The 91264-nt window shown below is 71.9% G+C and carries 67 protein-coding genes, 2 pseudogenes and 1 riboswitch; of the genes and pseudogenes, 43 read left to right on the top strand and 26 right to left on the bottom strand.

All coding sequences use genetic code 11. The features are described from left to right. Positions 1-132 precede the first annotated feature (132 nt). From ACPYO6_RS03445 to ACPYO6_RS03335, 23 genes and pseudogenes are all read left to right on the top strand, one after another. Positions 133-1440, top strand: coding sequence for an ISL3 family transposase (locus tag ACPYO6_RS03445; protein ID WP_425713489.1), 1308 nt, complete (start codon positions 133-135; stop codon positions 1438-1440). Positions 1441-1813: 373 nt separating this feature from the next. After that, positions 1814-2356 (top strand): annotated as a pseudogene (pyrR, locus tag ACPYO6_RS03440) (bifunctional pyr operon transcriptional regulator/uracil phosphoribosyltransferase PyrR); the annotation flags it as partial. Positions 2357-2550: 194 nt separating this feature from the next. Then, a complete protein-coding gene (locus ACPYO6_RS03435) occupies positions 2551-3558 on the top strand; it encodes an aspartate carbamoyltransferase catalytic subunit (protein WP_425713488.1) in 1008 nt (335 codons plus the stop codon). Further along, entirely contained in the window at positions 3555-4886 is a 1332-nt protein-coding gene (locus tag ACPYO6_RS03430) for a dihydroorotase (RefSeq protein ID WP_425713487.1), read from the top strand. The genes ACPYO6_RS03435 and ACPYO6_RS03430 overlap by 4 nt, the downstream gene beginning before the upstream one ends. Beyond that, positions 4887-6092 carry a glutamine-hydrolyzing carbamoyl-phosphate synthase small subunit gene (gene carA, locus ACPYO6_RS03425; protein WP_425713486.1) on the top strand — a complete coding sequence of 402 codons (1206 nt, stop codon included), beginning with the start codon at positions 4887-4889 and terminating at the stop codon, positions 6090-6092. Beyond that, the gene (gene carB / locus ACPYO6_RS03420) at positions 6092-9439 is read left to right on the top strand and encodes a carbamoyl-phosphate synthase large subunit (RefSeq protein WP_425713485.1); all 3348 of its coding nucleotides are present in this window, start codon (positions 6092-6094) and stop codon (positions 9437-9439) included. Before carA ends, carB begins: the two co-directional genes overlap by 1 nt. After that, entirely contained in the window at positions 9436-10404 is a 969-nt protein-coding gene (gene pyrF, locus ACPYO6_RS03415; RefSeq protein ID WP_425713484.1) for an orotidine-5'-phosphate decarboxylase, read from the top strand. The genes carB and pyrF overlap by 4 nt, the downstream gene beginning before the upstream one ends. A gap of 160 nt (positions 10405-10564) precedes the next feature. Beyond that, the gene (mihF, locus tag ACPYO6_RS03410; protein WP_425713483.1) at positions 10565-10876 is read left to right on the top strand and encodes an integration host factor, actinobacterial type; all 312 of its coding nucleotides are present in this window, start codon (positions 10565-10567) and stop codon (positions 10874-10876) included. A 36-nt stretch (positions 10877-10912) separates the two neighbouring features. Next, on the top strand, positions 10913-11542 hold the full coding sequence (gene gmk, locus ACPYO6_RS03405; RefSeq protein ID WP_425713482.1) for a guanylate kinase: 630 nt from the start codon (positions 10913-10915) through the stop codon (positions 11540-11542). A gap of 60 nt (positions 11543-11602) precedes the next feature. Further along, positions 11603-11866, top strand: coding sequence for a DNA-directed RNA polymerase subunit omega (gene rpoZ / locus ACPYO6_RS03400; protein ID WP_425709471.1), 264 nt, complete (start codon positions 11603-11605; stop codon positions 11864-11866). Between the two features lie 52 nt (positions 11867-11918). Beyond that, the gene (locus tag ACPYO6_RS03395) at positions 11919-13307 is read left to right on the top strand and encodes a bifunctional phosphopantothenoylcysteine decarboxylase/phosphopantothenate synthase (protein ID WP_425713501.1); all 1389 of its coding nucleotides are present in this window, start codon (positions 11919-11921) and stop codon (positions 13305-13307) included. Beyond that, positions 13304-14518, top strand: a complete 1215-nt coding sequence (metK, locus tag ACPYO6_RS03390) for a methionine adenosyltransferase (RefSeq protein WP_425713481.1) — start codon at positions 13304-13306, stop codon at positions 14516-14518. Before ACPYO6_RS03395 ends, metK begins: the two co-directional genes overlap by 4 nt. Positions 14519-14712: 194 nt before the next feature. After that, complete coding sequence (locus ACPYO6_RS03385; RefSeq protein ID WP_425713480.1) at positions 14713-16899, top strand: primosomal protein N'; 2187 nt, start codon at positions 14713-14715, stop codon at positions 16897-16899. 180 nt (positions 16900-17079) lie between these two features. Next, positions 17080-18027, top strand: a complete 948-nt coding sequence (fmt, locus tag ACPYO6_RS03380) for a methionyl-tRNA formyltransferase (RefSeq protein WP_425713479.1) — start codon at positions 17080-17082, stop codon at positions 18025-18027. Continuing rightward, a complete protein-coding gene (locus ACPYO6_RS03375) occupies positions 18024-19547 on the top strand; it encodes an RsmB/NOP family class I SAM-dependent RNA methyltransferase (RefSeq protein WP_425713478.1) in 1524 nt (507 codons plus the stop codon). The genes fmt and ACPYO6_RS03375 overlap by 4 nt, the downstream gene beginning before the upstream one ends. Before the next feature lie 106 nt (positions 19548-19653). Further along, positions 19654-20322, top strand: coding sequence for a ribulose-phosphate 3-epimerase (rpe, locus tag ACPYO6_RS03370; protein ID WP_425713477.1), 669 nt, complete (start codon positions 19654-19656; stop codon positions 20320-20322). 302 nt (positions 20323-20624) lie between these two features. Continuing rightward, positions 20625-20948: a hypothetical protein gene (locus tag ACPYO6_RS03365; protein WP_425713476.1), complete on the top strand. Its 324-nt coding sequence runs from the start codon at positions 20625-20627 to the stop codon at positions 20946-20948. Between the two features lie 55 nt (positions 20949-21003). Further along, on the top strand, positions 21004-23553 hold the full coding sequence (locus ACPYO6_RS03360; RefSeq protein WP_425713475.1) for a hypothetical protein: 2550 nt from the start codon (positions 21004-21006) through the stop codon (positions 23551-23553). A 78-nt stretch (positions 23554-23631) separates the two neighbouring features. Next, positions 23632-23772: riboswitch (FMN riboswitch) on the top strand. A 77-nt stretch (positions 23773-23849) separates the two neighbouring features. Next, on the top strand, positions 23850-24665 hold the full coding sequence (locus ACPYO6_RS03355) for an ABC transporter permease (RefSeq protein ID WP_425713474.1): 816 nt from the start codon (positions 23850-23852) through the stop codon (positions 24663-24665). Positions 24666-24667: 2 nt separating this feature from the next. Further along, positions 24668-25795 (top strand): ABC transporter substrate-binding protein, encoded by a 1128-nt coding sequence (locus ACPYO6_RS03350; RefSeq protein ID WP_425713473.1) that lies wholly within the window; start codon positions 24668-24670, stop codon positions 25793-25795. A gap of 4 nt (positions 25796-25799) precedes the next feature. Continuing rightward, a complete protein-coding gene (locus tag ACPYO6_RS03345) occupies positions 25800-26063 on the top strand; it encodes a phosphoribosyl-ATP diphosphatase (protein WP_425713472.1) in 264 nt (87 codons plus the stop codon). Positions 26064-26098: 35 nt separating this feature from the next. After that, positions 26099-26944, top strand: a complete 846-nt coding sequence (gene hisG, locus ACPYO6_RS03340) for an ATP phosphoribosyltransferase (RefSeq protein ID WP_425713471.1) — start codon at positions 26099-26101, stop codon at positions 26942-26944. Between the two features lie 143 nt (positions 26945-27087). Further along, positions 27088-27507: a PH domain-containing protein gene (locus tag ACPYO6_RS03335; RefSeq protein WP_425713470.1), complete on the top strand. Its 420-nt coding sequence runs from the start codon at positions 27088-27090 to the stop codon at positions 27505-27507. Between the two features lie 148 nt (positions 27508-27655). On the opposite strand, the gene ACPYO6_RS03330 is transcribed toward ACPYO6_RS03335, so the two are convergent. Beyond that, on the bottom strand, positions 27656-28789 hold the full coding sequence (locus tag ACPYO6_RS03330) for a DUF3866 family protein (RefSeq protein ID WP_425713469.1): 1134 nt from the start codon (positions 28787-28789) through the stop codon (positions 27656-27658). A 34-nt stretch (positions 28790-28823) separates the two neighbouring features. On the opposite strand from ACPYO6_RS03330, the gene ACPYO6_RS03325 reads away from it, so the two are divergent. Beyond that, positions 28824-30998, top strand: coding sequence for a helix-turn-helix transcriptional regulator (locus ACPYO6_RS03325; protein WP_425713468.1), 2175 nt, complete (start codon positions 28824-28826; stop codon positions 30996-30998). On the opposite strand, the gene ACPYO6_RS03320 is transcribed toward ACPYO6_RS03325, so the two are convergent. Beyond that, complete coding sequence (locus ACPYO6_RS03320; RefSeq protein ID WP_425713467.1) at positions 30965-31882, bottom strand: glycerophosphodiester phosphodiesterase; 918 nt, start codon at positions 31880-31882, stop codon at positions 30965-30967. The two genes, ACPYO6_RS03325 and ACPYO6_RS03320, sit on opposite strands and share 34 nt — an antisense overlap. Positions 31883-31910: 28 nt before the next feature. Between ACPYO6_RS03320 and tatA the strand changes: the two genes are divergently transcribed. From tatA to ACPYO6_RS03250, 14 genes are all read left to right on the top strand, one after another. After that, positions 31911-32390 (top strand): twin-arginine translocase TatA/TatE family subunit, encoded by a 480-nt coding sequence (gene tatA / locus ACPYO6_RS03315; protein ID WP_425713466.1) that lies wholly within the window; start codon positions 31911-31913, stop codon positions 32388-32390. Between the two features lie 3 nt (positions 32391-32393). Continuing rightward, complete coding sequence (gene tatC, locus ACPYO6_RS03310) at positions 32394-33206, top strand: twin-arginine translocase subunit TatC (RefSeq protein ID WP_425713465.1); 813 nt, start codon at positions 32394-32396, stop codon at positions 33204-33206. Next, positions 33203-34204 carry a diacylglycerol/lipid kinase family protein gene (locus ACPYO6_RS03305; protein ID WP_425713464.1) on the top strand — a complete coding sequence of 334 codons (1002 nt, stop codon included), beginning with the start codon at positions 33203-33205 and terminating at the stop codon, positions 34202-34204. The genes tatC and ACPYO6_RS03305 overlap by 4 nt, the downstream gene beginning before the upstream one ends. A 9-nt stretch (positions 34205-34213) precedes the next feature. Then, entirely contained in the window at positions 34214-37117 is a 2904-nt protein-coding gene (locus ACPYO6_RS03300; RefSeq protein WP_425713463.1) for a DEAD/DEAH box helicase, read from the top strand. Positions 37118-37542: 425 nt separating this feature from the next. Further along, a complete protein-coding gene (gene lnt, locus ACPYO6_RS03295) occupies positions 37543-39114 on the top strand; it encodes an apolipoprotein N-acyltransferase (protein ID WP_425713462.1) in 1572 nt (523 codons plus the stop codon). Positions 39115-39146: 32 nt separating this feature from the next. Then, entirely contained in the window at positions 39147-39923 is a 777-nt protein-coding gene (locus tag ACPYO6_RS03290; protein WP_425713461.1) for a polyprenol monophosphomannose synthase, read from the top strand. 197 nt (positions 39924-40120) lie between these two features. Continuing rightward, on the top strand, positions 40121-40474 hold the full coding sequence (locus ACPYO6_RS03285; protein WP_425713460.1) for an RNA polymerase-binding protein RbpA: 354 nt from the start codon (positions 40121-40123) through the stop codon (positions 40472-40474). Positions 40475-40940: 466 nt separating this feature from the next. Next, the gene (locus ACPYO6_RS03280) at positions 40941-42698 is read left to right on the top strand and encodes an ABC transporter ATP-binding protein (protein ID WP_425713459.1); all 1758 of its coding nucleotides are present in this window, start codon (positions 40941-40943) and stop codon (positions 42696-42698) included. Continuing rightward, on the top strand, positions 42695-44692 hold the full coding sequence (locus ACPYO6_RS03275; RefSeq protein ID WP_425713458.1) for an ABC transporter ATP-binding protein: 1998 nt from the start codon (positions 42695-42697) through the stop codon (positions 44690-44692). The genes ACPYO6_RS03280 and ACPYO6_RS03275 overlap by 4 nt, the downstream gene beginning before the upstream one ends. A 197-nt stretch (positions 44693-44889) precedes the next feature. Continuing rightward, a complete protein-coding gene (locus ACPYO6_RS03270; RefSeq protein ID WP_425713457.1) occupies positions 44890-47286 on the top strand; it encodes an ATP-binding cassette domain-containing protein in 2397 nt (798 codons plus the stop codon). Between the two features lie 446 nt (positions 47287-47732). Continuing rightward, positions 47733-52013, top strand: coding sequence for a PQQ-dependent sugar dehydrogenase (locus tag ACPYO6_RS03265; protein ID WP_425713456.1), 4281 nt, complete (start codon positions 47733-47735; stop codon positions 52011-52013). Positions 52014-52373: 360 nt separating this feature from the next. Next, positions 52374-53135, top strand: coding sequence for a 3-keto-disaccharide hydrolase (locus tag ACPYO6_RS03260; protein ID WP_425713455.1), 762 nt, complete (start codon positions 52374-52376; stop codon positions 53133-53135). Between the two features lie 241 nt (positions 53136-53376). Next, positions 53377-55860, top strand: a complete 2484-nt coding sequence (locus tag ACPYO6_RS03255; protein WP_425713454.1) for a sugar phosphate isomerase/epimerase family protein — start codon at positions 53377-53379, stop codon at positions 55858-55860. Positions 55861-56030: 170 nt separating this feature from the next. After that, positions 56031-57278: a VOC family protein gene (locus ACPYO6_RS03250; RefSeq protein ID WP_425713453.1), complete on the top strand. Its 1248-nt coding sequence runs from the start codon at positions 56031-56033 to the stop codon at positions 57276-57278. Positions 57279-57394: 116 nt separating this feature from the next. Here ACPYO6_RS03250 and ACPYO6_RS03245 read toward each other — a convergent pair whose 3' ends face one another. The 6 genes from ACPYO6_RS03245 to ACPYO6_RS03220 form a co-directional block, all read right to left on the bottom strand. Beyond that, a complete protein-coding gene (locus ACPYO6_RS03245; RefSeq protein ID WP_425713452.1) occupies positions 57395-58069 on the bottom strand; it encodes a hypothetical protein in 675 nt (224 codons plus the stop codon). Positions 58070-58345: 276 nt separating this feature from the next. Further along, entirely contained in the window at positions 58346-60634 is a 2289-nt protein-coding gene (locus ACPYO6_RS03240; RefSeq protein ID WP_425713451.1) for an AAA family ATPase, read from the bottom strand. A 54-nt stretch (positions 60635-60688) separates the two neighbouring features. Then, positions 60689-62050, bottom strand: coding sequence for a Fis family transcriptional regulator (locus tag ACPYO6_RS03235; RefSeq protein ID WP_425713450.1), 1362 nt, complete (start codon positions 62048-62050; stop codon positions 60689-60691). Positions 62051-62144: 94 nt separating this feature from the next. Beyond that, on the bottom strand, positions 62145-62498 hold the full coding sequence (locus tag ACPYO6_RS03230) for a helix-turn-helix domain-containing protein (RefSeq protein WP_425713449.1): 354 nt from the start codon (positions 62496-62498) through the stop codon (positions 62145-62147). Further along, complete coding sequence (locus ACPYO6_RS03225; RefSeq protein WP_425713448.1) at positions 62491-63618, bottom strand: tyrosine-type recombinase/integrase; 1128 nt, start codon at positions 63616-63618, stop codon at positions 62491-62493. Before ACPYO6_RS03225 ends, ACPYO6_RS03230 begins: the two co-directional genes overlap by 8 nt. A 453-nt stretch (positions 63619-64071) precedes the next feature. Further along, positions 64072-64557: a general stress protein gene (locus ACPYO6_RS03220; RefSeq protein ID WP_425713447.1), complete on the bottom strand. Its 486-nt coding sequence runs from the start codon at positions 64555-64557 to the stop codon at positions 64072-64074. A gap of 83 nt (positions 64558-64640) precedes the next feature. On the opposite strand from ACPYO6_RS03220, the gene ACPYO6_RS03215 reads away from it, so the two are divergent. After that, entirely contained in the window at positions 64641-65144 is a 504-nt protein-coding gene (locus tag ACPYO6_RS03215; RefSeq protein ID WP_425713446.1) for a MarR family winged helix-turn-helix transcriptional regulator, read from the top strand. Positions 65145-65188: 44 nt separating this feature from the next. Here ACPYO6_RS03215 and ACPYO6_RS03210 read toward each other — a convergent pair. Both ACPYO6_RS03210 and ACPYO6_RS03205 read right to left on the bottom strand, forming a co-directional pair. Further along, positions 65189-66510 (bottom strand): annotated as a pseudogene (locus tag ACPYO6_RS03210) (short-chain fatty acid transporter). Positions 66511-66792: 282 nt separating this feature from the next. Next, positions 66793-67392 (bottom strand): dienelactone hydrolase family protein, encoded by a 600-nt coding sequence (locus tag ACPYO6_RS03205; protein ID WP_425713445.1) that lies wholly within the window; start codon positions 67390-67392, stop codon positions 66793-66795. A gap of 307 nt (positions 67393-67699) precedes the next feature. On the opposite strand from ACPYO6_RS03205, the gene ACPYO6_RS03200 reads away from it, so the two are divergent. Further along, the gene (locus tag ACPYO6_RS03200) at positions 67700-71386 is read left to right on the top strand and encodes a PQQ-dependent sugar dehydrogenase (protein WP_425713444.1); all 3687 of its coding nucleotides are present in this window, start codon (positions 67700-67702) and stop codon (positions 71384-71386) included. A 342-nt stretch (positions 71387-71728) separates the two neighbouring features. Next, complete coding sequence (locus ACPYO6_RS03195) at positions 71729-73222, top strand: hypothetical protein (RefSeq protein ID WP_425713443.1); 1494 nt, start codon at positions 71729-71731, stop codon at positions 73220-73222. Between the two features lie 98 nt (positions 73223-73320). On the opposite strand, the gene ACPYO6_RS03190 is transcribed toward ACPYO6_RS03195, so the two are convergent. Both ACPYO6_RS03190 and ACPYO6_RS03185 read right to left on the bottom strand, forming a co-directional pair. Beyond that, positions 73321-73707, bottom strand: a complete 387-nt coding sequence (locus ACPYO6_RS03190; RefSeq protein ID WP_425713442.1) for a fluoride efflux transporter FluC — start codon at positions 73705-73707, stop codon at positions 73321-73323. Between the two features lie 54 nt (positions 73708-73761). Then, the gene (locus ACPYO6_RS03185) at positions 73762-74241 is read right to left on the bottom strand and encodes a fluoride efflux transporter FluC (RefSeq protein ID WP_425713441.1); all 480 of its coding nucleotides are present in this window, start codon (positions 74239-74241) and stop codon (positions 73762-73764) included. A gap of 220 nt (positions 74242-74461) precedes the next feature. On the opposite strand from ACPYO6_RS03185, the gene ACPYO6_RS03180 reads away from it, so the two are divergent. Further along, positions 74462-75985, top strand: a complete 1524-nt coding sequence (locus ACPYO6_RS03180) for an Hsp70 family protein (RefSeq protein WP_425713440.1) — start codon at positions 74462-74464, stop codon at positions 75983-75985. Positions 75986-76043: 58 nt separating this feature from the next. Here the strand turns inward: ACPYO6_RS03180 and ACPYO6_RS03175 are convergent, their stop codons facing one another. The 10 genes from ACPYO6_RS03175 to ACPYO6_RS03130 form a co-directional block, all read right to left on the bottom strand. After that, entirely contained in the window at positions 76044-77768 is a 1725-nt protein-coding gene (locus ACPYO6_RS03175) for a DUF2510 domain-containing protein (protein WP_425713439.1), read from the bottom strand. 149 nt (positions 77769-77917) lie between these two features. Next, on the bottom strand, positions 77918-79594 hold the full coding sequence (locus ACPYO6_RS03170) for a hypothetical protein (protein ID WP_425713438.1): 1677 nt from the start codon (positions 79592-79594) through the stop codon (positions 77918-77920). Positions 79595-79613: 19 nt separating this feature from the next. Further along, complete coding sequence (locus tag ACPYO6_RS03165; protein WP_425713437.1) at positions 79614-81221, bottom strand: DUF2510 domain-containing protein; 1608 nt, start codon at positions 81219-81221, stop codon at positions 79614-79616. 174 nt (positions 81222-81395) lie between these two features. Next, positions 81396-81914 (bottom strand): MerR family transcriptional regulator, encoded by a 519-nt coding sequence (locus ACPYO6_RS03160; protein ID WP_425713500.1) that lies wholly within the window; start codon positions 81912-81914, stop codon positions 81396-81398. A gap of 380 nt (positions 81915-82294) precedes the next feature. Further along, positions 82295-82837, bottom strand: a complete 543-nt coding sequence (locus ACPYO6_RS03155; RefSeq protein WP_425713499.1) for a bifunctional nuclease family protein — start codon at positions 82835-82837, stop codon at positions 82295-82297. Positions 82838-82912: 75 nt separating this feature from the next. Then, complete coding sequence (locus tag ACPYO6_RS03150; RefSeq protein ID WP_425713436.1) at positions 82913-83737, bottom strand: MerR family transcriptional regulator; 825 nt, start codon at positions 83735-83737, stop codon at positions 82913-82915. Further along, positions 83734-84234, bottom strand: coding sequence for an FHA domain-containing protein (locus tag ACPYO6_RS03145; protein ID WP_425713435.1), 501 nt, complete (start codon positions 84232-84234; stop codon positions 83734-83736). The genes ACPYO6_RS03150 and ACPYO6_RS03145 overlap by 4 nt, the downstream gene beginning before the upstream one ends. 148 nt (positions 84235-84382) lie before the next feature. Then, complete coding sequence (locus ACPYO6_RS03140) at positions 84383-85249, bottom strand: DUF881 domain-containing protein (protein WP_425713434.1); 867 nt, start codon at positions 85247-85249, stop codon at positions 84383-84385. After that, positions 85246-85578, bottom strand: coding sequence for a small basic family protein (locus tag ACPYO6_RS03135; protein ID WP_425713433.1), 333 nt, complete (start codon positions 85576-85578; stop codon positions 85246-85248). The genes ACPYO6_RS03140 and ACPYO6_RS03135 overlap by 4 nt, the downstream gene beginning before the upstream one ends. Then, positions 85578-86456 carry a DUF881 domain-containing protein gene (locus ACPYO6_RS03130; RefSeq protein WP_425713432.1) on the bottom strand — a complete coding sequence of 293 codons (879 nt, stop codon included), beginning with the start codon at positions 86454-86456 and terminating at the stop codon, positions 85578-85580. The genes ACPYO6_RS03135 and ACPYO6_RS03130 overlap by 1 nt, the downstream gene beginning before the upstream one ends. Positions 86457-86548: 92 nt before the next feature. Between ACPYO6_RS03130 and ACPYO6_RS03125 the strand changes: the two genes are divergently transcribed. After that, positions 86549-87199 (top strand): DUF4126 domain-containing protein, encoded by a 651-nt coding sequence (locus ACPYO6_RS03125; protein ID WP_425713431.1) that lies wholly within the window; start codon positions 86549-86551, stop codon positions 87197-87199. Positions 87200-87225: 26 nt separating this feature from the next. On the opposite strand, the gene ACPYO6_RS03120 is transcribed toward ACPYO6_RS03125, so the two are convergent. From ACPYO6_RS03120 to ACPYO6_RS03105, 4 genes are all read right to left on the bottom strand, one after another. After that, entirely contained in the window at positions 87226-88626 is a 1401-nt protein-coding gene (locus ACPYO6_RS03120) for a DUF418 domain-containing protein (RefSeq protein ID WP_425713430.1), read from the bottom strand. A 155-nt stretch (positions 88627-88781) separates the two neighbouring features. After that, positions 88782-89381 carry a cadmium resistance transporter gene (locus ACPYO6_RS03115; RefSeq protein WP_425713429.1) on the bottom strand — a complete coding sequence of 200 codons (600 nt, stop codon included), beginning with the start codon at positions 89379-89381 and terminating at the stop codon, positions 88782-88784. After that, positions 89378-89737: a Cd(II)/Pb(II)-sensing metalloregulatory transcriptional regulator CmtR gene (cmtR, locus tag ACPYO6_RS03110; protein ID WP_425713428.1), complete on the bottom strand. Its 360-nt coding sequence runs from the start codon at positions 89735-89737 to the stop codon at positions 89378-89380. Before cmtR ends, ACPYO6_RS03115 begins: the two co-directional genes overlap by 4 nt. A 154-nt stretch (positions 89738-89891) precedes the next feature. Continuing rightward, positions 89892-90998, bottom strand: a complete 1107-nt coding sequence (locus tag ACPYO6_RS03105) for a DUF3644 domain-containing protein (protein WP_425713427.1) — start codon at positions 90996-90998, stop codon at positions 89892-89894. Positions 90999-91264: the final 266 nt, after the last annotated feature.

Here is a 91264-nt window from a genome sequence, read left to right as displayed (position 1 = left end):
GGCTCTTCCGGATTGAGGGTGTAGACGGCCTGGCGCGGTGGTGAGCGAGGTGCCGGCGTGTCAGCGTCCAGATAGGGGTCGAGGTCTTCCGATGATGGGGGTTCTCACGCCACCCACCGGGAAGACCTCGACGTGCCTGACGCTACCTTCGCCCGCCCTGATCTGACCACGTTCGCTCGTCTGGACGAGCTCGGCTTGGAGGTCGTCGGCCAGCGCATCGAGCCTGGTCGGGCGGTCCTGGCCTGCAGGGTCGTCGAACCGGACAGCTGGTGCCGGCGGTGCGGGTGCGAGGGCGTCGCGCGGGACACCGTCACGCGCGAGCTCGCTCACGAGCCTTTGGGGTGGCGTCCCACGACGCTGGAGGTGAGGGTGCGTCGGTACCGGTGCACGGGCTGCGGGCACGTGTGGCGTCAGGACACGACCGCCGCGGCCGAGCCGCGCGCTCGGCTCTCCCGCCGCGGGTTGCGGTGGGCGCTGGAAGGGATCGTGTGCCAGCACTTGAGTGTCGCTCGTGTCGCCGAGGGGCTGGGGGTCTCGTGGAACACCGCCAACGCCGCGGTCCTGACCGAAGGACGCCGCGTCCTCATCGATGATCCGACCCGGTTCGACGGCGTCAGCGCCATCGGTGTCGACGAGCATGTCTGGCGCCACACCCGCCGCGGCGACAGGTTCGTGACCGTGATCATCGACCTCACCGCTGTTCGCGAGGGGACCGGCCCGTCCCGGCTGCTGGACATGGTCGAGGGCCGCTCGAAACACGCCTTCAAGCAGTGGCTCGCGGGCCGGCCGCAGGACTGGCGCGACGGGGTCGAGATCGTCGCGATGGACGGCTTCACCGGGTTCAAGACCGCCGCCGCCGAAGAGCTGCCCGACGCGGTCGCCATCATGGATCCTTTTCACGTGGTCCGCCTCGCTGGCGACGCGCTCGATGACTGCCGGCGCCGTGTCCAGCAGGACACCTGCGGGCACCGGGGCCGCAAGGGCGATCCGCTCTACGCCGCCCGCCGGACCCTGCACACCGGCGCCGACCTGCTCACCGAGAAGCAGTCCCAGCGCCTGGAGGGCCTGTTCGACGGCGACACCCACGTAGCGGTCGAGGCCGCCTGGGCCGTCTACCAGCGCATGATCGCCGCCTACCGCGTCCCCGACCGCGCACATGGTCGCCAGCTCATGGCCCAGCTCATCGCCTCCGTCAGCTCCACCGTGCCAGCCGCCCTGACCGAGCTGCGCAAGCTGGGCAGGACCCTGAAGCGCCGCGCCGCCGACGTGCTCGCCTACTTCGACCGGCCCGGCACGTCCAACGGCCCCACCGAGGCCATGAACGGCAGGCTCGAGCACCTGCGCGGCTCGGCCCTCGGCTTCCGCAACCTGACCAATTACATCGCCCGATCACTACTCGAGACGGGCGGATTCCGACCCCAACTACACCCTCGAATGTGAAGAGCCCGGATCTTCTGGAAGGGGACTCGCGGTTGCCATGCTCGGTACAAGTGTCGCTGCGGCGACAAGTGCAACGGTCGCCAGAATCTTTCGAATTGTCACAGGATGACCCGATCCCGGTGGGACACATCGGAGATGCAGAAGTCTGCGAAGGCGCCACCAACTCCCACCCTGAAGGAGGCGTCAGACACTACCCGACAACGGTCGTATCGTAGCGCGCACCACACCTTCAGGTCGAGAGTTCCGGGCGATCGCGAGGACTGCTGTCCACCGGCGAACTGCGGGGTGGCACGTCCCGGCCGAGGGGTACCATCGCTGTACCGACATCCTTTAACGATCTGTCCAGCGAGGCAGGGAAGGAGGTCACGGCACCATGTGCCCCGACCCAGCAGTACCCGGACCCGCCGGCGCTCCCGCCGGCCGCGAGGTCCTCACCGCGAGCGACATCGACCGCTCGCTCACCCGCATCGCGCACGAGATCGTCGAGCGCAACCAGGGCACGGACGACCTCGTCCTGCTCGGTATCCCCACCCGCGGCGTCCCGCTCGCGCAGCGCATCGCCGCCCGCGTCGCCCGGGCCGCGGACCTGACGGACCCGGTCCCGCACGGCTCGCTCGACACGACGATGTACCGCGACGACCTGCGCGACCACCCGGTCCGCGGGCTCGAGCGCACCGACGTCCCGGTCGACCTCACCGGCCGCACCGTGGTCCTCGTCGACGACGTCCTCTACTCCGGCCGCACGATCCGCGCCGCGCTCGACGCGCTCAGCGACCTCGGCCGCCCGCGCCGGGTCCAGCTCGCCGTCCTCGTCGACCGCGGCCACCGCGAGCTGCCGATCCGGGCCGACTTCGTCGGGAAGAACCTGCCGACCTCCCGCGAGGAGAGCGTGCGGGTGAGCCTCGCGGAGACGGACCGGACCGTCGGTGGCGCCGGCACGGCGGGGTCCCCGGACGAGACGTCCGGCGAGGCCGACTCGGTGTGGATCGTCGGCGGGACCGAGGAACACACCGTCCCCGGTGCCGAGCCGCGGACCGACCTCGGCAGCCGCGCGAGCACCGGCACAGGCACCACACCCGCCGTCACCACCGACACGGGGGAGGCCACCCGATGAGGCACCTGCTGTCCGCCGCCGACCTCGACCGGGCCGAGGCCGTCCGCGTCCTCGACACCGCCGAGCAGATGGCCGCCACGCAGCAGCGGGAGATGAAGAAGCTCCCCACCCTGCGCGGCCGCACGGTCGTCAACCTCTTCTTCGAGGACTCCACGCGCACCCGCATCTCGTTCGAGGCAGCCGCCAAGCGCCTGAGCGCCGACGTCATCAACTTCTCCGCCAAGGGCTCCTCGGTGTCGAAGGGGGAGTCCCTCAAGGACACCGCGCTCACGCTGCGCGCGATGGGCGCCGACGGCGTCGTCGTCCGCCACCCGTCCTCCGGCGCCCCGCACCGCCTCGCCCACGCCGGGTGGACGGACGTCCCGATCCTCAACGCCGGCGACGGCACGCACCAGCACCCCACCCAGGCCCTGCTCGACGCCTTCACCCTGCGGCGCCACCTCCACGCGCGCGCCGAGGACCCGGCCCCCGGGGAGCCCACGACGACGGACACCCCCGCGCCGCCGGGCAGCGACCTGGACGGTGCGCGCGTCGTCGTCGTCGGGGACGTCCTGCACTCGCGGGTGGCCCGGTCGAACGTCGACCTGCTCACCACGCTCGGCGCGGACGTCACGCTCGTGGCGCCGCCGACCCTGCTGCCCGTCGGGGTGCACGCCTGGCACGCCCGGGTCGAGCACCACCTCGACGCGGCCCTGGCCACCGGTCCCGACGCGGTGATGATGCTCCGCGTCCAGGCCGAGCGGATGTCCGCCGGCGGCGGGGGATTCTTCCCGTCCCCGCTGGAGTACCACCGCCTCTACGGGCTCGACGCCGACCGGCTCGCCGTCCTGCAACCGCACGCGATCGTCATGCACCCCGGGCCGATGAACCGTGGCCTGGAGATCTCGGCCGAGGCCGCGGACTCCTCGCGCAGCGTCGTCCTCGAGCAGGTCCGCAACGGGGTCGCCGTGCGCATGGCCGTGCTCTACCTCCTGCTCGCCGGCTCCGAAGGGACCACGTCATGACCAGCCACCTCATCACCGGCGCCCGACTCCTCGGCGCCGACCGCGCCGACCTGCTGCTCGTCGACGGCGTCATCGCCGCCGTGGGCGAGGACGCGGCCGACCAGGCGCCCGCGGACGCCACCCGGACCGACGCCGACGGCCTCGTCGCGCTCCCCGGCCTCGTCGACCTGCACACCCACCTGCGCGAGCCCGGCCGGGAGGATACCGAGACGGTCGCGACCGGTTCGCGGGCCGCCGCGGCCGGCGGGTTCACGGCCGTCCATGCGATGGCCAACACGATGCCGGTGGCCGACACCGCGGGCGTCGTCGAGCAGGTGTGGCGCCTGGGGCGCGAGGCGGGCTACGTCGACGTCCGCCCCGTCGGCGCCGTCTCCGTCGGTCTGGCCGGCGCCCAGCTCGCCGAGCTCGGCGCCATGCACCGCTCCGCGGCCGGAGTCACCGTCTTCTCCGACGACGGTCGCTGCGTGTCCGACCCCGTCCTCATGCGCCGCGCGCTCGAGTACGTCCGCACCGTCGACGGCGTCATCGCCCAGCACGCCCAGGACCCCCGCCTCACCGAGGGCGCCCAGATGCACGAGGGCGTCGTCTCCGCCGAGCTCGGCATGACCGGCTGGCCGGCCGTCGCGGAGGAGTCGATCATCGCCCGCGACGTCCTGCTGGCCGAGCACGTCGGCTCGCGGCTGCACGTGTGCCACCTCTCGACCGCCGGGTCGGTCGACATCATCCGCTGGGCGAAGGCCCGCGGGATCGCCGTCACCGCCGAGGTGACGCCGCACCACCTCCTGCTCACCGACGACCTCGTGCGCGACTACGACCCGCTGTACAAGGTCAACCCGCCCCTGCGGACGGCGGCCGACGTCGAGGCCGTGCGCGCCGGCCTGGCCGACGGGACGATCGACATCGTCGCCACCGACCACGCCCCGCACGCCGCCGAGGACAAGGACACCGAGTGGGCCGCCGGGGCCATGGGCATGACCGGGCTCGAGACCGCGCTCGCCGTCGTCACCACCACCATGGTCGAGACCGGCCTGCTCGACTGGGCCGGGGTCGCCCGCGTGATGTCGACCGCCCCCGCGGCGATCGGGCGCGTGGCGGACCAGGGTCGGCCCCTCGAGGTGGGTGCCCCCGCGCACCTCACGCTCGTCGACCCCGCGGCCCGGCGTACCGTCGACCCGGGCACGCACGCCTCGCGGTCCCGCAACTCGCCGTTCGCCGGGCGGGAGCTCGCCGGCGCCGTCGTCCACACGTTCTACGCGGGACGCGCGACCGTCACCGACGGTCGCCTGGTCGAGGACCTCGCCCCGCTGCCTACGAAGAAGGAGTCCTGAGTGAGCGCCGCGCGCACACCCGCCCTGCTCGTCCTCGAGGACGGCACGACCTACCGAGGGTCCGGCTACGCCGCCGAGGGACGCACCCTGGGCGAGATCGTCTTCTCCACCGGCATGACCGGCTACCAGGAGACGCTCACCGACCCGAGCTACCACCGCCAGATCGTCGTGATGACGGCGCCGCACATCGGCAACACCGGCGTCAACGACGAGGACGACGAGTCCGGCCAGGTGTGGGTCGCCGGCTACGTCCTGCGCGACGCCGCCCGCCGGGCCTCCAGCTGGCGCGCGACGGGCGGGCTCGAGGAGCGCCTCGCGGCCGAGGGCGTCGTCGGCATCTGCGAGGTCGACACCCGCGCGCTCACCCGCCGCCTGCGCGACCAGGGCGTCATGCGCGCCGGCATCTTCTCCGGCTCGGCCCTGCCCGCGGGCGCCGCCGACCTGCACCCGCAGGCCGTCGAGGTGCTCGTCGAGGTGGTGCGGGACGCCCCGGCGATGTCCGGCTCCGACCTCGCGGGCGAGGTCTCGACCGGAGAGCGGTACACGATCGAGCCCGACGGCGACCCGGTCGCCACCGTGGTCGCCGTCGACCTGGGGATCAAGGCGCGCACGCCCGCCCAGCTCGCCGAGCGCGGCGCCCGCGTCCACGTCGTCCCCCGCGACACCACGCTCGCGGAGGTTCTCGCCCTGTCGCCCGACGGCGTCTTCTTCTCCAACGGCCCCGGCGACCCGGCGGCCGCCGAGCACGAGGTCGAGCTGCTGCGCGGCATCCTCGATGAGAAGCTGCCGTTCTTCGGCATCTGCTTCGGCAACCAGCTCCTCGGGCGGGCCCTCGGGTACGGCACGTTCAAGCTCGCCTACGGCCACCGCGGCGTCAACCAGCCGGTCCTCGACAAGGAGACCGGCCGCGTGGAGATCACGGCGCACAACCACGGGTTCGCCGTCGACGCCCCGGTCGAGGGGGAGTCGGTCGCCCCGTTCGACGACGGCCGCTACGGCCGGGTCGAGGTCAGCCACGTCGGACTCAACGACCAGGTGGTCGAGGGCCTGCGCGCCCTCGACGTCCCGGCGTTCTCCGTCCAGTACCACCCCGAGGCCGCCGCCGGACCGCACGACGGCGAGCACCTCTTCGACCGCTTCCTCGCGCTCATGGCCGCCCCCCGCGGCGCCGAGGACGCGACCCCGACCACCTCGCAGGAGAACTGATGCCCCGCCGGACCGACCTCAGCTCCGTCCTCGTCATCGGCTCGGGCCCGATCGTCATCGGCCAGGCCGCCGAGTTCGACTACTCCGGCACCCAGGCGTGCCGGGTGCTGCGCGAGGAGGGCCTGCGGGTCGTCCTCGTCAACTCCAACCCCGCGACGATCATGACCGACCCCGAGGTGGCCGACGCGACCTACGTCGAGCCGATCACCCCCGAGGTCGTCGAGGCCATCCTGCTCAAGGAGCGCCCCGACGCGATCCTGCCGACCCTCGGCGGCCAGACCGCCCTCAACACGGCGATCGCGCTGCACGACTCCGGGGTGCTCGACCGCCTCGGCATCGAGCTCATCGGCGCGTCCGTCGACGCCATCAACAAGGCCGAGGACCGCTATGCATTCAAGGAGGTCGTCGAGCGCGCCGGCGGCGAGTCCGCCCGCTCGGTCATCGCGCACTCCCTCGACGAGGTGCACGCGGCGGCCGACGAGCTCGGCCTGCCCCTCGTGGTCCGGCCGAGCTTCACGATGGGCGGCCTCGGCTCCGGCCTCGCCTACACGCGCGAGGACCTCGACCGCATCGCGGGTGCCGGTCTGCACTTCTCGCCGACCACCGAGGTGCTCCTCGAGGAGTCGATCCTCGGCTGGAAGGAGTTCGAGCTCGAGCTCATGCGCGACAAGGCGGACAACGTCGTCGTCGTGTGCTCGATCGAGAACGTTGACCCCGTCGGCGTCCACACGGGCGACTCGATCACGGTGGCGCCCGCGATGACGCTCACCGACCGCGAGTACCAGCGGATGCGGGACATCGGCATCGCCGTGCTGCGCGAGGTCGGGGTCGACACGGGCGGCTGCAACGTCCAGTTCGCGGTCGAGCCGAGCACGGGCCGGATCGTCGTCATCGAGATGAACCCCCGCGTCTCGCGCTCCTCCGCGCTGGCCTCGAAGGCCACCGGGTTCCCGATCGCCAAGATCGCGGCGCGCCTGGCCATCGGCTACACGCTTCCGGAGATCCCCAACGACATCACCGGCTCCACGCCGGCGAGCTTCGAGCCCTCGCTCGACTACGTCGTGGTCAAGGTCCCGAGGTTCGCGTTCGAGAAGTTCCCCGCCGCCGACCCCACGCTGACGACGACGATGAAGTCCGTGGGCGAGGCCATGGCCCTCGGCCGCAACTTCACCGAGGCCCTCGGCAAGGCGCTGCGCTCGCTCGACCAGTCCGGCCAGCAGCTGCACTGGCGCGGCGAGGCGCCCGCCGGTGAGGAGCTCGCCCGGCTCGTCGCCTCCACCGCCACCCCGACCGAGCACCGCCTCGTCGACGTCCAGCAGGCCATCCGTGGTGGCGCGAGCGTCGAGGAGCTGTTCGAGGCCACGTGGATCGACCCGTGGTTCCTCGACCAGATGGTGCTGATGGAGGAGGTGGCCCGCGAGGTCGCCGACTCGCACGCGCTCACGGCCGACGTCCTGCGGCGCGCCAAGCGGCACGGGCTCTCCGACGTCCAGATCGGGGAGCTGCGCGGCCTGTCCGAGGACGCCGTGCGCGAGGTGCGGCGGGCGTTCGACCTGCACCCGGTCTACAAGACCGTGGACACGTGCGCCGCCGAGTTCGCCTCCGAGACGCCGTACCACTACTCGGCCTACGACACCGAGACCGAGGTGGCCCCGCGCGAGAAGCCGGCCGTCATCATCCTCGGCTCGGGCCCCAACCGGATCGGCCAGGGCATCGAGTTCGACTACTCGTGCGTGCACGCCACCCTCGAGCTGGCCGACCGGTTCACCACCGTCATGGTCAACTGCAACCCCGAGACGGTCTCGACCGACTACGACATCTCCGACCGGCTCTACTTCGAGCCGCTGACGTTCGAGGACGTCATGGAGGTCTACCGGGCCGAGGTCGCGGCCGGCCCGGTCGAGGGCGTCATCGTCCAGCTCGGCGGGCAGACGCCCCTCTCGCTCGCCCAGCGCCTCGCCGACGCCGGCGTCCCGATCCTCGGCACCTCGCCCGAGGCGATCGACGCCGCGGAGGACCGCGAGATCTTCGGCCGCGTCCTCGACGAGGCGGGCCTGCCCTCGCCCGCCCACGGCACCGCGACCTCGCCGGCCGAGACGCTCGCCGTCGCGGCCGAGATCGGCTACCCGGTGCTCGTGCGGCCGAGCTACGTCCTCGGCGGGCGTGGGATGCAGATCGTCTACGACGAGGCCGACCTCGGCGACTACCTCGCCGACGCGACGGTCCACGCCGGCGACGCGACCCGTCGGGCCGCCCCGCTGCTCGTCGACCGGTTCCTCGACGACGCCGTGGAGATCGACGTCGACGCCCTGTACGACGGCACCGAGCTCTACCTCGCGGGCGTCATGGAGCACATCGAGGAGGCCGGCATCCACTCCGGCGACTCCTCGTGCGTCCTGCCCCCGGTCTCGCTGTCCGCCGGCGAGCTGAGCAGGATCCGGGAGTCGACCGAGGCGATCGCCGCCGGGGTCGGCGTGCACGGGCTCATCAACATCCAGTTCGCGCTCGTCTCCGACGTCCTCTACGTCATCGAGGCCAACCCGCGCGCCTCGCGCACCGTCCCGTTCGTCGCCAAGGCCACCGGCGTGCCGCTCGCGCGCGCCGCGGCCCGCGTGATGGCGGGGGAGTCGATCGCCGACCTCAGGGACTCCGGGCTCCTGCCCGGCGTCGACGCCTCCGTGGTCGACCTCGGCTCCGCGATCGCGGTCAAGGAGGCCGTGCTGCCCTTCAAGCGGTTCGCCACCCGGGAGGGGCAGGTCGTCGACTCGATCCTCGGGCCGGAGATGCGCTCGACGGGCGAGGTCATGGGCATCGGCCCGACCCTGCCGGTCGCGTTCGCGAAGTCCCAGACCGCGGCGTTCGGCGGGCTGCCCAGCGGCGGCAAGGTGTTCGTCTCGGTCGCCGACCGGGACAAGCGGGACATCGCCGGGCCGGCCGCCCGCCTCGTCGACCTCGGGTTCGAGCTCCTCGCCACCGAGGGCACGGCGGCGGTCCTCCACCGGCACGGCATCCCGTCCACGACCGTGCGCAAGCACTCCGCCGGGCGCGGTCCGAACGGCGAGCCGACCATCATCGACCTCATCACCGAGGGCGAGGTGGACATGGTCATCAACACCCCGAGCGGTCAGGGCGCCCGCGCCGACGGGTACGAGATCCGGACGGCGACCACCGCCGTGGACCGCGCGATCATCACGACGACGGCGCAGCTGAGCGTCGCCGTGCGCGCGATCGAGGCCGAGCGGGCCGGGGCCTTCGACGTGGCCCCGCTCCAGGAGCTCGACGCCGCCCGGGACGCCCGGCTCGCCGGGGCGGGATCCGGCCCGACGACGGCCGGAGCCACGGCGTGACCGGTCCGTCCGGCGGCGCTGCGGGCCCGGTGGGATCTGCCGGTGCCCCGGGCGCGGCGAACCCGTCGGCGGCGGGCCACGTCGGCGCCGGGGACCGACCCGGGTTCGGCGCGCGGCTCGCCCGCGCGATGGACGAGCACGGCCCGCTGTGCGTCGGGGTCGACCCGCACGCGCCCCTGCTGGCGGCGTGGGGGCTGCCGGACAGCGCCGACGGCGCCCGGGAGCTCGGCCTGCGGGTCGTCGACGAGGTGGCGGGCCGCGTGGCGGCTCTCAAGCCGCAGTCGGCGTTCTTCGAGCGCTTCGGTCCCGCCGGCTGGGCGGCGCTGCAGGAGGTGCTCGCGGCGGCGACGTCCGCCGGTCTCCTCACCGTCCTCGACGTCAAGCGCGGGGACATCGGCTCGACGATGGCCGCCTACGCGGCAGCCCACCTCGGCGACGACGCGCCCATGCCCGCCGACGCGATCACGGTCTCTCCCTACCTGGGCCCGGACTCGCTCACGGAGACCGCGGCCCTCGCGCACGCCAACGGACGGGGAGTCTTCGCCCTCGCGCTCACGTCGAACCCCGAGGGCGCGGCCGTTCAGCACGCGAGCGTCCGGGGGAGTGGTGCGGGCGGCTCGGTCGCCGGCGAGGTCGCTCGTTGGGCCGCGGCCCGCAACGCCGAGGCGCGGACCGACGACGACGTGCCCGGCCATGTAGGCCTGGTCGTCGGGGCGACGACGGGCACCGCCGTCGCCGACCTCGGGCTCGACCTCACCGGCACGGGCGGGATCCTCCTGGCCCCGGGCGTGGGCGCGCAGGGCGCCGGGGCCGAGGAGCTGCGGGCCGTCTTCGGCCCGGCGCGCCACCGGGTGCTCGCCGCCGTCTCCCGGTCGGTCCTCGCCGCGGGGCCGGACCGGGGCGCCGTCGCGCGCGCTGCCCGCGAGACCGCGGGCCTCGTGACCTCCGCGCTGCGCGAGAGCTGAGGCGGGCGGTCGTCGCGAGACGTTCACCGCCCCGCCACCCGCCAGGCGCCCGCTGTCTCCCTGCACGGACCTGCGTGTTCATCTGGCGTGATCTGCGTCCCAGAGGCTAGTGTCAGCCTCTACCCCGGACCCGTGCTCACCAACTGACGAGGTGGTCGTTGTGACAGTCCCCCCGCTCACGGCCGACGAACGGGCTGCGGCCCTGGCCAAGGCCGCCGAGGCGCGTCGCGTGCGCGCCGAGGTCAAGTCCAAGCTCAAGGCCGGCGCCCTGCAGCTCTCCGACGTGCTCGACCGCGCGGCAGACGACGAGGCGCTCAACAAGCTCAAGGTCGTCGCGCTGCTCGAGGCGATGCCCGGCGTCGGTTCGTCGACGGCGCGGGCGATCATGGCCGAGTTCAACATCGCCGAGTCGCGCCGCGTGCGCGGGCTCGGGCCGCACCAGCGCTCGAAGCTGGTCGACCGGTTCGGGTAGGCGGACGCGCTCGGCGTGGGCTGCCACAATGAGGCGGTGCCCGACGAGACGACCCCTGGAGCCGACACCGATCCCGTGACGCCGCAGGCGCCCGTCGACACCGCGCGCCTGACGGTGCTCTCGGGACCGACAGCGGTCGGGAAGGGCACGGTCGTCAACGAGCTGCGCAGGCTCTACCCGGACCTCTGGTACTCGGTCTCGGCGACGACCCGGCCGATCCGTCCCGGCGAGATCGACGGGGTGCACTACCACTTCCTCACGCCCGCCCAGTTCGACGAGGCCGTCGACTCCGGGGGCATGCTCGAGTGGGCGGTCGTGCACGGGGTCCACCGGTACGGGACGCCGCGGCGCGCCGTGGTCGACCAGCTCGCCACGGGGCGTCCGGTGCTCCTCGAGCTCGACCTCCAGGGGCATCGACAGGTGCGTGCCGCCATGCCGGGGGCGCGCCACGTGTTCCTCGCGCCGCCCGACCGCGCCGAGCTCGTGCGCCGGCTCGTCGGCCGGGGGACCGAGACCGAGGAGGAACGGGCACGCCGGCTCGCCACGGCCGACGTCGAGCTCGCGTCCGTGGCGGAGTTCGACGAGATCATCGTCAACTCCGACGTGACCGAGGCCGCACAGGCGCTCGCGTCACTCATGGGCCTGGTCCGGGCGCCCGCGCGGTAGCATGGGAGGCCGTGCGCCCGCCGCCAGCCGCGGCGGTGCGCCCACCACCGAGGAGGACCCATGGCTGGAACAGTCGCCGAGCCCATCGGCATCACGGACCCGCCGATCGACGAGCTCCTGACGACCGTCGACTCGAAGTACGCACTCGTCATCTACGCCGCCAAGCGCGCGCGTCAGATCAACACCTACAACCAGCAGCTGCAGGACGGCCTGCTGGAGTTCGTCGGCCCGCTCGTGCCGTCGGCGCCCGAGGAGAAGTCGCTCTCCATCGCGCTGCGCGAGATCAACGCCGGCCAGCTCACGCTCACGCGCACCGAGGACTGACCCGGTCGTGACGGCGGGGGAGCAGCGTGAGGGCGACCGCGCCCCCCGCCGTCTGAACGTCGTCCTCGGCGTCACCGGCGGCATCGCGGCCTACAAGGCGCCCCTCGTCCTGCGCCTGCTCACCGAGGCCGGGCACCGCGTCCGCGTCGTGCCCACGACCACCGCCCTCGCGATGGTCGGCGCCCCCACCTTCGAGGCCCTGTCCGGCCAGCCCGTGCGCGCGGAGGTTCTCGACGGCGCCACGGCGGTCGACCACGTCGACCTCGGCCGGCACGCCGACCTCGTCCTCGTCGTCCCCACGACGGCGAACACCATGGCCCGGGCCGCCGCCGGACTCGCGGACGACCTGCTGACGGCCACGCTGCTGACCGCCACGTGCCCCGTGCTCCTCGCACCGGCGATGCACACCGAGATGTGGCAGCACCCCGCGACCTGCGCCAACGTGGCCACCCTGCGGTCCCGCGGCGTCGCCGTCCTCGACCCGGACTCCGGCCGCCTCACGGGCGCCGACACCGGTCCCGGCCGCCTGCCCGAGCCCGAGCGCATCGTCGCCGCCGCGCTCGCCCTCGTCGGCCTCTCGCCCGATGGCCGCGAGATCGCCCGCGCCGACCTCACGTCGGCCGGGACCGACGCCGTTGCCACCCCCTCCGGCACGAGCGGTGCCGGCGCGACCATCCACGGGCTGCCCGACGTCGACGCCGGCGGCGGTCCCGGCCCGATGGCGTCGGGCGCCTGCCCGCCGAGGCGGCAGGACCTTGCGGGCCGCCGCGTCGTCGTCTCCGCCGGCGGTACCCACGAGCCGCTGGACCCGGTGCGGTTCATCGGCAACCGATCGACGGGACGCCAGGGGATCGCCATCGCCCGCGCGGCCGCCGACCGTGGCGCCCGGGTCACCCTGCTCGCCGCCAACGTCGAGGCGGCGCTGCTGCCCGACGAGCTGGCGATCGACGTCGTGCCCGTGGGTTCTGCGCTCGAGCTCGCCGACGCCGTGACCGCGGCCGCCGCCGAGGCCGACGTCGTCGTCATGGCCGCCGCCGTGGCGGACTTCCGCCCGGCGGAGGCGGGCACGTCGAAGGCGAAGAAGGACGGCAGCGGCAGGCGCACGATCGAGCTGGTCGAGAACCCGGACATCCTCGCCGGCCTCGCGGCGGACCGTCCCCGGGCGGACCAGCTCGTCGTCGGTTTCGCGGCGGAGACGGGTGACGAGAGCGGCAGCGTGCTCGAGCACGGCCGCGCCAAGGCGATCCGGAAGCGCGCCGACCTGCTGGCCGTCAACGCCGTCGGCGTAGGCGTCGGGTTCGGGGACGTCGACACGGAGCTGACGATCCTCGACGCCGCGGGCGAGGTCGTGGCCACCAGTGCCGGCAGCAAGGACCAGATGGCGGACGCCCTGCTCGACGTCGTCGTCGACCGCCTGGCCGCGCCTACGATTGGGCAGTGACCCAGCTGCGCACCTTCACGTCCGAGTCCGTCACCGAGGGGCACCCGGACAAGATCTGCGACCGCATCTCCGACGCGATCCTCGACGAGCTGCTGCGGGAGGACCCGGAGGCGAGGGTCGCCGTCGAGTGTCTCGTCACGACCGGTCAGGTCCACGTGGCCGGCGAGATCCGCACGGAGGGGTACGTCGACATCCCCACGATCGTGCGGCGCGAGATCAGCGCGATCGGGTACACGTCCTCCGAGGTCGGGTTCGACGGCCGGTCGTGCGGCGTGTCCGTGAGCGTGGGGGAGCAGTCGGCCGACATCGCGGCCGGCGTCGACAAGTCCCTCGAGACCCGCGACGACACGGGCGAGATCGACCCGCTCGACGTGCAGGGCGCCGGCGACCAGGGCCTGATGTTCGGGTACGCGACGGACGAGACCGACAGCTACATGCCGTTGCCGATCCACCTCTCGCACCGCCTCGCCGAGCGCCTCGCCCAGGTGCGCCGCGAGGGGACCGTCGCGTGGCTGCGCCCCGACGGGAAGACCCAGGTGACGGTCGGCTACGGGGACGCCGGCCCCGAGGCGGTCACCGGCATCGTCGTCTCCACGCAGCACGACGAGGACGTCACCCAGGGCATGCTCGACGACGCCGTGCGCTCGCTCGTGGTCGACCCGGTCCTCGACGCCGAGCTCACCGGCGCGGCGTCCGGTGTCGACGCCGGCGGCCTGGCCGTGCTCGTCAACCCGACCGGCAGGTTCGTCCTCGGCGGCCCCATGGGGGACGCGGGGCTCACCGGACGCAAGATCATCGTCGACACGTACGGGGGCATGGCCCGGCACGGCGGCGGCGCCTTCTCGGGCAAGGACCCGAGCAAGGTCGACCGCTCCGCCGCGTACGCCATGCGGTGGGTGGCGAAGAACGTCGTGGCTGCCGGTCTCGCGCGGCGATGCGAGGTCCAGGTCGCGTACGCGATCGGGCAGGCGGCCCCGGTGTCGATCTACGTCGAGACCTTCGGCACCGCTGCTGTCCCCGAGGAGGCGATCGAGCGGGCCGTGCGCGAGGTCTTCGACCTGCGTCCGCTCGCCGTCATCCGCGACCTCGAGCTGTTGCGGCCGATCTACCGGCCGCTCGCGGCGTACGGCCACTTCGGCCGGCCGAGCCTCGACCTGCCCTGGGAGCGCCTCGACCGCGTCGACGCCCTGCGGTCCGCCGCGGGGGTCTGAGACCGCTGCCTCGACCGTCTGCCGGCCGGTCGGGCCGGGGGCCGGGCGTTCCCAGGGTCCGAGACGCGACGGGGTCAGGCACCTCCGGCGCGCGGGGTCGTCACCCGGTCCCACAGGTGTCCGAGACACAGCCTCGTGCACAGGGCGGGCCGACGACGACGCCGGGTGTCCGGCCCGCGTGATGTGATGTGGCGATGACCCCCCGCGCCGAGCAGCCCTCCCTGGGCGACCTCGTCGACCTTGCGCCGCCCGGCGCCGCGGGGGACCCGGACGCGGACGTCGTGTCGGTACTTGTCGAGACCCCGCTCGCGCACCTCGACCGCCCCTTCGACTACGTTGTGCCGCCGGCCATGGCGGAGCGCGTGGCGATCGGATCGCGCGTCCGCGTGCGGTTCGCCGGGCGCGAGCTCGGCGGATACGTCACGGCGCGCACGCGGGGGACCGACCGCTCCGACCTCGCGCCGCTCCGTCGCGCGGTGAGCGCCGCACCCGTGCTCGCCCCGGAGATCGCGCGGCTGTGCCGCGCCGTCGCACGCGCGCACGGTGGGACGACTGCCGACGTCGTGCGCCTCGCCGTGCCCCCACGTCACGCGGGCACGGAGGACTCGGTCGCCCAGGCGCGGGGCGGTTGGGCGGTGGATCCTCCCGCTGCCCGCTCCGACGCGTCGGAGGAGGAGGCACCGTCCGATCCCGGTCCCTGGGGCGAGCTCGCGGCAGGTCCGGCCTTCCTCTCCCATGTGGCCGCAGGACACTCGCCCGCCGCGGTCGTCACGGCGCTGCCGGGCACCACCGCGGCCCTCGTCGCCCGTGCCGTGCGTGCGGGGCACGACTCCGGCCGCGGCGCACTTGTCGTCGCGCCGACCGCGCGTCACGTCGAGGAGGTCCTCGCGGCGCTCGAGGACGCGGGGATCCCCGCCGTCGTGCGCCTGTCCGCCGAGGACGGGACCGCGCGCCGGTACCGGACCTTCCTGCGTGCCCTGACGGGGGAGGCACGCGTGGTCGTCGGCACGCGGGCCGCCGCGTTCGCGCCGGTCACGAACCTCGGGCTCGTCGTGCTCGTCGAGGACGGGGACGACCGGCTGGAGGAGCCGCGCGCCCCGTACCCGCACGCCCGCGACGTCCTGCTCGCGCGGCACCTGCCCGACGACGGGACGGCCGACCGCCCCCGGGCGTCGGGGGAGCGGGCGGCCCTCGCGATCATCGCCGTCGGACGCTCCGTGGCCGCCCAGCACCTCGTCGCCACCGGGACGGCGGCGTCGCTCGCCGCGGACCGGGCGCTCGTGCGCGCGCGCACCCCACGGGTCATCGCACCCAGCGACCTCGCCCTCGCCGCCGAGGGCCCCGCCGCGCACGCGCGGATCCCGCACGAGGCCTGGCGACTCGTCCGCGACTCGCTCGCCGACGGGCCGGTCCTCGTCCAGGTCGCCCGCGCCGGCTACGTGCCCGCGCTCGCGTGCGCGAGGTGCCGGGAGCCTGCTCGCTGCCGGCACTGCTCGGGTCCGTTGCAGGCGACGGCGACGGGCGCGCCTCCGTCGTGCCGGTGGTGCGCGCGCAGCGCCGCCGACTTCCGCTGCCCCACGTGCGGTTCGACCGCGCTACGGGCGATCCGGGTGGGCGCCGGTCGGACCTCCCACGAGCTGGGGCGTGCCTTCCCCGGCGTCCCGGTGCTGGCGTCGGGCGGCGGGCAGGAGACCGGGGTCGCGCGGACGGTCGACGACCAGCCCCGACTCGTCGTGGCCACCCCAGGGGCGGAACCCACCGCCGACGGTGGGTACGTCGCGGCTGTCCTCCTCGACGGCGGTGTCGCGACGGCGCGCCCCGGCCTCGCGGCGGCCGAGGAGGCCATGCGCCGGTGGGTGAGCGCCGCCGCGCTCGTCCGTGCCGCCCCCGAGGGTGGCCGCGTGCTGCTGCTCGGCGGACCGGCGCCGCAGGTGGCGCAGGCGTTCGTCCGCTGGGACCCGGTCGGGCTGGCCGAACGGGAGCTCGCGGAGCGGGCCGAGCTGGGTCTGCCGCCGGCGGCTGACGTCGCCGTCGTGACGGGGGAGTCCGGTCCCGTGCGCGCATTCCTCGACCACCTCATGGCCGACGACCGAGCGACCGGGATCGACGTGCTGGGGCCCGTGCCGGTCGAGCCGTTCACTCGCGGGAGCGCGGGAGCGCGGGACGACGGGGGAGCGGGACCGGGTGGACGATCGGCTGGACGTTCGGGCGGGAGCACGGGTGGTTCCTTGGGATCGGGCGCGCCGGAGGTCCGGGCCGTCGTCCGTGCCCCCGCCGGCACCGAGCCCGGTCCGCTGCTCGCCGCCGCGGCGGCCGCCCGCTCGGCGCGCAAGGAGCCGGGGGCGGTCCGGGTCCAGGTCGCGCCCACCGACATGCTGTAGGGCGGGCGGGCGCCAGGAGGCCCGCCAGGACCAGGTGGTGGGCGAGCGCGGTGGTCGTCGTCGTGCGCCGTGACGGGCGTTCGCCCGTTCGTCGGGCACGTGCGCGTCCGGGTGTCGTCGTCGTGCGCCGTGGAGGGCCTTCGTCGGCGGCACCTCGGCGAGGCATCTACCATCGAAGGCGTGCGAGTCCTGTTCGCCGGCACCCCGGTCGTTGCGCTTCCGGCCCTGCACCACCTGCTCCAGTCGGAGCACGAGGTGGTCGGGGTCCTCACGCGTGCGCCCGCCGCGCGAGGTCGGGGCCGGACGCTCCATCCCTCTCCCGTCGGTGAGGCCGCGGCCGAGGCGGACCTGCCCGTCCTCACCCCGCGGACACTGCGGGACGAGGCCGCCGTCGAGGAGATCCGCGAGCTGGGGGCGGACGTCGCCGCCGTCGTCGCCTACGGCCTGCTCATCCCGCCGCCCGCGCTGGCGGCCACCACCCACGGGTGGGTCAACCTGCACTTCTCGCTGCTGCCCGCCTACCGCGGCGCGGCGCCGGTCCAGCGCGCGCTCCTCGCCGGCGAGGACGTCACCGGTGCGACGACGTTCCTGCTCGACGAGGGGCTCGACACCGGCCCGGTCCTGGCCACGATGACCGAGACGATCCAGGCCACGGACACCTCCGGCGCACTGCTCGACCGGCTCTCCGTGGCCGGCGCGCCGCTCCTCACCCGGTCGCTCGAGACCCTGGTCTCCGGCCTCATCGACCCGGCCCCGCAGAGCACGCACGGCGTCTCGCTCGCGCCGAAGCTGACGACCTCCGACGCCTTCGTCGACCTCGACCAGCCCGCCCAGCAGGTCGACCGCATCATCCGGGCCACGACGCCCGCGCCCGGGCCGTGGACCACCCTGCCCGGCGGTGACCGCCTCAAGCTGCGTCCCGTCGATCAGGTGCAGGGGACCACCGACCTCGCTCCTGGCGAGGTGCGCGCCGGACGTCGCGAGGTTCTCGTCGGTACGGCGACTTACGCCGTCCGCCTGACGGAGGTGGCGCCCGCGGGGAAGAGCTGGATGGCCGCCGACGCCTGGGCCCGAGGTGCGCGCATCGCCGACGACGACCGCCTCGGTGCGGAGAAGCCCGACGCATGAGCGACGATCGCGGCCCCCGCCGGGGTGGCACCGGCCGTGGATCCGGGAAGCAGACCCGCGCCCCGCGCACCGATCCCGCGCGTCGGGCCGCCTACCAGGTCCTCCACCAGGTCCACGCAGAGGACGCCTACGCCAACCTCGTGCTCCCGGGCCTCCTGCGCGAGCGGGGCATCACGGGTCGCGACGCCGCGTTCGCCACCGAGCTCGCCTACGGCACCCTGCGCCTGCGGGGACGCTATGACGCGATCCTCGCCCTTGCGTCGGGCCGCGACGTCGACTCGCTCGACCCGCCCGTACGCGACGTGCTCCGGCTCGGCGCGCACCAGCTGCTCGGCATGCGCGTCCCGTCCCACGCCGCCGTGGCCGAGTCCGTCTCCCTCGCCCGCGAGGTCGCGGGCCCGGCGCCCACAGGACTCGTCAACGCGGTGCTGCGCAAGGTGGCCGGCCGGGACGTCGAGGACTGGCTGGACGACGTGGCCGACGCGGTGCGCGACAGCGGCGGCGAGTGGTTCGACGTCGCGGCGGCCGTCGAGTCCCACCCCGCGTGGGTCGTCCGCGCGCTCCGCCAGGCCCTTGTCGCCGACGGCCGTGACCCGCGTGAGCTCGGCGACCTGCTCGACGCCGACAACACCCCCGCCCGCGTCACCCTCGTCGCCCGCCCCGGCTGGTCGTCCGTGGGGGAGCTCGGCCGCCAGGCCCGCGACCTCGGAGCGGACGTCGAGCAGCACCCGCTGCCCGGCGCCGTCGACCTCGTCGGGATCGCCCCGGGCGAGCTCGCCGACGTCGCGACCGGACGCGCGGCGGTCCAGGACGCCGGCTCGCAGCTCGTCGCCCACGCCCTGCTTGCCGCCGACCTCACGGACGGACGGACCGACGACGGCGGAACCTGGCTCGACCTGTGCGCCGGCCCCGGCGGCAAGGCCGCGCTGCTGGCGGCGCGCGCGCAGGAGCGCGGGGCGTTGCTCGTGGCCAACGAGGTGCAGCCGCACCGCGCCGACCTCGTGCGCCGCGCCGTCGAGCGGGCGGGGGAGTCGGTCCGGGTGACGGTCGGGGACGGGCGCCGGGCCGGTGAGCTGATGCCTGCCGACGGGCCGGACGGGGGACCGGACGGTGCGACGCGCATTCTCCTCGACGCGCCCTGCACCGGGCTCGGGGCGCTCCGCCGACGCCCGGAGGCGCGCTGGCGCCGCAGCACCGACGACCTCGCCCAGCTCGCGGAGCTCCAGCACGAGCTGTTCGAGGCCGCGGCCGGCGCACTCGCCGTCGGAGGCGTCCTCGCCTACGTGACCTGCTCGCCCCACGTGACCGAGACGCGCGCCCAGGTGACCCGTCTGCTGCGCGGCTCGCCCGGGCTCGCGCTCCTCGACACGGGTGCGATCACCCGGTCGGTCGCCGGCGGGCTCGCCGACCTCGTCACGGGGAGCCCGGTCGAGGGGGCGGAGGGCACGGTGGTCCAGCTGTGGCCCCACGTGCACGGCACGGACGCGATGTTCCTCGCGCTCCTGCGGCGCGAGGGCTGAGGGGCGACCCGAGGGACCCCCGGGCCCGGTCCGCGCAGCACCGTGCTGCGCAACGCGCCCTCGGTCCGCGGCGGCCCCGTCCACGGACGGCGGCTAGCCTCGGTCCATGGCCTCCGTCGTGATCTCTCCGTCGATCCTCACCAGCGACCTCTCCGACCTGCGTGGCGAGCTCGAGCGCATCTCGGGCGCCGACTACGCGCACGTCGACGTCATGGACAACCACTTCGTGCCCAACCTCAGCTGGGGTCTGCCCGTCGTCGAGGCCTGCGTCCGGGTGAGCCCGGTCCCGATCGACGCCCACCTCATGATCGAGGCCCCGGACCGCTGGGCCGTCGGCTACGCGGAGGCCGGCTGCGCGTCGGTGACGTTCCACGCCGAGGCCGCGATGGCGCCGGTCAAGCTCGCCCGCGAGCTGCGGGCCGCCGGGGCGAAGGCGTCGATCGCCATCCGCCCCGGCACGCCGTTCGAGCCGCTGATCGACCACCTCGCCGAGTTCGACATGATCCTGCTGATGACCGTCGAGCCCGGCTTCGGCGGGCAGTCGTTCATCGAGTCCGTGCTGCCGAAGATCCGCCGCGCCCGCGAGGCCGTGTCCGCCGCCGGGCTCGACATCAGGCTCCAGGTCGACGGCGGCGTCTCCCGGAAGACGATCGAGCGCGCCGCCGACGCCGGTGCCGACACGTTCGTCGCCGGCTCGGCCGTCTACAACGCGGAGGACGCCAACGCCGAGATCGCCGCGCTGCGGGAGCTGGCCGCCGGGGCGCACGCGCACTGACGGCGGCGCTCGGCGGGATGACGTGCGCCGGCCGCCGGCGCACGGGTATGGACCCCTCGGGCACCTGAGCGGGCCGGATCCCTCTCGCGCCTCGTCGTCGTGCACGTCGTTCCCGTGCCACAAGCACTCGCGTGACGAGGTGCACCTGCCTCGACCGGGTGGTTCTGCCCGCCCCCTGCATGCTCCGCAGCACCGCCGATTCGACCGGTGTTCACCTGGCGGTCAGATTGACGGGACACGCTCCGCCAGAGGCGTTGCCGGTGGCAAGCGCTCGGAACTGGCAGGCCGACAAGGAGCGCATGATGTCCATCGAGATCGACCCGTACTCGACCGCCGCAGTCGGTGACGACGTCTGGGTGGACGGGATGCTCCTGCGCGACGGCGCCGGCGAGCTGCCGGAGGAGGCGACGCTCAACCGTGCTGCCGGGACCGGTCCCGACCGCATCGCGGGGGACATCTCCGCGCTCAAGTCCGCCATGGCCGACTTCATCTCGACGCACGACACGGGTCTGCTCGCCCTGGCCGCCGCCACCGAGGCCTGTGGCTCGTCCACCGTCAGCATGACCGAGGGCTTCGAGGAGGTCGACACCGACGCCGGATCGGGCTTCGACTTCCTCGAGGTCTGACGGCCCCGCACCGATCGGTCGGGCGCCGCCCGACCATGACCCGAGAGGACCACCGATGGCCGGTGCAGATCAGCTCCCCCTGCCCGACGGCTCCGCGACGACCTTCATGGTGCAGGGCACCAACGTCTCCCGCATCCAGGGTCGGCTCCAGCAGACCCTGCTCTCCGACGGATCGGCCTCGCAGCGTCTGCGCAGCGCGTTTCCGGAGGGCCTGAGCTCGGACGCGATCGACACCGAGCTGTCGATCCTGTCCGGCCACGTGCAGACCGCGGCCGAGAACATGGGGGGTGCAGGCACGCACATCTGGGACGTGGGCGCTGCGTTCGAGACCTGCGAGTCGACGATCGAGGGGCTGCAGACGGAGTGGGACGAGGTCGACACCTGGTTCAACAACTCTCTCGATCAGATCAACACCGACCCGTACTACACGGACCCCGCGAACCAGCGGGACAAGGCGGAGGCGATCGAGTCGATCGACCTCCAGCGCGAGAGCCGCCGCGAGGACATGAAGGACCGGTACGACACGGCCCTCGACACCCTCGGCGAGTCCATGAGCACGGCCGCGTCGAAGCTGACGGAGCTGACCGACGGGTTCGTGCCCGCCGCCCAGCAGGGCAGCGCGACCGACATCGCCGCGGCGATGACGGCGGGGACGACGATCTCGGACGGCAGCCGGCGCGATCACGTGGCGGACGAACAGGCCGAGGACGCGGAGGAGCTCCTCGAGCAGGCCGAGAACGGCGACCAGGAGGCTGCGCAGGAGTTCGTCGACACCTACGGCGACCTCGTCGACGACCCCTACTTCGCCACCGCCCTCATGGAGCGGCTCGGGACGGACGGCCTCAACCAGGCCTCGATGCAGATCATGGAGTTCATCGACACAGGCGAGGGGTATCCCGAGCTCCAGCAGCAGTACCGGGATCTGTTCGGCGTGCTGGGTGGCGCCTACACCACGTCAGCGGGCGATCTGTCGGGGATGGACCCGTCGACCCGTGAGGACACCGAGACCTGGCGCGATCAGTGGCTGGAGGACCTGCAGACCAGCGGGCGGGAGGGGTACAACCCCGTGACCGGCGAGCCGTACGAGGAGGGGATGGACGGCACCGTGATGTACGGGTACGACATCCAGAGCCAGCTCCTCGCCGCCGGCCTTGCGGGTGACCCGAACGCGTCCGTCGCCCGCGACTACATGGAGACGGTCGGCGTGGACATGGTCGAGTGGGACCAGTGGCTCACGGAGACGTACCCGCACAGGTCGAACTACTCGCACATGGGTAACTCGATGTACGACTTCGGTGAGTCTCCGCTCGGCGATCTCCACCCGACCGACCCGCGTCGAGACCCGTTGCACAACCTGCTGCAGGCCGCGGGCAGGAGCGAGGAAGCGACCTACGGGCTGCTGCTCGAGGACATCCCGGCGGGCGACGGCCAGACGCAGTCGATCATGGAGTACTACCTGCACGGCCGGAGCGACGCGTCGAACGGCATGGTCATGGGCATGACGGACTTCGGCACCACCATGGGCGACGTCCTCGAGAGCTACTCGCTGGACAACACCGACGAGGAGTCGGTCGAGCTCGCCCAGCAGGCGATCGTGGGGTACAACGACGCGATCGCCGGCTCCGAGCCGCTCGACGGGAGTACCGCGCAGACGCGCGCAGGACTCAGCATGTCGGCTCTGCGGCCCGCGATGGGCACGGTGATGGCCACCTACATCGACGACCTGCACACCGCGTTCGACGGGCAGGCCACGGGCGACGGGGTGGGCCAGGGGGATGGCGGGACCTACGACATCACCTTCAGCAACGGCACCCTCAACAACCTCCATCACACGTTCGGCGACCTCGGCTACGACCGGCCCGACCAGATCGTCCGACCCGGCGACGACGGATCGGTCGTCGGGGATCCGGACAACCCGCCGGCGCTGCAGCGCATCCTCAACGCGAGCTACGCCCACACGAACAACGGCATGTACGAGGCGCTCAGCGACGGCAACATGGACGCCGCCCAGGACGCCTTCGGCAACGGCAGCTACTTCGACGCCTTCGTCATGGAGTCGCTCTCGAACGAGAACGGTGACAACGCAGGCGCGCTCGACCAGTACAACCAGTACATGCAGGACCTCGCGAACGAGGGGCTCGGTCTCGTCCCGTTCGACGACATTCCCGTCGTCGGTGGTGCGGTCGACAAGGGCATCGACTGGGCGAAGGACCCCGTGCTCGAGGCCATGTTCGACACCGGCAACGAGGACGCGTCGCGCGTGCAGTCCGCCGAGTGGCAGCAGGCACAGAACGAGATGGTCAACGACCGCTTCTACTCCGCGGTCGCCGCAGCCGGCACCTACGAGGGCTCGCCGTCGTTCACCGAGTGGGAGACCGCAAGTGAGCGCGACCTCGGACCCGACGAGCAGTTCTGGAACGAGGACGGCTCGGTCATCCCCTACGACCAGATGACGCCGGAGCAGCGCGACCAGTTCGTCGACTATCTCAACGACTCCGAGAACGGCGCCGGTGGACAGTACGGCTCGATGACCAACGATGCCGAGGGGCGCATGAACGACGCGCGCACCCGCGCCGCCAACGACAACCAGGCGGACGGCGGCTGAGCCGACCGACCCGCCGACCGTCGGGGCCGGGACCCTCTCGTGGGTCCCGGCCCCGACGTCGTACACTCGTCCCTCGAGCACGTGCTCCGGGGTCGGTGAAAATCCGAACCGGCGGTAACAGTCCGCGAACCCGAGGCCACGCAGGAAGCTGCGCGGCGAGGGCCGATCCGGTGGAACTCCGGGACCGACGGTCAAAGTCCGGATGAGAGGACGCACGCGGTGGGCCACCCGGTCCACCCTCTCGGGACGCCCGCGTCCCCTCGCCCCGGTCGCACGCAGGCCGGGAGGAGGAACGGGTGGCACAGCCCCTCGAGCACGTCGACGCCGCAGGCGTCGGCGGCCGGCCTCGACCGCCCGCGCGAGCAGGGGCCGTCAGCGCCGTCGCGCCCGTGGTGTTCGGCGTCGTCGTGCTTCTCGCCTGGGAGCTCGCCTGCCGCGCGGGGCTCGTCGACCCGTACTTCCTCCCCGCCCCGAGCGACGTCCTCTCCCGCGTGCTCGACGACCTGACCGGCCCCGCCCGCAGCTACCTCTGGCCGACGCTGTACGCCGCCGGCTGGGGCTCGCTCCTCGGCGCGGCGGTCGCCCTCCCGCTCGGCATCGCCATCGCCTCCTCCACGCTCGCGCGGCGCGTCCTCGAGCCCTATGTCGCAGCCTCCCAGGCGCTGCCCGCCGTGGCCGTCGCGCCGCTGCTCGCGCTGTGGCTCGGCTACGGGGTCCTGCCCGTCGTCGTGCTGTGCGCACTCATGGTGTTCTTCCCGATGCTGCTCGGCACCGTCTACGGGCTCACGCACATCGACACCGACGTCATCGAGGCCGCCCGGCTCGACGGCGCCGGCGGCCCCGTCCTCCTCGCGCGCATCCTCCTGCCGCTCGCGCTCCCGGCGATCCTCACGGGCGTGCGCAACGGCGTCACCCTCAGTCTCACCGGCGCCATCGTCGGCGAGATCGTCACCGGCGGCCGCGGTCTGGGGATGCTCCTGTCCTCGCGCGGCGCGTCCGCCGACACCGTCGGCCTGTTCTCGATCCTCACGATCCTCTGCGTCCTCGCCGCCGCGCTCTTCGCCGCGGTCGGCGCCCTCCAGCACCACCTCCGCCACCGGCAAGGAGCCTGACCATGACCACCACCCCGCGGCCCGCCCCCCGCCGCTCCGCACCGACCGAGAGCCGGCCCGACGCGTGGTTCGCGCGCCGCCGCTCAGTACCGGCCGGGGACCGTCGGTCCGGGCGCCGTGCACCTCACGCCGCCCTCCTCGCCGCCGCCCTGCTCGCGGCCTGCGGAGACTCCGGTGGCGGGGGAGAGGACGGCGCCGACGGCGACACCCTGACGATCGGCCTCACCTACGTGCCCGACGTCCAGTTCGCCCCGTTCTACGTCGCCGAGGAACGCGGGTACTTCGAGGACGAGGGTGTCGAGGTCGAGCTGCGGCACCACGGCGCGTCGGAGGGCCTGTTCACGGCCGCCGAGGCGGGGGAGGAGGACGTCGTCGTCGCGGGCGGCGACGAGATGCTTCAGGCCGTCGCCCAGGGAGCGGGCCTGACCACCGTCGCCACGATGTACCAGGAGTACCCGGTCGCGATCCTCGCGCCGCAGGACTCCGGGCTCGCGAGCCTCGAGGACCTGTCCGGCAGCAGCGTCGGCGTCCCCGGGGAGTTCGGCGAGACGTGGTTCGGCCTCCAGGCCGCGCTCGCGTCGATGCCCGACGGCGGGGAGTCCGTCGAGGTCGAGACCATCGGGTTCACCCAGGTCTCGGCTCTCACCGCGGGACACGTCGACGCCGTCGTCGGGTACGTCAACAACGACGCGGTCAGCCTCGAGCGCGCAGGCACGCCGGTGACCGAGATCCCGCTCGGCGACGACGTCCCGCTCGTCGGCGTCGGGCTCGTCGCCACGGACGCCGCGCTCTCCGAGCGCGAGGAGGAGGTCGCGGCCGTCGTCCGCGCGGTCCTGCGGGCGATGGACGACGTCGTCGCCGACCCGGAGGCGGCCGTCGACGTCAGCGCGACGCACGTCCCCGACCTCACCGAGCCCGAGGCGCGCGAGAGCGCCCTCGCGGTCGCGACCGCGACCGCCGAGCTGTACGGGGCGGAGGAGCAGCGTGGGGAGATCGACGTCGCGAGGTGGCGGTCGATGGCGGAGTTCATGTCCGGTGCCGGCCTGCTCGAGGGCGAGGTCGACGCCGAGGCCGCGGTGCGCGCGCTCCCGGACACTCCCGTCCTCGTCGCGGACCGCGCCGTAGGCTGACCGCGTGAAGACGTTCGACCAGCTGTTCGCGGAGCTGACCGCCAAGGCCGAGGAGCGCCCCGAGGGATCGGGGACCGTCGCCCAGCTCGACGCCGGGATCCATGCCATCGGCAAGAAGATCGTCGAGGAGGCCGCCGAGGTGTGGATGGCCGCCGAGCACGAGAGCGACGACGCGGCGGCCGAGGAGATCAGCCAGCTGCTCTACCACGTCCAGGTGATGATGATCGCGCGCGGTCTCACCCTCGACGACGTCTACCGCCACCTCTGAGCGCGACCCGCCCGCCCCTAGGAAGAGACCGCCACATGCTGCGTATCGCCGTGCCCAACAAGGGCGCGCTGTCCGAGCCCGCGTCCGACCTCCTGTCCGAGGCCGGATACCGCCGACGACGGGACACCCGCCAGCTCGTCGTCGCCGACCCGGACAACGACGTCGAACTGTTCTTCCTGCGCCCCCGGGACGTCGCCGTGTACGTCGGCGCCGGCACCGTGGACTGCGGGATCACCGGCCGCGACCTGCTCGTCGACTCGGGCGCCGACGCGGTCGAGCACCGCGCGCTCGGGTTCGCCCGGTCCACCTTCCGGTTCGCCGCCCCCGAGGACGGTCCCCGCCGGATCGAGGACCTCGGCGGCCTGCGGGTCGCCACGTCCTACGACACGGTGGTCCGCGGGTTCCTCGCCCAGCGCGGCGTCGACGCCAGCACCGTCCACCTCGACGGCGCGGTCGAGTCCGCCGTGCGCCTCGGGATCGCCGACGTCGTGGCGGACGTCGTCGAGACCGGCTCCACGCTCGCCGCCGCCGGCCTGTCGACCTTCGGCGAGCCCCTCCTCAAGTCCGAGGCCGTCCTCATCCGCCGGGCCACGAGCGAGGAGCCCGAGGGGCTCGAGGTCCTCGACCGGCGCGTGCAGGGCGTGCTCGTCGCGCGCCAGTTCGTGCTCGTCGACTACGACGTGCCCAAGGAGCACCTCGACGCGACGGTCGCCCTCGCGCCCGGCCAGGAGTCCCCGACGATCTCGCCGCTGCGCGACGACGGCTGGGTCGCCGTCCGCGTCATGGTCGAGCGGGCATCGGTCAACCGCGTGATGGACGAGCTGTACGCCGCCGGTGCGCGCGCGATCCTCGTCACCTCGATCCTCGCGAGCCGCCTGTGACCGTCGGCGGGGATGCCGGGGGCCGCGGAGGTTTCGGCGACTCCGGAGGTTCCGGGGATTCTGGGGCAACGTCCGACGACGGTAGGTCGCCGTCGGGCGAGCAGGTCCGGGCCCGGCTGCACGCGCCGATCAGGCCTCGGCTCGTGCGGCTCGTCGCGCGCGTGCTGCAGGTGGCGGTCGTGGTCGGCGCCGCGGCGATCATCGTGTTCACGGGCCGCATCCCCGGTGTCGACCACTGGGGCCTGACCGACCAGCTGCTGACCGCGCTGCTCGCGCTCGTCATCGTCGCGATCCTCGAGCGTCAGGCACGGGTCGCCGCCCTGCCCGACGAGGACGGCCTCACCGTGCGGAACTTCCTCGCCGGTCGGCGGGTGGAGTGGGCCGAGATCCTCGGGGTGGAGTACGGCGAGCACCGCCCGTGGGCGAACCTCGACCTCACCGACTCGACGACCCTGGCAGTCATGGCCGTCCAGCGCAGCGACGGCTCCCGGGCGGCTGCCGATGCCCAGCGCCTGTCGACCCTCATCGAGCTCCACGCCCGCGAGGCCGGCCCCCGCGGCTGACCCGCCCGCCGTGATTCATCGAGATTGCGGTTCGTCGTCGTCGAGATTGCGGTTCGTCGAGATTGCGGTTCGTCGAGATTGCGGTTCGTCGTCGTCGAGATTGCGGTTCGTCGAGCCCCAACCGCACTCTCGACGGAAAGTGGGACGGTCAGTCGGGCAGCAGGTTCGCCGCATGGACCCCCGCCGCGGCGGCGGCAAGGAACGGCACGGGGTCGGCGTCGAGGTCGCGCCCCATCGTCGAGAGCCGGAGGCCGGCCGCCTGCTCGATCTCCCGCAGCGCCGCGAGCAGATCAGGTCCGCCATCCTGATCACCCCGACGACCCGCGCGCACGTCGACGTCGACCCGCCGGTGCCGCCCCGCCAGCGCGTGCACGAGGCGTTCCTCGACCACGTCGTCGCAGTCGCCGTCGGGCCACTCGAGACCGGTCGGCACCACGACGTCGCTCGGCGCGAGCGCCACCCGACCGAGCGCGGTCACCGAGTGGTGGGACAGGCCCCGGTGCCGCTCGCGCGGATCCGTCCCGGACATCCGCAGGACTCCGATCCCGCGTCCCCCGAGGGTCGCCGCCGCGTTGAGCGCCTCGCCGGCCGCGACTCCCGAGAAACCCCACCGCGTCCCGGTCCCGAGGTTGCCCGGCCCCTGGGCGACGACCACGACGTCCGCCTCGAGCACGATCCGCGCACCGAGGAGCCCCGTGTGGACGGTGACGGCCTCGACGTCGCCGCCGAATGCCTGGCCCACGGTCACGGTGCCGGCGATCCGCCCGGACTCCGCGAGCCCGGCGGTGGTGCGGGAGAACCAGGCCGGCAGGGCGCCACCGTCGGTCATGAGCGAGACCACCCGTGCGCCCGGCCGTCGCGCGTGCACCCCGGCCACCACCGCGGGCAGCGCGGAGTGCAGGTCGGCGACGACGACCGGCAACCCGCCGAGGTCGTCGGCCTCGCGCAGGTCCTCGTGGTGCGGCGACTCCTGCTCGTCGATGCCGAGGACCATGACCTGGCCGGGCGTGTACCTGGCCTTGACGAGGTGTCCGGGCCCGGGCGGTGGATCCGCCGGCAGTCGGTCCGGCAGCGCGACGACCAGCGCGTAGCCACCGGTGCCCAGCCCCTTCTCGAGCGCCGTGACGTTGAGCAGGACCCGGTCGCCGTGCTCGGGCCGGCCGACCATGGCCGGATGGGCGAGGGCCCGCAGCTCGCGCCCGTCGACCTCGACGTCGAGCTCGACCGATCCGGCCCACTCCCGCCGCGTGCCCAGCACCGTCCCGGCGCGCCACAGAATCACGCCGTCACGCTACCGCCACCGGTAGCGTGCAGGGGTGAACGCGCAGACGACGAAGGTGACGAAGGAGGAGCGGCTCCTCAACCTCCTCGCCGCGCTGAGGTCCACCTCGCGCGGACTGTCGAAGTCGGACGTCCGCCGCCTCGTCCACGGGTACGCCGGCCAGAAGGACGACGCGTTCGAGCGCATGTTCGAGCGCGACAAGGACTCGCTGCGGTCGATCGGGGCCCCGCTGCTCACGCTCGTCTCCCCGGTGCACCAGTCGGACATCGTCTACCGGGTCGACGGCGACGACACGGGCGTCACCGAGCTGAGCCTGACCGCCCAGGAGGCCGCCGTGCTCGCGGCGGCGGCCGGCGTGTGGCGCGATGCCGCCACGAGCGCCTCGGCCCGCAGGGGACTGACCAAGCTGCGCGGGCGCACCGTCGAGCCGGGAACGGCGGCCGGCCCGCACGACGACGAGGACGGGGACGCCGACGTCGGGGCCTCCGGCAGGACCTCGTCCGGCCCCTCCACGGAGGACGACACCACGACGGAAGCGGCAGCCCTGCGCACCGCTCCCGGGGTCGGCCTCGCCGACGCGGGTCCCGCGTTCACCGTCATCCTCGAGGCGCTCGAGCACGGCCGCGCGGTCCGGTTCGACTACCGCGCCGCCTCCACGGGCGAGCTGAGCAACCGCCTGGTCGACCCGTGGCGGCTGGCGACCCGGGGGCGGTCCTGGTACCTCGTGGGGCACGACCACGACCGCGGCGCCGTCCGCGTGTTCCACCTGTCCCGGGTGCGCGGGAAGGTGCGCGCGGTCGAGACCGAGGATCGCGTCCAGCCGCCGGCCGACCTCGACCTGTCCGCCGTCCTCATGGCCTCGAGCCGGCGTGGCGGGCAGGCGCGCGTCGCGCTCGCCCCGGGGCGGGGCGGTGCCCTGCGCACGCAGGCCGGCTGGGCGCCGGACGAGAACCACCCGGGGACGACGCCGGACGACCACGACCACCAGGGCCCGACGTCGTACACCCGCGACCTGCACGACCGCGTCCCCGACGGCTGGGACACGGTGGAGCTGACCACCGCGGACCTCGACGACCTCGCGGGGGAGATTGCCGCGCTCGGGGACGGCGCGCTGGCCCTCGCCCCGGACGATCTCGTCTCCACCGTGCGTCGTCGGCTCTCCCGCGCTGCCGAGGTCGCCGAGTCCCGCGCCCTCGACGCGCCGGGCACGAAGGCCGCCCCCGCCGCCAAGATCCAGCGCGACGGCGCCGAGGTCCGGCTCGCCCGCCTCCTGGCCATCGTGCTGCGGCTCCACGAGCACGGCGACCAGACCGTCGCGGGGCTCGCGGAGCTGTTCGGGGTCGGCGAGAAGCAGATCATCAAGGACATCGAGCTGCTCTGGGTGACGGGGCTGCCCGGCTACCAGCACGACGACCTCATCGACTTCTCCGTCGACGCGTTCGAGTCCGGCGTCGTCTCGCTGGCCAATGACCAGGGGCTCGCGCGCCCCATGCGGCTGACGACGGACGAGGCGGTGCTCCTGCTCGTCGCTCTCGGCCCGATGCGCGCGGTGGCGGAGAGCGGCGACCTGTCCACCGTGCTCATCGACCAGCTGGTCGCCAAGCTCGAGGAGGCGGCGGGGGAGGCGTCGAGCGTCGCCCGCTCGATCGACGTGCCGGTGCCCGACGCCGACGAGGTCGCCGCCCTGTCGACCGTCCGGTCGGCGCTCGAGCAGGGGCGGCGCCTGCACCTCGAGTACGTGTCGGCCGGTGACGTGCGGACCGAGCGCGACGTCGACGTCCGGTCGATCGTCAACGACGCCGGCGACTGGCGCGTCTCCGCCTGGTGCCTGAGGGCGGGGGCGCCGCGGACCTTCCGGGTGGACCGCATCGTGTCGGCCACGGTGCTGCCGGTGCCGGTCGAGGAGCACCCGTGGCCCGCACGGACCGATCAGGTCGGGGACAGCGGGGACGAGGTCGTCGTCGAGCTGGCGTCGATCGCGCGCCCGTTCGCGGAGACGGTGCCGTCGATCAGCACGAAGGACCTCGACGACGGCGGGGTCCGGGTCCGGCTGCGGGTCGCCGACGAGGCGTGGTTCGTCGGCGCGATGCTCGATCTCGGCGACGACGTCACCGCGATCGGTCCCGCCGCGTGGGCGAAGCGGGTGCGCGCCGCCGCACGGGCCGCGCTCGACCGCTACGACGACGGGGAGCCTGTCGCCCCGGCGTGAACGCCCGGCCGCCCGCCGCGGCCGTCGAGGAGCGCAGCCGGGTCGTCGGTGATGAGGACGGTCGCGCCGAGACCGGTCGCCCGTTCGGCGTCGTCGTTGGTGTTGACCGTCCACGCCCAGATCCCCAGACCGGCCGCGCGGGCGCGCCGGGCGAGATCCGCACCCAGCCACGTGTGCCGGGGCGCGACGGCGACGGCCCCGAGCTCGACCGCCGCGGCCACCGGGTCGGGCACGGACCACCGCCCACCCGGCGGGCCGAGAAACGGGGAGCCGGGGCGCGTCGAGTCCGCGTCGGCGAGGACGGCCCGCGGCACGTGCGGCAGCAGGTCGGCGGCGGCGGCGACCACGGCGCGGTCGAACGACTCGAGCACGCACGGTGGCCCGTCGTCGTCGAGGACCTCTCCCACCGCGGCCACGACCTCGCGCGGCGCGGCGCACGCCACCGAGCCGTCCGGGGCCGACTTGATCTCGACGAGCACCCACGGATCATCGGCCCCTGACCGCCGCCCCGGGCCCCGAGCGGCATCCGGGCCCGCCACCTGGCCGGCCGCCCGACCCGCCTCCCGGATCGCCTCGAGCGACTCGCGCAGGGTGGGGACGCCGAGTCGCGCGAGCTCGGCGGCAGTGAGGTCCCGCGTCGCGCACGGGCCGCGGCCGGGGACGTCGAGCACGAGGTCGTGCCGCACCACGGGCACGCCGTCCGCGGACAGGTGGGTGTCCAGCTCGACGCCGTGCGCGCCGTCGAGCACGGCACGCTCGAACGCGGCGGGCGTGTTCTCCGGGTGCACGGCGGACGCGCCCCGATGCCCGAGCACCTCGACCCGCTCCCGCCTCACGGGACCTTGGTCGGCGCGGGTGCCGTCCCCGGCGTCTATCCTGGGCATGTTCCATCCTCCCGACGAAGGTGACCTCATGTTCCGCAACGGCCTTCAGCCGATGCACATCCTCGTGCTCGTGGTGGTGATCCTGCTCGTCTTCGGCGCCTCCCGCCTGCCCGACATCGCCGCATCGATCGGCAAGTCGCTCAAGGTCTTCAAGAAGGAGGTCCGCGAGCTGCGCGAGGACGACGACACGCCGACCGGGTCCGGCCAAAACGGGTCCGGCCAGAACGGCGGGGGACAGGACAACGCGGGTCAGCACAACCAGGGTCAGTACAACGGCGGCCAGCACAACCAGGGTCAGTACACCGGTGCCCAGTACAACGGCGGCCAGTACAACCAGGGCCAGTACAACGGCGGCCAGTACGGCCCGCCCCAGGGCGGCCCGACGCCCGGGCACGGAACGGGTGGGCCCGGTGCGGATCGCCCGGGGTCCGGCGGCGGGGACGGACTCTCGTCGTCGGAGCCGCCGAGCACCCCCGCCGGGCAGTCGCCGCCGACCTCCGTCGGATAGCCGGTGGCGCGCCGCAGGCGCGACCCCGAGGGACGGATGCCGCTGCGCGAGCACCTCGGTGAGCTCCGCCGCCGACTTCTGCTCGCCCTGGCCGGGATCGCCGTCGGCACCGCGGTCGGCTGGTTCCTCTACGACCCGGTGCTCGAGTCCGTCACGGCCCCGCTCAACGTCGCCCGGGCCGAGGGCGCACTCGCCGGACTCAACTTCACGACGCTCGGGTCCGCGTTCGACCTCCGGGTCCAGGTCTCCGTCGTCATCGGCCTCTTCCTCACCTCACCGTGGTGGGTCGGGCAGCTCTGGCTCTTCCTCGCGCCCGCGATGCACCGGGGGGAGAAGGTGCGCGCCGCCGCGTTCGCGCTCGCCGGCGCCGCCCTGTTCCTCGCCGGCGGCGCGTTCGCCTGGTTCCTCGTGCCCCACGTGGTCGAGATCCTCACGTCGTTCGTCCCCGAGGACGGCACGAGCCTGGTGGACGCCCGCTCGTACCTCGTGTTCGTCCTACGCGTCCTCGTCGTGTTCGGCGTGGCCTTCCTCGTCCCTGTCGTCATGGTCGGGCTCGGTGCCGCGCGCCTCGTCAGCGCGCGCACGTTCCTGCGCGGATGGCGCTGGGCGATCATCGGCGCGTTCGTGTTCGCGGCCTTCGCCAACCCGCTGCCCGACGCCTGGTCGATGATCGGCATGGCGCTGCCCATCCTCGTGCTGTACTTCGGTGCGATCGGCATCTGCGCGCTCCTCGAGCGGGCACGTGCGCGCCGGGAGAGGACGTCGGCGGGCCCGGACGCCGCTGTGGCCACCCCATCGACGAAGGACCCTGCATGACCGTGCGCGTCGGACTCGTCATCAATCCGTCCGCGGGCGCCGGCAACGGCGCCCGCGTCGCCGCGGAGGTCCGTGCCGTCCTCTCCGACGTCGCGGAGACCGAGGACCTCACCTCGCACGACGCACTGCACGCGCTGGCCCGCGCCCACGCGGCTGCGCGTGACGGGTCGATCGACACGCTCGTCGTGGTCGGCGGCGACGGCATGGCCCACCTCGGCCTCAACGCGGTGGCCGGGACGGACGTGCCCCTCGGCCTGGTCTCGGTCGGCTCGGGCAACGACGTCGCCCGCGCGCTCGGCCTCCCGGTCGGGAAGCACGTCGACTCGCTGCGCATCATCCACGCCGCCCTCGACCCGCGCGAGCCGTCCGCCGAGCCGCGCGCGCTCGACGCGATCCGGGTGAGCCGCCCGGGCCCGCCGCGCGGGCGGCACAGCGCGGTCGCCGACCTCGGGCTCGTCCCCGGGGGAGAGGACGTGCGGTGGTGCGCGTCCTCGCTCGTCGTGGGGTTCGCGGCCCAGATCAACCTCACCGCGAACCGGTACCGGTGGCCCCGCGGTGGCGCGAAGTACGTGCGCGCCACGGCCGCGGAGACTGTCAGGTTCAGTCCGTACGGCGTGCGCGTCGACGTCGACGGCGAGACCCGTGAGGGGCCCGCCACGCTCGTCTCCGTCTCCGGGACGCCGCTCATCGGCGGCGGCCTCGCCGTGGCGCCCGACGCGGACCCGACGGACGGCCTGCTCGACGTCGTCCACATCGACACCGTGAGCCGCCCGACGATCGCCACCCTCTTCCCACGGTTCGCCAACGGGTCCCACGTCGACCTCCGACAGGTGCACGTGACGAGAGCGCGGCGGGTCGAGATCCACGACGCCCCCGAGCACGGCCGTCCGCTCCCGGTCGCGATGGCCGACGGCGAGGTGGTCGGCCGGGTCCCGCTGGTCGCCGAGGTCGTGCCCGGCGCGTGGCGCGTCTGCGCCCCCGTGACCCCGGCGACATAGCCTGGGAGCATGACGACCCCCGCCGAGCGGTACGCCGCGTCCCGCCGGCGCCCGGCCGGCACCGACCCCGAGCTCGAGCTCGACGAGTTCCGCGCGGGACTGTCCTTCTCGCTCGACCCGTTCCAGGTCGAGGGGTGCCGTGCCGTCGCGTCCGACCGCAGCGTGCTCGTCGCGGCGCCGACCGGTGCCGGCAAGACGGTGGTGGGGGAGTTCGCCGTCCACCTCGCGCTGCAGCGCGGGCAGAAGGCCTTCTACACCACGCCGATCAAGGCACTGAGCAACCAGAAGTTCACCGAGCTGCGCGAGCGCTACGGGGCCGGCCGGGTCGGCCTGCTGACGGGCGACACCTCGATCGACGGCGACGCCGACGTCGTCGTCATGACCACCGAGGTCCTGCGGAACATGCTGTACTCCGGGTCGCCGGCGCTGAGGAACCTCGGCTTCGTCGTCATGGACGAGGTCCACTACCTCGCCGACCGGTTCCGCGGACCGGTGTGGGAGGAGGTCATCCTCCACCTCGACGAGCGGGTGCGCATCGTGTCGCTCTCCGCGACCGTGTCCAACGCGGAGGAGTTCGGCCACTGGCTCACCGAGGTCCGCGGCGACACCGCCGTCGTCGTCTCCGAGCGGCGCCCGGTCCCGCTGTGGCAGCACCTCATGGTGGGCCGGCGCATCCACGACCTCTACTCCCACGACGTCGATCCCACCGACGTCGGTGCGGACCCGCCGCTGAGCCCGGAGCTGCTCGAGGCGATCCGGCGTGTCTCACGCTCGACCCGCGGGCACCACGGCCGCCCGCAGCCTCGCAGCCGACCGCGGGGCAGGAAGCGGGGGAACGAGGGGCGGCGCGACGACGCCCGGGCGGTCCGTCGGCCCGCCCGCGCCGACGTGGTGCAGGCGCTCGAGGCACAGGCGCTGCTGCCGGCGATCGTCTTCATCTTCTCCCGCGCGGGCTGCGAGGACGCCGTGCGCCAGACGGTGGGCTCGGGGGTCCGACTGACGACGGCGCAGGAGGCCGCCGAGATCCGCCGGCACCACGAGGCCGCCACCGCCGCTCTGCCGCCCGCCGACCTCGGCGTGCTGGGCTACGACCGCTGGGCGCACGCGCTCGAGCAGGGGGTTGCCGCCCACCACGCGGGCATGCTCCCGGTCTTCAAGGAGGTCGTCGAGGACCTGTTCGCCGCGGGACTCGTCAAGGTCGTCTACGCCACGGAGACCCTGGCGCTCGGCATCAACATGCCCGCGCGCTCCGTGGTGGTCGAGCGGCTCGACAAGTGGGACGGCTCCGCCCACACGGCGCTCACGCCGGGGGAGTACACCCAGCTGACCGGGCGTGCCGGGCGGAGGGGGATCGACGTCGAGGGTCACGCCGTCGTGCTCTACGCCGACGGCGTGGACCCCGCCCACGTGGCCGGCCTGGCGTCGCGCCGGACCTACCCGCTGCGCTCGGCCTTCCGGCCCACGTACAACATGGCGGTCAACCTGCTCCAACGGCTCGACCTCACGAGTGCCCGGCACGTCCTCGAGCAGTCGTTCGCGCAGTTCCAAGCCGACCGCTCGGCGGTCGGCCTCGCCAAGCAGGTGCGCCGGCACGAACGCTCGGTGGCCGAGCTCGCCGAGCAGATGACCTGCCACCTCGGTGACTTCGCCGGCTACCAGGAGCTGCGGGAGCGGCTCGCCGGTGTCGAGGGGCAGGAGTCGAAGGCGCGGTCCGCGGCCCGCAGGCGCGAGACGGAGGCCTCGTTCCTCGCGGTGCGGCGCGGGGACGTCGTCGCCTTCGGCCGGGGGCGTCGCACCGAACATGCGGTGGTCCTCGAGGCCGCGGAGTCCGCGATGGACAGGGCCGGCATCCAGGTCCTCGGCGACGACCGACGGGTCCGACGGCTCACCGCCACCGAGGTCCCGCACGGGCTCGAGGTGGTCTCGAAGGTGCAGATCCCCCGGCGGTTCAACCCGCGCAACGCGACCGAGCGCCGCGACCTCGGCTCCTCGCTGCGGAACGCGCTCGCCCAGGGCACCCGGCCGCGTGCCGACGCCCCGCGACCGGTGGACGACGAGGACGCGGCCGCCGGGGCGGGCCACGGCGCGGGACGTGGTGCGCACGGTGGCGCGGGACGTGGTGCGCACGGTGACGCAGGACGTGGCACAGGCAGCGGCGAGCAGGGCGCCCGCGCCGGGGGGCCGCGCGCCGAGGCCGAGGCGCTGCGAGCCGCCCTGCGCGACCACCCCTGCCACGGGTGCTCGGACCGGGAGAACCACGCCCGGGTCGCGCGACGCTGGTCCCGGGCGAAGTCCGAGCTCGCGGAGCTCACCGGGCGGATCGAGCAGCGCACCGGTTCGGTCGCGCAGGACCTCGTGCGCGTGTGCGACGTCCTCGGCGAGCTCGGGTACCTCGACGGCGGATCGGTCACCGAGGACGGCCGCTGGCTCGCCCGCATCTACGCCGAGCGGGACCTGCTGCTCGCCGAGTGCCTCCGGTCGGGGGACTGGGACGGACTCGCTCCCGCCGAGCTGGCCGCCGTCGCCTCGATGGTCGTCTCGTCCAACCGCACCGCCGATCTCGCCGCCGCGGGCGCCGGCCGACCGTCCGGCGCGCTCGGCGAGGCCGTGCGCCGCACTCACCGGCACGCGGCCCGGCTCGCGGACCTCGAGCGTGGACACCGCCTGCCGCCGACCGAGCCGGTCGACGACGCGCTCGTGCGCGCCGTCCTCGAGTGGGCCCAGGGCGGGTACCTCGTCGACGTCCTCGACATCGCCGGGATCGGTGCCGGCGACCTCGTGCGTCAGTGCAAGCAGCTCCTCGACGTCCTCGACCAGGTGGCCTCGGCCGCGCCGTCGCCGGAGCTCGCCCACGCCGCGTGGGAGGCCGTCGGCCTCGTGCGACGCGGCGTCGTCGCGTGGTCGAGCGTCTGACGGCGCCTCTCGGCACGAGTTGTCCACAGCCCGTGGAGGACACGCCGAGGCACGACACGCCGGGGACTCCGCGACGCCTCAACCTGCCGTCAGGCCGTTGACCTGCGACGACGCAAAAGGCGTGTGACGAGGATCGTCCACGTGGTACCTCGGGTACGGGCTATGTTCTCTCAACGCCTTCCGGCGGACCGGCCCAGGCCGGACGCCGTAGGTCCCACGGCCCGCGCGCCCAGTAGAAAACGATGCCGACCCCGATCGGCACGGTCCGAAGGGTGCGCGGGCCTCCCCCCGAGGGGCGCCCGCTCGCCGTGGGCGGCCCGTCGGGCGATGCACGGCCCGCCGGATCTGGTGGCGGCCCACCGGCGGGGACCCGTTCCCACGGCACGGATCGGCGCCCGGCTCCGCCCCGTCCGTAGACTTCCTCGGTGCCCGCCACGCTTCCCCGCCCCCTCGCGCTCGCCCTGGCCGCCGTCGCGGGCCTCGCCGCCGACCTGGCCTTCGCCCCGCGCACCTGGTGGTGGATGGCGATCCTCGCCGTCGGGGCGCTGCACCTCGCCCTGCGCGGCCACCGCCCGGGCTTCGCCTACCTCGCCGCGAGCGCGTTCGGCATCGTCTTCATGCTGCGCCACCTCTCGTGGGCGGTCGAGGCCGTCGGAGGAGGGGAGTGGCTGCCCTGGGTGGCCCTGTCGATCCTCGAGGGCCTCATCCTCGGTCTCTACGGGCCGCTGCGCGCCTGGGCGATCCGAGCCCTCGGCGCGCAGAAGCGGCCACTGATCGCCGCGCTGCTCGCGTCCCTGGCATGGGTCGGCGTCGAGGTCGTGCGGTCCAACGTGCCCTTCGGGGGCCTGCCGTGGGGCGTGCTCGCGCACAGCCAGGTCGACGGCCCCCTCGTCGCGTTCGCCCGGTTCGGCGGGGAGCCGCTCGTCTCGGCGCTCGTCGTCCTCGTCGCCGTCCTGCTCGCCGAGGGGATCTCCGCGACCACACGGCTCCGTCCGTTCCGCGGCGCCCGTCTCGTGGCCACGGCGGGGGTGGCCCTCCTCGTCGGCCTCCTCCTCCCGCTGCCGACCGGCCCGCAGTCCGGCACCCTGAGTGTCGGTGCCGTCCAGGTGCACGTACCCAACGGCGGTCTGACGAACAGCGACGAGGCACGCCAGGTGACGGCCGACCACGCCGACCTCACCGAGGAGCTCGTGGCCGAGCACCCGCGCCTCGACCTCGTCCTGTGGGCGGAGTCCTCCGCCGACGTCGACCCCCGCACCGATCCCGACGTCGCCGCCTCCGTCGACCGGGCCGCCGATGCCGCGGGCGTGCCGGTGATCCTCGGGACGCAGGAGTACATCGAGTCCGACGACGGGTCGCGCAATCGCTACAACCAGGTGATCGTCTGGGAGCCGGGCGAGGGCCCCGTGGGCGAGGCGTACAGCAAGCAGCACCCGGTGCCGTTCGGCGAGTACATGCCCTACCGGAGCTTCTTCCGGTTCTTCTCCCCGGCGGTGGACCGGGTGACGACCGACATGCTGCCCGGCGACCGTCCCGGGCTCGTCGAGGTCGACGTCGAGCGCCTCGGGCGGACGGTGCCGATCGCGACCGCCATCTGCTTCGAGGTGGGCTACGAGGCGATCCTCGCCGAGGGGGTCGACCTCGGCGGGGAGCTCATCCTCGTGCCGACGAACAACGCCACCCACGGCGACACCGCCGTCAGCGCCCACCAGCTGGCGATGACCAGGTTCCGCGCGGTCGAGTTCGGCCGCTCGGCCGTCCAGGTGGGACGCACCGGGGTGTCCGGCGTCGTCGCCCCCGACGGTGAGCTGCTCGTGCGGACGGACCTGTTCGACGTGACGACGTACACGGGGGAGGACCTGCCGCTGCGCACGGAGATCACCCCGGCGGTCCGTGTGGCGCGTCCCGCAGGGCTGATCGCCGTGCTGGCCACCGCCGGCCTGGGGGTAGCCGGTATCGTCAGGGGCCGCCTCACGGCCCCCGCGCGATCCCGATGAGCCGTGACAGGTCCCCCGACCCAGGAGCACACGTGACCCCATCCGACCGGGCGCACCCCCGCACGCTGGTCATCGTCCCCACCTACAACGAGCTCGAGTCCCTGCCCGGCGCGGTGCGCCGGGTCCGGGAGGCCGCTCCCTGGGTCGACGTGCTCGTCGCGGACGACAACAGCCCCGACGGCACGGGCCAGCTCGCCGACGAGCTGGCCGCCGCCGACGTCCAGGTCCAGGTGCTGCACCGCCCGGGCAAGGAGGGGCTGGGCCGTGCGTACGTCGCCGGCTTCGGGTACGCGCTCGAGCGGGGCTACGAGCTGATCGTCGAGATGGATGCCGACGGGTCGCACCGCGCGGTCGACCTCCCGGCGCTCCTCGAGCGCGCCGAGGCCTCGGACGCGCCGGACCTCGTCATCGGCTCGCGCTGGGTGCCCGGCGGCGAGGTCGCGAACTGGCCCCGCAGCCGCGAGCTGATCTCGCGCACCGGGAACACCTACGTGCGCCTCGTGCTCGGGATGTCGGTCGGGGACGCCACCGCGGGCTTCCGCGTCTTCCGGGCGAGCACGCTGCGCGCGCTCCCGCTGGACGAGGTGGAGTCCGCCGGATACTGCTTCCAGGTCGACATGACGTGGCGGGTGCACCGCGCGGGCATGCGCATCGTCGAGGTGCCGATCGTCTTCGTCGAGCGCGAGGAGGGCGTGTCGAAGATGACCGGGGGGATCGTCCGGGAGGCGCTGTGGCGGACCACCGCCTGGGGCGCCCGGCACCGCGCGCAGCAGGTGCGTCGCCTCGTGGGTCGGCTCCGGCGGCGCTGACCGGCACGCACGCCCACGGGCCCGGACGTCGCCTGGATCACACAGAAGATCGACCAGCAGGGGAACAACGGACGTCCACCCGGTGTTTCCGAGATCAGCAGGAGGTGGATCCGCAACCCGCGACCGGCGTCGCGACGGGGCGGAGGACCACCGGCACGGCGGACAGCAGCCGTGGCCCCACAGTAAGGAGAGAGACCATGGCGGACCGAGCACTGCGTGGCATGAAGATCGGCGCCTACTCGATGGAGTCCGAGGACGGTGTCGACTTCGCCGAGCGCCAGCGCGTCACCTACGACTGCGTCGACGGCCACACCTACACCGTCCCGTTCTCCATGGAGGCCGAGATCCCGGCCCTCTGGGACTGCCCGACCTGCGGCAAGGAGTCCCTGCGCCGGGACACCGAGCGCCCCGAGCCGGTCAAGCCTGCCCGCAAGGTGCGGACCCACTGGGACATGCTCCTCGAGCGTCGTTCCGTCGAGGAGCTCGAGGTGCTGCTCGACGAGCGGCTCGAGCTCCTGCGCAGCGGCCAGCTGCGTCGTCGCAGCGCCTGAGCCCATGCGGCGGCACACCGGTCGCCGCCCCACGTCACCCCGCGGCCCCGGTCGTCCCACGGACGACCGGGGCCGCGAACCGTCCGGTGCCACCGGTCGTTCCGGCGCCACAGGTTCTTCGGGCGCCGGCGGTCCTTCCGGCGCCACTGTTCCGGTCGTGCGTTCACCGGTCGCGGACCGAATCTGTCACCGTCCGCCCCTAGCGTGGCCGCGTGATCGTCCCGCGCCCCTCCAGCCTGCCGTCCCGGCCTGCAGCACATGCCGCCGCGCGACGAACGCCACGCGAATTCAGGTGGCCCCGCGCATGGGCGGGCGCCCTATCGTGAGCCCGCCTCGCACAGGGCCGACCCACGGCGGGGTTCGTCGTCGGGCTCGCCTCTCGCCGCCTGAGTGCCCGTCCCTCGTCGTCGTCCCCCGCCCGAGCCGTCCGCCGGCCCCGGCCCGTCCCTGACCGAAAGCTGCCTCCATGCTCTGGAAGATCGTCCGGACCTACGGTCGCCCGTACGGCGGGCTCGTCGCCGCGGTGCTCGTCCTCCAGCTCGTCGCCACCCTCGCGACGCTCTACCTGCCCAGCCTCAACGCCGACATCATCGACCACGGCATCGCCGCGGGGGACACGGACTACATCTGGCGGGTGGGCGGCCTCATGCTCGGGGTCGCGCTCGTCCAGCTCGTGACCGCCGTGGCCTCCGTCTGGTTCGGCGCGCGGATGGCGATGGCGCTCGGCCGGGACGTCCGGCGCGCGGTCTACACCCGCGTCGACCACTTCTCCGCCGAGGAGATGGGCCGGTTCGGCGCCCCGACGCTCATCACCCGCGGGACCAACGACGTCCAGCAGGTCCAGATGGTCGTCCTCATGGCGCTCAACTTCATGGTGATGGTGCCGATCATGTCGATCGGCGGGATCGTCATGGCCATCCAGGAGGACCCCGGGCTGTCCTGGCTCGTGTGGGTCTCGGTGCCGATCCTGCTGATCGTCGTCGGGATCCTCGTCCGTCTCCTCATGCCGCTCTTCGAGCGCATGCAGGGCAACATCGACGACGTCAACGGCGTCATGCGCGAGCAGATCATGGGCATCCGGGTCGTCCGCGCCTTCGTCCGCGAGCGGCACGAGACGCAGCGCTTCACGGACGCCAACGCCACGCTCACCGCGACGTCCGTGTCCATCGGCCGGCTGTTCGTCCTCATGGGCCCGCTCATCACGATCGTCCTCCACCTCGCCACGGCGGCGGTCCTGTGGTTCGGGGGCATCCGGGTCGACGACGGGCTCGTCCAGGTCGGGGCCCTCACGGCGTTCATGCAGTACCTGCTCCAGATCCTCATGGCCGTGATGATGGGGACCTTCATGTTCATGATGTTCCCGCGCGCGGTCATCAGCGCCCGCCGGATCGGGGAGGTGCTGGAGACCACCGGATCGGTCGTCGAGCCGGCCGAGCCGACGGTCCCGGTCGACCCCGACGGCACCGTCGAGCTCCGGGACGTCACGTTCGCCTACCCGGGGGCGGACGCCCCCGTCGTCGACGGCGTCTCGTTCACGGCCCGCGCCGGCACGACGACGGCGATCATCGGGTCCACCGGCTCCGGCAAGTCCACGCTCGTGCACCTCGTGCCCCGGCTCTACGACCCGACGTCGGGCGAGGTTCTCGTCGACGGCGTCCCCGCGGCGTCGATGTCGCGGGCGGAGCTCACCCGCGCGGTCGGGCTCGTGCCACAGAAGCCGTACCTCTTCTCCGGCACGATCGCGGAGAACCTCCGGTTCGGGAAGCCCGACGCCACCGACGACGAGCTGTGGGCGGCCCTCGAGACCGCCCAGGCCGCGGAGTTCGTCCGCGAGCGCACGACGGGTGAGGGGGAGAGCGCGGTCACGGGGCTCGAGTCCTCCGTCTCGCAGGGCGGCACGAACGTCTCCGGTGGCCAGCGCCAGCGGTTGTGCATCGCGCGGGCGCTCGTCGCGCGGCCGCGGGTCTACCTCTTCGACGACTCGTTCTCCGCGCTCGACGTGACAACCGACGCCCGCCTGCGCGCGGCCCTCGCGGACTACACCCGCGGCGCGACCTCGATCATCGTCGCCCAGCGCATCTCGACCATCACGGACGCCGACCAGATCCTCGTCATGGACGAGGGCCGGGTCGTCGCCCGCGGGACCCACGACGAGCTGCTCGAGACCTCGGAGACCTACCGGGAGATCGTCGACTCGCAGATCAGTGCGGAGGAGCTCGTATGAGCGCCGAGAACGAGCTCACCGAGGCGGAGATCGCCGAGCTCCAGGACAGTGTCGGGGCGGGCGAGTGGGGCGAGGGCTCCGCGCCCCGCAAGGCGAAGAACTTCTGGCCCTCGCTCGGCAGGCTGGTGGCCACCCTCGGCGGCCACCGGCTCGGCGTCGTCGCCGTGCTCCTCACCGGGGCGGTCTCGACCGTCCTCACGGTGTGGGCGCCGACGATCCTCGGCGACGCGATGGACGTCATCTTCGACGGCGTGCTCGCGGGCACGGGGGTCGACTTCACCGCGCTCGGCCGGCTGCTCGTCATCGTGCTCGGGATGTACGCGGTGGCCTCCGTGTTCGACTGGCTCCAGGGCTTCCTGCTCAACGAGATCGTCATGAAGGTCGTCTTCCGACTCCGCGAGGACATCGAGGCCAAGGTCAACCGGCTGCCGCTGAGCTACTTCGACACCCACCAGCGCGGCGACCTGCTGTCCCGCACCACCAACGACGTCGACAACGTCCAGGCCGCCATGCAGCAGGCGTTCGCCTCGCTGTTCTACGCGCTGATGACGATCATCGGCATCACGATCATGATGTTCGTCCTGTCGTGGCAGCTCGCACTCATCGCGCTCACCGCGCTGCCGATCGCGGGGATCGTCGTCGGGATCGTCGGCTCGCGCTCCCAGAAGCTGTTCGCCGACCAGTGGCGGCACACGGGCCGCGTCAACGGCCACATCGAGGAGTCCTTCACGGGCCACGACCTCGTCACGGTCTTCGGCCGGCAGGAGTCGATGCGGGAGCGGTTCGACGAGCGCAACTCCGAGCTGTTCGACGCCTCGTTCAAGGCCCAGTTCTACTCCGGCGTCATCATGCCCGTCATGCAGTGGGTGACGTACCTCGGGTACGTCGGCATCGCGGTCGTCGGCGGTCTGCGGGTCGCGAACGGCCAGATGTCGCTCGGCCAGGTCACGGCGTTCATCCAGTACTCGCGGGAGTTCAACGCGCCGCTGGGGGAGATGGCCGGCATGGCGAACATGCTCATCTCCGGCGTCGCGTCCGCGGAGCGGATCTTCGAGCTGCTCGACGCCGACGAGCAGGAGCCCGACCTCGCCGAGCAGGCCGCGGCCGGACGGATCGACGCCGACGGGCCCCGGCCCGGTGCGCTCGTGCAGCCGGTGCACGGGCACGTCGAGTTCGAGCGCGTCGCGTTCTCCTACACGGCGGACCAGCCGCTCATCACCGACCTCTCGCTCACGGCCGAGCCCGGGCGGACCGTCGCGATCGTCGGCCCGACGGGCGCGGGGAAGACCACGCTCGTCAACCTCGTCATGCGGTTCTACGAGATCGACGCCGGTCGGATCCTCCTCGACGGCGTGGACACCCGGACCCTCGAGCGCAGCGTGCTGCGCAGCCAGGTCGGGATGGTGCTCCAGGACGCCGTCCTGTTCGGCGGGACGATCCGGGACAACATCCGGTACGGGCGCCTCGATGCCACCGACGACGAGGTGGTCGCGGCCGCGCAGGCGACCTACGTCGACCGCTTCGTCCACACGCTCCCGGACGGCTACGACACGGTGGTCGAGGACGAGGGGGCGAACATCTCGGCCGGCGAGCGGCAGCTCATCACCATTGCCCGCGCGTTCCTCGCCGACCCGCCGATCCTCATCCTCGACGAGGCGACCTCCTCGGTCGACACGCGAACCGAGGTGCTCGTCCAGGAGGCGATGGGGGCGCTCCGCACCGACCGGACCTCGTTCGTCATCGCCCACCGACTCTCGACGATCAGGGACGCAGACACGATCCTCGTGATGGAGCACGGCGACATCGTCGAGCAGGGCGACCACGCCACGCTGCTCGAGGCCGGAGGCGCCTACCAGCGCCTCTACCTCTCGCAGTTCTCCGAGGGGATCGACCCCGACGCCGACGACGCCGTGCTCGAGCCCGCGTCGGGTCCGGCGTCGAGTGCCCCGGCACCCGAGAGCGCGGACGACGCCGGGCAGGGCGCCGCCGGCTGACCGCGACCCGCGCCCGGTGAGCCGGCTCCGATCGCGCACGATGGGCGAACCGCGACGCCCGCACCGCACGCCGGCCCCGATGCGCGCACTGGCGGCCGACGACGAGGTGGCCTCGTCGTCGGCCCGCGCGTGTAGCGTGAGCCGCCGCCGCGACGGCGGACCGCGTCCCGACCTGGAACGACCGACGGAGGACAGGCATGGCCAGCACGCCGAGCAGCACGAGCAGGACGACCGGTCGCGCGAGCGACGGGCACCCTGCCGACCGGCACGACCTCATCCGCGTGCGCGGGGCCAGGGTCAACAACCTCAAGGACGTCTCGCTCGAGATCCCCAAGCGGCGCCTCACGGTCTTCACCGGGGTGTCGGGATCGGGCAAGAGCTCGCTCGTCTTCGACACGATCGCCGCGGAGTCCCAGCGGATGATCAACGAGACCTACCCCGCGTTCGTCCAGGGTTTCATGCCGAGCCTCGACCGCCCCGAGGTCGACGCGCTGGACGGTCTGACGACCGCGATCGTCGTCGGCCAGGAGCGGCTGGCCGCCAACATCCGCTCCACGCTCGGCACCGTGAGCGACGTCAACGCCGTGCTGCGGATCCTCTTCAGCCGGTTCGCCACGCCGCACATCGGCTCGCCGCAGGCGTACTCGTTCAACGTGCCCTCGGCCACGGGGTCCGGCGCGCTGACGGTCGACAAGGGTGATCGGACCACGGCGCAGAAGGCCACGTTCACGATCGTCGGCGGGATGTGCCCGCACTGCGAGGGCACGGGATCGGTCTCCGACATCGACCTCGCCGCGGTCGTCGACGAGGAGCTCTCGTTCTCCGACGGTGCGGTGCTCGTGCCCGGCTACAAGGCCGACGGGTGGTACGCCAAGCTCTTCGGCGCCGTCATCCCGCTCGACGTCCCGGTCAAGGACCTGACGAAGAAGCAGCGGCACGACCTGCTCTACGCCGAGTCCCGGAAGATCAAGGCCGAGGGCATGAACATCACGTACGAGGGCCTGATCCCGAAGATCGAGAAGTCGATCCTCTCGAAGGATCGCGACTCGCTGCAGCCGCACCTGCGCCGTTTCGTCGACCAGGCCGTCACCTTCGGCACCTGCCCGGAGTGCGGCGGCACCCGGCTCGCCGAGGGCGCCCGGACCTCGACGATCGACGGCACCTCGATCGCCGACGCATGCGCGATGCAGATCTCGGACCTCGCCGCGTGGGTCGACGGCCTCGACCTGCCCGGCGCCGGGCCTCTGCTCGAGGGGCTGCGGGAGACGCTCGCGGCCTTCGTCGAGATCGGGCTCGGCTACCTCTCCCTCGACCGTCCCTCCGGGACGCTGTCCGGGGGAGAGGCGCAGCGGACGAAGATGATCCGCCACCTGGGCTCAGCGCTCACCGACGCCACCTACGTGTTCGACGAGCCGACGATCGGGCTGCACCCGCACGACATCCGGCAGATGAACGACCTCCTCGGACGGCTGCGGGACAAGGGCAACACGGTCCTCGTCGTCGAGCACAAGCCGGAGACCATCGCCGTGGCCGACCACGTCGTCGACATCGGCCCGCGTGCGGGATCCGCCGGGGGAGAGGTGGTCTTCGAGGGCACGGTGGAGGAGCTCCGGTCGTCCGGGACGCTGACCGGCCGGCACCTCGACGACCGCGCCCGGCTCAATGACGCCGTCCGGGAGCCCACCGGGGTCCTCGAGATCCGCGGCGCGGACACGCACAACCTGCGCTCGGTCGACGTCGACGTGCCGCGCGGCGTGCTCGTGGCCGTGACCGGGGTCGCCGGCTCGGGCAAGAGCTCGCTCATCCACGGCGCGCTGACCGGGCGCGACGGCGTCGTCGCCGTGGACCAGAGCCCCATCCGGGGCTCACGCCGCTCGAACCCGGCCACCTTCACCGGGGCGCTCGAGCCGCTGCGGAAGGCGTTCGCCAAGGCGAACGGGGTCAAGCCGGCCCTGTTCAGCGCCAACTCGGAGGGCGCGTGCCCCGCCTGCAACGGCGCGGGACTCATCTTCACCGAGCTCGGCTTCATGGACACCGTGTCGACCGTCTGCGAGGAGTGCGGCGGTCGCCGCTACCGGCCCGAGGTCCTCGAGCACACCCTCGGCGGGCACTCGATCGCCGACGTCCTCGAGCTCCCGGTCACGGGCGCCCTCGAGCTCGTCTCGTCCGGCGAGGCCAAGGTGCCGGCCGCGGCGAAGATCCTCGACCGGCTCGTCAAGGTCGGACTCGGCTACCTCACGCTCGGGCAGCCGCTGTCGACGTTGTCGGGCGGCGAGCGGCAGCGCCTCAAGCTCGCGGTCCAGATGGGGGAGGCCGGGGACGTCTACATCCTCGACGAGCCGACGACCGGCCTCCACCTCGCCGACGTCGAGCAGATGCTCGACATGCTCGACGCGCTCGTGGACTCGGGCCGGTCGGTCATCGTCATCGAGCACCACCAGGCCGTGATGGCGCACGCCGACTGGATCATCGACCTCGGCCCGGGGGCCGGGCACGACGGCGGACGCGTCGTCTTCGAGGGGACGCCGGCCGAGCTCGTGGCCGGCCGGTCGACCGTGACGGGGGAACACCTCGCCGAGTACGTCGGCGCGTGAGCGAGGCGCCGGGGCGGGCGGGCAAGCCGCCGGGGCACCCGGGCCCCGAGGCGCGCGGGCGAGCCGCCAGGGCGCCCGGGCCGGAGACGGAACCTGCACGATTGCGGCGTCTCCCACTGTCATCAAGTTCCAGGACCTGATGTACGGCGGGCTCAGTCGTAGCGTCCCGGGCTGACGAGCCCCCGTGCCGACCGCGCGGCGGGGTAGCCGGTCCTGCCTGCACCGACGCCCGACTTATTTTTTAGTTGATCGAAACCCCTTGTGCTCGGCCTCACGCCCTGGTCTACTGCCCTTATCCGCGGACGACGGGCGACCCCGCCCGGACGGGGACCAGGTCCCCGGTCGGCCGCGGAGCCCGGGCGGCGCACGGCGAGGCAGCCGTCGCCACCGGGTTCGCGCGTCGCACCGAGGCGACGTGTCAGGTGTGCGATATCGGAGGGGAAATCGTGACCAGACGATCAACCGGCGGCCGTTGGCTGCCCCGAGCAGCGGGCGCCCTGCTCGCCGGCGTCCTCGTGGCGCCGCTGACGCTCAGTGCGGCCAGCGCTCATCCGGATCATCCACCGGCGGACGACGATCCATCGGTGCCGGCGCCGGCGCCGGACCAGGAGATGGATGTCGACTGGAACGACTACGAGCGCGTGCTGCTCTCGAAGGACACGGGCGAGCCGATCGACCTCGCCGTCCTGCCGGACTCGCGGGTCCTGCACACCGCACGCGACGGCGTGGTGCGGCTGACGGACCCGGACACGGGATCGACGCAGCAGATCGCCGAGCTCGACGTCTACATCAACTCCGAGGACGGGCTCCAGGGCATCTCGCTCGACCCGAACTTCGAGGAGAACCACCTCGTCTACATGGTCTACGCGCCGCGGGTGATGGACGGCGTCTCGCCGTCGGGCATCCCGTACCCCGAGACCACGCCGCAGGGCAGCGCGCCCGAGCAGGTCGAGGGCACCGACGCCCTCGATGACTGGGACGAGTGGCTCGGCTACAACGTGCTGTCCCGGTTCGAGTTCGACCCGGAGACCGGCACGCTCGACCTGGACTCCGAGGAGGAGATCATCCGGGTCGAGGCCCAGCGCGGTCAGTGCTGCCACGTGGGCGCCGACATGGCCTGGGACGAGGAGGGGAACCTCTTCCTCTCCACGGGTGACAACACCCCGGCCAGCACCCCGGGGGCGGACGGCTACGCGCCGAACAACAACGCCCCGGGCATGAACCCGGGCCTCGACTCGCGTCGCGGCGCCGGCAACACGAACGACCTGCGCGGCGCGATCCTCCGGATCGACCCGCTCGAGGAGATCGCCGACGGCGCGGAGCCCGGACCGGGCACCACGTACGAGATCCCCGCGGGCAACCTCTTCGACTCCGACGAGTACGACCCGGACCTCGTGCGCGAGGAGATCTACGCGATGGGTCTGCGCAACCCGTTCCGGATCGACTACGACCAGGAGACCGACACCCTCATCTGGGCCGACTACGGCCCCGACGCGGGTGCGTCCAACGCGGAGCGTGGCCCGATGGGCTTCGTCGAGTGGCAGATGACCTCCGAGCCGGTCAACGGCGGCTGGCCCTACTGCCACGGCCCGAACGACGGCGGCGCCTACAACGAGTGGGACTTCGACGCGTCGGCCCCCGGCGAGTTCTTCAACTGCGCCGAGGGTCCGGTCAACAACTCCACCTGGAACACCGGCCTCGACCAGCTCCCGCCGGTGACCGAGCCGCAGATCTGGTACGGCGACAACCCGGGCGACCAGCCCGCGGAGTGGGACGCTCTCGTCACGCTCGGCGGCGGCGGCCAGGCCCCCATGGGTGGCCCGGTCTACCGCTACGACGAGTCGATCGCGGACCAGTCCCCGTTCCCGGAGATCTGGGACGGCATGCCGCTCATGGCGGAGTTTTCGCAGGACTACGTCGTCGCCTTCGAGGTCGACGAGCTGGGCTCGAACGGCTCGGTCACGGGCATCACGGACTTCCTGCCGAACGCTCACCTCGAGACCGCCAACCAGCCCATCTGGGACAACGTGATGGACATGGAGTTCGGGCCCGACGGCTCGCTCTACGTCCTCGACTACGGTGACGGCTTCTTCCGTCAGAACCCCGACGCGGGCCTGTACCGCGTGGACTACGCGCCCGACAACAAGACGCCGCAGGCGTACATCGACGCCGAGCCCGCCGCGAGCAGCGAGGCGCCGCTCGAGGTCAGCTTCGACGGTTCGCGCTCCCGCGACCCCGAGGGCACCGACCTCACGTACGACTGGGACTTCGACGGCGACGGTGAGTCCGACGCGCAGGGCGCCCAGGTCACGCACACCTTCGAGGAGCTCGGCCAGTACCACGTCACCCTGCGCGTGACCGACGCCGAGGGCAAGGTGGGTCTCGCCAACACCGTCATCACGGTCGGCAACACGCAGCCCGAGCTCGACCTCAGCGTGCCGGACGGCGCGATCTTCGACTGGGGCGACGACATCCCGATGAACGTCACGGTGACGGACGTCGAGGACGGCGAGAACATCGACTGCAACCGGGTGAACTGGACCTTCGGTCTGGGCCACAACGAGCACGCCCACCCCGAGGTCAGCGGCCGCGGGTGCGACTTCACGATCGAGACCAACGAGAGTGCGGTCGAGCACGGCGAGGGCGAGAAGATCTACGGCACCCTCGTCGCCACCTACACGGACAACCCCCAGGGTGACGTCCCGTCGACGACCGGCGAGGCGACGCTCATCGTCAAGCCCGAGGTCCAGCAGGCCGAGTGGTTCGACGCCCAGTCCGGCACCGAGCGGGTCAACGACTCCGCCGCCGGGGCGGGTGCCTACATCACCTCGCTCGACGAGGGCGACCACATCGCCTTCACGCCGATCGCGTTCACGCACGCGGCGACGGGCGCGGCCATCGACACCGTCACGACGACGGCGTCCGGCGAGGGCACCCTCTCGCTGCGCTGGGACGACGTCGAGGCGGAGCCGTTCGCCGAGATCGCCGTCTCCGGCGAGGGCTGGCAGGAGATCGCCACGACTCTCGAGACGATCCCCGAGGGGTCCGGCACCGTCTACGTCACCTCCACCGGTGGCGTCGACGTCGACCAGCTCCACTTCACCGCCTCCGGCGGCGAGGAGCCCGACCCAGAGCCGCCGGTCTGCGAGGACCCGGACGCCGAGATCTCGGCCGACGACGAGTTCGACGGCACGGCCGTCGACACCTGCCGCTGGGAGATCATCGACTACGACCCGGAGACCGCCCAGGTCTCCGACGGCGGCTACAACGTCACCACGACCGACACGGACTTCTACGGGACCGACAACTCGCCGGTGCCGAACATCCTGCGGTCGCGGGTCGTGACGGGTGACCAGTGGACGGTCGAGACGACGTTCAGCGCGGATCTCGCCAGCGCCTACCAGCAGGGCGGGATCATCGTCTACGGGGACGAGGACAACTACGTCAAGATCGACCCCGTCTACGCCACCAACGGCAGCGACACCCCGCTGCGGGTCGAGCTCCGCAGCGAGGTCGGCGGTGAGGTGCAGAACCCGCAGGACGACCTCACCGACCTGCCGCTGGCAGACCAGTACCACGTCCGCCTCACCCGGGACGGCGACACCTTCACGGGTGCCTACTCGACGGACGGCGAGAACTGGACCGACCTGCCCAGCGCGGTGACCAACGACCAGGTCGGCGACGCCGGCCCGGGCATCTACGCGCTCGGTGCGCAGCAGGCCGAGCCGACCACGGTCACCTTCGACCACTTCACCGTGGTCGGGGACGACCCCGAGCCGCCGGCTGTGGTCACTCCCGAGGACGTGACGTTCACGGACGAGGACGGGACCGAGGCGGACACCTTCACGGTTCCCGAGGTCGAGGGCGTGGAGTATCTGGTCGGCGACGAGGTCGTCGAGGCGGGCACGCACCCCGGCGAGGGCACCGTGACCGTCACGGCGCGCGCCGCCGACGGGTACGAGCTGGCCGAGGATGCCACCACCGAGTGGAGCCACACCTTCGACGACAGCACCACGCCGGAGCCCGAGCCGGAGCCGGTCCCGCCGACGCCGGGTCGTGGGTTCTACCTCAACGACGGCTGGGACATCTGGGCCGACCACGAGTTCAGCTTCGGCCGCCCCGGCGACCAGGTCCTCGTGGGCGACTGGGACGGCAACGGCAGCGACACGCTCGCCGTTCGTCGCGGGAACGCCTACTTCCTGTCCAACTCCCTCTACGGGGGCAACGCGGACATCGAGCTGACCTTCGGCCGCTCCGGCGACACCGTGCTCGTGGGTGACTGGAACGGCGACGGCGTGGACTCCTTCGCCGTCCGACGCGGGAACAGCTACTTCCTCACCAACCGCCACACCGGTGGGGATGCGGAGACCGAGCTGGACTACGGCCGTGCGAACGACCAGGTCCTCGTCGGTGACTACGACGGCGACGGGACGGACACGTTCGCGGTGCGTCGTGGGGCCCGGTACTTCGTGTCCAACAGCCTGGCCAGTGGCTGGGCGGACGCGGAGTTCACCTACGGTCGGGGGAACGACCAGGTGCTCGTGGGTGACTGGGACGGCAACGGGGCGGACACGTTCGCCTCGCGTCGCGGGAACCTGTACCTGATGTCCAACACCCTGACCGGTGGTTGGGCGGACCTCGAGGTCCGCTACGGCCGGTCCGGTGACGAGGTGTTCGTCGGTGACTGGAACGGCGACGGCGAGGACACCCTCGGCATCCGCCGCTGACGACAGGGAGGACACGTCCGCTCACCCGTGAGCCAGACTCGCGGGTGAGCGGACGCCCACCTCACCAGTGACCGGAGCCCACTCCGGCACACATCGAGCGCTCCTCCACCCGTCACGGGTGGGGGAGCGCTCCTCGTCGTCGTGGCCGTGCCACGGGTGTCGGGGCTCGGTCGGTGGCCGAGCCCCGACCACGCTGCGCACCCGTTCCTTGTCGTTCGGGTGGAACGCCTGTCGCTCCCGTCCGCGCGGTGATTGTATGGACGCGGCTACGGAGGGGGACTCGTGAACGGTCGATCGACGGGCGGCCGTCCCGGGCGTCGGGCCGGCCACACTGCCCGTGCCGGAGCTCTGGTGGTGCTCTTGGCATCCAGCGCCGCATGCACGGACCCGGATCACGAGTCGAGCGAGCCGGCCTCCCCGGCTCCCGCGGTGTGCGAGCCGGGCGAGGTCGAGGAGGGCTACACGGCCCTGTTCGACGGCACACAGGCCAGCCTCGACGCCTGGAACCAGGCCGGCCCGGGCAGCGTCGAGCTCCAGGAGGACTGCACCGCCCTCACCACCGGCGGGATGGGTCTCCTGTGGTTCCCCGAGGAGTTCGAGTCCTACAGCCTCCGGCTCGACTGGATGATGGCGGGCGACGACAACTCCGGCGTGTTCGTCGGGTTCCCGGACCCGGCCGACGACCCGTGGATCGCGGTGAACGAGGGCTACGAGATCCAGATCGACGCGACCGACGAGCGCGACCGCACCACCGGTGCCATCTACACGTTCCAGGGTGCCGACGAGGAGACCCGGGACGAGGCGCTCAACCCGCCGGGGGAGTGGAACGCGGTCGAGATCGTCGTGGACGACCCGATCATCGAGGTCTACCTCAACGACGTCCTCGTCAACTCGTTCGAGTCGACCGACCCGGCACGTGACCTCAGCTCGGGCTACATCGGGCTGCAGAACCACGGCGACGGCGACGACGTCTCGTTCCGCAACGTGCGCATCGCGGAGAACGACGACGACGGCCCCGGCACCGTGGGCGAACCCCGTCCGAGCGACGGCGAGCAAGCGCGGTCCGGTCTGGCGGAGATCGCGTACCGCAGCGACGGTCGATGGCCGATGCCTCGCGTGTGAGGCGTCGACAGAGATCTGGCTCACCACTTCTTTTTTGGTTGATCGAAACCCCTTCGCCTTTGGGTCCGTCGGTGATTGGATGGGTGAATCCACGGTGGACCGGCGAACCGAACCCGAGGGGGAGCCGGCATCAACGGTGTACCGCGGACCAGCCGAGGGCAGTGAGGCGGAGTGGCCGCCGCCCTCGGGAACATGCGTCGACACGCGCGACGCACCAGGTGTGCGAGTTCAAGGAGGAATCGTGACCAGACGAGGACCAGGCAGCCGTTGGCTGCCGAGAGCGGCGGGCGCAGCGCTCGCAGGCGCGCTCGTGCTACCGATGGGGATCGGCGTCGCCGCCGCATCACCGGGCGATGCCGAGCCGGCGGAGGAGCCGGCGCAGGCAGAACAGATCCACGTCCCCGTGGAGGACGTGTCGATCCAGATGTTCTCCCTGACACCCTGGGTGAGCGAGGTCGGCCTGGAGCCGGTGCTCGGCCGTCTCGCAGAGATCGGCTTCGAGAACATCGAGCCCTTCGGCGGGAACTTCAACGGCTACACGGCCGAGGAGTTCCGTGCCATGACCGACGGGCTCGGCCTGCGGGTGCCCTCGTCGCACTACAACAACGCCGAGGACACGTTCGGTGAGACCCTGGAGTTCGTCGAGACCCTGGGTCAGGAGTACGTCGGCTCGGGTGGCTTCGCCGCCCCGGGCATCGACAGCTACGAGAACACGCTGGCCACGGCCGAGACGATGAACCGCCTCGGCCAGCAGTCCGTGGACGCCGGGATCGGGAAGTTCTTCGGGCACAACCACGACGGCGAGTTCACGACCCAGTACGAGCACGAGGGCGAGATGATGTCCGCCTGGGAGATCCTCGTCGAGGAGACCAACCCCGACCTCGTCACCTTCGAGCTGGACGTGGCCTGGGCCGCGCACGCCGGCGTCGACGTCCCGGCGCTCATCGAGGAGCACGGCGACCGCATCGAGCTCCTGCACATCAAGGACGCCACCAACATCGCCGGGGAGGGCCGTCCGGTCTTCACCAACCTTGGCGAGGGCGAGGTCCCGCTCCAAGAGATCCTGGTATCGGCACAGGAGCACGCTCCGGTCGCGTACTACGTGCTCGAGTACGACCGGGCCGCCGACGGCGAGAGCTTCGTGACCACCGGCTTCGAGTACCTCACCGGCCAGGAGGCAGGCGAGCCCGAGCCTCCGGTGGAGCCGGAGCCGGAGCTCATCCCGGTCGAGGACGTCTCGATCCAGATGTTCTCCCTCATCCCGTGGGTGAGCGACGCGGGCCTCGAGCCCGTCCTCGGCCGCCTTGCATCGATCGGGTTCGAGAACATCGAGCCCTTCGGCGGGACGTTCGGTGACTACAGCGCCGAGGAGTTCCGCGCCATGACCGACGAGCTGGGCCTGCGGGTGCCGTCGTCGCACTACAACACCGACGAGGAGACCTTCGACGAGACCCTCGACTACGTGACCACCGTGGGCCAGGAGTACGTCGGCTCGGGTGGCTTCGCCGCCCCGGGCATCGACAGCTACGAGGACACCATCGCCACCGCGGAGGCGATGAACCGCCTCGGTCAGCGCTCGGTGGACGCGGGTGTCGGGAAGTTCTTCGGGCACAACCACGACGGCGAGTTCACCACCGTCTACGAGCACGACGGCGTGGAGATGTCGGCCTGGGAGATCCTCGTGGCCGAGACCGACCCCGACCTCGTGACCTTCGAGCTGGACGTGGCCTGGGCCGCTCACGCGGGGATCGACGTCCCTGCTCTCATCGAGCAGTACGGCGACCGCATCGAGCTCCTGCACATCAAGGACGCCACCGGTCTGGGTGGCGACGAGCGTCCGACCTTCACCAACCTCGGTGAGGGTGAGGTGGACCTGCCGGGCATCATCGCGTCCGCGCAGCAGCACGCCCCGGTCGCGTACTACGTGCTCGAGTACGACCTGGCCGCCGACGGCGAGGACTTCGTGACCACCGGCTTCGAGTACCTCACCGGCCAGGAGGCCGGCGAGCCCGAGCCGGAGCCCGAGCCGGAGCCGGTTCCGCCGACTGCGGGTCGTGGGTTCTATCTCAACGACGGCTGGGACATCTGGGCCGACCACGAGTTCTCCTTCGGTCGTCCGGGCGACGAGGTCCTCGTGGGCGACTGGGACGGCAACGGCAGCGACACGCTCGCCGTTCGTCGCGGGAACGCCTACTTCCTGTCCAACAGCCTCTATGGGGGCAACGCGGACATCGAGCTGAGCTACGGCCGCGCGAGCGACACCGTGCTGGTCGGTGACTGGGACGGGGATGGCGTGGACTCCTTCGCCGTCCGCCGCGGCAACAGCTACTTCCTCACCAACTCGCTGACCGGCGGGTGGGCTGACGCCGAGCTCGACTACGGCCGTGCGAACGACCAGGTCCTCGTGGGCGACTACGACGGCGACGGCACCGACACGTTCGCCGTGCGCCGTGGCGCGAGGTACTTCGTGTCCAACTCGCTCACCACGGGCTGGGCGGACGCGGAGTTCACCTACGGTCGCGGCAACGACCAGGTCCTGGTCGGTGACTGGGACGGCGACGGCAACGACACGTTCGCCTCGCGTCGCGGCAACCTCTACCTGATGTCCAACACCCTCACCGGTGGCTGGGCCGACCAGGAGGTCCGCTACGGCCGCTCCGGCGACGAGGTCTTCGTCGGCGACTGGAACGGCGACGGCAGCGACACCCTCGGTGTGCGCCGCTGACGAACCGGACGCGGCGTCCGCTCACCCGTGAGCCAGCCTCGCGAGTGAGCGGACGTCCGCCCCACCAGTGACCGGAGCTCGCTCCGGACCACGCCGAGCGCTCCTTCACCCCTCCCGGGTGGGGGAGCGCTCGTCATGTCCGGGCAGGAGCATCCGCTACGGTCGCTCGCATGTCATCTCAGGACATGGACTGGTGCCTTCTCGACGACGAGCCGGCCACGTGGTTCGACGCGCCGTCGCTGGTCGAGGGCGCCGCGTTCGCCGCCCGTCTCCTCGAGATCTCATCGACGATCGCCGTCGACATCCGGCCGACCGGACTGCGCGTCCGGCTCCCCGATATCTCCCGGGCGTCGACGGTCTCGGCGGCCGCACGGGACGCCGGGCTTGCCGCGCGCCCGGACGTCCTGGCGCCGATGTCTGTCGTGCTTGCGTCGCACCGACCGTCAGACCTGACAGCGTTCTGGCAGCGGGCGCTCGGCTACGCGCAGGGCGGGGGAGAGGTGCTGCTGGACCCGTTGCGACGCGACCCGACCATTCGCATCCGGCGGTCGACCGACGACCGTCCGCTGCGGAACCGCGTCCACGTCGACGTCGTCCGACCGGCCCTCGAGGTCGATCGCGCGGCGCTCGGCGAGCCGACGGGCCCGTTCGGCGTCCGGCACGCGGACCGGGACGGCAACGAGGTCGACCTCGTGCCCGGATCACCGCTGACCGACAGCCCTCAGGCGTCCGACTGGCACCAGGTGTTCGGCGCGATGGCGTGCTACCGCAGCACGTCGTCCGGGCAGCAGCGCGAGCTCGCCGTCGCTGCGGCCCAGATCGCCCACGACGCCGGCTTCCCGCTGCTCATCGACCTACGTCAGGGCCTGGTCGTCCTCGACAGCGGCAAGGACCGGTGGGAGCCGGACGCGCACGGCCTCGACCTCGACTTCACCCTCGTCGCCGAACGGATCCAGACCGTCGCACGACGCTGTGGAGCACGCGCAGACCCACGGCTTCCGCGCTGTACGCAGCTCTTCCTCGACGCCGCCGACATCGCGACCGTCAAGCAGTTCTGGCTCGTCGCCCTCGGCTACGAACCCGACCCGCGCGACGGGATCGATGACATCGTCGATCCGCGCCGTCTCGGTCCCGTGCTGGCCTTCCAGCAGATCGATGTCTCGGAGACGCGGCGCCGGGACCAGCGCAACCGCATCCACGTCGAGCTCGCCATGTCGGCCGGCGCCGCGCGGTCGCGACTCGACCGGATGCTCGCGGCCGGCGGGACGCTGCTGGAGGCTACCGACAGCGGATGGCACGTCGCCGACCCCGAGGGCAACGAGCTGGTCGTCGTCGTGGACCGACGTCCGTCGACCACAGACGTTCCGTCAGGACCGTCCGCCACGTCAGATCCGACAGACCCGACAAACGCCCCGTGAGGCTACGCTCGCCACACAGCCCCAACTGGTAGCAGCGGGAGTTCGAGAGCCGGGAGTAGCAGTCAGCGGGGCCGACATCATCGCGCGAGCGGACGTGGTCGCATGCAAGATTGTGATTAGTCCGGCGGTTCGGCGCTGCGATTCGTGAACCGATCCATCTCCTCGGCGAGGTCGGGATGGGTCTCGATAAGTGCGCTGATCACCTCGGGCGGTGGCGGCTCGAGCTGGAGCACCGCGCTCGCGACGAAGACGGACTGGTCGCGGGCGATCTCGACCAGGCGTCCGAGGGTCGTCGTTGGATCGCGTACCTCGTCGACCAGCTGCTGCCGGTCGCGGTCTTCCTGGCGCAAGGCACGCCAGCGTGCGGTGGCCTGGCGGTGCGCGTCGGCGTCGTGCTCGTGGGCGATGCGGTAGGCGCGTGTGAACTCGCCGATGGGTGGCCCTCCCAGCATGGGGCTGGTGTCCTGCACCCTGCGAACCGTGCGCCACAGGTCGATGTCGGCGCCGATGCGCCACATGTAGGGCTCGAGCGTGCCTGCGTAGAGCGTGTTGACCGGCAGGGCCTCGATGAGTTCGACGGGTGCGTTCCGCTTGGTTGCGATCGACGGGCCGAAGTCAGGCCGCGCCTCAGCCAGACGGCGCAGGACTGCTTCGCTGACGTGCGGGCGAGTCAGTATCGTCAAGGCGACGTTCAAGGAGGCCGAGGCCGCGAGCTCAAGCTGCCTCCACTCAGGCAGCTCCGGCTCCTCGGCCTCGAGCTGGTCCAGCTCGTCCTCTGTATGCTCACCCATCGCTCTAGGATAGCGATCGATCACCCAATAATTCGCCGAGATTGCAACGGTATGCTGTTTTCGCCGTGGCAAGTTTGCGCTGAGCTCCCGCTGGAAGGTCATCAAGTACTCACATTAAATGCAACTCCCGTTAACTGGTAGGAGCGGGAGTTCGCGAGCAGGTCCTCCGGAGCGGATCAACAGCGGAAGGCTCCAGCGAGGTAAGCGAGGTACTTGAACTCTGGGCGGCTTACGTATCGCCATCTTGTCCGTGGGTTGGTTGCCCTGGTCGGAACCTCAGGGGAGCGACTCAGGGGCAACGCCCGTTGCTGTACACATCCGATCGAAGTGCTCGCTGTCGACGGCGCGCAGGAACTCAAGGCACCTACGTATCTGTCCATGAACGGCGCGAGCGTCGAGTACGTCGATGCTCTCGCTTCCCTCGCCGTGCGAGAAGCGATTGCAGAAATGATAAACATCGCGATAGGGCTCATCTTCCTGAGACTCTACCAGGACTTCGAGTTGTTGAAGGAAGTTGGTTCTGTGGGGCGCCTTGTAACTCGCGAAGATCTCAAGCAATCGACGAGCAGCATTCGGAAGAAGGAAGAGTCGTTCATGATTCGCAGAGTCCGCGATCCCGGCCATGAGCGTTGAGAATAGATAGGCGTACTCTGACGTGTTCTTAAGCAGAGCGTAAGGGAGACTACCGACACGGGATTGACGCGCGCCGGTTACCGATGCTGCGTACATCTCAAGGAAAGACACCTTGGGGAATCGGATCTCGTCGGCATCGGCAGCATTAACACGGCTACGCGATTTAAACCAAGCGGTCTTGTGAGATTTAATGAACAGTTGCAAGAGATTGAAGTCGTGGGTAAGTATGACGTACTGACCGAAGTTATCGAGCGTGTCGAAGAGCAGTTGGTGGGTCGCGAAGAGGGCCTCCCTGTCGAGCGAGCTGGACGGATCATCAATCACCACAATTCTCTGCGACCTGTCACTGTTGGCGACCTGCTCATCCTCGAGCTTGTGCAGGAAGTACAGCAACGACAAGGTCGTCCTCTCGCCGTGACTGAGGTGCTTACCAGGTTCGTCGCCACGACGACAGGCGTATGACTTGCCGTCTGACGTGACTGCGACTCTGAGGTGGCCCTTGCCGTAGACGCGGGCAAGATCACGGGTGAGAGCGTCGGCCTTCTCATTGTTGGTGAACTGCTTCCGACGCACATCGGCGAGCTGGTGTTCCGCAAGCTTCACGGCGGCCTTGGCACGGCTGCTGGCGGTTGCCAGGTCCTTCGCCTGTTGCTCGAGGCCCCGGAAGGGCTCGCTCTGCGATCCGACCAGGTGGTCGAGGACCGTCTGCGTACGCTCAGCGGTGATTTGCTCGTGTCGTCGGACCTGTTCGTTGTGCTGTGTGATCGCCTGCACCAGCCCTGAGATGGATGGAGTCGTGCTAAGCATCGACCACTCTGGGGCGTCAGGTGTAGCGCTGGGGTCGGCAATTTTTTCGTTGAGTGTTCTTTCAATTGACTTGAGCGTCTTAATGCGCTCGTCGACGGCGGCGTTGATTCGCTCAAATGCTTCTTCATAGACCGACCGCAGTTCGCTCGCCAAGTTCGTGGGGGCCGGCAGAGTGGTTTGCCAGTCAATGAGCGCCTGATTCTCGATCGCGACAGCCGCCAGTAGGGTCTTCGACCGGCTTCGAATCTGGAGCCAGCTCTCATCGAAATGAAGTGCCAGCTGGTCACGTCGATCTCTGCTGATCTCCCCGGCACAGAAGAAGCAGTGGTCGAGGCCCTCGTGTAGTGCAAGGCCCTCCTCGACCCAAGTCTGAGCTGCCGGGTTGCTTTCTAGTTCCCTGATCGCGACTCGGGTCGGTGTCTCGGAGAGCAGCTCGTTCAGAGCCACCAGCTGGTCGGCGACGTCCGCGGGTGCCGCTACAATCGCTGGCGCCGGTAACTGGGCCTGTTCGCCTAGCCGCTTCAGAGCCTCGGCGTGTGCGTTACTATCTGGGATTTCTCCCGTGTACTTGCGCAAGTCATCCTGGACTTTGGTTACAGAGTAGCGGCTCTTTGTAAAGTGCTTGTAGTCGAACTCTTGGAGTTCAGACACGATCCTGTCCTGGACGTCACGGGCTAAGGCTTTGAGCTTGTCGTCAGCGAGTTTCTGCTGCTCGTCCGCTTGCTCCGCCTGATTCTGCAGATTGCCGAGCTCTTCAACGAGCCGATTTTGCTCCTCCTTGGCGTCGATCGCTTCCTTGCCCAGAGTCACGATTGCCGCAGCGCTAGCGCCATCGAGGAACTCTGACAGATTTGCCTCGACCCACTTCCGCGTGAATACGGCTATAGGCGCCTTCGAATTCACACCGTCGGCGCTGATACTGGTGCGGCGCTTCTGGTCGTCCTCCCAGACCACGCCCTTAGCGTCGTCAGAGTCGGCCAGACTCAGGAGAAGCTCAGCGAATGTCGACTTGCCGCTGCCGTTGTGGCCGTACACGATCGTTCGGCGGCCCGCGGGAAGCTCATCGGGCCAGAATCCAGGCTCCAACGACCGCCAAGGCTTGTTCAGGTCTAGTCGACGAAGCATGGTCCGACGATAGACGCCATAGCTGACACTTCATCTCCTGGCTCGCTCGAATCCTCATGAGTGCTCTCGCTTGGCAGCGACGTACTGGGCATACACACTGGCGGAGCCGATGGCGTGGCGCTCGATGGTGGTCGGGTGGTAGCCGAGCGCGTCGGCGATGATCGGGACGGGTGCGAGTTTGGTCAGCTCATGGAGGGTGCCGAGCCGGGCCGCGCGGGTGCTGAAGATTGTCTTGAGCCTGTTGCGCAGGCTCGATCCGTGGATGTGCTGGCCGGGGGAGTTGCCGCGGAAAACCCAGGTGCTGTTGGGGTGGGCGGCGGTGAGGTAGTTGCCGGGCGCGGCGGCGAGCTGGCGTATGGGCTGGTCTAAGGGGGAGGGGAGGGCGAACTCGGTCGTTCCGAGCGTGATGGTGACGAGGTCGTTGGTCACGGCGACGTCGTCCCAGGTCAGTTCGACGACGTCTTCGATGTGCTGTCCGAAGACGAGGACCAAGATCGCGGCGGCCCGGTCACGCACTGTGAGCTCGTCGGTGTGGACCACGCGGTCGACGGCGGCATCCTGCTCGGGCTTGGACAGCTTCGGGCTGGTGCCGCGGCGATGGCGGGCGAGGGTGAGGTCGGAGTCGACGAGCCGGCTCTTGATGGCCCAAGGGATGAAGCGATCAACGAACCGTCGGGTGCTCGGTCCGTCGGACAGCCAGGCGTCGAGGTGTTCCTGCCGTAGCTGGTCGAGCGTGAGTCCGTGGTCGTGGAGCCAGTTGAGGAAGTCGATCGTCACGGTGACGGTCTGCTTCGATCTCAGGAACGTGCCTCGCGGCACCGTCTCCATCTGGTTCATGCGTCGCTGGATGTGCCAGCGGATATAGAGGCGCACGATGTCGTGGTGCTCGTCGCTGCTGAGACGCTCGAGGGCGCCGGTGGACCAGTGATGGTAGCGGACGGCGAGCTCGTCGCGTCGGGGCAGGGCGTCGTGCTCGACCAGCAGGCCGCGGATGTAGGTGCGGGTGCGGTCCGATCCTGGCAGGTCGTCGAGTTGGTCGTGGGTGATCGTCGGCGCCGCCGCGAGATCTTTGAGGAAGGTGGTGACGTGGGGCTGTCTGATCCAGGTCACTCCGCTGTTGGATCTCTTCATCGATTTCAGTGCTCGGGCTACTGGGCCCAGTTCGGCGGCCATCACGCCCGTGGTGGGATTGATGAGCAGCTGATCGACGAGCACTGCGAGTTCGCACGTCCAGCACTGGGTGCCGCGGTAGAGCTCGTCCTCGGCGCCGCAGGTGGTGCAGTCGATGTTGAGCGTGACGCCGGTGCATCGTCTGCAGGCTGGCTGGCCGTCGATGCGGCCGGGCAGGACGCCGTCGTGGCCGCAGGAGCAGGTGCCACGGGTTCGCTTGGCCTGTTGGTAGCAGTAGCGGCACACGCTGCCGTCGGGCCAGTGGGCCGCGATCTGGTGGTGCTCACCGCAGCGGGCGCAGGGGAGTGGCCATCGGGTTGGATCGCTTGGCGGTCGCGGCCTAGCCATTCTCGTCGTCCCTGATGATCCGCACGCGCCGCGCGATCGGGTCCCCTGGTCTCAGGCCGAGGTCCTCGGGCCGCTTGGGCGCGTCCGCTGTGCTCGCTGCGCGCATCTCGACGTAGGGCTCGAACAGGTCGTTGGGCTCGCAGTCGAGGATGTCGCACAGAGCGGCGAACGTGCGTGCCGGGATGCGCTCGGGTGTGCCGGTGACGAGTCGGTAGACCTGGCTCTCGGAGAGGTTGATGCCCCGCGACTTCAGCAGCGGCATGAGCTCGGTGCTCTTCCACAGGTTCCGCTGCGCCATGACGGTGCGCAGGTTCCACTTGTAGCCGATGCGGCGTTGCTCAGCCATCGGGGTTGGCCTCCTTCGGGCGTGCGATGCGGCGGGCGATCATCTTCTGGATCGTCTTCTGCTTGAAGTCGTCACCGACGGAGGTGTAGATGCTGGTGACCGAGGCGTAGGCGTGGCCGGCCTGGGTCTGCACGAACGCCGGGTCGTAGCCGGCCTCGATCAGGTGGGTGATGTAGGAGTGGCGTAGGCAATGCAGGCCGAGCTCCTTGGGCAGGCCGACCGCGTCGCGCGCAGCGGCGAAGGAGTCCCCAAGGCTGCCCAGCGTGATCCGGTCGGCTCGTTCGCTGGGCCACAGCGCGGCCGAACGGTCGGCGGTGGGGAACCGGTCGCGGACGCCGTCGTCGACCCAGAACCGCAGGAGGCCGACGACCCACTCGAACTCGGGAACCGTGAGGACGGTGCGGCGGCGAGGCCCAGATCCAGCGGTCCCTTTGGCCCACCGGATCATCACCGCGCCGTACTCACCGTAGGCAGGCACGTGCGGGTTCGGGCCGAAGTCGTGCAGGTCGAGCATCGTGACCTCGCGGCGACGAAGCCCGTAGGCGTAGCAGACCTTGAACGCGACGGAGTCGCGCAGCACCGGCAGCCAACGCTTGCTGCCGACGGCATGCTCGCGGTCGACGAGGTCGTCCATGTGGTCGAAGAGCATCTGGAGCTCCGCCTGCTTGAATGCGCGCCGTTGCGTGGGCACTGCGTCATCGGCGGTGTGACGGGGGGTGTTCCAGTCGAAGGCGATCTGCGCGGGTATCTCGCCGAAGGTCTGCTCGCAGAACTCGCGCCAGCCGTAAGTCGGTGCCGTCGTGTAGGCGCAGAACATCGCGATCGCGTTGCTGTCCGACCGTAGCGTCGTCAGGCTGATTGGCTTCTCGCCGGAGCGGCGCTCGGCCATGTAGTCGTCCAGGTCAACGGGCTGCCAGGTCCACGGGTACATCCCGGAGTACTCCTGGAACCGGCGCAGCACGCGGCAGCGGCCCTCGATGGTCTGCGTGGCCAGCCCGCGGGCCAGCATCTGCGCCTTCCAGCCCTCGAGCATCGCGTCGAACACGCGGTCCTCCGCGCGGAACAGCGCTACCTCGCCGTCGCGGAGCACCCGTGGGACGAAGCCCGGAACACCCTTCACGACGCCCCCAGATCCCGTGGAATCCTGCATCTAATGCATGGAACCTACGCCCACGAGCCCGAACGCCGCAAGGCCGGCCCACCACATTCCGAGGACCGGTGCCTGCAATATGGAGTTGACCTGCACGGACACCCAGCACGTCGCCGCACGGGAGTAGTCGCATCAGATGCAACTCCCGTTCCTTACGATCCGATAATGCACATTATGTCATTCTGTCGAGCGAGACGGTCCCCTCGCGCGACAGCCCGGAGGGGCGTCGGACGGTCGTTCGTCCCGTCGGTCGCCCCACGCAACATCCCCCTCCCCACGCCTCGGCACCGCAGCGGCGGAACTGCCTCGTGCGGGAGTGGCACGACATCCCCGCCCGCCAGCCGTCGCCACCCCCGGACACGACCGTGGCCGCGACCTCGGGCCAGACCCGGGATCGCAGCCACGGACCGGCCGGTGATCGGCTCATCGTCCGGCGTCGAGCACCTGGGTCGCCTGCCGGGCGATGTCGGCCGGCACCTCGACCGTGTACACCGAGGCCCGCGTGCCGCTGGTCGACCGGAAGCTGCGGCGACGGCCGACGAGTCCGTAGCCGGCGAGCCCGAAGATCAGCCCCCACACGGCGGCGAAGACGACCGATCCGAGCACGACCTCCGCCCAGACGGGCGACGGCAGGAAGATGCCGAGCAGAAGCCCGACGAGCAGGCCCAGCCAGGCGCCCCCGCCGAGTCCGTACAGGGCCGCCTTGCCGAACCTCATGTTGCCGGTGACGAGCTCGACCGACTTGAGGTCGTGCCCGACGATGCTGACGGTCGCGACGTCGACATCCTTGTCGGCGAGCAGGTCGACCGCCCGCTCGGCGCCGACGTAGCTGTCGTAGTGCCCGATGACGACCCGGTCGAGCACGGGCCCCTCGGTCGCAGGATTGGTTGTCGGCGTCGTGTCGGTCAATTCGCTCTCCCCTTCTCGCCGGACTGCTGCCATGATAGTTTGAGTGTACCAATCAAACTAGTCGATGTCGACCCGGAGCAACCGTGAACCCGACCAACCCCACCCAGGCCCTCGCGCTGGGCCGCACGATGTACCGCGCGTTCAGCTCCATCCAACGCTGGATGGATCGCGACCGGCGACGCCGGGACGCACCCGACCTCTCCCCCGTCGACGGCTGGCTGCTCCGCCGCATCGCCGACACCGGGCCGGTGCGGATGAGCGAGCTCGCCGCCTGGCAGGAGGTCGACCGCTCGACGATGACGGTGCAGATCGGCAGGCTCACGCGGCGCGACCTCGTCGCACGCACGCCGGACCCGGAGGACCGACGTGCCGTCGCGGTGAGCATCACCGCGGAGGGGCGCGTCCTGCTCGACGACTACGAGGACGAGGTCGGGGACGTCGCCGCGCGACTCCTCGCCGGCTGGTCGACCGCGGACGTCGACCGGCTGACAACCCTGCTCGGGCGCCTCGCGGACACGATCGACGACGACGCGGTGCCGCCGCCCACCGGTGCGACCGCCGGATCCACGACCAGCGACCGACCTTGACGCACGAGGGGCAGCGCCGACGCCGCTCCCCGGCCGCATCCCTCTCAGATCAGGCTGGCCACGAGCAGGGTCGCTGCGAACACGATCCCGGACATGATGAGCGTGCTCGTCGTGTACCCGAGGATGTCGCGCATCTTCAGGCCGGCGATCGCCAGCAGCGGGAGCGCCCAGAACGGCTGGATCATGCTCGTCCACTGGTCGCCGTAGGCCACGGCCATGATGGCGATCGAGGGATCGACGCCGAGGTCGCGCGCCGCCTCGAGGATGATGGGTGCCTGCACGGCGAACTGCCCGCCGCCCGACGGGACGAAGAAGTTGACCAGTCCGGCGGAGAGGAGGGCGAACAGCCCGAAGGTGTACTCGTTGGAGATCGAGACGAGCGCGTCCGAGAAGACGGCGATGAGCCCCGTTCCGGCCATCATCCCCATGATTCCTGCGTAGAGGGGGAACTGGAGCAGGATCTCGCCGACGTTCGCGGCGGCTCGCTTCGTCAGCGTGACGAGCTCGAACGGGTTGCGGACGAGCAACATGATGAGCGCGAGGAAGCTCCAGTTGACGATGTCGAGCGTCAGGCTGCCGCCGTCGATGAAGTGCAGGACGAGGTACGCCACGAGCATGAGGCCGACGAGCAGCGTGGGGATACGGGAGGCGTCGGCGCGGTCGGCGGGGGTCTCGACCGCGTCGTCGATCTCCACGTCCTTCTCGCGGGCGTCGATCTCGAGCACCTTGATCGCGCTCCCCCGCCTCGGCGCCACGAGGAACAGGCCGAGCGCAACGAGGGCGATCGTCGCCACCGCTCCGATCACGTTCCACGAGCTGAAGATCGTCTCGGAGATCGGGAGGGGCTCACCGAGCTGGTCGACCACGAACGAGTCGGGCGTGGCCGCGAGGAGCGGGCCGGACGCCGAGTACCCCATGTGCCACACCACGAAACCGGAGAAGGCAGCGGCTACGAGCATCGGGAAGTGCACGGGCACGTCCCGGCTCCGGAACTCGTAGGCGACCTGGCGGGCGAGCAGCGCGCCGGCGACCAGACCGAGGCCCCAGGTGATGAGCGAGGCGATCGCCGCCACCAGGAAGACGAACAGATAAGCCTGGATCGGGCTCCTCGGCACGCGTGCCAGGGCGCGGAGAAGGCGCATGACGGGGCGCGTGCTCGCCAGGATGTAGCCCAGCAGCAGGATGAGCGCCATCTGCGTCATGAACGCGAGCAGGCCGGAGAGCCCGTTCCCCCACTCGACGACGATCGTCCTCGGCCCGGCGTCCGTGAGGATCAGAGCCAGGATGACGACGACGAACGTCAGGACGATCGCGAACAGCGGGCCGAGGGTACGTAGCGCTCGACCAGGGTGTTGAGAGGGCGCATCAGCCGCCCGAGGACCGCCCCGCTGTCGGACGCGTCGCGGGACGGTGCCGGCGTGCTGCCTGTCGGGCGTCCATCGGGGCTGTCGGACATGCGTGCCTCCTCGCACGTATGGCGCCCGAGGCCGCGATCGTGCGGCTTCGGACGTGATCAGGACAGTGACAGACGCAACATAACCCACCGACAAAGATCCCGGACCGTTCTCGGGGAGCGACGCGTCCCGACCGAATGCGTCCGGGTGCGAGACCGGCCGCGCCCCATCGCGACACCGGATCTGCTCCGACGCTACGCAGCTTGCTGGAGCCCGTCGAGGAAAGCGACCGCGCGCTCGACGACGATCGCCGTCGCCCCCGGATCATGCTGCGGCACCGACGAGTCGGTGAACAGATGGGCACTGCCCGGATAGGTCCAGAGCTCACCGCGCCCGGGCCCGACGGCGGCGACGATCTCCCGTGCCGCGTCGATGTCGCCCTCATGGGCGAAGAACTCGTCGTCGTCCATGCCGTGGATCTGGGCGGGAACGCCGGCCGGCCACGGCCCGTCGGCCCACTCGCCGGAGACCGGCATCGCGCCCTCGAGAAACAGCGCGCCGCGGGCGTCTCCGCGCTGCTGGAGCAGTCGCTGAGCCACCATGACCCCGAGCGAGATCCCCGCGTACACGGGGCGCTCCACCTCGTCCACGGCGCGTGCCGCCCGCTGCAGGACCACGTCCTCGCCGATCTCGGTGAAGGCGGCGAACCCTTCCTCGATGCTGCCGAACGTCCGTCCGTCGAACAGGTCGGGAGTCACCACGGAGTGCCTTCCGCCGGCACTCAGCAGTTCGGCCAGCGCCCGCACCCCCTCGGTCAGCCCCTGCACGTGATGGAACAGCACGACGTCGACCATGACGATCCCCCTTCATCGCGCGCACCCGGTCGGCGCGCGTCCGCTCGGCACGGTACGGACCGGCCCCGACACCGGCGACTCCCCCGCGGATGTCCCGCCCGTCGGCGTCGCGCACGACGTGTCCCCGTCGTTCCGACCCCCGCATCCGTGACCGGCTCCCCCGGACATCGCACCCGCCGGCATCCGGTCGCGCACGACGCGCCCCCGCCGTCCGAATCTCATCCGTGAGGACGATTGATCAGGTCCATGGGCTGGTCCTACCGTTGTGAATTGCCAGGAAAACGCTTTCCGATGAAGGAGCGTGACGATGACGTCCATACGGCAGTTCTCCGACCGGCGACAGACACCCCGTGCCCGACGACGACGACGAACGGCGGTGACCGTCGCCGCCGGAGCCGCGATGTGCGCGACCCTCGTCGTCGCACCGGCCGCCCAGGCGGACGACCCCGTCGGGGACCCCCTGCTCAACCCGCTGCCCGACCCGACCCTGTCGAGCCTCGCGATCGAGGTCGAGGAGCTCGTGCAGCTCCCCGAGTCCTCCCCCACCCCGGAGCCCACCGACGAGCGCCTGGTCCGGCACAACCGGATCACCCACCTCGACGAGGCGCCCGACGACTCAGGGCGTCTCATGGTCGTCGACATGAACGAGAGCCTGTTCATGGTCGACCGGGAGTCCGGCGACTACGTCGACTACCTCAACGTCCGCGACCAGTTCGCCGACAACTTCCACAACCACGCCGGCCTCGGCACGGGATTCGGCTTCGCGGAGTTCCACCCGGACTTCGCCGAGAACGGCATCTTCTACACCGTGCACACCGAGGGTGGCACCGCCCTGACGGAGGACGAGCCGGACTTCCCGGAGTTCGAGGGCACGGCGTTCCACAGCGTCATCACCGAGTGGACCGCCGACGACCCCGCGGCCGAGACGTTCTCGGGCACGAGCCGCGAGATCATGCGCGTCCCGTTCGCCGGGCGCGTGCACACCGTCCAGCAGATCGCCTTCAACCCCACGGTGACCGAGGGCGACGCCGACTACGGGATGCTCTACATCCTCGTCGGCGACGGCGGGAACGGGGTCGACAACGGCAACCCGCAGGACCTCGCCACCCCGCACGGCACGATCATGCGGATCGACCCGCTCGGCGACGACAGCGCGAACGGCGAGTACGGCATCCCCGCCGACAACCCGTTCGTCGACGTCGAGGGTGCGCTCGGTGAGACCTACGCCATCGGGATGCGCGATCCCCACCGCATCAGCTGGGACACCGGCGGCGAGCACGCGCTCTACCTCGGTCACATCGGCGAGTGGCAGGTCGAGTCGATATACGAGGTCGAGGCGGGCGACAACTTCGGCTGGTCCGAGCGGGAGGGGCCGTTCCTCGCCCACGAGCGGCAGATCTATCCCCTGCCCGAGGACGACGCCGGCTACACCTACCCGGTGGCCGCGTACGACCACAACCGCGACCCGGGCCAGACCGGCGACGCCGGTGTGGCGGTCAACGGCGGGTTCGTCTACCGGGGTGAGATCCCGGAGCTGCAGGGCCGGTACCTCTTCACCGACCTCGTCCGCGGCTGGATCCTGTCCACGGACGCCGCCGCGATGCAGCGCAACGACGGCGACCCCGAGGACCTCACGCCGATCGAGGAGCTGCGGGTCGTCCACGAGGGCGTCGAGACCACGTTTGCCGAGCTCGTCGGGGACTCGCGGGTCGACCTCCGCTTCGGGTCGGACGCCTCCGGGGAGCTCTACCTGATCTCGAAGGCCGACGGCCGGGTGTGGCGCGTGACCGGCGCGCACGAGGTGCCGGACACGACCGTCCTGCCCGAGCTCGCCCGCAACGTCGTCAGCCACTACACGTTCGACCACCCGGTGGCCGACGCCCCGGCGTGGGAGGACGACCTCGGCCGCTCTGGCACCGACATCGAGCTCGTCAACGGCGGTGAGCTCATGCGCGTCGCCGACGAGGCCTATCCCGGCGCCGGCCGCGCGCTCCAGACCCAGCAGCTGAGCCCGGAGGAGGCGTCGAACGACGACTGGAAGGCCGGCATCTACGACCCCGAGGGCGTCGAGTCCCTGGGCGCCCTTGCCGACGCCGGACAGATCTCGATCATGGGCTGGTTCAAGCCGACGGGCGACCACCCGGTGCCGAACTCGGAGTCCACCGACCCGGACGACGTGTTCAACGCCATCGGTCTCGCCGGCGTCCTCTCGGGCGACTCCGACGGGCACGGCGTCCGTGCCCTGCTCGAGGTCATCGAGGTCGACGGCGAGCTACGGCTAGTCGCGCTCGGCCGCCGGGTCGACGGCGAAGGGTCGTGGACGTACGCGGCCACGATGCCGTGGGACGAGATCCTCGCCCGCAACGAGTGGGTGCACCTCGCCGCGACCTTCGACTACGAGGCCGGCGAGATGCGGCTCTACATGAACGGCGAGGAGCTCGAGGGCGAGTACACGGCGGACAACACGTGGGGCGAGGGGACGACCTCGGACACGAACCCCGCGGGCATCAAGATCGGCGGGAGCTTCCCGCAGAACGACCGGGAGCGAAACGCCTTCGACGGCCGCATGGACGACGTCGTCATCCTCGACACCGTGCCGACGCCCGAGCAGATGGCGGCGCAGTATGCGGCCTACGGGGTCCAGCCCGTCGACCCGCCGTCAGCGCCGGAGTGCTCGTTCGACACCGAGCGCACCGACCTCATGGCCGAGGAGAACTGGGCGCCGCGGACCCCGGAGAGCTGGGACTTCCCCGGCGACATGATCACGATGACCGAGCCGGGAACCAACCCGGACGACGGCATCCGCCGGCCGTTCGAGTACGCACTGCTCGCCTCGGGCGACCCGGTCGGCACGGTCCAGATCGAGGCGGAGGTCCGGCTCGACGCTCCCCCGTCGGTCAACAACCGCGACATAATCCTCGTGTTCGGGCACCAGTCGGACACGGAGTACTACTACGCGCACCTCTCGCAGGACAACGCGATCTACCCGCACAACGGGATCTTCCTCGTCGACGGCGCCGACCGCTTGCGGATCGACGACCAGTGGGACGAGGAGGCCTCCGTCGGTGCGCCGCCCGCGATCACCGACGACGCCTGGCACGACGTCCGGCTCGTCCACTGCGCCGATACCGGCGAGATCGCCGTCTGGGTGGACGGTCTCGAGCATCCGCTCATGACGGCGACCGACACGACGTTCGACTCCGGTCGGGTCGGGTTCGGTTCGTTCGACAACACGGGCAGCATGCGTGACCTCGTCGTCTCGACGCAGTCCGACGACGAGGAGCCGGAGGAGCCGGGTGAGCCTGTTCCCCCGACCCCGGGTCGTGGGTTCTACCTCAACGACGGCTGGGACGCCTGGGCGGACCACGAGTTCTCCTTCGGTCGCCCCGGCGACCAGGTGCTCGTGGGTGACTGGGACGGCAACGGCAGCGACACGCTCGCGGTCCGCCGTGGGAACGCCTATTTCCTGTCCAGCTCCCTCTACGGGGGCAGCGCGGACGTGGAGCTGACGTTCGGCCGCTCCGGGGACACGGTCCTCGTGGGTGACTGGGACGGTGACGGCGTGGACTCCTTCGCCGTGCGTCGGGGCAACTCGTACTTCCTCACCAACGAGCTCGTCGGTGGGGACGCGGAGACCGAGCTGGACTACGGCCGCGCGAACGACCAGGTCCTGGTCGGTGACTACGACGGCAACGGGTCTGACACGTTCGCGGTGCGTCGTGGGGCCCGGTACTTCGTGTCCAACTCGCTCAGCTCGGGCTGGGCGGACGCGGAGTTCGACTACGGCCGCGCGGGCGACCAGGTGCTCGTGGGTGACTGGGACGGGGACGGGAGCGACACGTTCGCCTCGCGTCGCGGGAACCTGTACCTGATGTCGAACACCCTCACCGGTGGTTGGGCGGACCGCGAGGTCCGCTACGGCCGCTCGGGCGACGAGGTGTTCGTCGGCGACTGGAACGGCGACGGCGCGGACACCCTCGGCATCCGCCGCTGACCCCATCGGCGAGTGAGGGGATCCGTCCACCAGTCGGTGAGCGGATCCCCGCACTCGTGACCGGATCCCCGCACTCATGCTGATCGACGAGTGAGCGGTTGTCGGTTCGACCAGTGAGCGGGCCCCGCATCCTGATGGGTGCGGGGCCCGCTTCGTCGTCGACGGGGGTGATGGTGAGGCGGAAAGCTGCTCACTCGCCAAGGGCTCCCCGCACTCGTCAGGAGAAGTCCCCGCACTCGCCGCGAGGAACTCGCGCTTTGTGCGGGACGACCCCGACGGTGTGACCTACCGTGGAGGGGACGCGTCCTGCGCCGCGGGCGGACCGACACGAGGAGGACCCACATGTGGCCGTTCAGCCGCCGATCGGGCGACGACCGGCGCAGCGCCACGTCCGGGCAGCAGGGCCGGCCCGGCCGACCTGCCAGACCTGCCCGATCTGCCCGACCCGGGCACGAGTCGCGCAGCTCTCCCGCGTCGACCGGCCCCTCGCCCGTGGACCTGCCCGACGACGCCCCGCTGACCAGACAGCTCGCCGCCCTGACCGGGCTGGGCCTGCACCTGCGCGACGGGGTCGACGTCGACGAGCTTCGGCGTCGGGTCCCGTCGACGGGACCTACCCCGCTCCCCCTCCAGCTCCTTCTCCTCGGCGCGGGGCGCTCCCTGGAGCGGCCGGTGCGCGAGCTCGTCGTCGGCGACGCCCACCTCCCAGCGGGTGCCACTGACGACGACGCCGCGGCGTCGGTCCGCCGCACGCTTGCCAGCGCCGAGGAAGCTCTCGGGGCGACGGGACACGTCGGCGAGGTCGAGGCCACCCTCGACGGCGACCAGGGTTCGGTGACGGTCGCGCTCGGTGGCACGCCGCTCACCGTCCCGCTCGAGGGCAGCGAGCTCGCGCCGGTGCTCGACGCGCTCCTCGCCCAGCTCGTGCCGCCGCGCCTGGTCGCCGTCCCGCTCCTCCGGTCGACGCCGGACGACGCCGGAGCGGGCGACCGGGACGACGACAGCTCCGGCCCGACCTCGGGGCCCGGATCCAGCTCGGGCTCCGGAGCCGGCCACGGATCGGACTACCGGCGCCTGCTCGTCCCCAAGGAGCACGCGCGCGAGGCACGAGCCATCGCCGTCCGGCTGTCACGGGCCCCGGCGCTCGACCTGGCGACGAGCGATGCCGCGCGGGGTGCCACGTCGGACGCCTCGGCGGACGACTCGGCGGCAGGGACCACACCCAGCACGCTCGACGGTCTCGGACCGACCACCACGCCCGACGGCGACATCCCCGGCGCCACCGCGAGCTCCGACCCCGAGGCAGGTCGAGACGTGCGCCGACGGGTGAGTGCCCTGGTCGAGGCGGGCCTGCGGCTCGACCCGAGGCTGAGCGTCGATCAGGTGGCGGACGCCGTCGTCCCCGTGGCCGACCCTGCCGACTGGGACCCGTTCCTCGACGCCGTCGTCCACCACCCGGTCCGCGGTGACATCCCGGTCTGGTCGAACGTGTTCCGATTCCCGCCGGAGGACACGATGGCGGACTCCTCGGAGGACTGGATCGCGGTGGTCGGGGAGATCGCCCGCACCGCCGGCACCTGGGACCGGCTGACCGACGCTCAGGTCGTGTACGAGGCGTCCGGGGAGATTCCCGCCGGCATCGACCTCACGCTGAAGGGCCGTCGGACCCGGGTCGAGGCGGACGTGTGGGGCGCCCTGCTCGACCTCGTCGCCGTCGCCCGTCTCTGCGAGGCGCTCACCCCGCCGGACCGCGCCACCGTGCACCTCCCGAACCACGCCGCCTGGGTCCAGCCGCACCGGGCGGAGGCTCTCTCCCGGCTCGTCGGCGACTACTGACGCCGGCTCCGTCGGATCGGGCCGGGGTGTTCGCTCGGTGCACGAGCATCCATCTGTCCAGTACGCGAGCACCGACCCCGCACCACGCGGCGGCCCACTCAGCGCGCGAGCTCCCACCCGCACCACGCGGCCGCCACGCCGCCGACGAGCATGCCGAGGCAGACCACCGCGCCCGTGACCGGACGGCGCGCGGAAAGCATGCGCACGATGTCGACGCTCGCCGTGCTGAACGTGGTGAACCCGCCGAGGAAGCCTGTGCCGGCGACTGTCGTCAGCTCCGGCGACCACCCGCTTCCTCCGCCGGAACCGCCCGCTCCGACGCCGACGACGACGCCGAGCAGCAACGACCCGATGAGGTTGACGACAACGGTCCCGACGGGGACGGACGGGCGTAGCGCGGTGGTGAGCGCGCCGTCGAGCATGAACCGCGACCCGGCCCCCAGCCCGCCGGCCACCGAGACGAGCAGCCAGGTCAGCGGGCTCATGCCGCTCCCCCAGAGGTCGCCGGTCTCATGCCGCTCCCCCAGAGGTCGCTGGGCTCATGCGGCTCCCCCGCAGGCACCGCGCCGCCGTGCCCGTACGGCCCGGAACGCCCCGGCGTGGGCGAGGTACGCGGCGAGGACACCGAGGGCGACCGACCCGAGCGCGTAGAACAGGGCCGCCACGCCGCGACCGGCCTGCGCCAGCTGGACCGTCTGGAGGGACAGCGCAGAGTAGGTCGTGAATCCGCCCAGCAGTCCGGTCCCCACGAGGAGCCGCGCGCGCCTCGCCGGTCCGGCCGGGACCGTGGTGAGCAGGGCGAGCAGCGCCCCGAGGATCGCGGCGCCGACGACGTTGACTGCACCGGTCGCCCACGGCATCTCACCGGGAGCGCCGCCGAGCACCGCGTCGATGCCGGCGCGGGCCGCCGTGCCGAGCGTGCCGCCCAGCACCACGAGCGCGACGAGGCCGGGCTGCAGGTGCTCGGGGCGTGGGCGGACGGGTCCTGTGCCGGTCGGGGACGACGACGCAGGAGGCACCGGACGAGGATAGACCTGGGAACCATCGACCCCGCACCCCGGCATCGTTCGGTCGGGCTCACGGGCGGTCCCGACCCCCGCGCACACTCACGGCTCCACTCGCCGGCGCGAGCCACGAGCCACGAGCCACGAGCCACGAGCCACGAGCCACGAGCCACCCGACCACAGGTCCCGCCGGACGCTCGGCGTGCCCCCGCGGCCGTGCCGCTAGCCTCGAGGCATGCGCCTCGGGGTCGACCTCGGAACCACCCGCACGATCGTCGCCGCAGCCGACCGGGGCAACTACCCGGTTGTCTCCTTCGTGGACCAGAACGGCGACTGGCACGACCACGTCCCGTCGGTCAGCGCGTACGTCGACGGGAGTCTCGTCCACGGGTTCGCGGCCGAGGAGGCGCACCGCGCGGGCGCCCCTCTGCTGCGGTCCGTCAAGCGCGTGCTCGCCCGGCCTGACGTCAGCGCCCGCTCCGAGGTTCGCGTCGGCCGGCGCACCGTCCCGATCCTCGACGTCCTCACCTCGTTCCTCGACGCGCTGCGCACCGAGATCCGCACCCGCTCGTCCGTCGCCGACCCTGACCTCGATGACGCGCTCGGCGTCGCCGTCGGCGTCCCCGCCCACGCGCACACCGCCCAGCGCTACCTCACTCTGGAGGCGTTCCGGCTGGCGGGCTTCGACGTCGTGGCCGTGCTCAACGAGCCGTCCGCCGCCGGGTTCGAGTACACGCACCGGCAGACCCGCACCATCTCCAGCCGGCGCACCCGGGTCCTCGTGTACGACCTCGGCGGGGGCACCTTCGACGCCTCGCTGGTCAGCGTGGACGGGACGAGCCACGACGTGCTCGCCTCGGCCGGTCTCAACGACGTCGGCGGGGACGACGTCGACGTCGTGCTCGCCCAGCTCGCCGCGCGCGCCGCGGGGACCGACGCCGCCGAGCTCGAGGGACGCTCCACCGATGCCGCGGACGACCTCCTCGAGCAGGCACGCGTCGCGAAGGAGGCGGTGCACCCGCAGTCGCGCCGCCTCGCTCTCGACGTCGAGGGTCGCCCCGTCTCCGTCACGGTCGACGACCTCTACGCGGCGGCGGCCCCGCTCGTCGAACGCACGGTCGCTGCGATGGCCCCGCTGCTCGGGGGCGACGACGAGTCGGCACCCGGTCTCGCGGACGTCGCCGGCATCTACCTCGTCGGCGGCGCCACGTCGCTCCCCCTCGTGCCACGGCTGTTGCGGCGCCACTACGGACGGCGTGTGCACCGCTCCCCGTACCCGTCGGCGTCGACGGCGATCGGGCTCGCCGTCGCGGCGGACCCCGACTCGGGGTACTCGCTCACCGACCGGCTCTCCCGTGGCTTCGGCGTCTTCCGGGAGGCCGACCACGGGCGCGGCACGCTGCTCGACCCCGTGCTCGCGCCGGACGACGTCCTGCCCTCGGGTGGCGGCGTCGTGGCACGCCGGACCTACCGGGCCGCCCACGACATCGGGTTCTTCCGGTTCGTCGAGTACTCCGCGATCGACGACGACGGGCACCCCCGCGGCGACATCGTGCCGTTCGCCGAGGTGCGCGTGCCGTACTCGGCGGAGCTGTTCGACGTCGGGGACCTTGCCGCCCGACCGGTCCGGCGGATCGACGACGGGCCGACGGTGACGGAGGAGTACCGCGTCGACGCGCACGGGCTCGTCGAGGTGGAGATCACCCGCGAGGACTCGGGGCACCGGACGGCCTACCGGCTCGGTGAGCTCACGGGCTGACCGAGCGGTCGTTGCGCCCCGTGACCGCGCGGTGGGGGTGGTCGGACGTCTGGGGCTGCTACTGGTCGGTGTAGGTCACCGACGCGCTGCCGGCCCGCTCCTGCCACATCGTCAGCACGACGAGGGTCGGCTCGCTCGCGGAGATGTCGATGTAGGAGTCCAGGCTCGACATCTGGTCGGCGATGTCCGCGGGCGCGAGGGACCGCCCGTCGTCGTTGTAGAGCGCCTCACCGGTACCGGCCGGGAAGGCGACGAGCTGCGGGTCGGAACCCTCCTGCAGCAGGGTGTGGACCGACCCGGAGGAGGACGCGGGCTCGGTGGCCATGAGGACGACGTCGTTCGCCGCCACGGTCGCATCGACCGGCGCGCCGTTCGAGAGCGTGCCCTGGAGCCCGGAGCGGAACTGGAACGGGACCTCGGCGTCCCTCCCGAGCCAGTCGGTGACCTCGATCGTGTAGGTCCCCGGCTCGAGCACGAGACCGACGGCGGCGTCGAGACCGGAGTCGCCGCCGAGGGGTGCGAGGTCGCGCGAGGCGGACCCGACATCGTCGACCTCCACCGAGACACCTTCGCCCGAGACCGCGATCTGCGGGTCGGCCTCGCCGTACGCGGCGAGCGCGAGGAAGCCGGTCCGCTCGGTGACCGTGATGGTTCCCGTCCACGCGCCGTCGGCCGGCACGGTGACGGTGCCGGACTCGGGCACCTCGGCGCCGGACGAGTCGGTGAGCGTGAGAGCGTCCGCGGGCGCGGGCCCAGGTGCGGGCTGCGACGAGCCGCCGCCCCCGCCACCGCCGGCGGACGGATCGTCGTCGCCGGACAAGAAGATGAAGTAGGCGCCGACGCCGAGCACCGCGACGATCGCGAGGACGAGGCCACCCGCCAGGAGCGGCGACAGGCCCGATCGCTTGGCGCCCGACCCGTACCCCCCACCTCCCTGCGGTGGGCCTCCGTAACCACCGGCCTGGGGCGACCCGCCGAAGCCCGGGGCCTGGGGCGGGAAGCCGCCCGCACTCTCGGGAGATCCGGCCCACGGCTGGCCGGGACCCTGGGGGTACGCCGCGGTCCCGCCGGAGGCGTAGGAGCCCGCGCCGGTCGCGGCGTAGCCGCCGTACCCGTCACCGAACGGTGCGGTGTTCCCGGAGGCGGCGACCGGTCCGGTCGACGACGGGGAGCCCGCGCCCGGCAGTCCGTAGAAGCCCGGGCCGGTCTGACCTGCCCAGCCGGCCTCGGCCGAGGAGCCCGCGGACCAGCCGCTGACGGAGCCGGGGGTGCCGCCCGTCGGCTGGCCCGGCGCGCCGTATCCCGGCGCGCCGTAACCCGGCGCCGAGGGCGCGGACGGGGGCATCTGCCCGTAGCCGGGCGCCGAGGCGGCCGACGGCGGCATCTGCCCGTAGCCGGGCGCCGAGGCGGCCGACGGCGGCATCTGCCCGTAGCCGGGCGCCGAGGCGGCCGACGGGGGCATCTGCCCGTAGCCGGGCGCCGAGGGCGCGGACGGCGGCATCTGCCCGTACCCCGGCGCGGAGGGCGCCGACGGTGGGACGCCCTGGTCGGCGGCCGGTGTGTCCTGAGCGGGCGGGACGGACCCGAAGGCCTGACCGGACCGCAGGACCGAGGACGGGGCGACCGTGTGGTCGACCGGCGGTGTCGGATCCTCGTCGCCGTGCACGTCGTACTCGGAGTCCTCGGCGTCGTACTGCTCGTCGGTCCAGGTCACGCCGTCCCAGAAGCGGATCTTGCCGTCCTCCCAGGGGTCCGAGTACCAACCTGCCTCGACGGTGCTCAACGATTCCTCCGGGTACGAGCAAGAGACGACGCGGCCTCCCGCGACGTCCGGACTCGTCGAGGGTAGCCACGACCGGCGCGTTCCCCCGGCATTCCGGGCGGGTAGACCGCCCCACGGCGGTGAGACTCACACACGGGCGGCGCGGTGGGCTACTCGATCGTGACCTGGGCGACCATGTCGCCGCCCAGGCCGGCGTAGGTGGTGACGATGAGGACGTACTCCCCCGCCCCGCCGGACACGGTGAGGGCCGAGTCGAGCCAGTTCGGGAGATCCTCACCGGTGTAGCCCGACGAGCTGTCCCAGTCGTCGTTGCGCCGGACGTCGCCGTCGGGCTCGACCACGAGCAGCATCGGGTCCGTGCTGTCTCCCACGAGGGTGGCGGTCAGCTCCTGCCCCTCCTCGAGCGTGACGGCGTAGAGCACCGCGTCGCCGGCCTCCACCGAGACGTCGACCTCGTCGCCGTTGCCGAGCGAGGTCCCGTCGCCCGAGGCGACACCGAGCTCGAACGCCGCCGGGTCGCCGTCCTCGGTCGTCACCACCATCTCGTAGTCGCCGGGCTCGAGGACGAACGCCCCGCTGGGATCGGACGTCGACGGATACCCGCTGAAGTCGAGGAACGTGATGGGCTCGGTCGAGTCGGTCAGCTCGTGGCTCACGCCGTTGCCCTCGATCGTGACGACGAGGTCGGCCATGTCCGGCGAGTAGGCGGCCACGACCACCGGGGTCCGCTCGGTGATCCGGAGCGTGGACGTGTAGAGCCCGTCCTGGGGGAACGCCCCGTCCAGGGATGCACCGAGGTCGTTGCCCGCGGTGTCGACGACGTAGGCGAGCCCGGAGACGTCCCCGTCACCCCCGGCCGAGCCCTCGGTGCCCGGGGGCGGCGGGGTGGTCGGGGCGGGCGTGGTCGGTCCAGGGGTGCTCGGACCGGGCGTCGACGGTCCCGTGGCCACGGACGGACTGTCGGACTCGGGTGACGCCGTATCGTCGCCGTCCATGATCCGCGAGATCCCGAAGACGGCGAGCGCGAGGACGACGACCGCGACGACCGCCACGACGGCGATGAGCGGTCCTCTGCTGCCGCCCGAGCCGCCCGGCGGGTAGCCGGCGTACGCGCGACCGGAGTGGCCGGGTCCACCGGGGCCGACCGGACCGCCTGCGCCGGCCGGACCACCGGGCCCTGTGTAACCGCTCGGACCACCAGGTCCGATCGGTGCGCCGTAACCTCCTGGGCCCGCCGGACCGCCGGGGGGTCCGTGTCCCGCCTGCCCGGGCCGGCCGTACCCGGACTGTCCGGCGTGGGCCGAGTGACCGAAGCTTCCGGAGGGCGTGAGCCCGGCGTACGGGTCGGTGGTCGGCTCACCGGGCGCGTTCGGCGCGCCCCCTGCGGGCGGCTGCTGCCACATCGGTGCCCGGGGGTCCGCCGCCTGCCCGCCGTACGGGTCGACGCCGCCGGAGCGATAGGCGCCCGCACCGACTGCGGCGTACCCGTCGTAGCCGCCGTCCGGCTCCTGGACCGCGTAGGTGCCCGTCGTCGTCTCGACCGGCTCGTCGTCGACCTGGCTCGCGCCCCAGCTGCCGGAGACGACGTGCTCGCCGGTGGGGACGGGGCTGGAGGATCCGGGGTAGCTCGTCCCGTCGTCGCCGCCGTAGCCCAGCTCGCCGGACGCGGTGTATCGCGGCGTCGTCGTGGCGCCCGGTGGCCGCTCGGAACGGCCGGGAGCCGGCCGACGCACCGTGTCGCCGAGCTCCTCGTGCGCAGGGTCTTCCGACCCGCGTGCCCCACGTGGGTCGCCGTCCGCCGAGAGCCCTCCCGAACGCGTCTCCATCCTGCCGTCCCGGCCGCGCTCAGCGCGGCTCGATGTGCACGACGGCGTCGGTCGCGTCGCCCCAGAACGTGCTGGCGACGATGACGCTGTCACCCACCGGGACCGACTCGATGTCCACGGACGCGTCCAGCGGGTTCCTAGGCTCGTGCTCCGGGGGCGCGTCGTCGTTCTCATGGACGAACAGCTCGGGGTCGACGACGTGGATCATCGTGTCCTCGTCGCCGTGGACGCCCGCCCGCAGCGGGGTCTCCGCGCCCACGTGGAGGATGAAGACCGACGGACGACCGTCCTCGATCGTCACGGGCGTGTCGGACGGGACACCGACGACGAGCGTGCCGGAGTGCGCCTCCATGATGATCTGCGACGGGTCGCCGCCGTACTCGTCGATCGTGATCTGGTAGTCACCAGGGTCGAGGACGCGGGCGTCTGCCGGGTCGAGATGCTCCTGGCGGAAACCGAAGACGGGCATGAGGGACTGCGAGTCGTCGAGCGTCTCGTCGACACCCTCGCCCGTGATCTGGAAGCGGAGGTCCTCTCCGTCCGGAGAGTGCCCGCCGATGATGACGGCGGCGCGCTCGTCGACGCGGAGCGTGACGGTGGCGGCCCCGTCGGCGTCGATCGCCGACTCGAAGCGGGTACCGAGCCCCTCGCCGTCAGGGTCGACGAAGACGGCTGCTCCGCTCTCGTCGTTGCCGACGAACTCACCGGGCGCGACCGAGGGCTCCTCGGTCGTCGGCTCCTCGGTGGTGGGCTCCTCGGTGGTGGGCTCCTCGGTCGTGGGCTCCTCGGTGGTGGGCTCCTCCGTGGTCGGGGCCTCGCTGCTCGCCGGCTCCGTCGTCGGCCCCGGGGTGCTCGGCTGGGCGTCGGAGGGAGGCGCGGTGGTCTCGGACGCGGTGTCGTCCTCGCCCGCGACGGCGTCCCACACGAAGTACCCGCCGACGCCGACGATCGCGACGCCGAGGATCGCGAGCAGGGCGATGAGCGCCGGGCTGCGCCGGTTGCCGTCGGACCCACCGTTCGCCGGGCCACCCGGTCCACCAGGTTCGCCGGGGCCACCCGGGCCGTAGCCGCCGGGCCCACCCAGGCCACCAGGCGCTCCGGCCCCGTACCCTGCGGCCGCCTGCTGGCCGCCGTACGCACCCGCCGGTCCGTATCCGGGAGCAGCACCGGGCGAGCCCGCCGTCGGACTACCCGCGCCGTACCCGGCGCCCGCCTGCTGACCGCCGTACGCACCCGCCGGTCCGTATCCGGCAGCGGCACCGGGCGAGCCCGCCGTCGGACTACCCGCGCCGTACCCGGCGCCCGCCTGCTGACCGCCGTACGCACCCGCCGGTCCGTATCCGGCAGCGGCACCGGGCGAACCGGCCGTCGGACTGCCGGCCCCGTACCCGGCGCCCGCCTGCTGGCCACCGAAGGCGCCCGCCTGTGCGTGTCCGTCCGGTACGCCGGCCTCGCCTCCGCCCTGAGCGGGAAGTACGCCGGTCGCGGCCTCGGAGCCGGAGGGCACGGACCCGTCGTCGGGTCGCGCACCTCGCCCGGCCGACTGCTCGGTCCAGATGGAACCGTCCCAGTACCTGATCCTGGCTTCGTCGTGGGGGTCGGTGTACCACCCGGGGGCAACGCTCATGAAGGGCACTGTAGTGGTGCAATGATCACGTTTCGGTCACTCCCGGGGATGCCGTCCGGGGAGGTCTCCCCCGCCGTCGGTCCTGGTCCACGAACCGTGCCCCGCGCGTCCGGTCGTCCGGGGAACGGGTTCCGCCCTGCGGGTCACCTGCTCAGCAGACGAGTCGGAGAGGAGTCAGCCGACCTGCCGGGCACGGGCCGCGCGACGCCGCGCGAGCTCGTCCGGCGCGTCCTCGGCCTCCGCGCGCTCGGTCGGCAGCTCGGCGAGGCTTCCCTCGACCTCGCGCCACACGCGACTCACGGCAATCCCGAAGACTCCCTGCCCACCCTGAACGAGGTCGATCACCTCGTCGTCGGAGGTGCACTCGTAGACCGACGCACCGTCGGACATGAGCGTGATGCCCGCGAGGTCCTCGACGCCGCGCTCCTTGAGGTGCCCGATCGCCACGCGGATCTGCGGGAGGGAGACGCCCGAGTCGAGGAGGCGCTTGACCACCTTGAGCACGAGGATGTCCCGGAAGCTGTACAGCCGCTGGCTGCCCGAGCCCTGCGCCCCACGCACCGACGGCTCGACGAGCCCCGTCCGCGCCCAGTAGTCGAGCTGCCGGTAGGTGATGCCGGCCGCGCGGGAGGCGGTCGGGCCGCGGTAGCCCGTGTCCTGGTCGATGTCCGGGAGGGTCTCACCGAACAACATGCCCTGGGCAAGCTGCGGTCCGCGCGCGTGCGCGCCGGTGGCTTCCGTGGGGCTCACGGTGGGCTCCGTTTCTCGTGGCGGGACCGGGGCGGGGTCCCGGTGACACCGTCACGCTAGGACGCGGGCCGACCCGGGTCAACGACGCCTGTCGGCGGGTCGCACACCAGTTTAGCGTCGGCGTCGGATGTGACTGCTGTGACTGGTGGTGTGTCGACGTCGTGCATGTCGTCGACATCGCGGTCGCCGCCCAGGTGCTCCCTCACCGGCCAGGGGCACGTCCATCCGTCCGGGGAGCGCCCACCCGGTCGGGGGTGGGCCCACCCGGTCAACGGCACGTCCGTCCGGTCGGGCGCGCGCCCACACGTCGGACGGGTCGGCGCTCAGGCGGACGGATCGGGCGCGCCGAAGTCGTCGGGCCCCAGCCCCTCGAGCTCGCGGCGCAGCTCGGCGACCGCGTCCTCGATCGCGGCGCCGTCGGTCCCCCGACCCACCTTGTCGCGACCACCGATGCCCGACGCCGTACCCGCACCGGCACCGGGGCCGACCTGGACGGCACCCAGGTCGGGCAGGAGCTCCGGCACGCACCTGATGGGAGCACCCGCGCGCAGCGCGAGCGCGACGCCGTCGGAGGGACGGCAGTCGATCGTCTCGCCCGTCGACAGCACGAGCTCGGCGTAGAACACGCCGTCGAGCTGGGCCGTGATGACGACCGCGACGACCTCCGAACCGAGCGTGCGGATCGCCGAGAGCATGAGGTCGTGCGTGAGGGGGCGCGGCGGCACGAGCCCCGCCTGGACCGATGCGATGGCCGCACCCTCACGGGCCCCGACGACGATGGGGAGCACCCGGCCGCTCGACGGATCCTTGAGCAGGAGCACCACGCGGGCACCGTCGAGCGTCACCTCGACGCCCTGGACCTCCATCTCGTGCACGTGCCGAGCCTATTGGACCGGGACCCGCAGTATCGGGTTCCCGTCGGACTGCACGTCCGCGGGGCGTCAGAGCTCGGAGATCGCTCTCCTGAGCAGCTCGGTGTGCAGCTGCGCGTAGAGCTCACCCATCTCGCGGGCACGCGCGTTCGCCCGTTCGAGGTCGGCCCCGGACCGTCCCGCCCGCAGCGGCGCCAGTGCCGCGGCGATCGTCCCGGCCTCACGCTCGGCCGCCTGCCGGACCGTGCGCAGGTGACGGGGGTCGACCCCGAGCCTGCCGAGCGCGGCCGCCGCGACGACGACCGGCACCGCGGCGCCGGGGTGCCGGCCCCGCGCGTCCACCGGGACGAGGCCCGCCTCCGCGAGGCCCTCGACGTCGGCCACGCTCGCCCCCGTCGCGTCCGCCAGCTCCGTCGAGGTCAGCCGCGAGGTGGCGGCGGGCGCGACGACCTGCCCGTCGCGGGCGACGATCCGTGCGAGGACGGGGTCCTGGACACCGCGACCGGCGTCCAGGTCGTCGAGCTGGTCGCGGATCACGCGCAGCGGAAGGAACGCGTCCCGCTGCGCGGCAAGCGCGAACCGGAGCCGCTCGACGTCGGCGCGGGAGTACTTGCGGTAGCCCGACGGAGCGCGGTGCGGCCGGACGAGGTCCTGCTCCTCGAGGTAGCGCAGCTTCGACAGCGTCATCGCGGGGAACTCGTCCTGGAGGATCGCCACGACCTGCCCGATCGCCATGACCGGGGTCCGGCTCACGCCCGGGGGCCACGACTCCCCCGCCGAGCCGGTCGTCCCGGAGCCCGCGCCGTCGGCACCGGTCGCCCCGTCCGGGCGGGCGGGGTCGTCGGAGAGGTCCGCCGGCTCGAACCGGGAGGAGCGGGATCGCGCGGCGCTCACGCCTCGCGGGCCTCCTCGCCGCGGACCTGGCTCGGGTGGTACGTCAGCCGGTACTTGCCGACCTGCACCTCGTCGCCCGCGCGCAGCCGCACCGCGTCGATCCGGGTCCGGTTGACGTAGGTGCCGTTGAGCGAGCCGATGTCGCGGACGTCGAACCCGCCGTCACGACTGAGGAACTCGCAGTGGTGCCGGGACACGGTGACGTCGTCGAGGAAGATGTCCGACCGCGGGTGACGCCCGACCGTCGTGCTGGCGGCGTCGAGCAGGAACCGCGCGCCGGAGTTCGGGCCGTGCTGGACGATCATCAGGGCGCTGCCGGCGGGGAGTGCAGCGACCGCCTTGGACTCCTCGGGCGACAGGCCGGGGAGCGAGTGGCTGCTCGCCTGCTCGTCGATGACGCCGAACCGCGCGGTGGAGTCGGCGCTCGCGCCGTCCTCCTCCGTGCGCAGCCTGGGGTCGTCCCACGGCTCGGGTGCGGGAGGCGGAGGGGTAGACATCGCGGTGCCTCCTTCGGCGGGGTGCGTGCGGCCCGCAGGTCGCGGGGCCGTCCCACCATCGTAGTCCGATCGTGACCTTCCGTGTCACAGTGGTCACAAGGCCTGATCAGGGGCTACGGCGACGGCGGCCGCGCCGGAGCGGCAACGGTCAGTCCTCGACGACCCGAGAGTGCTCGAGGTCACGCGGCTCGGCAACGGACCGGATCTCGACGTGGGCCTGCTCGATCAGCGAGACCGTGGCACCGCGCCCGCGGACCGTCGAGAGCGCGCCGCCCGGGATCTCGAGCGCGACCTGCATCGTCTGGGGATCGCCGATCGCACGTAGCACGTACGGCGAGGAGATCGTCGTCCCGTCGACGACAAGACCGCCGGTCGACCGGATCACGTACGAGGTGGCCGTCAGCCGCACCCCGCCGATCTCGATCGCCTCCGCGCCCGCGTTCCGCAGCTCCTGGATCATCGTCACCATCGTCTGCCCGCGCATCGCGTCGCCCGGGTCCGTCACCGTGATCTCGACACCCGGTCCCGCCGCAGGGACAGTTCCGGCGAGCACCCCCTGCGTCCCGGCGAGCTCCGCCGCGGCGTCGGCGGCCGCCTGGGACGAGTCCGCCGCCGACCGCAGCCCGTCCAGCTCCTCCTGCAGCCGGTCCTGCTCCTCCACGAGGTCGATGTTCCGCCGGTCGAGATCGTCGAGCAGACGGACGAGGTCGTCCTGACGCAGGGCGGCGAGCGGGTCCTCCTGCGTGTGCCGGACCTGTGCCACGAGCGCGACGCCGAGCAGCGCGCACAGGACCACCACGAGCAGGTCCGACGCCCGGCCCTGCCACCACGGTCGGGCACGGGAGTCGGGACGTTCGTCGTCGTCGGACCCGTCCTCGGGGAGCCGGTCGTCCTCGGGGACGGCGGCGTCGTCTGACCCGTCGTCGGGGATCCGGTCGTCCTCGGGGACGGCGGCGTCGTCGGGCGCCACGTCCTCCGCGCGGCCCGCCGGGTCGTCGTCCCGCACGCCGGTCACGCCTTGAAGATGTGGCGTCTGATCGCCGCCACGTTGGAGAAGATCCGGATCCCGAGGACGACGACGATCGCGGTCGTCATCTGTCCCCCGACGCCGAGCTGGTCGCCGACGTACACGAGGAACGCGGCCACGACGGTGTTGAACAGGAACGAGGTGATGAAGACCTGGTCGTCGAAGACGCCCTGGAGGCGGGCCCGCAGACCGCCGAGGAGCGCGTCCATCGCTGCGACGACTGCGATCGGCAGGTAGGGCACGAGCCAGGTGGGGACCGTGGGGTCGAGGACGAGGCCGATCACGATGCCGATCGCGAGTCCGACGATGGCGAGCACTACCGGTCCCCCTCGTCCGACGTGATGTCCGCCGCCCCGATCGGGACCGCGAAGCTCGTGGACCGCGGGGCGACCGCCGGCAGGGTCGCCGACTCGAGTTCCGCGTAGCTGACGCCGATGTCGTAGCGGTCGGCCAGCTCGTTCAGGTGGCTACCGGCGGTTCCCGCGTCCAGGGCCTCGCGCAGCTCGCCCGGGTCCCCGAGCGCGACGATCTCGTACGGCGAGCTCGTCGCCTCGAGGTTGACGAGGATCGCGCGACCGGCGGCGCGCACGGCGGTCGTCGAGGCGAGCCTGCGTCCGTCGACGCCGACCCCCTCCGCACCGGCTGCCCACAACCCGTTGACCACGGCCTGGATGTCGGTGTCGCGCACTCGCCCGTCGTCGGCCCCAGGGACACCGGAGGCCGAGTCCTCGGAGTCGGACAGCACGATCTGCAGCGCAGGTCCTTCGAGGGCGTACTGGGCCGAGCCATCGAGCGCCGCCCGCGCGGCCTCCCCCAGCTCGGACGGGGCGTCGGCCACCACGTCCTCGCGCAGCAGCTCGACCTCGGACGCGAGCTCCTCGTTGCCCCGCGCCAGGGCGTCCGCCGCCTCCTCGGCACCCTGGATCTGCGCGGCGAGCTCGGCGCGCACGGGGTCCCGCCCCTCCTCCGGCACGGCGAGCTCGCGTCCGGCGACGACGAGCCCGACGCCGAGCGCCAGCACCGTTCCCCAGGTGGCTGCACGGAGCGCGGGCGGCCGGCCGGTGCCCTCCCGCTCGCGGCGTTCCGACGCGGCGGCGTACCCGGCGTCGAGCGGGTGATCGATGAGCGCCCGGAGAGGGGACTCCCACGACCTGGGGCGCGGCTCCTGCCGACGACCCTCGTTCCCCTTCGCCATGCGGTCACTGTAGGTGTGCAGGTCTCCAGGGCCGCCGCACCGCGCCGCCGTGTCGCCGCGCCACCGGGCCGTGCCGCTGGCACCCTTGGCGGATGGAGCTCCTCGCGGCGTCGGGGCTCGCGCTCGCCGCGGGCCTCAACGCCTACATCCCGCTCGTCGCCCTCGGCGTCCTCGGCCGGTTCACCGACCTGCTCACGCTGCCCGACGGATGGGCGTGGCTCGAGAGCTGGCCGGCGCTCCTCGTCCTCGGCGCGCTCCTCGTCATCGAGGAGGTCGCCGACAAGATCCCTGCCGTCGACTCGGTCAACGACGTGCTGCAGACCGTCGTCCGACCGACCTCCGGCGGGATCGCGTTCAGCGCGGGCGTCGGGAGCGTGACGCCCGCGATCGAGGACCCGGCCCGGCTCGCGGAGGGCGGTGCGTGGGTGCCGATCGCCGCCGGAGTCCTTCTCGCGCTGATCGTGCACGGCGGCAAGTCGCTGTCCCGGCCACTGCTCAACGTCGGCACCGCCGGGGCGGCGGCACCGGTGGCGTCGACGGCCGAGGACGCCACCTCGCTCGCTCTCGTGGCCTCGGCGATCCTCCTGCCTGTCGCGGTGGGGGTGCTCGTCGTCGTCGTGCTGGTGCTCGGGGTGCTGGCCGTGCGGCGCTACGGCCGACGCCGTCGTGCCCGCCGATCTGCCGACCCCGCGGGTGGACCCGAGGTGATCGACGTGCCGAGCGTCGAGGTCGATCCGCGCTAGCCCGACCCACGTTCGGTCGAGCGGCGCTAGCCCGATCTGCGATCGGTCGACCGCTGGCTACCGGATCCGTCGTCGCTCGACCGACGACCGCTCGAACCCAGGCCACCAGGTCCCTCGCCTGTCACCCGCCGCCTCGACGCGCGCCCGCCCGCGCCCCGGTAGGTCCACCACCGCACGACCGCCTCGAACGGTCCGCGCCGGCCGGTCGGTCCGAGCGCCACCGCGACGACGAGGCCGAGCACCCACGCGCCCACGGCCACCAGCGCGGCAGACATCGTGGAGATGTCACGTCCGAGTGCGATCGGACCCCACGGGACGAGCACGACGACGAACACCGCCGTCTGCAGCAGGTACCCGCTCATCGACATCCGGCCCAGCGACCTGATCATGCCGGACGCGTGCCCGTCGCGTCGGCGGTCGTGTCGCGCGTGGCTCGCTCGCGCGTGGCTCGCTCGCGTGTGGTCGTCTCGTGCGCGGGCGACGCGCGTGTGGTCGTCGCGCGTGTGACTGGCTCGTGCGTGACCGTCTCGCGCGCGTTCGGACCGACCCGCCGCGAGGAGACCGAACAGCGCCGCGTACCCGATGCCGCCCGCGTAGCCACCGACGCCGTGGAGCAGGGCCATCACCGGCGCCACGGCCGGCGACGGAGCCGGGAGTGCACCGGCCGCGACGAGGGCGTACCAGGCGCCCAGCACGATCGCGGCACCGAGGCCGACGACGGCGCACCGGGCCAGGGGGCCGCGGTGCTCGTCCGGGCGGTCGAGCAGTCCGTGCCGGGCGGCGAGGACACCGAGCGGCACGGTCACGCTCACGCCGAGAGCGTTGGACAGGACGCCCCCCGGCGGCCAGGCGGTGAGGTGCTCGGTGACAGCGGTCCCCCAGCTCGTCGTCATCGGCGCGACCTGGCCGACGAACGTCCCGGCACCCGCAAGGAGCAGAAGGATGACGATGCCGCCGATCGCCGACCACGCCACGAGCGCCTGGTCGCGGCCACGCACCATCGCTCCTGGCAACAGGAGCAGGAGGACGCCGTACGCCGCGATGATCTCCCCGGGGAAGAAGAGGATCCCGTGCACGGCGCCGACGGCCAGGAGCAGGACGGACCGACGCCGAAGGATCGAGACGACGGCGTCGGCGCTCCAGCCCCGGTCGAGACGGCGAGAGGCCAGCTGCCAGACGCCGTACCCGAAGAGCAGGCCGAACAGAGGGTAGGCGCGTCCGTCGACGAGGAGAAGCTGGACCAGTGCCACGGCGTCGTCAAGAGCGGAGGTCCCGTCGGGGTCCGGGTAGCCCCTCAGGCCCTGGGTCGGGACGTCGACGAACGCCCGGACGTTGGCGAGGGCGATGAGCAGGAGCATCGCGCCACGAGCGAGGTCCGGGGCGAGGGACCGCTCGGCGAGCGGCGTCGGGCCGAGGGGCTGGGCCATGACGGAATCGTCGCAGAAGGTCCTCTCACGTCCACACCTGGGTCGACCGGTGCGGTCATCTGTGGTCTTGGTACTTATATGGCGGGGTTCTGTCGGTGCTGGGTGACGGTGCGATCAAGCAAGGGGCCATCACGCCACTGTCCCGGAGGACGCGTTTAGAGACCGAAGGCTCCTCCACTGACGAGGATGACGACGCCAAGGCCGATCAGGACGATCGGGAACAGGACGTGTTCCCAGCGTTCGAGGACTTCGGCGATCGGTCGGCGGGTGGCGATGAACTTGGCCAGCATCACGAGGACCGCGACGAGCAGGAGGAAGACGACGCAGTAGGCGACCACGGCCGCGGGTCCCACGTTGAGGAAGACCGGGACGTAGACGCCGATGTTGTCTCCTCCGTTGGCGAAGGTGACCGCGGCGACGGTCCAGACACCGACGTTCTTGCCCTCGACCTTGGCATCGTCGTCGTCGTCATCGCCCCCGCGCCATGCCCGCCACGCGGCCCACAGTCCCAGGGCCAGGGGTATGAGCCCGAAGTACGGGATGGCTTCCCGGGGAAGAAACGCTCCCGCGCCCAGCGACACGAGTACGGCGGCGCCCAGGATGCCCGCGAAGCCCAGGTACTGGCCTGCGGTGATCCGGGCCGTTGTCCCGCGTTGCCCCGCACCACGGGCGAAGAACAGCGAGAGCACGATGATGTCGTCGATGTTGGTGGCAATGAACAGGCCGATCGCCTGCAGGACCGAGGACAGGATCACGCGTCAGTCCCGGCGTTGGCGCACCCGGGAACCGGGCAGGCAGGATCGATGCAGGGAGCGTTCTCGTTCACCGCGAGGGTGACCTCGACCAGCGCGCGGAGTGCCCGCGTCAGGTGCGGGTCGACGATCTCGTAACGTGTCTGGCGGCCCTCGGGCTCGGCGACCACGATGCCGCAGTCGCGCAGGCACGCCAGATGGTTCGACACGTTCGAGCGCGTCAGCCCGAGGTCGCGTGCCAGCTCTGCCGGATAGGCCGGCCGTTCCAGCAACGTCATGAGGAGCCGTGACCGTGTTGGGTCGGCCAGTGCCCGGCCCAACCGGTTCATCGCGTCCAGACGAGTAGCAATGGTCAGCATGCGCTGAACTATACAGCATCGACTGAACCAGCAGCCCTGTGCCGTAAACGAGCTTTTCTAGGCAGACCGTGAGCGCCCGTCAGGAGCGCACTGTGGTTCGTAGCCACAATCTCCTCGCAGGGCGCGCCGAGCACATTCCCCGGCTCGGGCCCGTTCATCTTCGATTCGTGCCGGGCTTGGCCTTGCTGGCGATGTGCGCGTTGTAATCAGTCACGGCCTGGTCCACGTCCAGCCCGTCGGCCAACGCCTTCTTTGCACGCTCTAGCGCGATGTTGCTCAGTCCTTGGAACTGAACATGACCGTTGGCAGTCCGCTTCTCTCTGTAGCACTTGGCGTCCGCCCGGAGGCCAAGAGCATGAATCACCGCTAGCCCCTGGTGCCGAGTCAGTCCCAGTTTCTCTCCAAGCTTGCTCAACTTGAGTGAGTAGCGGTCGAACGTGTCCACCTCCCGGTAAGCGATGGCCTCCTCTCCGTCCTGCGCGGGGCGGGCGGCTAGATCGCCCCGTTTGGGGTCGATCTTCAAGCTAATTTCCTGGACCTGGTCTGACGGACGCGGTCCTCCCACGAGCCGCAGCCCGACGACACCGGGAAAGACGGCCTCCCAGTTTTCTTGGTCCTTGACCGCACGGAGAGTTAGACTGACGTCGGCCTCGGTCGGTGGCTCCGTCTCCCCGCGAACAGCTCGATCCAGTGCCATCAGCGGGAGCAGCCGAGCCCGCGCATCTGCAGTCCGCCGCCGGCCCGGACGAAGGAGCTCTGCGATGTGCTCGAATTCTTTCCCTACAACGAGGCCCACCTCCGTAGGAGGGCTCGCCGAGACTGGGAGGACTCGCCCGGGCATCACATCGGTGAGGTCCTGACCCGTTAGACCGAGGAGCACCTTCCGGAAGATCGTTACCGCTGATCGAAGATGGAGCCACAGCACGTCATCGCTCATGGAGATGACGTCATGGGTGGCGGCGTCCCGATCTTCCTTCAGGGCGAGCAGCACCACGCGATCTCCCGCGTCGATGATGCCGAGGGAGGTCTCGGCCACGGTCACGCACTTGCCGAGGTCGAATGAGCGGTCGCTCCCGGAGAACCTGACCTTTCGACGCTCATCATAGATTGCAGCTTTCAAGAGCATCTCGAAAGCGTGCGCTGTCATCATCACGGTCGCGTGCTCCCTGCCCGCAGGGCTCGGTCGATTGAAGAGTTCGATGGCGAGCGTCAGTGACTCGACAGCGGCGGCGACGTACTGGCGTGTCTTGCGGGCGGGCACGAATCAGGGCCGAACTGATAGGCGATGCTGGCGAGCACTGTCCAGCAGGGAGTTGTCCATCACATCCTGAGGCTACTTTCATGGTGAAGCCGACAGTGGGAGGCACACGACCACGCCTCACACTTGGGTCGGGTCAAGCAGCTCGTCCAGGCACAGCGCTTGAGTGCACGACGTGAGGACCGCCGGAGTGCGGGGTGACGAGGGGTATGACACGGGCTGGACCCTGCCCGCGCGCCTGCCGCGTGGCCCATAGCATGCGAGGCAGG

Origin of the sequence: Georgenia sp. Z1344 (assembly GCF_049856295.1) — a bacterium.
GTDB lineage: Bacteria > Actinomycetota > Actinomycetes > Actinomycetales > Actinomycetaceae > JB111.
This window is presented reverse-complemented; position numbering and strand designations above follow the sequence as displayed.

What these genes read in the sequence shown, in the direction of transcription:
- ACPYO6_RS03435 (WP_425713488.1), top strand. Translation starts at nt 2,551, where the DNA reads ATGAGGCACCTGCTGTCCGCCGCCGACCTCGACCGGGCCGAGGCCGTC.
- ACPYO6_RS03430 (WP_425713487.1), top strand. Translation starts at nt 3,555, where the DNA reads ATGACCAGCCACCTCATCACCGGCGCCCGACTCCTCGGCGCCGACCGC.
- carB (WP_425713485.1), top strand. Translation starts at nt 6,092, where the DNA reads ATGCCCCGCCGGACCGACCTCAGCTCCGTCCTCGTCATCGGCTCGGGC.
- rpoZ (WP_425709471.1), top strand. Translation starts at nt 11,603, where the DNA reads ATGGCTGGAACAGTCGCCGAGCCCATCGGCATCACGGACCCGCCGATC.
- ACPYO6_RS03385 (WP_425713480.1), top strand. Translation starts at nt 14,713, where the DNA reads ATGACCCCCCGCGCCGAGCAGCCCTCCCTGGGCGACCTCGTCGACCTT.
- ACPYO6_RS03375 (WP_425713478.1), top strand. Translation starts at nt 18,024, where the DNA reads ATGAGCGACGATCGCGGCCCCCGCCGGGGTGGCACCGGCCGTGGATCC.
- rpe (WP_425713477.1), top strand. Translation starts at nt 19,654, where the DNA reads ATGGCCTCCGTCGTGATCTCTCCGTCGATCCTCACCAGCGACCTCTCC.
- ACPYO6_RS03365 (WP_425713476.1), top strand. Translation starts at nt 20,625, where the DNA reads ATGTCCATCGAGATCGACCCGTACTCGACCGCCGCAGTCGGTGACGAC.
- ACPYO6_RS03360 (WP_425713475.1), top strand. Translation starts at nt 21,004, where the DNA reads ATGGCCGGTGCAGATCAGCTCCCCCTGCCCGACGGCTCCGCGACGACC.
- ACPYO6_RS03350 (WP_425713473.1), top strand. Translation starts at nt 24,668, where the DNA reads ATGACCACCACCCCGCGGCCCGCCCCCCGCCGCTCCGCACCGACCGAG.
- hisG (WP_425713471.1), top strand. Translation starts at nt 26,099, where the DNA reads ATGCTGCGTATCGCCGTGCCCAACAAGGGCGCGCTGTCCGAGCCCGCG.
- ACPYO6_RS03320 (WP_425713467.1), bottom strand. Translation starts at nt 31,882, where the DNA reads ATGCCCAGGATAGACGCCGGGGACGGCACCCGCGCCGACCAAGGTCCC.
- tatA (WP_425713466.1), top strand. Translation starts at nt 31,911, where the DNA reads ATGTTCCGCAACGGCCTTCAGCCGATGCACATCCTCGTGCTCGTGGTG.
- ACPYO6_RS03305 (WP_425713464.1), top strand. Translation starts at nt 33,203, where the DNA reads ATGACCGTGCGCGTCGGACTCGTCATCAATCCGTCCGCGGGCGCCGGC.
- ACPYO6_RS03300 (WP_425713463.1), top strand. Translation starts at nt 34,214, where the DNA reads ATGACGACCCCCGCCGAGCGGTACGCCGCGTCCCGCCGGCGCCCGGCC.
- ACPYO6_RS03285 (WP_425713460.1), top strand. Translation starts at nt 40,121, where the DNA reads ATGGCGGACCGAGCACTGCGTGGCATGAAGATCGGCGCCTACTCGATG.
- ACPYO6_RS03280 (WP_425713459.1), top strand. Translation starts at nt 40,941, where the DNA reads ATGCTCTGGAAGATCGTCCGGACCTACGGTCGCCCGTACGGCGGGCTC.
- ACPYO6_RS03275 (WP_425713458.1), top strand. Translation starts at nt 42,695, where the DNA reads ATGAGCGCCGAGAACGAGCTCACCGAGGCGGAGATCGCCGAGCTCCAG.
- ACPYO6_RS03270 (WP_425713457.1), top strand. Translation starts at nt 44,890, where the DNA reads ATGGCCAGCACGCCGAGCAGCACGAGCAGGACGACCGGTCGCGCGAGC.
- ACPYO6_RS03250 (WP_425713453.1), top strand. Translation starts at nt 56,031, where the DNA reads ATGTCATCTCAGGACATGGACTGGTGCCTTCTCGACGACGAGCCGGCC.
- ACPYO6_RS03245 (WP_425713452.1), bottom strand. Translation starts at nt 58,069, where the DNA reads ATGGGTGAGCATACAGAGGACGAGCTGGACCAGCTCGAGGCCGAGGAG.
- ACPYO6_RS03240 (WP_425713451.1), bottom strand. Translation starts at nt 60,634, where the DNA reads ATGCTTCGTCGACTAGACCTGAACAAGCCTTGGCGGTCGTTGGAGCCT.
- ACPYO6_RS03230 (WP_425713449.1), bottom strand. Translation starts at nt 62,498, where the DNA reads ATGGCTGAGCAACGCCGCATCGGCTACAAGTGGAACCTGCGCACCGTC.
- ACPYO6_RS03205 (WP_425713445.1), bottom strand. Translation starts at nt 67,392, where the DNA reads ATGGTCGACGTCGTGCTGTTCCATCACGTGCAGGGGCTGACCGAGGGG.
- ACPYO6_RS03200 (WP_425713444.1), top strand. Translation starts at nt 67,700, where the DNA reads ATGACGTCCATACGGCAGTTCTCCGACCGGCGACAGACACCCCGTGCC.
- ACPYO6_RS03195 (WP_425713443.1), top strand. Translation starts at nt 71,729, where the DNA reads ATGTGGCCGTTCAGCCGCCGATCGGGCGACGACCGGCGCAGCGCCACG.
- ACPYO6_RS03190 (WP_425713442.1), bottom strand. Translation starts at nt 73,707, where the DNA reads ATGAGCCCGCTGACCTGGCTGCTCGTCTCGGTGGCCGGCGGGCTGGGG.
- ACPYO6_RS03180 (WP_425713440.1), top strand. Translation starts at nt 74,462, where the DNA reads ATGCGCCTCGGGGTCGACCTCGGAACCACCCGCACGATCGTCGCCGCA.
- ACPYO6_RS03170 (WP_425713438.1), bottom strand. Translation starts at nt 79,594, where the DNA reads ATGGAGACGCGTTCGGGAGGGCTCTCGGCGGACGGCGACCCACGTGGG.
- ACPYO6_RS03165 (WP_425713437.1), bottom strand. Translation starts at nt 81,221, where the DNA reads ATGAGCGTTGCCCCCGGGTGGTACACCGACCCCCACGACGAAGCCAGG.
- ACPYO6_RS03160 (WP_425713500.1), bottom strand. Translation starts at nt 81,914, where the DNA reads ATGTTGTTCGGTGAGACCCTCCCGGACATCGACCAGGACACGGGCTAC.
- ACPYO6_RS03155 (WP_425713499.1), bottom strand. Translation starts at nt 82,837, where the DNA reads ATGGAGGTCCAGGGCGTCGAGGTGACGCTCGACGGTGCCCGCGTGGTG.
- ACPYO6_RS03145 (WP_425713435.1), bottom strand. Translation starts at nt 84,234, where the DNA reads ATGTCTACCCCTCCGCCTCCCGCACCCGAGCCGTGGGACGACCCCAGG.
- ACPYO6_RS03130 (WP_425713432.1), bottom strand. Translation starts at nt 86,456, where the DNA reads ATGGCGAAGGGGAACGAGGGTCGTCGGCAGGAGCCGCGCCCCAGGTCG.
- ACPYO6_RS03125 (WP_425713431.1), top strand. Translation starts at nt 86,549, where the DNA reads ATGGAGCTCCTCGCGGCGTCGGGGCTCGCGCTCGCCGCGGGCCTCAAC.
- ACPYO6_RS03120 (WP_425713430.1), bottom strand. Translation starts at nt 88,626, where the DNA reads ATGGCCCAGCCCCTCGGCCCGACGCCGCTCGCCGAGCGGTCCCTCGCC.
- cmtR (WP_425713428.1), bottom strand. Translation starts at nt 89,737, where the DNA reads ATGCTGACCATTGCTACTCGTCTGGACGCGATGAACCGGTTGGGCCGG.